Annotated in this window: 107 protein-coding genes and 13 pseudogenes (2 of these 120 only partly in view); 62 read left to right on the top strand and 58 right to left on the bottom strand. The window is 68.7% G+C overall.

Translation table 11 applies throughout. The annotated features are described in order from the left end of the window. From OHT57_RS46700 to fxlM, 3 genes are all read left to right on the top strand, one after another. Positions 1-595 carry the final stretch of a lantibiotic dehydratase gene (locus tag OHT57_RS46700; RefSeq protein ID WP_328753049.1) on the top strand. It extends 2447 nt beyond the left edge of the window, so 595 of the gene's 3042 nt are visible here — the last part of the coding sequence; its start codon lies beyond the left edge, outside the window; it ends in the stop codon at positions 593-595. Continuing rightward, positions 595-1770, top strand: a complete 1176-nt coding sequence (locus OHT57_RS46695; protein WP_328753048.1) for a lanthionine synthetase C family protein — start codon at positions 595-597, stop codon at positions 1768-1770. The genes OHT57_RS46700 and OHT57_RS46695 overlap by 1 nt, the downstream gene beginning before the upstream one ends. 87 nt (positions 1771-1857) lie before the next feature. After that, on the top strand, positions 1858-3081 hold the full coding sequence (gene fxlM / locus OHT57_RS46690) for a methyltransferase, FxLD system (RefSeq protein ID WP_328753047.1): 1224 nt from the start codon (positions 1858-1860) through the stop codon (positions 3079-3081). Between the two features lie 473 nt (positions 3082-3554). Here the strand turns inward: fxlM and haaN are convergent, their stop codons facing one another. The 4 genes from haaN to OHT57_RS46670 all read right to left on the bottom strand — a co-directional run bounded on the left by haaN (position 3555) and on the right by OHT57_RS46670 (position 6308). Continuing rightward, a complete protein-coding gene (gene haaN / locus OHT57_RS46685) occupies positions 3555-4034 on the bottom strand; it encodes a cyclophane-containing RiPP N-acetyltransferase HaaN (protein WP_153179035.1) in 480 nt (159 codons plus the stop codon). 92 nt (positions 4035-4126) lie between these two features. After that, complete coding sequence (locus OHT57_RS46680) at positions 4127-4681, bottom strand: hypothetical protein (protein WP_328753046.1); 555 nt, start codon at positions 4679-4681, stop codon at positions 4127-4129. Between the two features lie 118 nt (positions 4682-4799). After that, positions 4800-5558 (bottom strand): serine protease, encoded by a 759-nt coding sequence (locus OHT57_RS46675; protein ID WP_328753045.1) that lies wholly within the window; start codon positions 5556-5558, stop codon positions 4800-4802. A 195-nt stretch (positions 5559-5753) separates the two neighbouring features. Next, positions 5754-6308, bottom strand: coding sequence for an RICIN domain-containing protein (locus OHT57_RS46670; protein ID WP_328753043.1), 555 nt, complete (start codon positions 6306-6308; stop codon positions 5754-5756). Positions 6309-6527: 219 nt separating this feature from the next. Between OHT57_RS46670 and OHT57_RS46665 the strand changes: the two genes are divergently transcribed. Further along, complete coding sequence (locus tag OHT57_RS46665; protein ID WP_328753042.1) at positions 6528-7247, top strand: PIN domain-containing protein; 720 nt, start codon at positions 6528-6530, stop codon at positions 7245-7247. Positions 7248-7268: 21 nt separating this feature from the next. Here OHT57_RS46665 and OHT57_RS46660 read toward each other — a convergent pair whose 3' ends face one another. Together OHT57_RS46660 and OHT57_RS46655 are read right to left on the bottom strand one after the other, a co-directional pair. Next, positions 7269-7640, bottom strand: a complete 372-nt coding sequence (locus tag OHT57_RS46660) for a fic family toxin-antitoxin system, toxin component (protein WP_328753041.1) — start codon at positions 7638-7640, stop codon at positions 7269-7271. Further along, the gene (locus OHT57_RS46655; RefSeq protein ID WP_328753040.1) at positions 7637-7936 is read right to left on the bottom strand and encodes a hypothetical protein; all 300 of its coding nucleotides are present in this window, start codon (positions 7934-7936) and stop codon (positions 7637-7639) included. Before OHT57_RS46655 ends, OHT57_RS46660 begins: the two co-directional genes overlap by 4 nt. A gap of 280 nt (positions 7937-8216) precedes the next feature. Between OHT57_RS46655 and OHT57_RS46650 the strand changes: the two genes are divergently transcribed. Continuing rightward, the gene (locus OHT57_RS46650; RefSeq protein WP_328753039.1) at positions 8217-8525 is read left to right on the top strand and encodes an integrase, catalytic region; all 309 of its coding nucleotides are present in this window, start codon (positions 8217-8219) and stop codon (positions 8523-8525) included. Between the two features lie 142 nt (positions 8526-8667). On the opposite strand, the gene OHT57_RS46645 is transcribed toward OHT57_RS46650, so the two are convergent. Continuing rightward, positions 8668-8889 (bottom strand): hypothetical protein, encoded by a 222-nt coding sequence (locus tag OHT57_RS46645; RefSeq protein ID WP_328753038.1) that lies wholly within the window; start codon positions 8887-8889, stop codon positions 8668-8670. Between the two features lie 186 nt (positions 8890-9075). Between OHT57_RS46645 and OHT57_RS46640 the strand changes: the two genes are divergently transcribed. The 3 genes and pseudogenes from OHT57_RS46640 to OHT57_RS47670 all read left to right on the top strand — a co-directional run. Beyond that, positions 9076-11568 (top strand): hypothetical protein, encoded by a 2493-nt coding sequence (locus OHT57_RS46640; protein WP_328753037.1) that lies wholly within the window; start codon positions 9076-9078, stop codon positions 11566-11568. Between the two features lie 6 nt (positions 11569-11574). Beyond that, a complete protein-coding gene (locus tag OHT57_RS46635; protein ID WP_328753036.1) occupies positions 11575-11790 on the top strand; it encodes a hypothetical protein in 216 nt (71 codons plus the stop codon). A gap of 43 nt (positions 11791-11833) precedes the next feature. Further along, positions 11834-12007: pseudogene (locus OHT57_RS47670) on the top strand (ISL3 family transposase); the annotation flags it as partial. Here the strand turns inward: OHT57_RS47670 and OHT57_RS46630 are convergent. The 3 genes from OHT57_RS46630 to OHT57_RS46620 form a co-directional block, all read right to left on the bottom strand. Continuing rightward, on the bottom strand, positions 11925-12464 hold the full coding sequence (locus tag OHT57_RS46630) for a hypothetical protein (protein WP_328753035.1): 540 nt from the start codon (positions 12462-12464) through the stop codon (positions 11925-11927). The pseudogene OHT57_RS47670 and the gene OHT57_RS46630 overlap by 83 nt on opposite strands. Before the next feature lie 149 nt (positions 12465-12613). Next, positions 12614-12958 (bottom strand): DnaB-like helicase C-terminal domain-containing protein, encoded by a 345-nt coding sequence (locus OHT57_RS46625; RefSeq protein ID WP_328753529.1) that lies wholly within the window; start codon positions 12956-12958, stop codon positions 12614-12616. Positions 12959-13165: 207 nt separating this feature from the next. Beyond that, entirely contained in the window at positions 13166-13639 is a 474-nt protein-coding gene (locus tag OHT57_RS46620) for a hypothetical protein (protein ID WP_328753034.1), read from the bottom strand. On the opposite strand from OHT57_RS46620, the pseudogene OHT57_RS47665 reads away from it, so the two are divergent. After that, positions 13627-14025, top strand: a pseudogene (locus tag OHT57_RS47665) (ISAzo13 family transposase); the annotation flags it as partial. The gene OHT57_RS46620 and the pseudogene OHT57_RS47665 sit on opposite strands and share 13 nt — an antisense overlap. A 13-nt stretch (positions 14026-14038) precedes the next feature. Further along, positions 14039-14500, top strand: a pseudogene (locus tag OHT57_RS46610) (transposase); the annotation flags it as partial. A gap of 10 nt (positions 14501-14510) precedes the next feature. Here OHT57_RS46610 and OHT57_RS46605 read toward each other — a convergent pair. After that, positions 14511-15134 carry a TetR/AcrR family transcriptional regulator gene (locus tag OHT57_RS46605; protein ID WP_328753032.1) on the bottom strand — a complete coding sequence of 208 codons (624 nt, stop codon included), beginning with the start codon at positions 15132-15134 and terminating at the stop codon, positions 14511-14513. A 36-nt stretch (positions 15135-15170) separates the two neighbouring features. On the opposite strand from OHT57_RS46605, the gene OHT57_RS46600 reads away from it, so the two are divergent. Beyond that, positions 15171-15968, top strand: coding sequence for an alpha/beta fold hydrolase (locus tag OHT57_RS46600; RefSeq protein WP_328753031.1), 798 nt, complete (start codon positions 15171-15173; stop codon positions 15966-15968). 195 nt (positions 15969-16163) lie between these two features. Here the strand turns inward: OHT57_RS46600 and OHT57_RS46595 are convergent, their stop codons facing one another. The 7 genes from OHT57_RS46595 to OHT57_RS46565 form a co-directional block, all read right to left on the bottom strand. After that, positions 16164-16706, bottom strand: coding sequence for a DUF4238 domain-containing protein (locus tag OHT57_RS46595; protein ID WP_328753030.1), 543 nt, complete (start codon positions 16704-16706; stop codon positions 16164-16166). Positions 16707-16726: 20 nt separating this feature from the next. Then, positions 16727-17194, bottom strand: a complete 468-nt coding sequence (locus tag OHT57_RS46590) for a hypothetical protein (protein WP_328753029.1) — start codon at positions 17192-17194, stop codon at positions 16727-16729. Further along, positions 17191-18441 carry an IS256 family transposase gene (locus OHT57_RS46585; RefSeq protein WP_328753027.1) on the bottom strand — a complete coding sequence of 417 codons (1251 nt, stop codon included), beginning with the start codon at positions 18439-18441 and terminating at the stop codon, positions 17191-17193. Before OHT57_RS46585 ends, OHT57_RS46590 begins: the two co-directional genes overlap by 4 nt. A 612-nt stretch (positions 18442-19053) precedes the next feature. Continuing rightward, positions 19054-19500: a pyridoxamine 5'-phosphate oxidase family protein gene (locus OHT57_RS46580; RefSeq protein WP_328753026.1), complete on the bottom strand. Its 447-nt coding sequence runs from the start codon at positions 19498-19500 to the stop codon at positions 19054-19056. Between the two features lie 40 nt (positions 19501-19540). Next, the gene (locus OHT57_RS46575; RefSeq protein WP_328753025.1) at positions 19541-20290 is read right to left on the bottom strand and encodes a helix-turn-helix domain-containing protein; all 750 of its coding nucleotides are present in this window, start codon (positions 20288-20290) and stop codon (positions 19541-19543) included. Then, positions 20283-21380: a zinc-dependent alcohol dehydrogenase family protein gene (locus OHT57_RS46570; RefSeq protein ID WP_328753024.1), complete on the bottom strand. Its 1098-nt coding sequence runs from the start codon at positions 21378-21380 to the stop codon at positions 20283-20285. The genes OHT57_RS46575 and OHT57_RS46570 overlap by 8 nt, the downstream gene beginning before the upstream one ends. A 330-nt stretch (positions 21381-21710) precedes the next feature. Next, the gene (locus OHT57_RS46565) at positions 21711-22901 is read right to left on the bottom strand and encodes an IS110 family transposase (RefSeq protein ID WP_328743927.1); all 1191 of its coding nucleotides are present in this window, start codon (positions 22899-22901) and stop codon (positions 21711-21713) included. Between the two features lie 238 nt (positions 22902-23139). Here OHT57_RS46565 and OHT57_RS46560 point away from each other — a divergent pair, with 238 nt between their 5' ends. Then, on the top strand, positions 23140-23424 hold the full coding sequence (locus tag OHT57_RS46560; RefSeq protein ID WP_443053580.1) for an STAS domain-containing protein: 285 nt from the start codon (positions 23140-23142) through the stop codon (positions 23422-23424). Between the two features lie 127 nt (positions 23425-23551). Here the strand turns inward: OHT57_RS46560 and OHT57_RS46555 are convergent, their stop codons facing one another. Continuing rightward, positions 23552-23923 carry a zinc ribbon domain-containing protein gene (locus tag OHT57_RS46555; protein WP_443053579.1) on the bottom strand — a complete coding sequence of 124 codons (372 nt, stop codon included), beginning with the start codon at positions 23921-23923 and terminating at the stop codon, positions 23552-23554. Between the two features lie 56 nt (positions 23924-23979). On the opposite strand from OHT57_RS46555, the gene OHT57_RS46550 reads away from it, so the two are divergent. From OHT57_RS46550 to OHT57_RS46540, 3 genes and pseudogenes are all read left to right on the top strand, one after another. Next, positions 23980-25971 carry a hypothetical protein gene (locus OHT57_RS46550; protein ID WP_328753023.1) on the top strand — a complete coding sequence of 664 codons (1992 nt, stop codon included), beginning with the start codon at positions 23980-23982 and terminating at the stop codon, positions 25969-25971. Positions 25972-26835: 864 nt separating this feature from the next. Continuing rightward, entirely contained in the window at positions 26836-27144 is a 309-nt protein-coding gene (locus tag OHT57_RS46545) for a hypothetical protein (RefSeq protein WP_328753022.1), read from the top strand. A gap of 7 nt (positions 27145-27151) precedes the next feature. Further along, positions 27152-27391 (top strand): annotated as a pseudogene (locus tag OHT57_RS46540) (hypothetical protein); the annotation flags it as partial. A gap of 233 nt (positions 27392-27624) precedes the next feature. Here OHT57_RS46540 and OHT57_RS46535 read toward each other — a convergent pair. The 5 genes and pseudogenes from OHT57_RS46535 to OHT57_RS46515 all read right to left on the bottom strand — a co-directional run bounded on the left by OHT57_RS46535 (position 27625) and on the right by OHT57_RS46515 (position 29399). Beyond that, the gene (locus OHT57_RS46535; RefSeq protein WP_328753021.1) at positions 27625-27999 is read right to left on the bottom strand and encodes a hypothetical protein; all 375 of its coding nucleotides are present in this window, start codon (positions 27997-27999) and stop codon (positions 27625-27627) included. A 516-nt stretch (positions 28000-28515) separates the two neighbouring features. Beyond that, positions 28516-28653 carry a hypothetical protein gene (locus OHT57_RS46525; RefSeq protein WP_328753553.1) on the bottom strand — a complete coding sequence of 46 codons (138 nt, stop codon included), beginning with the start codon at positions 28651-28653 and terminating at the stop codon, positions 28516-28518. A 73-nt stretch (positions 28654-28726) separates the two neighbouring features. Beyond that, positions 28727-28831, bottom strand: a pseudogene (locus OHT57_RS47660) (hypothetical protein); the annotation flags it as partial. Then, complete coding sequence (locus OHT57_RS46520) at positions 28795-28950, bottom strand: hypothetical protein (protein WP_328753020.1); 156 nt, start codon at positions 28948-28950, stop codon at positions 28795-28797. The gene OHT57_RS46520 and the pseudogene OHT57_RS47660, both read right to left, overlap by 37 nt. Further along, positions 28950-29399, bottom strand: coding sequence for a winged helix-turn-helix transcriptional regulator (locus OHT57_RS46515; protein WP_328753019.1), 450 nt, complete (start codon positions 29397-29399; stop codon positions 28950-28952). The genes OHT57_RS46520 and OHT57_RS46515 overlap by 1 nt, the downstream gene beginning before the upstream one ends. An 88-nt stretch (positions 29400-29487) precedes the next feature. Here OHT57_RS46515 and OHT57_RS46510 point away from each other — a divergent pair, with 88 nt between their 5' ends. Together OHT57_RS46510 and OHT57_RS46505 are read left to right on the top strand one after the other, a co-directional pair. Beyond that, positions 29488-29931, top strand: a complete 444-nt coding sequence (locus OHT57_RS46510) for a VOC family protein (protein ID WP_328753018.1) — start codon at positions 29488-29490, stop codon at positions 29929-29931. 9 nt (positions 29932-29940) lie between these two features. Further along, positions 29941-30279 carry a hypothetical protein gene (locus tag OHT57_RS46505; RefSeq protein ID WP_328753017.1) on the top strand — a complete coding sequence of 113 codons (339 nt, stop codon included), beginning with the start codon at positions 29941-29943 and terminating at the stop codon, positions 30277-30279. A gap of 109 nt (positions 30280-30388) precedes the next feature. Here OHT57_RS46505 and OHT57_RS46500 read toward each other — a convergent pair whose 3' ends face one another. From OHT57_RS46500 to OHT57_RS46490, 3 genes are all read right to left on the bottom strand, one after another. After that, on the bottom strand, positions 30389-31222 hold the full coding sequence (locus OHT57_RS46500; protein WP_328753016.1) for a transposase family protein: 834 nt from the start codon (positions 31220-31222) through the stop codon (positions 30389-30391). Positions 31223-31274: 52 nt separating this feature from the next. Next, complete coding sequence (locus tag OHT57_RS46495; protein WP_328753015.1) at positions 31275-31541, bottom strand: hypothetical protein; 267 nt, start codon at positions 31539-31541, stop codon at positions 31275-31277. A 335-nt stretch (positions 31542-31876) separates the two neighbouring features. Continuing rightward, on the bottom strand, positions 31877-33784 hold the full coding sequence (locus OHT57_RS46490; RefSeq protein ID WP_328753014.1) for a PAS domain S-box protein: 1908 nt from the start codon (positions 33782-33784) through the stop codon (positions 31877-31879). A 90-nt stretch (positions 33785-33874) separates the two neighbouring features. On the opposite strand from OHT57_RS46490, the gene OHT57_RS46485 reads away from it, so the two are divergent. Beyond that, a complete protein-coding gene (locus OHT57_RS46485; RefSeq protein WP_328753013.1) occupies positions 33875-34078 on the top strand; it encodes an IS3 family transposase in 204 nt (67 codons plus the stop codon). Positions 34079-34377: 299 nt separating this feature from the next. On the opposite strand, the gene OHT57_RS46480 is transcribed toward OHT57_RS46485, so the two are convergent. Further along, positions 34378-34647, bottom strand: a complete 270-nt coding sequence (locus OHT57_RS46480) for a hypothetical protein (RefSeq protein ID WP_328753012.1) — start codon at positions 34645-34647, stop codon at positions 34378-34380. Positions 34648-34767: 120 nt separating this feature from the next. Next, positions 34768-35724: an alpha/beta fold hydrolase gene (locus OHT57_RS46475; RefSeq protein WP_328753011.1), complete on the bottom strand. Its 957-nt coding sequence runs from the start codon at positions 35722-35724 to the stop codon at positions 34768-34770. A gap of 795 nt (positions 35725-36519) precedes the next feature. On the opposite strand from OHT57_RS46475, the gene OHT57_RS46470 reads away from it, so the two are divergent. After that, on the top strand, positions 36520-39555 hold the full coding sequence (locus tag OHT57_RS46470) for an SdrD B-like domain-containing protein (protein WP_328753010.1): 3036 nt from the start codon (positions 36520-36522) through the stop codon (positions 39553-39555). A gap of 166 nt (positions 39556-39721) precedes the next feature. Then, positions 39722-40495, top strand: coding sequence for a hypothetical protein (locus tag OHT57_RS46465; RefSeq protein ID WP_328753009.1), 774 nt, complete (start codon positions 39722-39724; stop codon positions 40493-40495). A 73-nt stretch (positions 40496-40568) separates the two neighbouring features. On the opposite strand, the gene OHT57_RS46460 is transcribed toward OHT57_RS46465, so the two are convergent. Beyond that, positions 40569-41912: a right-handed parallel beta-helix repeat-containing protein gene (locus tag OHT57_RS46460; RefSeq protein WP_328753008.1), complete on the bottom strand. Its 1344-nt coding sequence runs from the start codon at positions 41910-41912 to the stop codon at positions 40569-40571. A 66-nt stretch (positions 41913-41978) separates the two neighbouring features. On the opposite strand from OHT57_RS46460, the gene OHT57_RS46455 reads away from it, so the two are divergent. Further along, positions 41979-43172, top strand: a complete 1194-nt coding sequence (locus OHT57_RS46455) for a Dyp-type peroxidase (protein WP_328753007.1) — start codon at positions 41979-41981, stop codon at positions 43170-43172. Positions 43173-43215: 43 nt separating this feature from the next. Here OHT57_RS46455 and OHT57_RS46450 read toward each other — a convergent pair. Next, a pseudogene (locus tag OHT57_RS46450) lies at positions 43216-43833 on the bottom strand (L,D-transpeptidase); the annotation flags it as partial. Positions 43834-44513: 680 nt separating this feature from the next. After that, positions 44514-45728 (bottom strand): RNA-guided endonuclease InsQ/TnpB family protein, encoded by a 1215-nt coding sequence (locus OHT57_RS46445; RefSeq protein ID WP_328753006.1) that lies wholly within the window; start codon positions 45726-45728, stop codon positions 44514-44516. A gap of 52 nt (positions 45729-45780) precedes the next feature. Between OHT57_RS46445 and tnpA (OHT57_RS46440) the strand changes: the two genes are divergently transcribed. From tnpA (OHT57_RS46440) to OHT57_RS46430, 3 genes are all read left to right on the top strand, one after another. Continuing rightward, positions 45781-46209, top strand: coding sequence for an IS200/IS605 family transposase (tnpA, locus tag OHT57_RS46440; RefSeq protein ID WP_328753005.1), 429 nt, complete (start codon positions 45781-45783; stop codon positions 46207-46209). A 743-nt stretch (positions 46210-46952) separates the two neighbouring features. Beyond that, the gene (locus tag OHT57_RS46435; RefSeq protein ID WP_328753004.1) at positions 46953-47789 is read left to right on the top strand and encodes an alpha/beta fold hydrolase; all 837 of its coding nucleotides are present in this window, start codon (positions 46953-46955) and stop codon (positions 47787-47789) included. After that, positions 47782-48402 (top strand): TetR-like C-terminal domain-containing protein, encoded by a 621-nt coding sequence (locus OHT57_RS46430; protein ID WP_328753003.1) that lies wholly within the window; start codon positions 47782-47784, stop codon positions 48400-48402. The genes OHT57_RS46435 and OHT57_RS46430 overlap by 8 nt, the downstream gene beginning before the upstream one ends. A 584-nt stretch (positions 48403-48986) precedes the next feature. Here the strand turns inward: OHT57_RS46430 and OHT57_RS46425 are convergent. Further along, positions 48987-49940 (bottom strand): Ppx/GppA phosphatase family protein, encoded by a 954-nt coding sequence (locus OHT57_RS46425; protein WP_328753002.1) that lies wholly within the window; start codon positions 49938-49940, stop codon positions 48987-48989. 65 nt (positions 49941-50005) lie between these two features. Between OHT57_RS46425 and OHT57_RS47655 the strand changes: the two genes are divergently transcribed. Then, complete coding sequence (locus tag OHT57_RS47655) at positions 50006-50497, top strand: transposase (protein WP_443053578.1); 492 nt, start codon at positions 50006-50008, stop codon at positions 50495-50497. Positions 50498-50737: 240 nt separating this feature from the next. Here OHT57_RS47655 and OHT57_RS46420 read toward each other — a convergent pair whose 3' ends face one another. Continuing rightward, positions 50738-50887 (bottom strand): hypothetical protein, encoded by a 150-nt coding sequence (locus tag OHT57_RS46420; protein ID WP_328753001.1) that lies wholly within the window; start codon positions 50885-50887, stop codon positions 50738-50740. A 433-nt stretch (positions 50888-51320) separates the two neighbouring features. On the opposite strand from OHT57_RS46420, the gene OHT57_RS46415 reads away from it, so the two are divergent. From OHT57_RS46415 to OHT57_RS46400, 4 genes and pseudogenes are all read left to right on the top strand, one after another. Then, complete coding sequence (locus tag OHT57_RS46415; protein WP_328753000.1) at positions 51321-52094, top strand: maleylpyruvate isomerase family mycothiol-dependent enzyme; 774 nt, start codon at positions 51321-51323, stop codon at positions 52092-52094. Between the two features lie 395 nt (positions 52095-52489). Beyond that, on the top strand, positions 52490-53422 hold the full coding sequence (locus OHT57_RS46410; RefSeq protein WP_328752999.1) for an aldo/keto reductase: 933 nt from the start codon (positions 52490-52492) through the stop codon (positions 53420-53422). A 1291-nt stretch (positions 53423-54713) separates the two neighbouring features. Next, positions 54714-54892, top strand: a pseudogene (locus OHT57_RS46405) (IS21-like element helper ATPase IstB); the annotation flags it as partial. Positions 54893-55058: 166 nt separating this feature from the next. Beyond that, positions 55059-55817, top strand: coding sequence for a class I SAM-dependent methyltransferase (locus OHT57_RS46400; protein ID WP_328752998.1), 759 nt, complete (start codon positions 55059-55061; stop codon positions 55815-55817). Positions 55818-56004: 187 nt separating this feature from the next. On the opposite strand, the pseudogene OHT57_RS46395 reads toward OHT57_RS46400, so the two are convergent. Continuing rightward, positions 56005-56331, bottom strand: a pseudogene (locus tag OHT57_RS46395) (hemolysin III family protein); the annotation flags it as partial. A 370-nt stretch (positions 56332-56701) separates the two neighbouring features. Here OHT57_RS46395 and OHT57_RS46390 point away from each other — a divergent pair. Continuing rightward, positions 56702-57115 carry a peptidase inhibitor family I36 protein gene (locus OHT57_RS46390; RefSeq protein WP_328752997.1) on the top strand — a complete coding sequence of 138 codons (414 nt, stop codon included), beginning with the start codon at positions 56702-56704 and terminating at the stop codon, positions 57113-57115. Between the two features lie 330 nt (positions 57116-57445). On the opposite strand, the gene OHT57_RS46380 is transcribed toward OHT57_RS46390, so the two are convergent. The 9 genes and pseudogenes from OHT57_RS46380 to OHT57_RS46340 all read right to left on the bottom strand — a co-directional run bounded on the left by OHT57_RS46380 (position 57446) and on the right by OHT57_RS46340 (position 67825). Next, positions 57446-57640 carry a hypothetical protein gene (locus OHT57_RS46380; protein WP_328753552.1) on the bottom strand — a complete coding sequence of 65 codons (195 nt, stop codon included), beginning with the start codon at positions 57638-57640 and terminating at the stop codon, positions 57446-57448. A gap of 407 nt (positions 57641-58047) precedes the next feature. Then, positions 58048-58314, bottom strand: a pseudogene (gene tnpA / locus OHT57_RS46375) (IS200/IS605 family transposase); the annotation flags it as partial. 125 nt (positions 58315-58439) lie between these two features. Next, complete coding sequence (locus OHT57_RS47650) at positions 58440-58760, bottom strand: transposase (protein ID WP_443053576.1); 321 nt, start codon at positions 58758-58760, stop codon at positions 58440-58442. A gap of 437 nt (positions 58761-59197) precedes the next feature. Next, positions 59198-60649, bottom strand: coding sequence for a glycoside hydrolase family 32 protein (locus tag OHT57_RS46365; RefSeq protein WP_328752995.1), 1452 nt, complete (start codon positions 60647-60649; stop codon positions 59198-59200). Positions 60650-60751: 102 nt separating this feature from the next. Beyond that, on the bottom strand, positions 60752-63052 hold the full coding sequence (locus tag OHT57_RS46360; protein ID WP_443053654.1) for a glycoside hydrolase family 3 N-terminal domain-containing protein: 2301 nt from the start codon (positions 63050-63052) through the stop codon (positions 60752-60754). A gap of 61 nt (positions 63053-63113) precedes the next feature. Further along, the gene (locus OHT57_RS46355) at positions 63114-64001 is read right to left on the bottom strand and encodes a carbohydrate ABC transporter permease (protein WP_328752994.1); all 888 of its coding nucleotides are present in this window, start codon (positions 63999-64001) and stop codon (positions 63114-63116) included. A gap of 6 nt (positions 64002-64007) precedes the next feature. Beyond that, the gene (locus OHT57_RS46350; protein ID WP_328752993.1) at positions 64008-64985 is read right to left on the bottom strand and encodes a carbohydrate ABC transporter permease; all 978 of its coding nucleotides are present in this window, start codon (positions 64983-64985) and stop codon (positions 64008-64010) included. Positions 64986-65028: 43 nt separating this feature from the next. Further along, positions 65029-66327 carry an extracellular solute-binding protein gene (locus OHT57_RS46345; RefSeq protein ID WP_328752992.1) on the bottom strand — a complete coding sequence of 433 codons (1299 nt, stop codon included), beginning with the start codon at positions 66325-66327 and terminating at the stop codon, positions 65029-65031. A 490-nt stretch (positions 66328-66817) separates the two neighbouring features. Further along, on the bottom strand, positions 66818-67825 hold the full coding sequence (locus OHT57_RS46340; protein ID WP_328752991.1) for a LacI family DNA-binding transcriptional regulator: 1008 nt from the start codon (positions 67823-67825) through the stop codon (positions 66818-66820). Positions 67826-68103: 278 nt separating this feature from the next. On the opposite strand from OHT57_RS46340, the pseudogene OHT57_RS46335 reads away from it, so the two are divergent. Then, positions 68104-68394, top strand: a pseudogene (locus OHT57_RS46335) (DUF6192 family protein); the annotation flags it as partial. A gap of 3 nt (positions 68395-68397) precedes the next feature. Then, positions 68398-68824 (top strand): annotated as a pseudogene (locus OHT57_RS46330) (RacP protein). Between the two features lie 400 nt (positions 68825-69224). Here OHT57_RS46330 and OHT57_RS46325 read toward each other — a convergent pair. The 3 genes from OHT57_RS46325 to OHT57_RS46315 are packed head-to-tail and all read right to left on the bottom strand — an operon-like array spanning position 69225 to position 70974. Beyond that, the gene (locus tag OHT57_RS46325) at positions 69225-70127 is read right to left on the bottom strand and encodes an MBL fold metallo-hydrolase (RefSeq protein WP_328752990.1); all 903 of its coding nucleotides are present in this window, start codon (positions 70125-70127) and stop codon (positions 69225-69227) included. Between the two features lie 50 nt (positions 70128-70177). Beyond that, positions 70178-70636 carry a hypothetical protein gene (locus OHT57_RS46320; RefSeq protein WP_328752989.1) on the bottom strand — a complete coding sequence of 153 codons (459 nt, stop codon included), beginning with the start codon at positions 70634-70636 and terminating at the stop codon, positions 70178-70180. A 38-nt stretch (positions 70637-70674) separates the two neighbouring features. Continuing rightward, positions 70675-70974, bottom strand: coding sequence for a hypothetical protein (locus OHT57_RS46315; RefSeq protein WP_328752988.1), 300 nt, complete (start codon positions 70972-70974; stop codon positions 70675-70677). Between the two features lie 127 nt (positions 70975-71101). On the opposite strand from OHT57_RS46315, the gene OHT57_RS46310 reads away from it, so the two are divergent. The 11 genes from OHT57_RS46310 to OHT57_RS46265 all read left to right on the top strand — a co-directional run bounded on the left by OHT57_RS46310 (position 71102) and on the right by OHT57_RS46265 (position 81890). After that, complete coding sequence (locus OHT57_RS46310) at positions 71102-71311, top strand: hypothetical protein (RefSeq protein WP_073919938.1); 210 nt, start codon at positions 71102-71104, stop codon at positions 71309-71311. Further along, positions 71298-72689 (top strand): amidase, encoded by a 1392-nt coding sequence (locus tag OHT57_RS46305; protein WP_328752987.1) that lies wholly within the window; start codon positions 71298-71300, stop codon positions 72687-72689. Before OHT57_RS46310 ends, OHT57_RS46305 begins: the two co-directional genes overlap by 14 nt. A 167-nt stretch (positions 72690-72856) precedes the next feature. Further along, positions 72857-73435, top strand: a complete 579-nt coding sequence (locus OHT57_RS46300) for a TetR/AcrR family transcriptional regulator (RefSeq protein ID WP_328752986.1) — start codon at positions 72857-72859, stop codon at positions 73433-73435. Positions 73436-73579: 144 nt separating this feature from the next. After that, complete coding sequence (locus OHT57_RS47645) at positions 73580-73732, top strand: DUF6192 family protein (RefSeq protein ID WP_443053574.1); 153 nt, start codon at positions 73580-73582, stop codon at positions 73730-73732. Then, complete coding sequence (locus OHT57_RS46295; RefSeq protein ID WP_443053573.1) at positions 73729-73896, top strand: hypothetical protein; 168 nt, start codon at positions 73729-73731, stop codon at positions 73894-73896. The genes OHT57_RS47645 and OHT57_RS46295 overlap by 4 nt, the downstream gene beginning before the upstream one ends. A gap of 403 nt (positions 73897-74299) precedes the next feature. Next, positions 74300-75784, top strand: coding sequence for a UDP-N-acetylmuramoyl-L-alanyl-D-glutamate--2,6-diaminopimelate ligase (locus tag OHT57_RS46290; protein WP_328752985.1), 1485 nt, complete (start codon positions 74300-74302; stop codon positions 75782-75784). 1046 nt (positions 75785-76830) lie between these two features. Further along, positions 76831-77835 carry a sugar ABC transporter substrate-binding protein gene (locus tag OHT57_RS46285; RefSeq protein ID WP_328752984.1) on the top strand — a complete coding sequence of 335 codons (1005 nt, stop codon included), beginning with the start codon at positions 76831-76833 and terminating at the stop codon, positions 77833-77835. After that, positions 77835-78911 (top strand): ABC transporter permease, encoded by a 1077-nt coding sequence (locus tag OHT57_RS46280; RefSeq protein WP_328752983.1) that lies wholly within the window; start codon positions 77835-77837, stop codon positions 78909-78911. Before OHT57_RS46285 ends, OHT57_RS46280 begins: the two co-directional genes overlap by 1 nt. 5 nt (positions 78912-78916) lie before the next feature. Next, a complete protein-coding gene (locus OHT57_RS46275) occupies positions 78917-79822 on the top strand; it encodes an ATP-binding cassette domain-containing protein (protein ID WP_328752982.1) in 906 nt (301 codons plus the stop codon). Then, a complete protein-coding gene (locus OHT57_RS46270) occupies positions 79819-80817 on the top strand; it encodes a Gfo/Idh/MocA family oxidoreductase (protein WP_328752981.1) in 999 nt (332 codons plus the stop codon). Before OHT57_RS46275 ends, OHT57_RS46270 begins: the two co-directional genes overlap by 4 nt. Positions 80818-80819: 2 nt before the next feature. Continuing rightward, positions 80820-81890, top strand: coding sequence for a Gfo/Idh/MocA family protein (locus OHT57_RS46265; protein WP_328752979.1), 1071 nt, complete (start codon positions 80820-80822; stop codon positions 81888-81890). A gap of 7 nt (positions 81891-81897) precedes the next feature. Here the strand turns inward: OHT57_RS46265 and OHT57_RS46260 are convergent, their stop codons facing one another. Further along, positions 81898-82893: a LacI family DNA-binding transcriptional regulator gene (locus tag OHT57_RS46260; RefSeq protein ID WP_328753525.1), complete on the bottom strand. Its 996-nt coding sequence runs from the start codon at positions 82891-82893 to the stop codon at positions 81898-81900. A 223-nt stretch (positions 82894-83116) separates the two neighbouring features. On the opposite strand from OHT57_RS46260, the gene iolC reads away from it, so the two are divergent. From iolC to OHT57_RS46215, 9 genes are read left to right on the top strand one after another with little or no spacing between them, the layout of a single operon-like run. Next, complete coding sequence (iolC, locus tag OHT57_RS46255; protein WP_328752978.1) at positions 83117-84097, top strand: 5-dehydro-2-deoxygluconokinase; 981 nt, start codon at positions 83117-83119, stop codon at positions 84095-84097. Positions 84098-84104: 7 nt separating this feature from the next. After that, complete coding sequence (locus OHT57_RS46250; RefSeq protein WP_328752977.1) at positions 84105-84974, top strand: Cgl0159 family (beta/alpha)8-fold protein; 870 nt, start codon at positions 84105-84107, stop codon at positions 84972-84974. Next, on the top strand, positions 84971-85846 hold the full coding sequence (gene iolB / locus OHT57_RS46245; protein ID WP_328752976.1) for a 5-deoxy-glucuronate isomerase: 876 nt from the start codon (positions 84971-84973) through the stop codon (positions 85844-85846). The genes OHT57_RS46250 and iolB overlap by 4 nt, the downstream gene beginning before the upstream one ends. Further along, on the top strand, positions 85843-87726 hold the full coding sequence (gene iolD, locus OHT57_RS46240) for a 3D-(3,5/4)-trihydroxycyclohexane-1,2-dione acylhydrolase (decyclizing) (RefSeq protein ID WP_328752975.1): 1884 nt from the start codon (positions 85843-85845) through the stop codon (positions 87724-87726). The genes iolB and iolD overlap by 4 nt, the downstream gene beginning before the upstream one ends. A gap of 13 nt (positions 87727-87739) precedes the next feature. Beyond that, a complete protein-coding gene (locus OHT57_RS46235) occupies positions 87740-89236 on the top strand; it encodes a CoA-acylating methylmalonate-semialdehyde dehydrogenase (protein ID WP_328752974.1) in 1497 nt (498 codons plus the stop codon). A gap of 24 nt (positions 89237-89260) precedes the next feature. Next, entirely contained in the window at positions 89261-90208 is a 948-nt protein-coding gene (locus OHT57_RS46230) for a TIM barrel protein (protein WP_328752973.1), read from the top strand. An 8-nt stretch (positions 90209-90216) separates the two neighbouring features. Continuing rightward, complete coding sequence (locus OHT57_RS46225) at positions 90217-91632, top strand: sugar porter family MFS transporter (RefSeq protein WP_328752972.1); 1416 nt, start codon at positions 90217-90219, stop codon at positions 91630-91632. 23 nt (positions 91633-91655) lie between these two features. Next, a complete protein-coding gene (locus tag OHT57_RS46220) occupies positions 91656-92672 on the top strand; it encodes a Gfo/Idh/MocA family protein (protein ID WP_328752971.1) in 1017 nt (338 codons plus the stop codon). After that, entirely contained in the window at positions 92669-93535 is an 867-nt protein-coding gene (locus OHT57_RS46215; protein ID WP_328752970.1) for a sugar phosphate isomerase/epimerase family protein, read from the top strand. The genes OHT57_RS46220 and OHT57_RS46215 overlap by 4 nt, the downstream gene beginning before the upstream one ends. Positions 93536-93702: 167 nt before the next feature. On the opposite strand, the gene OHT57_RS47640 is transcribed toward OHT57_RS46215, so the two are convergent. Next, on the bottom strand, positions 93703-94083 hold the full coding sequence (locus OHT57_RS47640; protein WP_443053572.1) for a transposase: 381 nt from the start codon (positions 94081-94083) through the stop codon (positions 93703-93705). Beyond that, entirely contained in the window at positions 94043-94759 is a 717-nt protein-coding gene (locus OHT57_RS46210; RefSeq protein ID WP_328752969.1) for an SDR family oxidoreductase, read from the bottom strand. The genes OHT57_RS47640 and OHT57_RS46210 overlap by 41 nt, the downstream gene beginning before the upstream one ends. Positions 94760-94830: 71 nt before the next feature. Here OHT57_RS46210 and OHT57_RS46205 point away from each other — a divergent pair, with 71 nt between their 5' ends. Then, positions 94831-95646 carry a helix-turn-helix transcriptional regulator gene (locus OHT57_RS46205; protein WP_328752968.1) on the top strand — a complete coding sequence of 272 codons (816 nt, stop codon included), beginning with the start codon at positions 94831-94833 and terminating at the stop codon, positions 95644-95646. A gap of 362 nt (positions 95647-96008) precedes the next feature. On the opposite strand, the gene fxsT is transcribed toward OHT57_RS46205, so the two are convergent. Further along, positions 96009-98030 (bottom strand): FxSxx-COOH system tetratricopeptide repeat protein, encoded by a 2022-nt coding sequence (gene fxsT, locus OHT57_RS46200; protein WP_328752967.1) that lies wholly within the window; start codon positions 98028-98030, stop codon positions 96009-96011. 275 nt (positions 98031-98305) lie between these two features. Between fxsT and OHT57_RS46195 the strand changes: the two genes are divergently transcribed. The 5 genes and pseudogenes from OHT57_RS46195 (at position 98306) to OHT57_RS46175 (ending at position 101576) form a co-directional block, all read left to right on the top strand. Then, a complete protein-coding gene (locus tag OHT57_RS46195; RefSeq protein WP_328752966.1) occupies positions 98306-98758 on the top strand; it encodes a hypothetical protein in 453 nt (150 codons plus the stop codon). An 83-nt stretch (positions 98759-98841) separates the two neighbouring features. Then, a pseudogene (locus tag OHT57_RS46190) lies at positions 98842-99960 on the top strand (IS630 family transposase); the annotation flags it as partial. Between the two features lie 343 nt (positions 99961-100303). Then, positions 100304-100711, top strand: coding sequence for an FG-GAP repeat domain-containing protein (locus OHT57_RS46185; protein WP_328752965.1), 408 nt, complete (start codon positions 100304-100306; stop codon positions 100709-100711). Between the two features lie 95 nt (positions 100712-100806). Next, a complete protein-coding gene (locus OHT57_RS46180) occupies positions 100807-100977 on the top strand; it encodes a hypothetical protein (RefSeq protein WP_328752964.1) in 171 nt (56 codons plus the stop codon). Positions 100978-101066: 89 nt separating this feature from the next. After that, positions 101067-101576, top strand: a complete 510-nt coding sequence (locus OHT57_RS46175) for an AMIN-like domain-containing (lipo)protein (protein ID WP_328752963.1) — start codon at positions 101067-101069, stop codon at positions 101574-101576. 174 nt (positions 101577-101750) lie between these two features. On the opposite strand, the pseudogene OHT57_RS46170 reads toward OHT57_RS46175, so the two are convergent. Together OHT57_RS46170 and OHT57_RS46165 are read right to left on the bottom strand one after the other, a co-directional pair. Continuing rightward, positions 101751-102122: pseudogene (locus OHT57_RS46170) on the bottom strand (RNA-guided endonuclease InsQ/TnpB family protein); the annotation flags it as partial. Beyond that, complete coding sequence (locus OHT57_RS46165) at positions 102067-102939, bottom strand: amidohydrolase family protein (RefSeq protein WP_328752962.1); 873 nt, start codon at positions 102937-102939, stop codon at positions 102067-102069. The pseudogene OHT57_RS46170 and the gene OHT57_RS46165, both read right to left, overlap by 56 nt. Before the next feature lie 186 nt (positions 102940-103125). Between OHT57_RS46165 and OHT57_RS46160 the strand changes: the two genes are divergently transcribed. The 4 genes from OHT57_RS46160 (at position 103126) to OHT57_RS46145 (ending at position 108238) form a co-directional block, all read left to right on the top strand. Next, the gene (locus tag OHT57_RS46160) at positions 103126-103737 is read left to right on the top strand and encodes a TetR/AcrR family transcriptional regulator (RefSeq protein WP_328752961.1); all 612 of its coding nucleotides are present in this window, start codon (positions 103126-103128) and stop codon (positions 103735-103737) included. A 397-nt stretch (positions 103738-104134) separates the two neighbouring features. Then, a complete protein-coding gene (locus OHT57_RS46155) occupies positions 104135-104575 on the top strand; it encodes an Lrp/AsnC family transcriptional regulator (protein WP_328752960.1) in 441 nt (146 codons plus the stop codon). Between the two features lie 486 nt (positions 104576-105061). Next, positions 105062-105244: a hypothetical protein gene (locus OHT57_RS46150; RefSeq protein ID WP_328752959.1), complete on the top strand. Its 183-nt coding sequence runs from the start codon at positions 105062-105064 to the stop codon at positions 105242-105244. Positions 105245-105286: 42 nt separating this feature from the next. Further along, the gene (locus OHT57_RS46145) at positions 105287-108238 is read left to right on the top strand and encodes an aminotransferase (protein ID WP_328752958.1); all 2952 of its coding nucleotides are present in this window, start codon (positions 105287-105289) and stop codon (positions 108236-108238) included. 234 nt (positions 108239-108472) lie between these two features. Here OHT57_RS46145 and OHT57_RS46140 read toward each other — a convergent pair whose 3' ends face one another. The 5 genes from OHT57_RS46140 to OHT57_RS46115 form a co-directional block, all read right to left on the bottom strand. After that, positions 108473-108940: a cupin domain-containing protein gene (locus tag OHT57_RS46140; protein ID WP_328752957.1), complete on the bottom strand. Its 468-nt coding sequence runs from the start codon at positions 108938-108940 to the stop codon at positions 108473-108475. Between the two features lie 342 nt (positions 108941-109282). After that, positions 109283-110197, bottom strand: a complete 915-nt coding sequence (locus OHT57_RS46135; protein WP_328752956.1) for an NADP-dependent oxidoreductase — start codon at positions 110195-110197, stop codon at positions 109283-109285. A gap of 130 nt (positions 110198-110327) precedes the next feature. Beyond that, positions 110328-110858 (bottom strand): SRPBCC family protein, encoded by a 531-nt coding sequence (locus OHT57_RS46130; protein ID WP_328752955.1) that lies wholly within the window; start codon positions 110856-110858, stop codon positions 110328-110330. 212 nt (positions 110859-111070) lie between these two features. Beyond that, complete coding sequence (locus OHT57_RS46120; protein ID WP_328752954.1) at positions 111071-112021, bottom strand: alpha/beta hydrolase; 951 nt, start codon at positions 112019-112021, stop codon at positions 111071-111073. A gap of 257 nt (positions 112022-112278) precedes the next feature. Continuing rightward, positions 112279-112803, bottom strand: partial view of a helix-turn-helix transcriptional regulator gene (locus OHT57_RS46115; protein ID WP_328752953.1) — the 3' portion only. The gene runs 303 nt beyond the window's last position; only the last 525 of its 828 coding nucleotides appear in the window; its start codon lies off the right edge, out of view; it ends in the stop codon at positions 112279-112281.

The raw sequence follows: 112803 nt of genomic DNA, 5'->3' as shown, positions 1-112803 counted from the left end.
GCACGCCGCCTGCACCGAGCTCGTCGCCGGATGGGCCGCCGGCCTGCGCCGCGAAGGGCTCATCAGCAGGCTGGTGTTCGACACGTACACCCCCGAGATCGGCCGTTACGGCCCAGGCGCCGCCCTGCGCTGTGCCGAGGCGGTGTTCACGGCCGACTCGGCCTACGCCCTCGCCGCCTTGCAGGGCGGCGGTGTCGACGGACGGGCGCTGGCCGCGGTTGGCATGGTGGACATTGCCTGCGGCTTGCTCGGCCCCGACGAGGGCATGAGGTGGCTGGCGAACCGGCCCGCGCCTCCGGCTCGCGTCGAGCGAGGCGTCAGCGACCAGGCCATCGAACTCGTTCGCCGCGCTACGCCTCATGCCCGGTGCTGGGGCGAAGAGGTCGCCCAAGCGTGGCACCGTCGCGCCGTGGCCCTGGCGCTGTATCGCGAGGGCCTCGCCGAGAGCATGGACCTCGACTCCGTCCTGGAATCCTTGCTGCACATGCACCACAACCGCCTGCGGGGTCTGGACCGGGAGGACGAGAGGCTTTGCCGCCGCCTTGCCCGTCAGTCCGCCGTCGCATGGGCCGCCTGGCCGGGGGAGAGCCGCTGATGAACTACGACGCGCCGCCCACACCCACCGGGCCCGGCTGGGGGCAGTCGCTGTACTCCGGCGCGGCGGGAGTCGCCCTGCTGCACGCCGTCAGGGCCCACACCGGCGAAGAGGACCGGGACGCGCTCCGGCCGTGGGCCGCCGCCATGCTCAAGGGCCCTATCCAGGCCGCCGCCGAAGCATGCGGTCTGTACGAGGGCGCCCCGGCCGTCGCGTACGTCCTCAGCTTCACGCACACGAACACCGCCACGCGCGCCCTGGCGACCCTGGACACACACCTCGCCGACGTCACACGCCATCGACTCCAGCGGGCACACGCCCGCATCGATCGCGGCGCGTTGCCCACCCTGGGCGAGTTCGACCTCATCAGCGGCCTGACCGGGCTGGGCGTGTACCACCTGCACCGCGGCCACAAGACGGAGCTGCGGGACGTCCTCGCCTACCTGGCGCGGCTGACGGAACCGATCACCACCGAGGCGCAACATCTGCCCGGCTGGTGGACGGGAGACAGCCCCGATCTGCGACCGACGCCGCGATGGCCCGGCGGACACGGCAACTTCGGCCTCGCCCACGGCATCACCGGACCGCTGGCATTGCTGGCCACGGCCCTGCGACACCACCACTGGGTGCCCGGACAGACGCAAGCCATCACCCGGATCTGCGACTGGCTCGACCGGTGGCGCAACGGCACCGACTCGCACGCCTGGTGGCCGGACCTGATCACCCGAGCCGAACACCGACGCGGCGAACTCCAGCGTCCAGGACCGAGACGCCCGTCCTGGTGCTACGGCACCCCCGGCATCGTCCGCGCCCAACAACTCGCCGGCCTCGCCCTCGGCGACCGTGACCGGCAACGGCAAGCCGAGCAGGCCCTGGCCGGATGTCTGGCCGACGACCAGCAGCTCGCCCAGCTCACCGACGCCTCCCTCTGCCACGGCTGGGCGGGGCTCATACAGACCGTCTCCCGTGCCGCCGCCGACGCCCTCGACGACGAACTCGCGTCGCACCTACGCCGCCTCAACGTCCGGCTCAACAAGCACCTGGACCACCACGGACTGCCGGACGGCGCCGGCCTGATGGACGGCACGGCAGGCATCCATTTGGTCCGTCTCACCGACCCCGTCAACACGGCGATCACCGCCCCCTGGGACCGCTGCCTGCTCCTGACAGGGTGACGCCGCGAACCGCATCCGCACACCAGAACAAATGAGAACGATCTACCCCTGCCGTACGCACAGCCGGGCACCTTCCGAAAGGACGCGATGAACACCACCACTGGCGCCTCCCCCGAGGACCTGCGCAACCGCCTGGTCGACGCCATCCTGAAAGAGGACCTCTCCGGCCTCCACGACGCACGCGTCGAGACCGCCATGCGGACCGTACCCCGCCACGCCTTCCTCCCCGACGCGCCCATCGAGGAGGCGTACGCCAACAAGAGCGTGACGATCAAGGAGAACCCCGACGAGGACGCACTCCCGCTGAGCTGCGCCTCCCAGCCCGATGTCGTGCACTTCATGCTGGTCCAGCTCGCCGTCCGCGAAGGCGACAACGTCTTCGAGATCGGGGCGGGCACCGGCTACAACGCCGCCCTGCTCAAGCACCTCACAGGGAAGTCTGGACAGGTCACCACGTGCGACGTCGCCCCCGACGTGACCGTCTACGCCCGCCGGGCTCTGGACGCGAACGGATACGAAGACGTTCGCGTGGTCACGAGGGACGGCGCCCTCGGCGCCCCTGAGTTCAGCCCGTACGACCGAATGATCGCCACGGTCGGCATGTGGGATCTCCCCGGCGCCTGGTGGGACCAGCTCGTCGTCGGCGGACGCCTCGTGGTCCCGCTGCGGTGGCGCGGGCTCTCCAGGGCCGTGGCCTTCCAACGCGAGGAGGGGCTGATGCGGTCCGACTCCGTCAAGATGTGCGGCTTCCTCCCGGTGATCGGCCAGGACGGGGAGCGGAACGATTACATCGACGACGACCGGCTCGTCAGGCTCTACTGGGACGAGGACCAGTCCATCGCCCCGGAACTCCTTCGCGACGCGCTCACCCGACCGAAGTCGGTCGCTTGGACCGATGTGATGGTCGGCCCCGTCGAGTCGTTCGACGGCGTCTGGCTACGGCTGAGCGCCACGGAGCGAGTGACCTGCCGCATCACCGTGAAGCCCGCAGCAATGGAGGCCGGTCTCCACCGGCCCGCCTCACCTGCCCTGAGCCCCGCCCTCGTCGAGGGGGACTCCATCGCGTACCTCACCCTGGAGCGGACCGCCGAAGACCCCGAGACTGAACCCCGGTTCCGGCTGGGAGCCGTCGGCTATGGCCCGGCCGGCGCCGGTCTCGCCGAGCGGATCTGCGCGCAGATCCGCGCCTGGGGCGCGGCCCGGACCGCCGAACCCGTCGTCACGGCCTACCCCGCGGACACACCGGACAGCGACCTCGCCGACGGAGCCGTGATCAACCGGCCCTCCGTGCGGCTCGTCATCAGCTACTGATCCTGACGCGGGCGGGCGCGGCCGTCGACGGGTGAGGCCGCGCCCACCGAAGCGAGAACAGAGCGATGTTGCAGCACGGTGGTCAACTCGGCGCGAGGTTCGCCTCACAGGTGGTGCACCGTCGCACGGCTCGCCGCCTGGGGTTGCCCGCGGTGGCGGTCGCCGGAGAAGCACTGCTCAACCGCTCCCAGAGCCCGGGCGGAGGATTCGGGATCCACCCCCAGCGCGGCGGCTGTACGTCGTCCTCGGTCACGTGGTCGCACCATCCCGGTCTGTGCGCGCACTGGGCAGGAGAGATCAGGATCGTGTCCTCCGGGTGAGTACGCCACTCCGTCCTCACGAACGTACGCACCGAACGTGGGGTCGCCGACGCCGACGCCGACGAGCCCGGCGGACACTCGCATCCGAGCCCGATGACGATCTTGCCGCCGCACTCGTCGCAGCGCTCCACTTCCACTGACCTCGTACCACCCTCACGCCGTGCCGGAGTCGACCCGGTAGACGATCTTCCCATCGAACTCGGCGAACCCAAGTGACTTATAGAAGGCCCGTGCTCCCGGATTGTCACTGTCGGTCATCCATTCCACGCGGCTGCACCCGGGGCGCCCTGCGGCGATGGCACGGAGTTCGTCCATGAGGCGAGCACCGGTGCCCTGCCGACGCAGGGTGTCGCGGACGTAGAGCTCCTTCAGGAACAGGGAGTGCGAGGAGCCGGCGGCCGGCCAGAGGAAGGAATACGCGGCGAGTCCGACGATGTCCCCGGTCTCGTCCTCGACGAGCAACGCGGAAGCCAGCGGCGGCGAGCCGAACAGCGCCTCTTCGACCTGGGTTCGGCGTTCCTCCAGTGGCTGGATGTCGGTGTCGGTCGCACCGTAGAACCGCTCGATCTCCTCGATCAGCTCGGCCATGGCCGGGACGTCCCGCTTCTCCGCAGGGCGGATCGTCACGCTCATCGGCGCCTCCTGTCATTCCTCGGTAGCTTCGGTCACTGCTGCACTCGTTCGTTCCAGCGCGTGATCCCCTCCTGGCGGTACGGCACACGCGTCTACGGCGGCGAGGCGGCCTGCGCATACGCGTTCCAGCCGTGCTGCCGTAGGGAGCCCTGGACGTGTCGGATGAGGTACTCCAGGTCCGCGCAGTAGACAGACGGGTTCCGGTAGCCTTGGGCTTCGCTGAAGCGGTGCGGAAGGTAGCCACCGCCGCACACGTCCACGAGTGGGCAGGCGCGGCACTGCTCGGCGAGCGCTTCCTTGCCGTGCTGTCGGTGCAGCAGCTTCGGATGCGACAGCGCTTCATCGAAGGAGTGGCGGAGGACGTCGAGCCCGAGCCAGGTGGCGCCCTCCTCGACCGACCGCAGGGTGTCCACAGCCTCGATGGAGCCGTCGGACTCGATCACGACGCTCGTCGGCGGGGCCAGGCCGAGAGTCTCCACCGAACCGCGCACTCCAGAGCTGAGGGCCACGATGTCCTCCAGCATCCGGATGCTGTGCTGGTACTCGGGCCGGGCGAGCCAGGCGTCGTAGACCTTGCTCATCCATAGCCCGTACTCGGGCACGCTCGGGTCGGAGCGGTGCGGCTGGTGGAAGTGGTAGTACAGCACGCGCGTTCGCTATGTGCGTGAAGTAGTCCCGGTACTGCCTCCTGCAGCGGGCGCCGGCGAGACGCCTCGGACTGGCACAGCCGGTCCGAGGCGTCTCGCGTACGGGTCTGACGGTGGCTCACTGCGACTCGAGCCACGGCTTGAAGTACGCGACGCTGCTGAAGAGGGAAGGCTTGGCGCATCCGGGGCCGCCGCCGGAGGTGATGCCGACGACGACGCCGTTCAGGACCGCGGGGCCGCCCGCGTCGCCGTTGCAGACAGCCTGCTCGCCGCCTGCCGGGCCAGCGCAGAACCTGCCTGTGGTGTCGAAGGGTGCGCCGGGCTCGGTGTAGACGCCGGCGCAGGAGTCCCGGTTCAGAACTGGCAGTTGCGCAGCCTGGAGCTGCTGGGGCACGTTCGTGCTGTCGCGCTGGTTGCGGCCCCAGCCCGTGACGGTGACATCCGCGCCGGTTGCGGGGTCGCTGGTGGCCAGATGTGCGAACTTGACGCCGTCGGCCTCGGTAGCCGTCTTGAAGAGGGTCAGAACCGCGACGTCGTTGGCCAGGCCGACGGAGGTGTACTGCGGGTGAATGCTGATCTTGGTGACCGAGCTCGCCATCGGCAGCTTGTCACGGTTCAGCCCGCCCCATTTCACCTCCAGTTTGGAGGGGGCGGCACCGTCGACGCAGTGGGCGGCGGTGATCACCTTGTTCGCACCGAGCAAGAAGCCGCCGCACACGTGGGACTTCCCGTGCCAGCCTTCCAACTGCACGCTGACCTGGTAGGGAGCGGATTCCGGCGTGGCGGGGCTCCCGCCGACGATGGCGGTCGCGGGTACCGCGTTCAGGGCGGCTGAACCCAGCACCGCCACAGCACAGACAACGACCTTGCGCAGCATCAGACAGCTCCTTGAGTACAGATCCTGAACGGCGAACGACAGCAATAACGAACCTCGTCACGCAAAGTAGCGAAGGAGGCGCGAATTGTGCGCCATGGAGCGGCGCAAGTCACGAGCCCGCCCCGCCCGACTTGGACTTGGATGGGCAAGACGAGTCTCGGCTGGCGCTGGTGCAGGTCCGATGCCGATAAGCGACTACGCGACCTTGACCACCTTGAACAGTTGGTTGGGCCCCTCGGTGTGCACGTACTGGATAATCGGCGCGCCGTCCGCCTGGCTGCCGTCCTTCACGTCGAAGAACCTGTTGGCGTCGTTGGCCGGCACCCCGATCCGGTAGACGTCGGCGGCGCTGCCATCCCACACGATGTCAAAGGTCGAGTTGGCTTCCGTTGTGCCGCTTTGGGGGATCTGGGTGATCGGCGAGCCGTCCATCGCGTTCTCGATGTCCTTCACCGCGAGGAACTTGTGGGCGAACGTCTGGAATGACCAGTACCCGTTGGCCTCTTGGAAGAGTACGAACCGCTGGTTGGTCCCTCCGTTACAGGTCCACTGGACGATCGACGCGCCGTCCGCCTCGCTCGCGTCCTTCACATCGAGGCACTTGCCGGACGCCTGACTCCGGATCTCGTACGTCGCACCACTTTCGATCGAGGACGACTGGGCCCCCTGGGCTGCGGTGAGCGGCCCCATCGCAGCAGCCGCCAGACCCAGGACGGTCAGAACACGCCATGCCTTCGAGCGAGAACGCACGAATCCACCTCTTCATGGGAGATACACCTGTCCGCCTCAGCGTGCTCTGGATCAGGATCCCTGAGTTAGCGCACACCCCAGAAACATCCAGTTGGAGCAGCGCAAAACCACCGGCGAGTGAACCAAGCGAACTCCGTGCGTCCAACCATCCGATGAGGCAGAAGCACCTCAGTAGAGGTTCAGAGACGGGTTCTTAAGGCCGGGACCGAGCTGCTGGAGATGTTCGCCGACCGGTCGGTGGCAGGCCGCCTTCGGGGCGACCGCTACGACGCGATCATGCACCGTCGGTTCAGTGCAGACCGGCACGCCAACCTGATGCATACCGAACTACAGGAACTCCGCACCTATTTCATGGAGTTGGCCAACGAACTGCGGCGGATTCAAGAGTGCTTCAGCCGCCACCGTGTGCGGACGGTGGTACTGGACACCAACCACCTGTTGCACTATATGCGCTTCGACAAGATCCCGTGGCAGCGGATCTACGGCGCCGACACCTCCGTGGTGATTCCGCACGTCGTGATCGACGAAATCGACAAGAAGCCGTACGACACGCATGACACCAGCGTCCGGAAGCGAGCGCGCGCCGTCTTTGTGCTCCTGGAACAGGTCCTCACCCAGATCGAGACGGATGGCCGGGCAGTCGTCAACAACGGGGAGACCGTCATCGACGTCCTGCGGGACGAGCCCTGGCACGTACGGCTGCCGAACAACGACGACGAGATCGTCGCGCGCGCCTGCTATCTGCAGCAGGCCATCGCCCCGGCCCCGGTCACGGTAGTCACCGGGGACAACGGAATGCGGGCCCGCGCTCTGTCCTGGGGGCTGAAGGCCAAGGTCCTGGACGAGAAGTACAAGATCGAGCGCCTGAGTGCCGCGCAGAAAGCGGAGAACGAGCAAGCCATCACGTTCGCCGTGCCTGACGATGACGAGAAGGGGTAGACCCGGCTGCGGCCGCGGGTATCAGCCGGTTGACCAGTCGCGCAGTTGTGCGGCGACTTCTTGGACCCGGGCGCCCTTGTGTTTCGCCCGCATGACGAGCGCGAGGGCTTCCTCCGGCTCGTAGTTCAGGTACTGGCCATTGGTGTTGAGGAAGGTCTCGGCGGCCAGCCACGCGAAGAATTCATTCTTCGCCTCAAGCGGCTCGTGCAACGCGATCGTTTCCAGCATGGCCGCGGCCTTGAGCCAGTCGCTGGCGTACACGTCGCGGCCCATGTAGTGGGACTGGACCCGGGCGCAGACGGCGTCCAGCACCCCCAGGTCGAGACAGGCCGGGTCGCCCGGGAGGGTCTGTGCGATCTGCAGAAGCTCTTGTGTGCTGAGGAACCGCGTCACGCGGCGTGACCGTGCTGCTGGCTCTCGCGCAGGTCGCGGCTGCCCATGGGAGCGGGGTCAGGCCAGGCAGCGCTGGTGTCGGCGGCCTGGGTGTCCTGCGCGGCGAAGACCTCGGCAAGCTGCGGAACGCGGTCGCGGGTCCTACCGAGGGCCTTGAGGAACGGGTCGTCGGCAGCCTTGAGCGCCGCGTCGCGGACGAAGTCCTCCGGGGATTTGCCGGCGAGGTGGGCGGCCGCCTCGACGCGCGCGTATTCCTCTGCCGCGAAGGGCGGAACCTGGCGTCCGTTCTGGTCCATACGAGCGACGGTACCAGCGGGCCCGGGTCTCACCGAAGGTGTTCGGGCAAGAAGAAAGGCCGCCATCATCGCCTGCTCATGGCCCCGCGCCGAGCTCACCGCCCTCGCGCACCACCACAAACCCCGTACGAGGAACGATCTCGCCCGGAACATCGCGGCCTGCACCACGAACCAAGAGCGCGCCCGCCTGGCAGCCGACGCACTGCATTCGGGCGGTGCCTCCGCTCTGGACTTCACCGGGGCCTCCACCAAGTACAGTGACCGGCCCGCTGCCCAGCGGATGGCCGACCTGGTCCAGAACCCCCGCCCGGTGCTTGGAGACGTCGCCGGGGCCTTCCGGATCGCGCTGCGCAGGCTCTACCGGACGCGGAACATCGTCCTGCACGGCGGCGCCCCTCAAGGCGTGGCCCTGGAGGCATCCCTGCGCACCGCCGCCCCGCTGGTCGGCGCAGGCCTGGACCGCATCGTGCACGCCGCGTACGCCGAAGACCTCGACCCGCTCGACCTCGCGGCCCGCGCCGAAGTCGCGCTCAAGCTCGTCAACGGCGAGACCGGGCTCTCCGTCGTCGACCTCCTCGAGCCCGCCTGACCGGCGGGCGCGCGCCCGGACCCCCGTAGGCTGCGGCCTTCTTCGGAAGCGCTGGCGCGGGTCGCGGCGCACACGCACGGAAAACGCCCTGGGGCGCGCATCCACTTGATGCGCGCCCCAGGGCGTTCCGGGTTCCCCCTCGCTAGAGGAAAAGGATCTTCACGAGCAGTGCGATGAACGTGGCAAGGCCAATCTGCAGGCCGATCGCGGCGGCGAAAGCCTTCAAGCCGCGCAGGATCGCCCTGGTGACACGGTAGTGGTCGTGCCACTCGACCAGGCCCACGATGACGCCGGCCAGCACGGCATCCAGAACGAAGATCGCCAACACCCCGGCGATGCCGAGAAACTTGAGTGCGCTGAGCACCAGGACCTCCCGAGTCACCCGCGCTGTGCTCCGGCCCTCGGAACGTCGGCGAGCTGCTCCAAATCTCGGACCTGCCTTGATAGGCGCGTGAGATCCTGGCAGTCGCTCTGGACGGCCCGGGAAGAGCAGCACGTCACCACCTATCCAGAGATCCACCTCTGGATTCGCTCTGGAACAGGAGCCGCGGTGGTCGCAGAGACCAAGAACGAGCTGCTGATCGCGTTCGGGTTGAAACTGCTGGCGCTGCGGCGCGGTTCAGGCCTGTCACAGAGACAGGTGGCAAGCCCCGAGGCCGCAGACTTCAGCGTCAAGACGATTTCGGCGAAGGAGCGGGGCGTCGGCTCCCGGGCGCCCGCGGAGGCCTTCGTCGAGTTGTACGTTCAGCGGTGTCGCGACCACGCGCAGCGCCGCCGAAGCCTGCCCGACAGCGCCTTCGACCTGAGAGCCTGGGAGCGCGCACGCACACTGTTGGAAGACGCGCTGTTCGAGCAGGCTGCACTCCGGCGTGAAGGCCTCGTGGACCTTGCCGAAGACCCGCAGGAGCCCGAAGCCGCATTCATGCTCACCAGCTCGCAGGATGAGCGCATCATGGCTGTGGATCGAGTTCTATCCGCCCAATTCCGCAGGCTTGCCGACTGGACGCCGAGGACGTTCGGGGTGCAGGCTCCGGTGGCCTCGCAGTACCCCTCCACCGCCCAGGACGTCGGCCCGGTGTATCTGCCGCGCACCTTCGACCAGGGCCTGCGCGCGGACCTGCTACACGGTCACGGGGTCGCCCCCAGGTGTATCGCGCTGAGCGGATGGTCTTCGGTCGGTAAGACCCGCTCGGCCTGGGCCGCGGCCACCGCGGTGCTGCCCGCCGACACTCTGCTGGCCCGGCCTGAGGACGCCGGTGAACTGCTGGACTTGCTGGCCGGACCAGTCCCGGTGGGCTCTGTCGTGTTCCTGGACGATGCCGCTCGGCACTTCAAGGAGCCTGAACTCCACGAAGTCGTCCGTCGGCTACAGCACCTTCTGAAACGTAGCGAGCCGGTGGTCGTGCTCCTCACCGTCCATCCGCTGACGCTGGGGCAATTCGAGGAGCTGACCGACGATCCCGAACGCGACGGGCGGGCCAAACGGGCCCTGAGCCTGATCGAGGTCATCCACCAGGTCGAGGAGCAGCTTCCCGACCTGACCGACGCACGTCATGCGGCCAAGGTAGACCCGCAGCTGAGAGATGCTCTGGAGGCTGCGGCTGACTCCGGCCGCATCATTCCGATGATCACCGGCGGGCCTCAGCTGGTCAGCCGACTCACCCGTCTGGCCCCAGAGACGCGCGCGCTCATCCTCGGTGCCACCGACTGCCGACGGCTGGGACACACCGCGCCCTTGACGAACGCCCTCCTGGCTGATGCGGCCTTCGCCCACCTGGACCGTCACGAGCGCGCGAGAACGGGAGACACGTGGTTGTCCAACGCTCTTGATGCCGCCAGCTGCAGAGTCAGCGGGCAAGTCGCGGCGCTCTACCCCGTCAACGACTCATCGGTCTACCAGGTCGAGGGATTCGATGTATCGCCCTACCTCGTCAACCACCGTGAACGCCAGCAAGCGCCCATTCCGACGCGCGTCTGGCAGGCCCTTCACGACAACGTGGCCGACGGCGACCAGCTGATGCTCCTCGGCCACGCTGCGCACAGCCGCGCCGTGTACAGCTGGGCATACCGGTACTTCGCCCGCGCCCGACTACTGCAGCCCCAGCATGCAGGCCGTGCACTGGAACGCCTGCTCGACGAGGTGCACTGGACCAGGCCGGCTCCCGCTTCCATCGGAACGTCGACCATCGCGCACTCGGAGCCCAATTCCGCTGATCTCGACGATATCGACGCTGTGCTGGACGGCATTGAAGAGGTTCTCCTTCAGGACGAGAGGGAAATGGATCCCCTCACTGAGCACATCATGGGGTTCAACAGCCCCCCGCGTATCGGGCTGTACGCGAAGGCCGCCGTCGAGGAACTACAGGACCGTCCCGACGTCCGCGCCAAACTGGACATCGGCGACGACTGGTACGCCTGGTACGCCGAGCTGTGGGACGACCTGGAAGGTCACTACCGCGACCGCAGTCCTGGGCGAACAAGCCTCCTGAACCAGGTTCTGCGCGCCTACTCCACTGAGGACATCCAGACGGGCCTTGGCCTTGTCTGGTGCATGGAGAACCAGGTCGACGCCAACGAACCGAGCAACGTGGAAGAGCGGCGGCAACTCCTCGAACGCGCCCTGGCCGCTGGCACCTTGGTGGACGAGGTCTGTGGCCGCCTGCAGGAGATGGCTGCGCAGGCGCAGCACTGGGAGGAACTCAGCCGCGTCAGTGAACTCGGCGGCGTGACAGCACTCCAGGAGGAAGCCTGGATTCTGGAACGCGCCGGAGTGCTGGATCGAGCGGAACAGAGGTATGAGCAGCTGGCCGAGCGCTTCGGCGCGCACACAGGTCTGATGGGCTTCTGGTGGCGAACGGGGCGCCAAGTTCAAGCCGAAGCAGCTCTGCGGCAGCACATCGTGGCAGGCAGCAGGCGCTCCCTGCTGCAACTGATCAACTGGATGCAGGATGCTGGCAGGGTTGCTGAAGCAGACTCACTGCGTCGCTCGGGCCTTGAACCGGACGGCTCGACATCCTCGTGGGCTCCTCCGCCTCGCACGTAGATCCAGATGCTGCCAGTAAGGCAGTGTCGGCAGGGCAAGTGGGAGGTTGGAGCTCTCGAGCCCGACGAACTCCAGCGCCTGGTCCTCGCCGTCGTCGACCCGTACGTCGATCGCGAGATTTTCGCCGAGCAGAACGCCCGCGAGGAAAAAGCGACACCGCACCCTGATCGCTATCTCGGCCGCTGGGCGCGGGTCTGTACGGTCTTCGGCTCTGGCCCGTAGTCGGTGGTGACGCCGGGCAGCCGTCCTTGATCATGATCTTGTGATGGATGTCAACTCCCTTGTAAGCACGGTGTTTTCCGGGTTGTCGTTGCTGGTCGTCGAGGACGTGGTGGACTGTGGTGACGCGGTGGTGGTCACGGCTCGCACGCGGGATGTGGCGGTGGCGTGTCCGGTGTGCCGGACGCCGACGGGGAAGGTGCACGGATATCACCGCCGGACGGTTCAGTACAGTCTTCGTCCAGAGCTGGCGGGATGTCCCCGGTCGTGCTGGTCCCATGCTCGTGATCGTGTCGAACGAGTTCGCCGGCGAGGTCGGAGGCGTCCGTGCGTAGTTCCACGCCCAAGGGCGCCCGGTCGAGGGATTCGTCGGTATAGGGGCGCGGCAGGTAGCTGCCGTGTCCGTGGCACAGGGCGATCGCGTCCAGGACGGCGGCGGTCACCAGCAGGTCGTCCCGGCACTCCAGCGCCAGGCCAGCAACGTGGGTGTCGATGGAGTCCTGGTGGCGGGCAGTGTGCGCAGCCGCCAGGTCGCGGCGATCCATGACGTGCATGTACAGCAGTGCCGGGATCAGTTCGCCGATGCGGACCAGGTGCTTGCCGTACGCGGCCTGAGCCGCCCTGCTGGTCGACCAGCCCGGCCACGGCTGAGCAGGCGATGCTCGGTGTGTGCTCATGGCGCGGAAGCTACCGACCCGTCGACGGCAGCATGGCTGGAACGCCGCATCCGGCCACGTTCGGCACCGCGTTTCGGCCTGGATGGTCAGGAGCTGTCCTGCCCATGCTCCACCGCGGTATAGGCCATGCCACCTGCGTTGAGCTGGCACTACCAGGTGACGGTGAGGCGTCGAGGGGCGGGCCCCGAGCGGTCTTTGGCAACGAGGATGTCGACTTCGGATGGGCGGGTTCGGTCGAGGAGGGCGAGAGTATCTGAATCGGCGTGGTATTCCAGTTCTGCGGCGATGCCGAGGTCCTCGATGTCTAGGGGCTGGCCGTCGCGGCGCGGGCGTTCGAGGCGGGCCAGGAGCAGGATGGGTGGCTGCCCCAGCAGTTCGTTCATGGCCGTCTGTTTCAGCGCAATCGACACCGCCTCCACCTGCTCGGGGCGCGACAGCGGGCGTTGATCCTCTTCTTCTGCAGTCATTACCTGCAGGCGGTCGATGACGACCAGCTCAGCGTGCTTGCCGCGGTCAGGTCAACAATCGCGGTGAAGGCGCCGTGGGTCATCAGCTCAGGCTTATTGGTGAGCTCACACAGAGCGGCTGTCGGACGGCAGACCGTCCAGTCCACACCCCGTATAAAGGCGACGGCCTTCCCGAGCACGCGCCGTGACCATCACGGTGACCAGCCCGATGCGACTGTCTGTCTAGCCCACGCGCTATGCGTTGACCCGGAGATGCTCCGGCACTTCGTCGGTCAGTCGGTGGAGGGCGCCAACGAGGATCCACACGACGGCTGTCCCGGCGAGCAGAGAAGCGAGGAGGAACGCCACCACGTTGCTCGTGGCCGCCGCGATGGCGCTGCCCATGACTGGGCCCAGCGCGTTGGCACCCCATACGAACGGCAGTGCGGCACCGGTGATCCGCCCCAGCATGTCTGATGGCGTTGCCTTCTGGATGAGCGTCATGACGGCCACGTTCGTGATGGGCATGGTGAAGTTGGAGATGGCCTGGGACACCACGACGACGATGAACCCGAAAAACGTGCTGCCCAGCATGGCTGTCGGCAGCAACCCAAACGCGAGAGCGAGCATGGAGTGGGTCAGTACAAGCGCGCGCCCCATCCCCAACCGCTCGTTGATCCGTCGGGACAGCGCAGCACCAATGAGGACCGAGGCGACTGTCCCATCCACGGCTGACCGGGATGTCCCGCGCAGAACTCGATGAGCTCACTCGCCGTCTCGGCCCACGCCAGGCTGCCCAGGTCGAACGGGCCTCCTATCAGCGCCGGGGCGCCGATCGCCAGCCAGGCAGCCGCGGTGGCGTCTTCCCTCAGAAGCTCGGTGACAAAGAGCGTGTCGTGGTTGCCCTCCTCTACCTGCGGAAACTGTGCACCCTGGACGTCCTCGCCGACGCCCTGGGAGACGTGAGCAGGTCCTCGATCGGGAACTTCGTCCGCGAGATCCGACCCCTGCTCATTGAAGGCGGACTTCTCCCGCCCCCAGCCACCACCCGCTACCGCACCGCCCCCGACCTGCTTGCCGCCGCAGACGAAGAAGCCGACACACCGACAAGTTGATTCTTTACGGGTTCACAAAACGGCCAACTGCCTCGACAGCCTCCCGAAGTCGGCCCAGCCCGCGGCGAAGAGGGCCATCCAGGACATCTACAACGCCGAGGACCGCGAGCACGCAGCCAAGGCCGTCGCCGCGTTCCCCAAGCAGTACGGCGCGAAGTTCCCCAAAGCGGTCAAGAAGATCGTCGATGACGAGGCCGAGCTGCTGGCGTTTTACGACTTCCCGGCCGAGCACTGGATCCATCTGCGGACCACAAACCCGATTGAGTCGACCTTCGCGACCGTGCGGCTGCGGACGAAGGTGACCAAGGGAGCGGGCAGCCGGGCCGCCGCTCTCGCGATGGTCTTCAGGCTCGTGGAGTCCGCCCAGGCTCGCTGGCGGGCCGTGAACGCGCCCCATCTCGTCGCCCTCGTCCATGCCGGAGCCCGCTTCGAACGCGGCGAGCTCGTCGAACGTCCCAAAGTCCACGCCGCCTAGCTGTTGCGGGTCAGGACGTTGGTGAGGACGTGAGTTGTTGGCAGATCAGATGGTGAGCAAGTTGTGCCGTCGCGAGCAGGTCCTCGCGAGCCGTGTCGACGTTGGACCGCACTGACAATCCGTACCAGACGGATTGGATGAGCCCGGTCAGGACCGCTGCGTTGGTGCCCGCGGCTAGTTCCCCGTCCTGGATCGCTCGTTCGATGCGCACGAGGAGGGCCTGCTCGTTCGAGCTGTGCAGTTCGGCGACGTAGGCGCTGGTATCGAGGGTGCTCGTGCTGTCGGTCATCACGGCGCTGCTGATGAGACATCCGGGATGCGTGTCGCTTGGCTGGGTGAACTCGTGGACCGAGTCGGTGAGGATGCGTTCGATGACCGTCTGGATGTTCTTCTCGGCGACAGCCTGCTGGTAGATCTCGCGGTAACGCTCGGCGTAGGTCCGCACCGCTTCCTCGAACAGTCCGGCCTTGCTGCCGAAGGCGGCGTAGAGGCTGGAGGTGGAGAGCCCGAGGGCCGCGGTCAGGGTGCGGGTCGAGGTGCCGGAGTAGCCGCGTCGCCAGAAGAGGCGAGCGGCGTCAAGGACCGCACGGTCGCGGTCGAAGGCTCGGGGGCGTCCACGGTTGCGTTCGGTCACGCTTGCATTGTAGATCGTTCGCTCCATAATAGATTTATGGAGCGAACGATTCAGAAGAAGCTTGCAGTCGGCGGGGACAGCTGGGTCACGGTCGATGTGTACGGGGAGCCGGACGCTCCGGGCCTCGTCGTCGTCCCGGGCGTGATGAGCGATGCGCATACGTGGCGCCGTGTTGCGGGCGCCATCGACGCCTGGCCCTCAGTGGTAGTCGTAAACCGTCGGGGACGGGCTTCCTCGGGGCCGTTGACCAACTCTTACTCACTACGGACAGAGGTTGAGGACCTCGGTGTGGTCCTTGACGAGTTCGACAGCACGAGGGCGCTCTTCGGCTGGAGCTACGGCGGCTTGATCACCTTGCTGGCCGCCAACGAACACCCGATTCCCCAGGTGATCGCCTACGAGCCGGTGATGCAGCCGTTCGGACACCATGCACTGCCGGACCTGAAGAGCGCCACGGAGACAGCGGACTGGGATCGCTGCGTCGAGATCGTCAATCGGCAGATCTCCGGCTTCTCCGCTGCGCACGTCGAGGACCTTCGGGCCGATCATTCCGCTTGGGCGATCTTGCGCCGCTTGAGCGGACCGCTGTACGCCGAACTCGGCGCGCTCAACGCAGCGCCGCCTCCGGATGTGATGGCGCGACAGGCAGGTCATGTCGACCTGATCATCGGCCAGTGCAACCGCGGAACAGCCCCCTACGGAACGTCGTTCGACAACGTGCGGCAGCACATCGCTCACGCCGGAGTCCACGAACTCGCCGGGCAGGGCCATCTGGCCCACATTCAGGCGCCGGCAGAGCTTGGCCACCTGCTCAACAACCTCGCCGCCATCTGATGGCCACCCATGCCAACGCACCGCTCTCCATCGAGGGCCGCAGGCGACTCGTCGAGCGATCCACAGGTCTTGACAATAACTCGGATTCGGGCGCCCACCAGGCACCGTGTCGCTGCTCGCTCACAGACTGTCCCTGAAGCATTTCTGTCACTGTACGAGTCGGCGACCATCCCCCAAGGCCGTTCAGGGGCGCCCTCAACAACCAGCTGACGAGTGCTCAGTGACGTCCTTGCCGGTTCGCCACTGTGCCGCGTCCTGGGCGAACGCCTGCAGGCCGCTCCTGTGTTGCATGTACACATAGCGGTCGGCTGCGTGGACCTGCACGGTGTTGAGCTCGTCGACGACGGAACGGGGCACAGTGCCCATGGCGTTCTCCGGTCCCAGCGCCAGCAGATGCCCCGGACCGATGGGCAGGACCAGAGTGTTGGCGTCGCCAAAGGCCACACCGTACGAAGTGTTCGTCCCGTCCCGGCATAGGGTCACCGCGGGGTTGTCCCCGATCAGGAACTGGCCCGTCTCGGGCATGAGCACCTCCAGCCGCCAAGTCGAAGCCATGGCCCGTACCTTGTGGAACATGTCCTCGATGCTGGTGCGGAAGATCTTCCCGCTCTCATGGTCTCGGACGACCGCGGACCGGTCGATGAGGCGCTCGGCGAAGGCGCCCAGCGAGTCCGAGCCGGTCAGATGCAGCCCAGTTACGCGCAGCGCCTCGCGGCCCAACTGCGGAGCAATCGTCAAGAGTTGTGGGTGAGCTGACTTCAGCTCTCGCTGCGGTGGTTGAGGCTGATTCTGGCGGTGTTGCGGATCCGTTTGGTGCGGCCGGCTTCGGCGAGGATCTCGATGGCCTCGGTGTTCGTCCCGACGGCGGTCTTGAGCTGGAGCCAGTTGGTTGACGCGAGCAGGTTCTCCGGCTGCCAAGGCAGCTTGAGCATGATGGCGCGGAACAGTGACCACTCCCGCAGGCGCTGAGCCAGGAAGGGGTGGTCGATCGTGGCCTGGGTCATCGCCTGCGCCCATCCCTCGTAGGCGGGATCGGGGTAGAGGGCGGCGGCTCGACGGTCCAGGTGCCGCAGCACAGCAGACTGGGCCATCGTTAGGTCTGCATCGGTGAGCACGCGGCTGACCAGGTCAATCTCGGTCGCCTCGGCAACGTGCTCCAGCTTGTCGAGGTAGGCCGCGAAGCGGACGTGCTCGTCCGGATTCTGCAGGATGTCGTGGACGTTCATGCGACCTGCTCCTCGCGCTCGACCAGGACGCCGTTCTCGAATCGTGCACCGGCGCGGACCAGGGACACCAGGTGAGCTCCGGTGATCGCACGCCATCGCGCCTGAGCCGACTCGACCAGCTTGAACACCATCGCGAGGGCGGCCGCCGGGCTGCCCGCGCCGCGTGTGACCTTGGTACGGAGCTTGACCGTGGCGAAGGTCGACTCGATGGGGTTGGTGGTCCGCAAGTGAATCCAGTGCTCGGCTGGGAATTCGTAGAAGGCGAGCAGTTCGCCCCGGTCCTCGGTGATCTTCGCGACGGCCTTCGGGAACTTCGCCCCGTAGGTCTTCGCGAACGCCTCGATCGCCTTCTCTGCGTGGGTGCGGTCCTCGGCGTTGTAGATCTCCTGCATCGCTTTCGTCGCGCCGGGCTGCGCGGACTTGGGCAGGCAGTTCGCGACGTTGCGAGCTTTGTGAACCCAGCACCTTTGCGGCCTGGCTGCCGGGAACGCTTCGGCGAGCGCCCGCCACAGGCCCATGGCACCGTCGCCGATGACCAGCTCAGGGTCGCGCATGCCCCTGCGGCGGCAGTCGCGCAGCAGGTCGGCCCACGACTCGGTCGACTCCCGCAGGCCCTCGGCCAGGGCGATCAGCTCCTTCGTGCCGTCCAGCCGGACCCCGAGCAGGACCAGGACACACGAGTGGGCCTGGCCCAGCCGGACCTTCGGGTGCACGCCGTCAGCCCATACGTAGACGAAGTCGCGATCCGACAGGTCCCGATTCTGGAAGACAGCGTGGTCCTCGCCCCACTGCCTGGTCAGCCGTGTCACGGTCGCGGCCGAGAGGCCGGCGGTGCCGCCGAGGAACTGCTCCAGCGCCGGGACGAAGTCGCCGGACGACAAGCCATGCAAGTAGAGCAGCGGCAGAACTTCGGAGATCTTCGGGGACTTGCGGCACCACGGCGGCAGGATCTTCGAGGAGAACCGCTTGCGCTCGCCGGTCTCCTCATCGACGCGGCGGTCGTTCACCCGCGGGGCCTTAACCTCGACCGGGCCGGCCGCGGTGACCACCGTCCGGGGCCGGTGGTGGCTATTGCGGACAACGAGACGTCGTCCGTACTCATCGGTCTCGGCCGCCAACTCGGCTATGTACTGGTTGACTTCCGCTTCCAGCGCGGCGGCAAGCATTCGGCGGGCGCCCTCCCGCATGATCTCGTCGATCAGGGAACCTGACTGGGTGGAGCCGTCGTCGGTGACTACGCTGAGCACGGGCGTGCCTTCCCGACCCGCGCTGCAACGCGGGCCTACTCGGAGACCTTACGGATCATTCGGGAAGTACGCCCTCTGCATGCCCTCCCGGAGCCGATCCACAAGTCCTGAGCATTGCTCCCAACTGCGCCGGCTATTTCCTGACCAGTTGGCCGACCAAGCCCACGCGTGCCCGAGTGAAGGCGTCGATGTGCACACGGCGGTAGTGGTACGACCGGACGTAGTGGAGCACGACCAGGTCGTGAAGGGCATCCACGTGAAGCGGGTCGGCGAAGGGGGTGCCGGCATGTACGGCGGACAACGCTGCCGGGACGCGTCGCTCTACTGCGCACCACAGCTCTTCGGCGGATTCGGAGTCGAATGCGACGAAGTTTTCGACCCAGCCGCATGCTCGTGTGCCTTTCAGCTTGTTCCGGCGCCCCGGGTTCAGCAGGTCGAACGGAAGTAGCTGCCGACCGCTGCCCTTCGGCCCAGGCATCGTGAACTGTCTGAGCAGGACCTGGGAGACAAGGTGCTGTCGTGATGTTTGTTGTGCCGTTCCCACAAGTCGGATTGCGCCAACTACCCCCCGCCGGGGCTAAGGGTTTACAGACAGCAAGCCGGCCCCGCTCATCAGGTCGCGCCGGTGAGATCCACCCCGTACATCGAGCGCCCGCCGACGAGTTCACGTCCCGTCACCAGCTCGGGCTCGACCCGGACGAAGACTTCCTGGGGCGAGGGCACCCAGGAGGTCGGGCCGGTTCGGACGAGGCGTTCATGTTCGGCCGGGTCGGTCACCACGGTGGCCGACCCGGTGACGACGACGCTCCAGCCGGAGTGCGCGACGGCGTCGACCTCGTCGGCCTCGAAGGCGACCACCGAGCCGTCGATCGCCCGCACCAGCTCCGAGGCCGCCGAGGTGCACAGCAGCACCGCGCCGTCGTCGTCCAGACGGAAGTTGACCGGCAGTACGGCGGGCAGGGCCTGGCGGGTGTGCACGATACGGCCGACGGGCACCTTGGCCAGCAGGCATAGGCACTCGTGTCGTTCCAGTTCGCGGAAACCGTCGTTGGGATACATCAGCCAGCCCGTCTGTCGCCTGGTGCGGGGTTGCGCGGTGTCAGGCCAGCCTGCGCCGCGCGGGGTCCGAGGGTGAGAGGCCATCGGTCCCGCTCGGGCCGGAGACGGTCCCTCGCCGCGTCGCGATCCGGCGCCCGGTGAGGCTCAGCGCGTCGATACGGACCCACTCCTCGCGTGGGCCGCCGGCCCACGGCGTGCTGAACGCGTGTTCCGTCAGACGCCGTGCGTCGTCCGCGTCGGTCACGGTCCGTGCCCGGCCGAGCGCCAGAACACTCCAGCCTTCGCTGAACGCGTCGTCGATACGGTCGATCTCGAAGGTCACCTGGCAGCCCGCCGCCCGGGACGGCATCGCACCGGGAGCGGTCCGGTACACGATCGCGCCGTCGACCACGCTGTAGTTGACGGGGACGATGACGGGTCCCGAGACGGTGGGGATCGCGACCCTGCCCACCCCGTGCGTCGACAGCAGCTCGCGGCACTCCTGGACGGTCAGTTCGGTGAACTCGGGGTCGGAGCCGGCTCGTCCCTGGCCGGGCGTCCGGTCGCTGTCGCCTCCGGCGAGGTCGGTCACGGTGGTACGCAGGACCTCGGCGAGCCGGAGCAGAACGCTCCGGCCCGGAGCTGCACCGGGAAACTCCTCCAGGTACTGGAGGTAGCTCGCCGCCACGCCGGCCTGGTCGGCCGTCTCCTCCCGGGAGAGGTCAAGTGCCGTGCGCCGTACGGCGATCCGGCGTCCGAGGTCACCCGCGGGTGAACCATCTGTCACGTTCAGCGGGAACGGGTCAGGCATGGCTGGTCACTTCCTTTCGTCCTGCCGCCGGGACGGCGACTTCCTCGTGCCGGGTCCCGCCGAGCACGACCTTGAGGGCGCCGGTGTCGGCCGCCTTGGCGAAGACCTCGTACGCCTCCTCCATGTGGTCCAGCGGGAAGGTGTGGGTGACCAGCTCGCCGGTGGGCAGCCTGCCGGCGGCGGCCATGCGCAGCAGGGTGGGGGTGGAGTGGGTGTCGACCAGGCCGGTGGTGATGGTGATGTTCTTGATCCACAGGTCTTCGAGGTGCAGGGTTGCGGGCTTGCCGTGCACGCCTACGTTGGCGACATGGCCGCCGGGGCGCACCATGCGGGTGCACAGTTCGAAGGTCTCCGGCACGCCGACCGCCTCGATGACGACGTCGGCACCGAGCCCGTCGGTGAGGTCGGCGATCAGCTGCTCGGGGGTCTCGCGGGCGTCCACGACCGCGTCGGCGCCGAACCTCTTCGCCGCGTCCAGCCGGGCGGGGGCCAGGTCCACGGCGACGACGCGCTCGGGCGAGAACAGCCGGGCGGTGGCGATCGCCGCCAGTCCGACCGGACCCGCTCCGACGACGGCGACGGTGTCGCCGGGGCGCACCTGTCCGTTGAGTACACCCACCTCGTAGCCGGTGGGGAAGATGTCCGCCAGCAGGACGGCGTCCTTGGCGTCCAGTGTGCTGGGCAGCGGGTGGACGGAGAGGTCGGCGTGCGGGACGCGCACGTACTCGGCCTGGGTTCCGTCGACGAGGTGGCCGAGGATCCAGCCGCCGCCTCCGCGGCACTGGCCGTACATGGCCTTGCGGCAGTAGGCGCAGCGCCCGCAGGCGGTGATGCAGGAGACCAGGACCCGGTCCCCGGGCCGTACGGTACGCACGTCGGAGCCCGCTTCGACGACCTCTCCGACCGCCTCGTGGCCGAGGACGGTGCCGGGGCGCACCTCGGGCACGTCGCCCTTGAGGATGTGAAGATCGGTTCCGCAGATGGTGACGGCGTCGACGCGCACGATCACGTCGGTGGCGTCCTTGATGCCGGGATCTGGGACGGTGTCCCAGGAGGACTGTCCCGGCCCGTGGAAGACGAAGCCCTTCATGACGTTCCTTCCCCATTCGGTCGACTGCCCCCGCAAGTCCAGCCTGTCCGGGTCCGTCTGTCCTGGCTTGGGCCGGTCGGCCCTCATCAGCCGGACGAACGGGATCGTCACGACCGAGCAGTCACGGGCTGGGCCGAACGGCCCAGGTCGAACAGGTGGACGGGGCTGGTCGGCCCTTCCGGGCGGGACCACCTGGCCGGTTGGCTCGCACCATGACCGAGATCCACACCACCGCCGCCCTGCACTCCTCGGAACGTGTGATCGCCGGGACGACCGTCATGGCACTGCGCGGCGAGATCGACCTCCTCACGGGACTTCCCAATGCTTATGTCAAGCCGCTTCTGTGGTGGGAAGTGAGGAGTGATAGCACTCGCTGTCGCGGATCATCGCCCACAGAACGTTGATGCGTCGACGTGCGAGGGCGAGGAGAGCCTGCTTGTGCCCCTTTCCTTCGCTCCGCTTTCGCTGGTAGTACGTCTTGGAGGCGGGGCAGGACTTGAGGCTGGCCATCGCCGACAAGTACATGGCCCGCAGCAGGCCGCGGTGGTAGCGGCGGGGTCTGCGCAGGTTGCCGCTTACGCGGCCGGAGTCGCGGGGCTGCGGGGCCAGGCCGGCGAAGCCGGCCAGGCGGTCGGCACTGCCGAAGGCATCCATGTCGCCACCCGTCGCGGCGATGAACTCGGCGCCGAGCCTGGGCCCCATACCGGGCAGGCTGCGGATCACCTCGGCGTGGGGATGTTCGCAAAACCGGGCCTCGACCAGGGCGTCGAGTTCCGCGACCTCCTCGTCGAGGGCCAGCACCGCCTTCGCGAGGCGGGCCACCATCGCGGCGGCCAGTTTCTCGCCGGGCAGCGTGGTGTGCTGGGCCCGGGCGGCTTCCACGGCGATGTGAGCGAGTGCGGCGGCACCTTTGACCTTGCGGTTCTTCAGCCAGGTCTCGATCCGCTTCGCGCCTGCGCGGCGGATCGCTGACGGCGTCTGGTAGCCGGTCAGAAGGATCGCAGGACCCTTGTTGGTCAAGTCCAGCGCCCGTTCCAACGCAGGGAATATCTCCAGCAGTTGGGCCCGGAGGCGGTTGATCTGCCGGGTGCGGTCGAAGACCACGTCAAGGCGCCGGGTGGTCAGGGTGCGCAGGTCGACAGCGATCTCTTCCCCGGGCCTGAGCAGTCCCAGGTCCCGGCGGACGCGGGCCTGGTCGGCGATGACGAAGGCGTCTTTCGCGTCGGTCTTCCCCTCGCCCCGATAGGTGGCCGAGGCTCGGTGAACCGCCAGGCCGGTGAGGTAGGCGACTGGCTGGTCGTGGGCGATGAGCAGGCCGATCAGCAGGGCGGCGCCCCCGTGGTTGAGATCGACGGCCCAAAGCGCATCGTCGGATATCGCCAGCACTTCGCCGATCAGCGCCAGCAGCTCACTCTCGTCGTTCAGGGTCCGGCGGGACAGCAACCGCTCGCCCTCTGCATTGATCACCACGGTGTGATGATGCGTCTTGCCGATGTCCACCCCGGCCCAGATCTCGGACATATGCCCCTCCGCCAGTTCGTCTGACATTGATCCCGCAGACGACCTCGCCGACGTTGTCCTACAGCAGCGATCGAGTCGCGTCTCCCAATCAGCGGTCGAGTCGTCGCGGGGCTCTGGGCGGCCAAGTCCCGTAAGCCATCTGTCGGCTCAGCCTTTACAGCCATACCCGGAGCCCCCGGGCCCCTCTGATCCTACGAACGATCAGATCAGACCCACGCCTTGAAAGGTAGGACAGCCGTTGTCCGCGCGCCTGGACATGCTGACCGCCGCCTCCTGCCCCGATCTCGTACTGGACCTGCGTGCCCTGTCGTTCATCGACTGCGCCGGGCTGGGCGTCCTGTGCCGGGCACAGAACCGGACCGCGGCCCGGGGCGGACGGCTCCGGCTCGTCACCGGCGGGGCGGGTTTCCTGCGGATCCTGCGCCACGCCCAGCTCAGCGATGTCTTCGAGATCCACGCACGGCTGTCGAACGCCCTGGCCGCCAGGCCGGAGTCCGGCGGCGCCTCCGCCACAGCGGGCTGAACGGCCCGTCCAGGCCCGGGACGCAGTGCCGATCGGGCACCAGCCAGGCCCTGTTCGGCCCATGCGACCCCGCATTCCTGGCTGACACCTTCGTTTTGACGCTCCCCTCCCTAAAGGGAGGGGATTCCTACGGCTCGCGCCGTGAGGCTTCCTGCTTCTTCGCCGACTGCCCGTCCGGAGAACTCCGTTGAGGTCTTGCACCGGCTCCACAGGCCGACACCGCCCGTCCGGCGGCCAGCAGGTTCTTCGCTGCGTTCACGTCCCGGTCGTGGGTCGTGCCGCAGTCGCACGTCCTGCGCGACGAGTGCGAGGAACGGCTCGTGCAACGGCTGGGGAGGACGGGGTACGACCACGCTCTGGACGAGGCCGCCCTCCGGGACGCCCGAACCCTGTTGACCTGGGCCGCGCGCGGCGGTCCCCTACCGGAAGGCTGACACCGCGCCGGCCAGGAGGGGCGTGCACGCGGGCGGTACCGCCACCCGAGTGACCTGAAGGTCATTCACTCGTTTGACGAGGGGTATCCCCGCGCGTCCCTCGACGAAAGCCGCCCGCTCCATGAGCCTTCGCTCCCTTCGGAACCCGGCCGAGCACTCCAGAGACGGAATCCTGGAGACCGAAAGGACCCTGATCGAGCATTACGGCGATCTGGTCCGCCTGGCACATGTCGTGCTGCCCGTCTCCCTCGGCCGGCACCGCCGCGTCCTTGTCGCGCACTCCGTTGTCCAGCGGGCCCTGCGCGCCGCTCGCCCGGCACGCGTCACTCCGGCCGTTCCTCCGCCGCGCCTGGAGAACCAGGAGCGGGCGGCCCTGGAACGCTCCTACCTCGTGACCGTGGTGCAAGACGCCCTGGCCCACGGCCGGCGGCCTGCCGGGTGGCCGGCCCGGCTGGCCCCGCCGCGCGCCCTGCTTCCCCGTCTGCCGCTGGTGCTGGGACTGCGGTTGTTCCCGCGTTCGGGCAGCGTGGACGAACTGGCCTTCACCCAGGCGCTGGCGGAACTGTCCGCGCCCGCCCGGGCCGCCTTCGTGCTCCGTCTGCACGGCATGCCCGACGACGCCACTGCCGACGTGCTCGCCGAGGCCGGCGTGGACGACACCGCAACGGCCCTTCGGGAGGCCCGCGTTGTCGCGGCGCAGGCGCTACCAGGGCCGTCGGTACTTCAGGAGTTCGACGCCTGCGCCCTTCAGGCCAGCCCCACCGACCTGCTGCGGCGCCGTCGGAGGACGCGTGCCGGGGGCGTGGCGGTTTTGGCCCTCCTGGCCGCGGTGGCGGCGGTGACGGCGATGATGAGCACGCCGCAAGAGGACTCGTCGCGGCCCCTCCTCCCGTCCGGCACCACCGATCCCGTTCTGCGGGCCACCGATCTCAGCCGCGTCCCGGCCGGCCTGTGGGACAACACCTCGCGCGTCGACTTCACGGCCTGGCCCGCGCGCGGTTCCCGCATCCAGGACCAAGACCTGCTCGACCGTGCTCTGAACACCTGGGCGCGGCCACCACATGGCACACACGTCACCGCGTCGCGCGCCACATCCACCGTCCCGCCCACCGCGGCACCGCAGCTCCTCTACGCGGGGAACGTACAGCGACAGGCCGTGGTCCTCTTCTACGACGGTCAGCGGCTGGCCCGTTACAGCGAGCCGGTGTCCTCGGGCCGCACTCCTGGTGTGCCGAGGTCTCTGACCGTGGCACGCGTCGACGATGCCGACGTGACGACCTCGGCGGCCGTGGCCCTCACCTTCGACCGCACGGGCGTGCGTTACCTGATCGCCCCGTGGATCGCGCAGACACAGACCCGGGACCTGCTGCGACCCGACACCCTGGCGCGTCCACTGGACGTGTCGGGCGAGGGCGTCACGCGCACCGTTCCGGTGCTGCCCCGGGCCGGGGGCTGCGACAGCGGACCAGTCCTTCAACTGCGGTCCTCGGAAAGGATCGCCGAACACCACGCGTTCCTGCTCGCCGGGGTGGGCGACCTGACCCCGGTCCACCTCACCTACACCCCGCTGCCCGGACACGGCTCACCACCCGCACGCCAGCCCCGGGAAGCGACCGGCCCCGCCGCACTGCTGGCCTGGTCCCGTCATGCCTGCGCTCTCGGAGAGCTCCGCGACACCGGTGTCCGCGCCGTCAACGCCTGGGACTTCGCCGAACAGGACCTGCCGGACGGAGGCGGCCACGCCGTGTGGACCTGCGCCCGCACCAGCAGCTGGCGCGGCCCGGGCGAAGCGGTGGTGACTCTGCGGACGTCCGGGGACGAGCCGGACGAGGCCGCACGGGTCGTCTCCCGCGAGCGGTCGTCCGCGGTGTGCACCCGCTTCGGCCAGCACGTGGCGGCCGCCACCGGCTGGCGGTCACCGAAGGGCAAGTGGTACGTCCTGGCGGCCGGCAGCCGCGCCGTCACCGCGCTCACGCTCGACGGCGCCGTCTCCGCCCATCGACAGGGCCGGACCCTGTTCGTGCCCGCTCCCCCGCATCCGAACGTCACTCTGCGAGCGGACCTGTCGACGGGCGGGCAGCTCCGCGGCCTCGTCCCTGTCGCCCGGCGTTGACGAAAGAAGCGCGCAGTTGGGCCGAGCCTGGGCTACGGCCATGCCGTAGCCGGGGGCGATGATCACACCCGTAACCCCGCCCTGGCCGCGGGTGTGCCAGGTCGATGCCAGGAGGCCCGGCCAACAGCCCGGGCCTCGATGACGGCTCACCTGCGGGTCGCAGCGAGCGCTGCGTTCAGCAAGCCAAGTTCAGTGGCATCGGCACATTCCGCCCGTCCTTGGCCTCCGGCCGCGAGATGGTCGGACACCCGCTGATGGCTGCCACACGCGACAGCCACCGCCTATTTGAGTAATGACGCAACAATGGGCACGCTCATGGGGTCGGGTTCCGCGTATGCCGAGAGCGCACGGCGGGGCACAGTCACTTCGCGGATCGGAGGCAGCCATGGGTGCCGAACCTCCTAGCCCACGCTGCCTTCCGGGTACTGGCTGACTTTCGTACCTCCGGGCCGTCGGCCCTGATTCTCCCGCGCCGGACGTAGCCCGCTTGCGATGAGGCGGCGATGGCTCCCCAGGCTCACACCCCTCTTCAACTCGTACCTGTCTTTCCCATGCTGTGTGGGTGACCCAGCCCTGCCGACGGCGCATCTGCCTCGGCCGGGCGATGTCGGTGTGCCCAGAGTGTGGGCGGAGGTTTTGCGCGATGTCGTTCCGTACGGACACCAAAGCCCTTGAGACGTCGCCGTCGAGGCGTATGTCTCCGGTTGCGCGACTGCCCGGGCGTTTGTCGCAGGTCTCCTGGGTGGATGCGGCGGTCGCTGCTGCCGTGCTTGTTCTGCTTCACGTGGTGCTGCGCGTGGGTCAGGGCACCGCCTTCTCCTTCAGCACCCACCAGAATGTCCGCGTCGACACCGACCCGACCCAGTGCCGTACGACGCGGCGCGTTCGCTGCTGCGGATGTTCGCCTCGCTGGCCCTGTCGGTCCTGTTCACCTTCGGTTATGCCTATGCCGCGGCGAAGAGCCGTCGCCTGGAGCGGCTCCTGATCCCCGCCCTCGACATCCTGCAGTCAGTACCCGTGCTGGGCTTCCTGACCGTGGCGGTGACTGGGTTCATCGTTCTGTTCCCCGACTCGATGCTGGGCCTGGAGTGCGCGTCGATCTTCGCCATTCTCACCTCGCAGGCGTGGAAAATGATTCGGTTTCTACTACTCCGTCACCTCCCTGCCGCGTGAACTCGACGCGCACGGTCCGGGCAGCCGGTACGACCTGGAGCTGCACCTGCGCTGGCGGCGGTCGTGGGAGGTCGGCGAGGTGCTGACCACGCCGCCGCAGCCGCTGGTCGTCGGGTCCGACGGCTTCGTGCCCGAGCCCTGTGTGCTGCACCCGGAGCAGGTGGTCATCTACCCGTTCGCCGGCCTCCTGCCAGTAGAACTGTGCGCCCGGATCGACGCCTGGGAGGAAGCCCTCGAAGAGGAAGCCGGACTTGGGACTTCGAGTTGGCGAAACTTCACTCCCCACAGGCGGTGCGCATCGTGGTGCGGCGTGCGCACCGCACCACGCACCCGTTCACCCAGCGTGAGGCACGCAAGGGCGGAGGAGGGAAAGTTCCCTCTCGGATACACAGCATCGCGCGCACATAAGTTCACCTGGGTTGCGATAACGGGACCGGTGTAGGCCGGCCCGGCGGCCGCTCCCCCGTGGCGAAGGGTGCGCTACGGCCGGTTAAGGGTGATGGAGTTGATCGGCGTGAGGTTCTCGTACCCCCAATCGTCCTGAAAGAGGATCTCGACGCAGTTGGTGCCGCCGTAGTTCTTGCACAGGTTGGCGGTGGCGTCACCGTACTGGTTGTTGAGGACCCAATGGTCCCCGTACTGGTTGCTCAGGTTGTGGTAGCCGTAGCTGGAGTACTGGACTGTCGGATGCGGGTCGTTGAAGGGTTCGACGCCCTCGGGCCAGATACACACGTTGCCGGACCTGCATCCATACACCGTGGAGTCGCCGGCGGGCGCGGCCTGGGCGGCGCCGCTCATCGACACCACTGCCATGGCCGCGGTCGCGAACGCGGCGGCACTCATCGCCTTGCGCATGTTTCCCCCTGCTGGAGATTGCCTGCAGTCTCGGAGACACCGGATCAATCCGGAGGGCAGAGCAAGGCACGGTCGGCTCTGTCGACACCCGCGTAGACCGCACGAATGTTGCTCACCACCATGGTCGCCTCCTCACACGGCTGCCACCCTTTCGATGCTGATCGAAACGGTCACCTTGGACGCGTCGCAATGCGCGAACTCAGGGAAGGTGCGAGCCCTGGGAATCACCCCGGTCATCGCGCGGCGCGGCGTCGAACACGGTTCCGGACTGGGCGTGCACCGCTGAGTTGCCGAGCAGAGCTTTGCACTGCTGCACTGGTTCCGCGGACTGCGCATCCGCTGGTAGATCCGCGGGGACGACATCCACGGAGCCTTCCTCAGCCTGGCCTGCGGCATCATCTGCTGGCGACGACTGAGCTCTGTTCATCCTGAAGTCGCAGATCAAGGGGCTGGTGTGAACGGTCTCCGGGATGCTCATGCTGGTCGTGGGCGGCTGTCTGCGGCGAAGATCGTCTGTCAGCGTGCGACTTCGATGTTGGTCAGCACGAGCAGGGCGCGCAGGAGTGCGGTTGCGTGACGCGCGTGCAGGCGGAGCTTGGTGATGATGCGCCAGTTCCTCAGGTGCGCGCACACGTGCTCGCAGACCGCGCGCACGGACGCGATCAGCTTCGATGAACTCGTTGGCCGCGTCGCGCAAACGTCGGCTGACCGCGTGGGACCGGGACTCGGCCCTCACCTGTAGGCCACGGTCCTGCAACGACTGGATCGTCGGCAGGAAATCTCCGTCCCCAGCGGTCAACACCGCCGCTCGCCGTTGGACGCCTTGATGCATTTGAAGGAGTCTTCCATCATCGTGGTGCTCAGCGCGGCGTCGACCTGCTTCTCGTCGTGCGTGAACGAGCTCCGATCGAAGGTCACGACCTGGAAGCCGGCGTCACGGCCTTTGGCCATCAGGCTGAACCCGGGCCAGGGAGGAGGTCGACGTCGTCGGCGTGCATCGGCTCTCCGCAATGACTGCAGCGCGGGTCGACGTGGCCGATCTGCCCGCAGGCATGGTGGCGGTACAGGACGGGAGGCCCGGCCTCGCCGGCGAGCCAGCGGTCACCCCACCGCGCCATCACCATGAGCATCTCGACGAGGTCGGCGCCCTTGGCGGTGAGGTGGTACTCGTAGCGGGGGCGGGCGTCGTAGGGCAGCCGCTCGAGCACACCCTGTTCGACCAGGTGGTTGAGCCGTTCGGTGAGTACCTTGCGGGAAATCCCTAGGTCAGCCTGGATGTGGTCGAAGCGGCACACCCCACCCCACACGTCGCGCAGGATCAGCGGCGACCATGGCTCGCCGATCACGTCCAACGTACGCGCGATGGAACACGTCATCTCCCCGAACCTCGTTCGCTGCATGGAAGCAATCTAACAAGTGGGGTTCCTTTAAGGAACCCAGAGTGCTACGTTCCTCAGCGTCTCTTGAAGAAACCTCGAAAGGGATCCGATGACACTCATCAGGCGCTTCGACCACGTCGGCATCACCGTCGCCGACCTTGACGCAGCGACTGCGTTCTTCGTCAGCCTCGGTCTGGAGGCCGATCGGAAGATGGCCGTCGAAGGCGAGTTCCTGGACACGGTGATCGGCATGACGGACGCCCGCACCGAGATCGTCATGCTGCGGGCGCCCGGCGGAGGTACGACGCTGGAGTTGTCGAGCTTCACCCGGCCGAACCACCTCCCGGGTTCACCTGCTGCGCCGGCCAACGAGCTGGGCCTGCGCAACGTCGCCTTCGAGGTGCACGACCTCCAAGCCGCGGTCGACCATGCCGCAGCCGACGGCTACGGCATGGTGGGAGGCATCGGCGAATACGAGGGCGTGTGGCGGATGGCCTACGTCCGCGGGCCCGAAGGAATCATCGTCTCGTTGGCCGAGCACATCGAGAAGTAGGGAGGCCCCATGAGCGCGCACGTGACTGACGAACAGATTCGGGCTCTGGCCGCGACCGCGAAGCCCTATAGCGTGGCGCTCCTTCGATGGGGACCGGAGCGGACCATGGACGGTGCGGACGCGATCGAACTCGAGCATCAGCGACGCATGGTGTCGCTGCGCGCTGAGGGAGTGATCGCGATCCTGTGCCCGGTCGCCTCCGACACCATGGCCGGCATCGCGATCATGACCGTGCCGACCGAGGAAGCCACGCAGATCATGGCCGGCGACCCCTGCGTGCGAGCTGGAATGATGCGCTGCGAGGTCCACCCGTGCCACGGCTTCCCCGGAGACGCCCTCCCCGCCTGAACGATCCCGGCCAGGGCAATCAGCCCCTACCCGATCCTGGTGGTGGCGTGGGCGGGTGATGGCGTGCTCGTGCTGGTCGGCGGGACCTGTCTGGTGTGAAGATCGTCGGTCAGCGGGCGATCTCGTGCTGGTTGAGGATCATCAGTGCCCGGACGAGCCGGGTGGCCCGCTTCACGTCGAGGCGGAGCTTGGTCAGCACGCGCCAGTTCTTCAGGTGCGCGAACGCGTGCTCACACACTGCCCGTTCCGCGGCGATCAGTTGGTTGACCAGCTTCTTCGCGGGCAGGAACTGCTTGCCCTTTGGCTTCTTGTAGCCGGTGATGGCTGCCGGGTCGCCGGCGTCGTCGTCCAGGCCGACGAAGCCGAGGTCGGCGATGGCGGCGAGGCCGGCCTCGCGCAGCCGGCCGACCAGGTCGTCGTGGCGGCAGGCGGTGATCTCCGAGCCGCGGGCCGGGCGGGCGGTGGAGGTCCACAACAGCCGCCCCTTGACGTCGGTCAGCGCGATGACCAGCAGCCCGTGCCGCTTGTGCTTCGCGGACCAGCGGCGTCTCATGGGCAGGCCGGTGCGGCGCTGGGTGGGTATCAGCGAGCCGTCGAGAAGGACGACACTGCCACCCTCCCGGGCGATTCTCGCCCGCACGCGCTGAAGTCTGGGGGCCCGGGCGGCCAGCAGCTCGGTCATCTCCTTCAGCCACCGGTCGAGGGTGGTGCGCGAGAGGTCGTTGCCGCCGGCGAGGTCGGACAGGCGCTGGTCATGCCGCAACGCGGCCAGCACGAGCACCGCGATCCGCCCGGCCGGCAGCTTGCGCCACCGGGAGCCGAACTTCTTCAAGTGGGCGCTCAGCAGCCCGGTCAGGTAGCGCAGGGTCTGCGTGGACAGCGGCAGCCGGCCCTGGTGGACAACCTCGCTGTGGTCCCCGGCCGGGACGGTTTTTGTAGGCATACATCATCAACCCGGGCCGGGGGCCCGCCCGTTACGGCCTGCGGGCCGCGGATCACAGCCGGGTGGTGAAGATGCCGTTCGGCAATTTGTGTAGCCAGCCACGATCGGCCAGCTTCGACAGCTTGCCGCGCAACGGCTCCAGCCGGCCCGGCACCGAGGCGTCGATCCCCAGCTCGGCGCCGACCGCCTTGACCATCACCGGCCCGCCCCCTGCCTTCACGATTTCAAGCATCCGCTGGTAGTCGGCGGGCAGCGCGGCCGCATCCACCACCTCGCTGCGGTGCGGCACCTTCAGCACCGACCGGCCCGCGACCTGCACACTCCGACTGGCGTTGAGATCTTGGTCCGCAGGTGTCGGAACCCTCAGCGGCCCCGGGCAGGGGTGAGCCTGTTCGAGGGGACGGCGCGTTCCCAGGGGCGGCGCAGGTCGATGGCGAGGGGGCGGGCAAGACGGGTGAGGATGCCGGGCAGGACCTGGCTGTCGTGGGTGGACTGCCCGTCCCGATCGGAGTCCGAGTCGGGGGCATCCCGTGAGGCGGGGTGGAGGCTGAGACTCCTGCCGCTGCCACGGCCGGGGCTCGGCGACGGCCGCTCACTTCTCCGGATTCGGCGGCCGACAGAGCAGGTCCGGGTAGCTGTCTGGGGCAGGAAGGGTTACTCCGGAGCACCGCTCGCGTCTGCCGGCGTGCTCTCGCCTTGGCGATGGGGCGAACTGGGCAGGGGGAGTGAGAACCACACGGCTTTGCCTTCCTCGGCGAGCAGGGTGCCCCAGGTGGAGGCGAGTTGGTCGAGCAGGGCCAGTCCACGGCCCGACTCCTCGTCGAGGCCCGCGGTCCTGGCGCGGGGCAGCACCGGGCTGCCGTCGCAGACTTCGATGTGGAGTTCGTCCCTGGTGCGTCGCAGGCGCAGCCGCAGGGGGTCGCAGGCGTGGCGCACCGAGTTGGACAGCAGCTCGGAGGCCAGCAGGCATGCCGTGTCGGTGAGGGGCTCGCAGTTCCAGTCCTGCAGGGTGCGGCGCAGGAATTGGCGTCCTTCCCGCACGCTGATGGGCTGCGCCGGCAGGAGTGCGGACACGGCGGTCACCGGAGCGGGCGGGATGCGGGCCAGGAGCAGGGTCACGTCGTCGCTGTAGTCCTGGGGGTCGGGCAGCAGGGCGGTGAGAACGGAGTCGGCGGCCCGCTCTAGACAGGCGGTATCGGCAACGGCTTTTTCGAGAGCGATGGCGAGTGCGTCGATCTGCAGTTCGATGTCGCTGGTGGGGGTTTCCACCAGGCCGTCGGTGTAGAGGGCCAGCACTGAGGATGGCGGGACGGTGATCCGGGTCTCCTGGTGTGGTATGTCGCCGACGCCCAGCGGCACACTGACACTGACCGGGAGCCTGCGAACCTGTCCGGTGGGATCCACCACCAGCACTGGCAGATGACCGGCCGAGCACACGGTCAAGGCGCTCTCGTCGGGGTCCAGGACCAGGTAGCAGCAGGTGACGAGTTGGTCGGGCAGTTCACTGACGACCGCGTCCAGGGCCCGCATCAGCTGCCAGGGCGGCATGCCAGTCTTCGCCAGGGCATGGGAGGCCGAGCGCAGCTGGCCCATGACGGCGGCGGCTTCCAGGCCGCGGCCCATGACGTCGCCGATCAGTACTCCCATGCGGCCGCCGCCCAGGGCGATCAGGTCGAACCAGTCCCCGCCCACGCCGGGTCCCTGCCGGGCGGGGAAATAGCGGCTGGAGGTGTCCATGCCGGGCAGGGGGATGGGTGAGCCCATCAGGCTGCGCTGGAGCGTCAGGGCAACGTGGCGCTGCTGATCGTAGAGTTCGGCGAGCTGAGCTTCGGCCTTCTTGCGTTCGGTGACGTCACGGATGGCGGCGGAGACCAGTGTGCCCTCCGGGGTATCCAGCGGGCTAAGGCTGATCTCGACGGGGAACTCGACCCCGTTCTGGCGCAACCCGTACAGCTCCAGTCCGGCGCCCATGGGGCGTACCCGTCGGTTGTCGACATAGCCGTGCCTGTGGGCGGGGTGGTGATGGTGGAACCGCTGGGGGACCAGGATCTCCACCTGCTGTCCCAGGAGTTCTTCCCGTCGGTAGCCGAACAGGGCCTCGGTCTGTGCGTTGACCAGCTGGATGGTTCCGGTGTCGTCCACGATGACGATGGCGTCGGGGGCGGCTTCCAACAGGGCACGAAAACGCGCTTCGGCGGCCTTGCGTTCGCTGACGTCCCGTACGGCGGCGGAGATCAACAGTCCGTCGGGGGTCTGCAGCGGGCTGATGCTGATCTCGACCGGGAACTCGCCTCCGTCGCGGCGCAGCCCGTACAGGTCCAGGTTGGCGCCCATCGGACGAACCTGCTGGTTTGCGGAGTAGCCCAGACGGTGACCGGGGTGCTGAGCGCGGAAACGCTCCGGGACCAGCATCTCGATGGGGCGGCCGAGCAATTCGTTGCGGGGATGACCGAACAAGGCTTCGGTCTGGGCATTGACCAGGCGGATGACGCCTGCGTCGTCCACGATGACCATCGCGTCGGGGGCCGCTTCCAGCAGGGCGCGAAACGGTTCCTCGGCCATAGGGATCATGTTGGGGTGCCTCTCCCGCATGCCTGGTTCCATGGCATATCTCAGCATCGACTGCAGCGAGGGCGGGCGCCTTGTAGTGAAGTGTCCTTTCGTGACATTTCCTGGCCGGAACGGGCGCGGGTCCAGGTCGAACTACTCAACCGCAGACGGTGGCGGACCCGCCTGGAGCTGTCCACCGCGCTCTTCGAGTACCTGGAAATCTTCCATAACCGACAGCGCAGACACTCCGCGCTGGGCATGCTCAGCCCGGTGGAGTACGAACTCCGCACCGCGCCAGTAGCCTGAAACCAAGCAACTCGGCTCCACTCGACTCGGGGCAGTCCGGAGTCTCTATTCGAACCGGGGCGATTCACGCTGAGCGCCCCAGAGGTTACGCAACACCAGCAGGGCGGGCCTTCGCCTTCCTGGTGTTCCCGAACCCGCTTCCGCTCACGTGGCGGTCTGCCGTGAGGACAACCGACCGGCCAGTTTCAGCCCCGGCATGCCGAGGAGCTCCCGCACACAGGTAAAAACTCAAGCTGATGCAGAAGCGCGGGTACGCGATGCTGACGAGGTCCATGCTCTGACCGTAAGCGGCCCTCGCGCTACGGACGTTCAGTCCTGTGGCGCACGAGCGGGGGCAGCAGGCCATCGCCCGGCCAAAAGTCCCGCTCGGCGACGAAGCAGGCGAGGAGCATGGCGACCTCGGCCAGAACTGCGGCATGTTCTTTCGGCCCGTAGGTGTTGGACTGGTCGGCGTGGGCGACATCGAGGGCACGCACGCCGGAGTCCGGGCCCGAGCAGACGAGGGCACGCCCGATCTCGGGCAAGCCGAGGCTGAGAGCGTCACACTGCCCTGCACGGACGAGCTGCATGAGGTCGGTGGTGACCCTCTCCCAGTCGCCGACCCACGGCCAGCTGGCAGCGCCGTCCGACTCCGCCGGTGACAGCTACGGTGCTTTGGCACACCGCCCTCAGGGGTGCCGTTTCAGGGGTCAGTTTTGGCGCAGGACGTCGCGCAAGCGGGTGGCGAAGGCGTCGGGATTCTCGACGAAGCCGGTGTGACCGCCGGGGAAGGATGTCGGCTCGATGCCAAGGGCCTGGGCGAGCGCCTGGGAAGTGCGGTCGCATTGCTGTTCGGCTGAGTCGTCGCCGATGCCGACCACGATGCGGGTGCCGGCCGAGCGTAGAGCAGTCAGGTCGGGCTGCCAGTGCGTGGTGGCCCGCAGTTCGTGGGCGAACCAGCGGTGTTCGTCCGCGACGTGTTGCGGATCGCGTACCCCGCCGAACATCGCCTCGATCGCGCCCGTGGGCAGGGTTATGTTGGCCTGGATCATGAACATGGTCCAGGCGCCGATGAGATCACCCGTGAGGTAGGTGGCAATGATGTCGTCGGTCTGGGCATGGAGCTCCTGACGATCGGCGAGCAGCTCGGCCAGTGGGGGCTCGTGTGCGATGACGGTGTGGACCTGGTCGGGATGAGATTGGGTCAGGGCCAGTGCGCTGACGGCGCCGCCGCTGGAGCCCAGAACCGCGGCCGGGCCGGCGTCCAGGTGCGCCAGGAGCCGGGAGAGGTCGTCGGCGCGCAGGAGCGGGGTGGATTCCTGGTCGGGATCATCGAGTTTGCTGCGGTTGATGCCCCGCGGGTCGGTAGTGAGCACGCTGTGATCAGCGGCGAGCACGTCGGCCAGCGGTGCGAAGGCGCTGGCGTCCATCGGGGCACCGACGAGCACAATGAGGGGGCCCTGGCCGCGCACCTCGTAGTGCAGGCGCGCGCCGGGGACCTCAAGGGTGTGGGCCGTGACGATGTCGGTCGAATCGGCTGTCAAAATTCCTCCTGGCGCAGTGCGATGCCTTGGTGTTCGACCACTTGGACCTGCCTGGCTTTGCAAAGTCATCGCTCGGAGGGAAATCAGGAGCGCCGGTGCCTTGCGGACCGTCTGCCAGGTCACCCCGTACGTGTGCTGCAGAGCGTGCATCGACATCGCGGCGCGGTGGTCCCGGCGGGGATGTCCTCGGGGTGGCGATCCAGCCGTGGGTAGGGGGCGCGGACCCTCGGGCCCGGTTCTGGACGTGAGGGGCGGTGCCCTCCAGCAGTAGGGACGGTCGTCCTTTGTGTCTGTGTACGGCGCTGGGTATGCGACGTCCGGTCACGATCCGGCACCGAAGGTGACGATCGTCTGGCTGTCACGGGGCGGGCTGGCGACCATGCGCCCGGTGCAACGATCGCGGATCCGCCGGGCAGCCATCATCTGCACAGTCCTGCAAGTGGCGACGGTGGCGCTGGCGTTGTGGCTTCCAGGCAGTTTGAGGGGGTTCGACTGTCCGCCACGCTGGTCGCGCTGGCCCCGCCGTGCCGGCGCCTGCCTGGCCTGGGCCGCCTGCCGTGACGACCGCAGCGAGGCCGCGGCGGACACCGACGCGAAATCGTGGTGGCGACGAAGGCCAGATCGGTCATCGCGAGCTCGTGGCGAGATGTGAGGTGTGGATCGGTTCGGACAGTGCGTGCTCAGCGCCTCCGGGGCCGGATCCGCCCCTGTTGACGGCTTCCATAGGGCCGCTCACCCGCTCTTGACGGACCCCATATGCACCCGCGAGATCACCACGGCAGCGTCCGCCACCACCCTGATGGCCCCACCCGGCCGGTCCGATAATCCGTCTTCTCCTCCGAACGGGCCGATTCGATCTTCTTCATTGATCCCATACATAGCTCGATGGGGGTGTTCGCTCCACGAGACGAGGACACAGTGTTCAGAGCAGAACCAGGTACCGCCGCCTCGCGCCGGCGCCTGCACGACACTCCGCCCGGACGGCGGAGACGGCTCGCCGGTCTGACCGGTCTGAGCCTCGCGCTGATCGCGACCGGTTCACCGGCCCTCGCGGTCACCGGGCTCGGCCCGCTCGCCGCAACCGCACGGGCCGCCGCTCCCAGTGACGGCACCCTGACCGTGCGGGTCGTCACCGAGGTGGACGCGGACGGCGCGTACGACAGCGTGCTGGAACCGGGCCTCGCCGGCGTCAGGGTCACCCTGACGGACGACGCCGGCCAGGTCCGGAACGCGACGACCGGGGCCAACGGCACCGCCACCTTCGCGGCCACGACCGAGCTCACGGGCGGCAAGTACCGCGTCCAGGTCGCCAACCCGGACCCCGACAACCTCTCCCCCGCCGTCGCGGGCCTGGGCGCGGGCGCCGACGTCATCCGCAGCAGCGTCGGCTTCGTCGACGTCTCCGGTGGTACGGACGTCACGTACACCACGGGTTTCTGGGATCCCAGCCTGTACTGCCAGGAGAACCCGACCCTGGTCACCTGCAACCTCGCCAAGGGGGATGCCCCCGACACGTACAAGGGCCTGGTGTCCTTCGGCGGGGGCTTCACCGGTAACACCTCCGGGGGCGTCACCCAGCTGACCGACAACACGAAGCAGCAGGCCGTGTTCGGCATCGGCGTGGACCGCACCGGCAACAAGTACATGGGCACGCTGGTCAAGCGGCACACGGCCTACGGCCCGGCGGGCGCCACCAACACGATCTACCGTCAGTTCGGCACCGAGAACGCCGTCGACACCTTCGTCACGCTGCCCGGCACGCTCACCGCGCACGAGACCACCGACAACCTGCTGCACGACAACGCCGTCTACAGCAAGGTCGGCCGCGAGGGCATCGGAGACGTCGACGTCTCCGGCGACGGCAAGACGCTGTACGCGGTCAACCTCAGCGACTCCAAGCTGTACAGCGTGGCCATCACGGGCTCCGGCGACTCCGTCACGCCCGGCACGCAGACGTCGTACGACATCCCGAGGCCGCAGGCCTGTGTCGGCCAGTGGCACCCGTACGGCATCGGCGTGCGCGGCAAGCGCGTCCTGGTCGGCGGGGTGTGCGGCGCCGAGACGACCGTCACCTCGGACCTCGCGTGGGGCAACCCGGGGCAACTGAGCGCGCACGTCTACGAGTTCAAGAACGGCGCGTTCAGCGAGATCTTCACGCACGCGCTGGACTACCCCCGCGGCTGCGCCTACCGGTTCACCGGTGATCCGGCCACCAACTTCCGCTGCACCAAGCCCTCCACGGTCGGCCAGCGCATGAGCGGCATGTGGGAGGCCTGGAACGAGCGCGTGCCGGCTCGGGAGGAGCACTCCTTCATCTCCGCGCCGCAGCCGATGCTGTCCAACATCGAGATCGCCGACAACGGCGACCTGGTGCTGGGCTACCGCGACCGCTTCGGCGACATGACGGGGACCTACACGTACGCGTACAACAGCGCGACGGAGCCGCTGGTCACCGGCATCGCCGCCGGCGACGTGCTGCGCGCCTGCAAGTCCGGGACGACGTACACGCTGGAGAACAACGGCTCCTGCGGTTCGCTGAAAGGCAATCTTGCGGACAACACCGAGGGCCCGGGCGGCGGCGAGTTCTACAACGACTCCACGGTCCTCAATGACGCGGTCCACGACCAGGTCGGCCAGGGCGCCACGGCACTCCAGCCGAACCGCGACAAGTTGTGGGGCACGGTCTACGACCCGATCAACGCCTACGAGCAGGGCGTCCGCAGCTGGACCGCGGACAGCGGAGCGATCGAGGGCAACCTCCTGGTGCAGCCCACCTATGACACCTCCACCCCCCTCCCCCAGAACCTGTTCGGCAAGGCCAACGGTCTCGCCGACCTGGAGCTCGTCTGCGACCAGGCGCCCGTCCAGATCGGCAACCGGGTCTGGTACGACTCGAACGGCAACGGCATCCAGGACCCGTCCGAGCCGCCCGTCGCGGGCGTCGTCGTCACGCTGAGTCCGCCGACCGGGCCGCCGCTGACCGCCACGACCGACGCGAACGGCGAGTACTACCTGGGCACGGAGGAGGGCCTGAAGCCGAACACGGCGTACGCGGCCACCTTCGACTACAGCGGCATCAACCCGGCGACGCTGCCCGGCTCCCCGACGCTCGCCGAGCTGAAGTGGACCCAGCAGGCGGCCGGTTCCGACCGCGCGCTCGACTCGAACGTCGACTCGGCGGGCCGGACCACGGTCAGCGTCGGCGACCCCGGCTACGTCAACCACACGGTCGACGCAGGCCTGGTCGGCCCGGTCAACAAGCTGGGCGACTACGTCTGGTACGACACCAACGGCAACGGCATCCAGGACCACGGCGAGCCCCCGGCGCCGAACGTCACCGTCAACCTGTACAACGACAACGGCGACCTGCTGAAGACCGTCAAGACCGACGAGGGCGGCAAATACCTCTTCGACAAGCTGGCCGACGGCAAGTACAAGGTCTGCTTCGTGAAGCCGGCCGGCTACGCCTGGACCAAGCAGAACGCGGGCGGCAAGGGTGACGACTCGGTCATCGTCCCGACCACCGGCTGCTCCCCCGTCGTCACCCTCGGCCCGGGCAACCGTCAGGACCTCACCCTCGACGCGGGCCTGGTCGAGGACTTGGCGCTGACGGTCGTCAAGACCGACAAGAAGACCGGCGAGCCGCTGCGCGGCGCGGTCTTCCAGCTGTGGCTCGACAGCAACGGCACCTCCGGCCTCCAGCGGGGCGGCGCCCACAAGGACCGGATGGTCGGCGACTGTGTCAGCGGCCGGACGGGCATGTGCTCCTTCGACGGCAACCGGATCGGCACGTACTACCTCGTGGAGAAGGACGTCCCCGAGGGCTACGTCCTGCCGGACAACCCGGTCTTTGGCCCCTACCGGCTGACCCTGGCCAACGGCACGGGCAGCGAAGGGCTGATCGTGAAGATCGCCAACAAGCGAGGTGAGCCGTGCAAGGGCAAGAAGTGCTGACGCCCTGCCTGGTGGAGTGATGGCCGCGCACCCGGGAGGGTGACGCGGGGCGGGCCGCGTACCGGTGTCGACCGGTACGCGGCCCGCCCGCATGTAGAGACATTCCATGCGACGCATCACGAGTGGCACGACCGAGAAGACACCCAGAACGCCGAGGACTCCGAGGATGCCGAGGACGCGCAGGGTGAGGCGGGCCTGGTGGGCGCTGGGCGTCCTTGCCGCGGCGGCGGCCTGCTCCGGCCTCCTGCTCACCGGCGGCGGCGATTCCGGCCCCCGGCCCCTCTCCGTCGAGGAGGCCCAGCGCCTGGCCCTGGCACGCTTCCGCACGTACCGGATCAGCCCCTCGGAGATCACCGTCCACGCGCCGTCGGGCGACGGCACCGCCGTGGTACGCGCCGTCGTCGACCATCGCAGACACCGGGCCGTCGGGTGGTACGAGGTGACAGGCGCCGGACGTCCGGACGGCGGACTGCTCGCCTGGGACCAGAGCGGGCTGGCGGTCGCCGACGGGGCGTCCCCCACGGCTCCCGTCGAGAGTGCGCTGCGCGCGGCGGGACACCTGAAGGCGACGGCGTGGACACGCCGCGCGTTCGGCGCCGCGCCGCTCGACACCGCCCTGAAACTGGCCCTGTCGCTGGGCGCCGACCGGCCCGACAACGCGCAGCTGCTCGCGCAGTCGGGCCCGTTGCGGTTGCGCGACGAGCGCGTGGACGGTCGGCGCTACGACGTCTTCTCGGGGCCGCGGCCCCGGCCCAACGCGTCCGCGTCGCCGGCCGGGTCTCGTGGTGAGCGTTCTCCGCTGTCGTACTGGATCGACGAGCAGGGGGGTATGCGGCGTGTTCGGGTGGATCTCGGTGGGGGCCGGAGGATCACCATGGATCTGGGTGGGGTTCGGGTGCGGGGGGTTGTTCTGCCGGGCGCGCCATGGGGAGAGCGGTGAGTGGCGGGTGCGGGTGGGTTGTGGCTTGTCGCGCCCACGCGGCGCAGCCGCACATCGGTACAGCCTCGCGCCCCTAAAGGGCGCCCTTCGCGCCCGGCAGCTTGAACTCGCTCCAGCTCACCTTGCCCGGTAGGTCTACCGCCGGGTGTGCCGCAGTCGTAGTGGCCTGCGGCATTGACCGCTGGCTCGGCGGTGCCGGTACGTCCTGGAAGGAGAGGCCGGGGGGTGCCTGGACGGGGGTCGGGTGGCCCAGGGGGTCGCGGACCAGCCCGGTGTCCGGCTCCTGCCCTGCAGCGCCCCGGGTGCCCTTTGCGCAGTGTGTCTCGCGCGGCAGGCGCGCCGGGCTGGTGAGCGACTCCCCGTTGCCGGTGAAGCAGTTGCCGGCCGGGGTGCCGGTGGCCAGGACCAGATCGGTGCCGTTGGCGGTGACCCGGTTGGCGCGCACGGTGTTGGCGCGCGCCGGATAGCCCTGTACGTCGCTCAGCAGCACCCCGGCCGCCCTGTTGCCGCTGATCAGGTTTCGCTCGATGACGTTGGCGCGCCCGCCGCCCGCGCCGATGCCGATGCCGAAGCCGCCATCAGCCTGCTCGGGACTGGCGTCGTCGTTGTTGTCGGTGAGCGTGTTGCCCGCGATGACGGCGCCGTGCTGCGGGCCGAGCGCCTCCAGGTCGTTGGAGTTGAGGGTCAGGCCGACCCGGTTGCGGCTCGCCCGGTTGCCCAGCAGATAGAGGCGTTCGGAGGCGTTGGTGACTTCCAGGCCCACCGCGTTGTGCTCGACGGTGTTGTGCTGCACGACCGTGTCGCAGGGACGGCACTGGCCGACGTAGATCCCGGAGTCGGCGTGTCCGGAGGCGTAGGAGTGCTCGATGATCCCGCTTCGGGCATCGAAGGCGTAGATGCCGTACAGCGCGTTGTTGTACGCGGTGACGTAAGAGGCCCGGAAGCCCTTCAGCGGGGGGAATTTGACGGTGTCGAGGGGGTCGTACGCCGAGCCGCCGGCACGGCCCGCCTCCAGAGCGGCCTGGTCGGTGACGCCGGTGAACAGGAGACCGTTGGCGAGGTTATTGCGGACGGTCAGGTTCTCCACGACGGAGCCCGCGCCGGTCACGGTGATGCCGTTGGCGCGCTCGAACTCCCCGTCGACGACCACCCGGGAGCGGTCGAGGCCGCGCAGCACCACCCGCGCCTTCGAGACGGTCACGCTCTGCCGGTAGACGCCGGGTGACACCAGGACGAGACCGCCCTCACCGACCCGGTCGACCGCCTCCTGAAGGGAGTCGGTGTCCTGCGGCACCCGCACGACCGAGGCCGGCGCGGCCCCGCCGGAGCCCTCGGGCGAAAAGGCCGTACAGGCACTGGCGCCGGTGAGGAGACAGACGGCGACGAGCAGGCCCCGGGCGATGGTTCGCCGGGACACGGTCCGTCCGATTCGCGTAAAAAGAATGTTTGGCACGATCGAAGATGTATCGTCCCTTTCACTCTTATGACAGCACATGCCGCTTTTCCCACGCCCGACGGCGCGTCGGCCCCCGCCCGCCGGGACGTTCTGACCCGCGCCGCAGCCCTCGGTGCCCTCACCGCCTCCACCTCCGCATGCGCCGACCACGCACGTTCCCGTCCCGCCGGCGCGGGCCCGCCGGCGTTCGGTTTCCGGGGCCCGCGCCAGGCCGGCGTGACGACACCTCAGCAGATGGCCGCGCTCGTCCTGGCGTACGACCTCGCCCCGGCGCTACGGGCAGCGGGCGGCGTGCGGGCACTGCGGGAGGTGTTCGGGCGGTGGACGCGGGCCCTGGCGCAGGCCCTCGACGGTGAAAGCCCGCCGCCAAGTCCCGCACAGGCGAAGGACATCACGGAGATCGGGGGCGCCGCGAAGTCCCGGCTCACCGCGACCGTGGCGATCGGTCCCCGCCTCCCCCGGCTCCTGCGCGTCGCCGCGCCGCCCGCGCTGCGCGAACTGCCGCCGTTCCCCGACGACCGGCTCGACCCCGCGTACGGCGGCGGTGATCTGCTGGTCCAGCTCTGCGCCGACGATCCGCGCGTCACGACGGCCGCCGCGAGCGCGCTGACCCGGCTGGCGGGCGACACCCTGCGTCCGCGTTGGCGGCAGACCGGGTTCCTGCCGCCGACCCCGGCCGGGCGGACACCGCGCAACCTGATCGGCTTCAAGGACGGCACGGAGCAACCGTCACCCGAGGAGTGCGAGCGCTGGGTGTGGTCCGACGACGCCACGTTCCTCGTCGTGCGCCGTGTCCACATCGATGTGGCCGGGTTCGCGCGGCTCAGTACGCAGCGGCAGGAGCGGATCATCGGGCGGCACCGGGCGAGCGGGGCGCCGCTGGGACGCCACCACGAGCACGACGACGTTGACATCTTCGCGAAGACACCGCAGGGCCGGTACGTGATCCCGCTGGGGTCCCATGTACGGGCGGCCAGTCCCCGGCTGGACGCCGGCGCGCGGATACTGCGCCGGGGCTACAGCTACGACTCCGGGCCGGACGACCGGGGCCTGTTGTTCCTCGCCTTCATGCGGGATCCGGCGCTGTTCGCGCGTGTCCAGCACCGGATGACGGCGACGGACGAGCTGAGCCGCTTCACCGAGCACCGGGGTTCGGCGGTGGCGTACGTCCTTCCGGGCGCCCTTGCGGGTGAGGATCTGGGGGCACGTCTGCTGGCGTGACCAGGTCCTCGGGCTTGGTCGGCCGGGGCGGCACCTTGCGTTCCGTACCCGGCTTCACGCCCCACACGTACACGGCGTCGTCCTCGGCGAGGGTGTTCCACAGCCGCTGGGCGTCGTCGAGGCGCAGGTTGACGCAGCCGTGGGAGCCGCCGGAGAACAGGTCGCCGGGGGTGCCGTGGAAGGCCTGGCCGTCGCTGAAGAACTGGGAGTACGGCATCGGCGCATTGTCATACAGGTCGGAGTAGTGGTCGAGGTCGCGCCAGTAGACGGTGAACCAGCCGGTACGGGTCTCATAGCCGTCACGCCCCGAGCGGACGGGCACAGGCGCGTACACCACCCGGCTCCCCCTCTGAACCCACATCAACTGCCGGGTCAGATCGACACAGGCGACGCGGTAGGTGCGCACCGGGCACTTCCCGGCGGCGTTCGGGTTGGGGCGGGCCTCAACCACGAGCATCGTGCGGTAGGTCACCAGGCCCGCGTAACCATCGGCAGGCCACACTGCGTTGCGGCTCTGGAAGGCGCGGATCGCCTCACAGTCGCCGGACGCCTGCTGCCCGTCCGCGGGCAGCTTCAGATACTCCTCCAGCTCCTGCTGATAGGGACCGGTGCCGGCAGTGCACGCCACGGATGCGAGGGCAGAAGTGGGCGCGTCGGCCATGGCGACTCCCCTCGGCACCAGTGCCTCCAGGAACAACCCCACGACCACCACCGACATCGCCACTCGCCCACTCGCCACAACGCCTCCTCAACAGACCGACCCACCTCCCCCACAGATACGCCAAATCGACAGGACCCGTCCGCTCACACCAGACACACCCGACACACCGCCATGCGCCACGCGCCCCGAAAAATCCCCCGGCAACCACGCAACCAACCACGACGAACCCACCACTCAACCCCCGCAACACCCACAGAACACCTAGCCCAAACGAGTGCACAGACCGCCCCGCCCCCCCCAGGTCGCCCCACCCTCTCCCACCGATCACCGCGAACACCATCACCAACGGGACCCGAAGCAAGAAACGCCAGCAAGAGCAACATCCAGGCACACAGGACAGCCGTCGCCAAGGCGGGCAGAACCAGGGCGCCTTCAACCGCGTCCGCGACTACGCCAACACCCCCGACGGACTCACCGCCGACCTGCGCGCCCCCACAGTCCGCCCCCGCATCGTGCCCGTCCCCTACAACAGCCGCCCCTCCATCTGCCCCGTCCGCGCGTGGACCGCATGGAAGAACGCCGCCGGTCTCACCCACCCGGACCGCTACGCCTGGCGCCGCCTCCACAACCACGGGCACACCGTCGTGACTCCTCCCCCGGCTGAAGCCGGGGGCTTCTCGTTACGCCGGGTTGGCGTTGCGACGGACCAGCCCGGCCCGTAATACGTTGGTGGCTGCCACGGTGTCGGCGTGGGCGTGGTGGCCGCACGAGACGCAGTGGAACTTTTCCTGTGTGGGCCGATTCTCCTTCGCGGTGTGCCCGCATTCGGGGCAGGTGCGGGAGGTGTTGCGGGGGTCCACGGCGATCACTTCCCGTCCGGCGCTTTCAGCCTTGGCGTGCAGGATCGTCAGGAACACCCCCCATCCGGCATCGGCGATCGACTTGTTGAGCCCGGCTTTGGCGGCGGCCCCGTTGGGCAGGAAGGTACCCGGCCGGTCAGGGTCGGGCCTGGGTGCGGGGACCTTGGTCATGTTGCGGATCGTGAGGTCTTCGTGCGCGATCACATCGTGTGCGCGGACCAGACCGAGCGCGGTCTTGTGGGCGTGGTCGAGCCTCTGACGCCGTACCTTGGCGTGGAGCTGGGCAACCTTGTCCACCGCGCGCCGGTGGCCTGCGGTGCGGTCTGAGGCCTTGCGGCGCGGGAACCGGGACAGGGCCTGCTGCGCGGCTTCGAGCTTTTCGGCCGCGCGGCGGCCGTGGCGCGGGTTGGGCACGAAAGCGCCGTTGGAGTCGGCGAGGAAGTTCGCGATGCCCAGGTCGATGCCGACCACGGAGCCGGTCGCGGGCAGCGGCTGCGGCTGGTCCTGTTCGGCGGCCAGTACGACGAACCAGCGACGGCCCTCGCGCTTGACCGAGACGGTCTTGACCTTGCCGGCCACGGCACGGTGCTGGTTGACCTTCACATGCCCGACGCCCTGGAAGCGGACCCGGGTGACCCGGTCGTGCGGGGCGGAATCCCACCGGCAGCCGTCCCCGTCCTTGGGGAAGTCCACCGTATCGAACCAGTTCACCCCGCGAAAACGCGGATATCCCGGGGTGCCACCGGAGGTGACCCGGCGGAAGAACGCGGCGAACGCCTTGTCGAGACGGCGCAGGGTTGCCTGCTGCGAACTGAACGACCAGCGGCCCTGACACTCCGGGTCGAACGCCCGGATCTCCTTGAGCTGCGCGGACTGCATCCCGTACCTGACGGTTGTCTTCGACGGATGCCGCCAGGCGTCACGCCGCTCCTGCAAGGCCCCGTTATAAAGGGAGCAGTGATCCCGCAGCATCTCGGACAGTGCCTGCGCCTGACGGACGGTGGGCCGCAGGAGGAACTTGTACGCACGGATCATCTCGGCCCACCCCCTTCCGGTCGAGTTCGCTTGATCCTACTACACTTGGTGTATGTCACCGCGCTGGGAACCAGATCCTGATGTCAGACGAGGAAATCATGTCGTTTTCAACCTTCACGCCCACTTGGTGTTCGTCACTAAATACCGGCGTGAGATCTTCAACGACGACATGCTGACGCGCTGCGAAGCGATCATGCGGGACGTGTGCGAGAGCTTCGGCGCGAAACTCCGGGAGTTCAACGGCGAAGGCGATCACGTCCACCTGCTCGTGCACTACCCGCCGAAAATCGCCCTGTCCAAGCTCGTCAACTCCCTCAAGGGCGTCAGCTCCCGATATCTGCGCGCGGAGTACACCGGCCGGATCAACCAGATCGGCACCGGATCCGTGTTCTGGTCCCCGTCCTACTTTGCGGGGTCCTGCGGCGGCGCACCCCTGAGCATCGTCAAGGACTACATCGAGAACCAGAAACGCCCAGCCTGACTGACCGCCACCCCGAGGAGCAGGGATCTCCGGCGCTACGCGCCTCCGGGCCGAGGATCGCATTCCCGCCCGGCCTGAAGGCCGGGATCCCCTGCGAAGAACAAGCGATGGAGAGCGGGCTGCAGCCCAAGTCCATCGGCGACATCGTCACCCGCGCCGGCGAACGCGCCGCAATCGAGATCCGGTTCACCGGACACTCCCCGCACCGCGGGCTCGCGACGTCCGCGCGGCTCAAGGGTCACGACCAGATCGCCATCGCCAAGCAGGGCGGATGGGCCCCGCACTCCAAGGTCCACCGACGACACCCAGCCCCCGGTGGCGATCCAGGCGATCAACAAGCCCCTGCGCGCCCACGGCCACCAGGCGGGCCGCCTGCGTGTGGACCGCATCCTCAACGAGGCCCAGCACACTGACGACCCCCTCCACCTCATCCACCTCTTCGGTCTCTCTCCGCACCGCCATGAAGTACATCCACGCCGCGCACCCGCACCGCAGCCAGAGCGACCCGATCATGTCCTGAGCAGCACGGGCTGTAGGAATGTGAGGTGCGTGGGCACTCCGACCTGGAACGTTGCGGTGATGAGGGTCCCAGTAGTTCTCGCGGAAACCAGCACTACGCCGTGCGGCAGCCCATCGCTCCGGGCTCGGCCCCCGATCGAGCGCGGCTGGGTGAGGCGTTGACCCTCATAGCTAATGTGGCTAGTCTATAGCTAATGAAATTAGCCATTTTGATGGAGGACGGCATGACCGAGCACCTGAGGATCGGCAAGGACACCATCGCCTTCGACGTGACCGGGGAAGGTCCTCTGGTCGTGCTGGCGCACGGTATCGGCGACAGCCGGCACTCCTACCGCTTCCTCGTTCCCGGCCTGGTGGCCGCCGGTTACCGGGTCGCGAACGTCGACATCCGCGGGTGCGGTGAGTCCAGCCTCGGCTGGGACGGTTACAGCCGCACCGACATCGCCGGAGATCTGGTCGCCGTCGTGCGTCACCTCGGCGGCCCGGCCGTGATCATCGGGCAGTCGATCAGCGGCGGCGCCGCGACCATCGCGGCCGCCACTGCGCCCGACGTGATCAGCGGAGTGATCGAGCTGGCTCCGTTCACCCGTGCGCAGCCGGTCGACCTGGGCGGGCTGATCCGGGTCAAGCGCTTCCGGACCGGGTACACGCGGCTGGCAATGTTCATCGTCCTGGGACGCCTGGCGGACTGGAAGAAGTACCTCGACGTGGCCTACCCGGCCAAGCCCGCCGACTGGACCAGCGAACTGGCCCGCATAGAGGCCACGCTGAGTGAGCCCGGCCGGATGAAGGCCCTGCAGGCCATGTGCAAGTCCAAGCCCACCGACGCCGGCACCCAGCTCGCCCACGTCACCTGCCCGGTCCTGATCGTCGAAGGCAGCCTGGACCCCGACTGGGCCGACCCCCGCGCCGAAGGGGAGAAGATCATCGCCGACCTGCCCGCCGGCCTCGGCGAGCTGGCCGTGATCGACGGCGCCGGCCACTACCCGCACGCCCAGACTCCCGACCAGGTCCTCGCGCTGGCCCTGCCGTTCCTGGCCAAGGCGGCCGGCCGTGCCTAGGGCCGGACTCACCGCCGCAGCGGTCACCGAAGCTGCCGCTGCCCTGGTCGACGAGGTCGGGTTCGACCAGCTCGGCATGGGCCTGGTCGCCGAACGGCTCGGAGTCAAAACCCCCTCGCTGTACAAACACGTCACCGGCCAGACCGATCTCGCCCACCGCATCGCCATCCTGGCCATGAACCAGTGCGCCGACGCCATCCGCGACGCCATCCAGGGCCGGTCCGGCACCGAAGCCCTGACCCGCGGCGCACAGGCGATGCGGACGTTCGTCAAGGACCACCACGGCCGATACTCCGCAGCCAACGCCGCCCGCCCGACCGGACCCGACGACCCCCTCATCGACGCCCTCAACCGGGTGGTCGACTCCTGGGCCGCCATGCTCCACGGCTACCACATCGACCCCGACCAGCAGATCCACGCGCTGCGGATGCTCCGCACCGTCCTGCACGGATACGCATCCCTGGAAGCAGCCGGCGGGTTCCAGTTCGCCACCGACATCGACGACAGCTTCACCTGGATGATCGACTTCATCGACCACGGCCTGCAGGAGGCCACGGCCACCAGCACCCGCAGCGCCCCCTCCCGCACGACCGCGCCGGACGTGACGCTCTGACCGTCGTGCTTGCGCTCCACGCCATTCCCCTGCCCCACCGAGCACCGGTGGACTGGCCGATCAGGTCGTGCACGGCGGTGTGGTGCTGCTGGACCCGCTCGGCCAGCCGGCCCGCGTGGGAGCGCGGCGGGTGCAGGATTTCAGGGGGCGAGTCCGGGGCGGGGGCCGGTTCGCGAAGGCAGGAACTGTGCTTGCTGACCAGGGACGTCACGGCCTCGGCAAGGTTGTGCCAGAGGTGCCACAAGTCGGCGACCTGGACGGCGTCGGGGGCTCCGGCAGGCACCAGGCACCACGGTGGCGATGGTGTCGAACAGCATCCGCTCCGTCCAGCCCTGCCTCAGGTCCTCCCTGCTCAGGCCTTCCGGGCTCGGCCGGGGCATCGGGCCAACTGCCCGCCACGGCAGCAGGGTTGAGGCCGTAGGCGGCCTGCACGGCCGCGATCGCCTGCTCGTAAATGTCGGTCTGCATGTCGATCGTCAGCTGCACACCTTCCCTTGTACCGGAGTCATGGTCGCGGCCGGGATGACCTCCAGGAGGCGGATGCCTCGCTTGGGAAAGTCTTCGGGAGACCGGGTCCGCCGGGCTCAGCCGACGCGGCGGGGGCGGCCGACCGGGGTGGGTGCCACGCCGAGGTGTTCGAGCAGGAGCCCTTCTCTGGTGGACCAGGGGCAGATCTCGACGCTCCTGGCTCCGCAGGCTTCCATGAGTGCCTGGGCGATCAGGGCTCCGGCCAGGGACTGCTCGGCACGATGCCGGGAAATACCCGGCAGCTTGGCCCGGCGGGACGGTGCCGCGTCGGCCAGCAAGGAGACTGCCGTGTGCAGTCGGGGCAGGGTCAGCCGCCGTCGTGTGCGGGGTGTCCTGCTCAGGGCAGCGGCAAGCCGGGCAAGTTGCTCGAAAGTCTTGGAACAGGCCAGCACCCGCACTCCCGGCTCCGCTTGCGGCAGGTCGGGGACGTCGTCGAGGGACCGGCGGAGGTGCTGAAGGATCTCTGCCAGGGATCGTCGGGACGGCACTGTGCTGCCGGGAAGCCAGTCACGGGTGATCCTGCGGGCGCCCAGCGGCAGCGAGTGCACGACGCGGGGCTGGTCCCCGGTGCCGGAGGCGATCTCCACGGTGCCACCGCCGATGTCCAGGACTAGCAACTGCCCGGCCGTCGGACCCGCCCACTGGCGGGCGGCCACATAGGCCAGCCGCGCTTCCTCTTCGCCGGGCAGCACGCGCAGGCGGGTGCCGGTGGCGCGGGCCACGCGCGCGATGACCTCGTCGCGGTTGGGTGCGTCCCGGATGACGGAGGTCGCGAACGCGAAAACCTCCGGTCCACGCGGACGCGGATCGGCGGCGACGGCCTCGGCCACCGCCCGCTCGACACTCTTCATGCCGGCCTTGTCCAGACGGCCCTTGCGGTCGAGGGTCTCGTGCAGGCTCAGCCGGACCTTGCGGGAGAAGACCGGCTCCAGCACCGCACCCGGACGCCGCTGTACCACCGTCAGCAGAGCACTGTGGCACCCGACATCGAGCACCCCTGCCTGCCGCATCCCATCGCCTCCCCTGGTCCCGCACTCGACCCGGCCGGTTCCTTTCCGACGTCCGGCACCCCTCGATGAGGACACGCCTGGATTCCGGGCCAGCGTGTAAGCATATCGTCACCACGCGCGCACCCTCCGCCCCGGCCCGCCGCCCGGGGCTTGTTCCACCCACCAATTCAGGACATAGCAACGCCAAAAGCGAGGGCATCAACCGCGTGATCAAACTCGTCGCCCGCGCTCCCTTCGGCTTCCGCAACGCAACGAACCAGCGGCTACGCACACGCTGTGTCACCACCCGCCGAGCCTGTGGCCGCCTCCGCACCCGATGCCGCGAAGTTAAGCCGTTTCTGCCCTGGTCAAGGGCATGGAGCGAGGTCTGTGAGGGTGTACTGCGGGCGTCCCGTCTTGCGGATGATGCCAGCGCTTGCCCATGGGGACAGTTGCACGCAGAAGCTGTTCAGGCTGGTGATGTCCAGCATGCGTGCGAGCTCCCGGCCGTGCCAGGCCCGGTCGGGCTCGGTGGCGAGGATGGTGAGCACGCGGTGCTGGCGGCCGGAGGTCGCTGATGCCTGAGGCGGGGTGGATGTCGGTGGGTGGTCGCCCTGGCTCCAGGAACGGCGATGGCGGATCGGAGGCTGCGGCGGGATGTCGTGCGCCGCGTAGAGCGTGATGGCAATGTCGGTGATGACCTGGCTGGTCAGCGGCCTGGCGTCGGTGGGGCGGGCAGGGTAGCGGGAGATCGGGCACTTGACCTTGCGGATGTTGGTGCGCAGTCGCCGGGGCGGGAGCAGATCGGCCAGGACTGCTCAGTCGATGTCGCCGACCAGGTCGATATCGTCCGAGGTCGGGACGACACCGCGGCCGGTGATCAGGAGGTTCCGGGCGGTCTCCAGGGCGGTGGTGAAGTTCGCCCGGTCTGGATCAAGACCGGGTGCTGATTCGATGGCGGCCACCATGGCGATCCGCAGGACCTGGTAGGCGATCCCCTCGACTGACAGTGAGGGCGGGTCTGGCGCCTCTGCCTACGGGCAGCGGCCGACCGACTGACCGACGTCTCGTCCGCCTTCGCCGGACCCTGCCCACGGTGCAACGCAGCCACCTGCTGGGCAACGTCTTGGTGCCGACCGGCACGGGCGGGGCGGCGGTTCACCCAACGGCCCGGGCGATTGCCCTGGCCGACGCTGCAGCACGGAACTCCCGCGTGATCGCCTCGCCAAGGCGCCCTTCTCGCGAGGAAGCCGTGCAGTTCGTCCCTGACCGGGACGGCCCCTTCAATGCCGGAACCCGATCATGAATGCCGCACCCCGGTAAGTGGTTCTTCAGGTACAGGCGGGAGCGGGACCGACGGGGCGCTGGACAGCAAGCCCGAGCGCCGACACGATCGCGTTCATGACACCCGAGGATGCCATTATCGCCACTGCCGACCGGATCGCGGAGCTGCTGCAGGCAGGGGCCGACCCGCACACGCCGCTGCGGGGCGCGGAGTGGACGGTGGGAGAGGCGGCGGCGCACCTGGCGCTGGCAGGGAAGCTGCTGGCGGACATCGGGTCGGGCGAGGACCGCCCCTACGGCAATGGGACGCCGAGCGGCCTCGCGGCGGCCAACCGCGCGGCTCTGGCCGTCTTCCCGCAGCGGGATCCGGCGGTCCTCGGCGCGGAGATCGCGGACGGGGCCCGGGCCTTCGTCGCGGCCGCGGCCGGTCGCAGTCCCCGGGAGGCGGTGCTGACGCCGATGGGGCCGATGAACATGGCCACCCTGGGCTCGTATCTGCTCACGCACCTGCTCGGACACGGCTACGACATCGCGGTCGCGCTGCGCGGGCCCCACATGGTCAACCGGGAAGTGGTCGCGTTCACGCTGCCCTTCATGCGACTGGCCATGCCACGTGTAGTGAACGCCGGCGCGGCCGACCACCATGCGTGCTATCTGTTGCGGATCGGCCGCGACCGCTTCGCCGTCACCTTCGCGGACGGCGTGCCCACGGTCACCGATGCCCCGCCCGGGCGGCCTGACTGCACGATCGCCATCGACCCCGTCGCCTTCCTCCTCCTCGCCCTGGGCCGCTGGACCGCCCCCGCCGCCATGGCCCGCGCCAAGGTCGTCGTCTGGGGCCGCAAACCGTGGCTGGGCCTGCGCTTCCCGCTGCTCTTCACAGCGCCATAGACGAGCGAGGAGACCACACCTCGAGAGCGCGCTGGCGATCTGCGAAGTTGCCAACTCGGGCGATGATCTGCGCCAGATCGGCTCTGTCGTCGATGGTCATGTCCGCCCCTCCACGGTCGAGCTGGAGCAGGAGACCGCTGAGGCGACTGACGTCGACAACGGTCCTGGCCCGTACCCTTCGCGCCCGCTATGACGAATTTATTCACATCCCTCGGTTCTCAATACCAGAACCACAAGTTGTTGGATTTCTAGATCGGTGCTTTCTAGAGTGAGCACGCGACGTCGCACCGCGCACTCGCCAAGGCGTCCGGGAGGAGGAACGGTCGTCGACCTCACGGCTGACCAGTTCGCACTTCGTTCCGTCCGAAACGTTCACGTCACAGCGAAAGAGCCACATGAAGACCTTCACCCTGCCCGGCACCGACATGGTGGTTCCCAACGTCGTCCTTGGACTGATGCGCATCCAGGACATGACCGACCAGGCGGTGCGCACACTCGTGAACACTGCGCGCGACGCCGGCATCACCTTCCTCGATCACGCCGACGTCTACGGCTCGGACGACCACGGCTGCGAGCGTCGGTTCGCTGAAGCCATGAAACTCAGCTCGTCAGAGCGTGAGCAGTTCGTCATCCAGACGAAGGCCGGCATCGTCAAGGACGGGCCTTACTTCGACTTCTCCTACGACCACATCATCGAGTCCGTGAACGGTTCACTCCAGGCACTGAACACGGACTATCTCGACATCCTGCTGCTGCACCGTCCCGATGCTCTGGTCGAGCCGGAGGATGTGGCCCGCGCCTTCGACGAGCTGTCGGCGGCGGGCAAGGTACGGGCCTTCGGCGTCTCCAACCAGACCCCCCGACAGCTCGACCTGCTGCGCAAGCACGTGACGCAACCCATCGTGGCGAACCAGCTTCAGCTGTCGATCACTCACGCCCCGATGATCGCGCAGGGCGTCGCAGCGAATATGCAGGACCTCGATCAGTCGGTCGTACGCGATGACGGAGTCGTCGACTACTGCCGTCTGCACGACATCACCATCCAGGCGTGGTCGCCTTTCCAGGCCGGATTCTTCGACGGCCCGTTCCTCGGTTCCGAACGCTTCCCCGAGCTGAACGCGGTGATCGACCGGCTGAGCGACAAATACGGCGTACCGGCCGAGGCGATCGCGGTCGCTTGGATCACGCGCCACCCCGCACAGATGCAGGTCGTGCTCGGCACGACCACGCCGGAACGCGTCACGGCCGCCGCGCTCGGTTCCGACATCCCTCTCAGCCGATCCGAATGGTACGAACTGTTCCGCGCCGCCGGATACAAGGTGCCCTAGCCTCTGCCTTGTCCCGATGACCATTCCGCTCGCACTTCTCGTGACGCCGTCTACGACTCGGGGTGTGGGCGCCGCCAGAAGATGCCCTCCGTGCATCGCCGCCTGATCCAGTGGCCGAGGCGCCGGTACGTGACAACCTCGACTTCAACGTCGGCTGAGGCCGTTGCGCCGTACGCCGTGATCGCGCCGACCGGCACCGCGAGTCGGAGGCCGGGCGTTCAAACGGCGGGCGGCATCCCCGTAGACGCGGCCTCTCGGCGGCAGCCGGACGGGCACTGCCGACCTGTTCCCTCCTGCCGGACCTTTGCACCTGCGCCGAGGACCTGCGTGACCTCCACCTTCGGATCGTTCGAAGGCGGGTCGGGAGTGAACGACTCCTTGAACTGGAGGTGCCTCGCGTCTCGGCTCCGTTTCGTCCCCAAGACGATGGAGAAGAACGAGCGGCTCTGTTTCGCACGGGCGTCTTCGCGCTCGACACGCGTTTCGTCAACGATGGGTCACAGACGGAATGCGGGAGAACTACCAGCTCCAGGGGTCTGTCTGGTTCGAGGGGGCGGCGAGAAGCCGCGCTCCGGACAACTCGAACCCAAGAGGACAGCATGCGGTACGTCAACGGAATGCGCGGTTCGGCGATGGCGGTCCTCGTGGCTTCGGCAGCGCTGGCGGAGGCGGGATGCCAGCCCGGTGAGGGCGGTGCGGACAGCGCAGACGGCGGCGTCACTCCGTCCGGGGCCACCGGCCCAGCGGCCTCCTCCTCCGCTCCCGACGCTCCAAAACCCGGCAGCGCCACCTCCCAGCCCGCAGCGTTCCTGGCCCGGGCCGACGCGTCGGGGATGGTGATGGGCTCGTTCATGCCCCGACGCGAGATTCGCCAGCTGCGTGATCTGACGCGGTGTCGCACCGAGGTGATCACGGCCCGGGGACGGGAGGCCCAACGGCTGGAGAAGGCATTGGAGGACACCGGGATGAAGCCGTCCTCAGTGATCAGCGGCATCACCGGAGCCACCGGACGGGTGGTTTTGTACGTGGGAGCTGACACCGCTTGTTGCTCAGAGCCGGGAACGCCCGGTTTTCCCGGAGGGCAGTGTTGCTGAGCTCTGGCAACGCCCGAGGGCTTTCGGTGGGAGCCTGGGGGTGCTCTGCGGGATGAGGGTGCGCTGGCGCCACCGAAGTCCAAGGTCGATCTGTACGCGGCGATCCGCCGTGATGCCCGGGCGGCAATGTCCTACCGGGCTTTGATGCGCGAGCACGGTGTCGGATTGCGCACGGTCAAAGCGGCGTTGGAGTCGGTGTGGCCGGAGCCCCGGAGGAGTCCTTCGGCGGGTGACCAGGACGTTCACCGATCCGCGACTCTGCGTGGCCATCGTCGACCGCCTCACCTTCGGCGGGAACATCATCGAGACCGGTACCGAGTCCTGCCGACTCGCCAGCACCAGGGCAGCCCAGGCACAGGGCACCACGAAGGGCTGACGTCCATCGGCATCATGCTCGCCGTCATGACGACCGCATTCACTGGTCCGGGGCCGGGCTGGATGTGATGGCCTCTCATCAGGGGCCCGGTCAACAAGTTGCGCTGGACGCGGATCTCGCCGTGCACTGCTGACAACTTCTCTCCGCACCCGGAAAGATCACGGGCATGGCATCCCACGCGAACCAAGCCCGCGCCCTGTCCTTCGACACTGTTGCCACTCAGTACGCTGCCACCCGGCCGGACTATCCGCCGGCCCTCTTCGACGCCATTGAGGAACTCGCCGGCCGACCGCTGGCCGGCACCGACGTGCTGGACTGCGGAGCCGGCACCGGCATCGCCACTCGGCTGATGCGCGAACGAGGCGCCCACGTCGTCGCCCTGGAGCCGGGCGCTGGTATGGCGGCCGAACTGCGCGCGGCCGAGCCGGAGATCCCGCTGGTACGGGGCGAGGGAAACTGCCTGCCATTCGCCGCCGGCAGTTTCGACGTGATCACCTACGCTCAAGCCTGGCACTGGACCGACCCGGCCCGCTCCGTCCCCGAAGCCCTGCGTGTGCTACGCCCGCACGGCGTGCTGGCCCTGTGGTGGAACCAGGCCGACGTCCGCATCCCGTGGGTCGCGGCGGAGGATGCCCGACTCGCGCCCTTCACCCGCAACTACCCGTCAACCGTGGCCAAGCTGCTCGCCTCGTTCCCGGTCCACGTGGTTACCCGCGAGATCCCGTGGTCGCGCCGGATCACCGTCGAGGAGCACACCAGATACCTCGCCACCCACTCGCACTTCGCGGTCATGGACCCCATCAAGCGGGCCGAACTCCTCGACATGAACCGCACCGCACTGGTTCGGATCTTCCCCGAAGGCGAGCTCGACGAGCCATACCTGTGCGGCCTGACCGTCGTGCGATCAGCCACCACCCACACCTGAACGGAACCCAGCGCCCACAGACACCTCGCCGCCACCAAGGTCACCTCAGAACATCCACAGGGCTGCGGAACCGTGAGGCCCTGAGCGTTGTCAGTTCTCATCGACATTTCCGAGCCACTTGATCACCGGTACCCGGACAGGTCACACTTCACCACCGGGACCGACTTGTGCGCGCGACGTAACACCGTCAGGTGGCTGCGAGTTGGATGGCGGTGCAGTTCGCGGTGAAGGCGGCGATGGTCAGGGCGTGGAAGACCTCGTGGAAGCCGAACCAGTCCGGTGAGGGGTCCGGGCGCTTGAGCTCGTAGACGACAGCGCCTGCGGTGTAGAGCAGACCGCCTGCTACGACGAGTACGACGACCGCGGTGCCGCCGGTGCGCGCGAAGTCGGGCAGGTTGAAGACGGCCACCCAGCCCAGCGCGATGTAACACGGGGTGTACAGCCACCGGGGAGCCCCGGTCCACAGCATGCGGAAGGCGATTCCGGCCAGCGCGCCCGCCCGCACCACCGTCACCGATGAAGCGTCGAGAGCACCTCCCGCATTGGCTCCGGCTCGGCGGCGACGCGGACACGAGCGAGGTCGACCTCAGCAAGTGAATACGGAGCACGCGATTCCTCCCCCGAGAGCTGCACATTTGCGCTCAGGTGCAAGAGCGTGTCGCCGACGCCGGGGTTCTGCCAAGGTTCCGCCAGGCCAAGAAGATGCCAGTCCGAATCTGATGTTCGACCGCTCGAATCAGGACGAATCCGAGTGGCACCGACCGCGCCGCCGGATACACCTCCCGGACCTGCTCGTAGCTGCCGAAACCGGTGCACGCACCGCCGAGGGGCCAGCCCGGGATGTGTTCTCCGCCGGAAGGATCACTCACAGGAGAGGACCATGAATGAACGTCACAACACGCACAGTCCGCAGGACTCTGAGCGCGACCGTCGTCGCCGCCACGGTGGCGGCTCTGGGCCTGTTGGCACCGAGTTCGGCCGAAGCCGCCGCGAGTGACTGCCCTTCCGGGAGCCTGTGCGTCTGGGACCAGATCAACTACACGGGAAACCGCTGCAGTTGGAGCAACGCCGACAGCGACTGGACCAGCGGGACCGTGAAGTGTTCATGGGCCGACGACCGCAACGTCAAGTCGGTCTACAACCACGGGACTTCTTCCTCGTACGAGGGGGTCGGCCTCTATTCCGGAGCGGGCTACTCGGGGTATCTCGGCTGCATAGGACAGGGCGTGAAGGGACCTGGTGTCAGCGGTGGCCCGGGCCTCAAGGTGCTGTCCCACAAGTGGCTCGCCAGCTGCTGAGTCCGGACACCGGAGAGGGTGAGCACCGCACGGGCTGAGCGCCCGGTGGGGGCGGGGCCGTCAAGGGGGATCCGCCCCACCGTCGCCGATGCGGGTTCACCCACACCTGGGCCCGGCTGGGAGAGCAGTCGTAGCCCGGGCAGCGGAACGGCGACCCCCGGCGCGCAGCCGGGGGTTCAGCGGGCTACCAGGTGCTGGCGCTTTGGCCGGCGAGCGTCGGTGGCGGCTCGCTGGATGCGGTCCTGGTCCGTCGACCCGATCGGCGCGGTGTAGCCGAGGCGGGCGCGGGTGTCGACGACCGTACCTCCGGCAGCGAGGACTAATGAGGCGTCACTCCGTGCGTCCTTTTGCCCGCAGGAGGCGCTGTCGGAGCATCTCCTGTCCACTGCTCCGTGCGGGAGAGGCCGGTTGCGGCTTGGGGGCTCTGTCCGCGTGAGCGAGGTCCTGCTCCATGCGCTCGCCGGCGCGCACGATGTCCGCGTCGGCCTGCGGTGCGGGCCAGGCCACGAGGAGGTAGTCCTCCACCGGTTCAAAGCTGGTCTTGTCCTGGGAGATGCTCCGGCCTCGCGCGTGAACGCGGAGCCGATACCATCCTGGTCCCGCTGGGCTGAGGGAAGGCAGTCCGCCGACCGGCCCGTGTTCGAGGGATTCGACTCGTAGGCTGCCCGTGGGGGCATACACGCTGACTTCTACGATCTTCTTCCCAGAAGTCGTCAGCCGGCACAGGTGGTGGACCGCTGACGGGGGGCGCGGTTGCTCGGATCTCGCCGAGGTGGATTCCCACGGCGATGAGGGCCACCTCCGACATGGGGACAGCCAGTCCATCGCTTGTTCTTCGCAGGGAATCCCGGCCTTCAGGCCGGGCGGGAATGCGATCCTCGGCCCGGAGGCGCGTAGCGCCGGAGATCCCTGCTCCTCGGGGTGACGGCCAGTCAGGCTGGGCGTTTCTGGTTCTCGATGTAGTCCTTGACGATGCTCAGGGGTGCGCCGCCGCAGGACCCCGCAAAGTAGGACGGGGACCAGAACACGGATCCGGTGCCGATCTGGTTGATCCGGCCGGTGTACTTCGCGCGCAGATATCGGGAGCTGACGCCCTTGAGGGAGTTGACGAGCTTGGACAGGGCGATTTTCGGCGGGTAGTGCACGAGCAGGTGGACGTGATCGCCTTCGCCGTTGAACTCCCGCAGCTCCGCGCCGAAGCACAAGTGGTCCTGGCGGCACTCGCCGGACTGTGCTTCGTCCTGTGTGCCCTCGTCACCGTGGAGGCCGCCCGATGAACCCGTACCGCACCACCACCGACACCCCCGTCCTGGGGGCACCGGACTCAAGAAGTCCTATGGGCTCCGGGGAAGAGCAGGCTGTTGACCGTGACCACCTTGGTCCGTCGGATCTCCGAGCGTCCGTGGCCGATGCCCCGCACGCGGCCCGGCAGCGGGATCTCTGCCCACGGAAGGGATCTGAGCTGCTTGCGGAGCTTCTTCGGGTTGCCCTTGACGATCACGATGTAGTGGGCATCACGGCCGGGAAGGTAGTCGGCGTCCTCGCGTTGGGCGTGCATGGCGTCGCTGGTGACGACCACCCCGGCCAGGTCGGCCATGGTCTCCAGCAGCGGCTTGAAGCAGGTGATCTCGTTCGTCTCCCCCACGTCCAGCTGGGCCAGGACCAGGCCGGTGGTGTGCTCCAGGGCTTCGAGCAGGTGGATGCGGACCGGCGGGCGGTGCCGTCGCTGTCGAGGCGGATGCGATGGACATACCAGCGGTCGATCAGCGTGTCCCGGTCCACCGGCACCGACATCCCGAGCACCGGCTCGTGACCGTCCTGATCCCACGCGGGCGCCACCGCCTGGTCCAAATGCACGCGCAGCCCGCCGTGCGGGAACCGGATGTCCACCACCGAGCCGATCGGCACCCGGCCCGGCTGGACGAACTCGAAGTCGGCCTGCAGGTCCCGGTCACGGATCCAGGCGGCGGCCGCCGACTTCACATTCCCTGTCAAGTACTTGTGTTCAGTTGGGCCAGCTGACTAGGACGCCGCTGCGGCTCCGAGTCGACTCCAAAGCGACGCCGTCGGCGTCAGTGCCAGCTACGCGGCGCCGGTGCTCGGCACCTTGATCACGAGCGGGTGCAGCTCCCATGCGTCGATCGCGTAGCCGAGGCGCATACCCGGCGCGGTGCGGGCCTGAAGTCGCCACGGGCCATGCCCTGTGGGGTAGAAGCGCAGGGTGAGAACCTGACCGGTGGTGGTAAGGAAGATTTCGGCGATGGAGTGGTCGACGACCACGCGCAGGTCGACGGGCCGATCGGTGGGGCAAGGCATCCGGTAAGAGCCGCCGTGAGCCCGGGTGTCCAGGGAGGCGTGCTCGCGGTCGACGACCAGTTCGCCCGCCTCGGTATCGAGGCGGATGTCGAGGTATTCCGAGCCGTCCGGGTCGGTGAGCAGGCGCAGAGCGGCGTCTGCGGTGGGCTCCAGGCGGGCCGTCAGGTCGAAGGCTCGGCCCACGCTGCCGAGATCCGCCGGCTGCGGCCCGTGTGTCTCGCCTGTGGCGTGAACGGTGTGCTCGCCGCGCAGGGCGAGCAGTTCGGCGGCGGGCTGCTGGTGCAGCATGCTGTCGTCGTCGACGTAGATCTCACGGGGCAGGGTGAGAACGCCGGCCCATCCGTCTTTGATGGCCCAGGATTCGTCGCGGGCTTCCCATGACCAGCCCCACAGCAGCCATCTGCCGCCCGGTGCACGCATCAGAGCGGGTGCGTAGCAGTCGGGGCCGTGGTCCACCCACACCGGTGAGCCCCCCTTGAACTGATCGTCGTACTCTTCGCCGATCAGGGCTGCGACGCGCATCGGGCCGGTGGGTTCGCTCCAGGTGCTGAAGATGAGGGCGCTGAGTCCGCCGGCTGCCGGGAGGTATTGGGGGCACTCCCATCCCTCGCCGGTGAGCTGCTCGGTGCCGCCGATGGGCTCCGGGTGACGGGTGGCGAAGGGCCCTCGGTAGTTCCAGTTCTCCAGGTCGGGCGACTCGTACAGGAGGACGGTGGCGCGGCCGTCTGCGAGGGCGGCGCCGACCAGCATCCGCCAGGCGTCGTCTTCCTGCCAGACGTACGGGTCGCGGTACATGGTGCAGCCGTCGGGCAGTTCGGTGATGAGCAGTTCGCCCCGCGGGCGAAAGGTCCGGCCGTCGTCGTGGGAGACGGCGCAGGTGACCGGCTGGTGCTGAGGCGAGCGGTCCTCGCGGTGCGCGGAGTAGAAGGCGATGAGCCGGTCGCCTTCGGAGACGGCGTTGCCGGAGAAGCAGCCGTCGGCGTCCACGCCACCGGGGGTTGGGGACAGCGCGATCGGCAGCGGCTCCCAGGTGAGCAGGTCGGGGCTGCGGAAGTGGCCCCAGTGCATGTTCGCGTGGGTCGCTCCGTACGGGTTGTACTGGTAGGAGACGTGAAAGTGGCCGTCGTGGAAGACCAGCCCGTTGGGGTCGTTGATCCAGTTGCGGGGCGGCCGCAGGTGGGCCACGGGATGGTGTGGATCGCGGGGTGTGGTGGACACACGCTGCCTTTCGTATGGCACAGAGGGGGCCCGCCCGCCTGCCCTCGGGTCGGCGGGGGCAGCGGGCAGGCGGGCGGGGGTCTGCAGGCCCGTGGGCGGTATTCAGGTCCGGATGCGGAAGCCCGCGCTCAGCTGCCGCTCACGCCGTGAGCTGGGGCCGACGCGAAGGGCGAACTCGCCTGGTTCGACCACGCGCCGGTTGTCGGCCGTGACGAGTGAGCACCGCGAGGCAGGGATGCTGATGGTTACCTCCACGCTTTTGCCGGGAGGGACTTCGACCTGGGTGAACCCCTTCAGTTCCTGCTCGGCCCAGGTGACGCTGGTCGTCAGGTCGCTGACATACGCCTGGACCGTCTCCAGGGCCGGGCGGTTGCCGCTGTTGGTGAGCCGCACCGTGGCGTCGACGGTGCCATCACCGGCGACGTCCTCCTCCCGCACGACAAGGTCGGAGTAGGTGATGGTGGTGTAGCTGAGACCCTCGCCGAACGCGAACAGCGGGTCCTGGGTGAGATCCGCGTAGCGGTCGCCGTGCTGGCCGCGCACCTGGTTGTAGAAGACCGGTTGCTGTCCGACATGGCGCGCGAAGGAGACCGGGAGCCGGCCGCTGGGTTCGATCAGTCCGAGGAGAAGTTCGGCGATGGCGCGGCCGCCGCGCATGCCCGGGTTGAATGCCTCGATGACCGCTGCCGCGTTCAGTGCCGACTCTGGCAGGGCACTCGGCTTGGACTGGACCATTACCACGATCACGGGGGTGCCGGTGGCGGCGACCGCGTCCAGCAGCGCGATCTGGCCCCCTTGCAGGTCGAGAGTGGCCGTGGAGCGCACCTCGCCCGTCAGGGCGATGGTGTCCCCCACGACCACGACGGCGTAGTCGGCGGCCTCTGCCGCGGCGGTGGCCTCCCTAAGCTGCGCCTCGTCGACCGGGGCGGGGGTGAAAACGGGCGGCTGCGGCTGGCCGTCGGGCCCGGCGACCCACTGGTCGGGGTCGAAGGCGGGGCTTTCGACGTCGGCTCCGCGGACATGCGTGACGGTCCAGTCGGCCGGGACGACGGCGCGCACGCCGTCCAGCACTGTCTCCACCAACTCCCGTGGATGTCCTTCGGACATCCACGGCACCTGGCCAGTGGCGCCCGCCCAGTCGCCGAGCATGTCTTGCGGGCTGTCGGCGTTGGGGCCGATGACCGCGATCGTCCGCGGTGTGCCCTGGCCTGCGGCGCGGCCAGTTGCGTCCGCGGTCAGCCCGCCGTCGAGGGGCAGGATCCCCTCGTTGCGCAGCAGCACCAGCGAACGCCGGGCGGTCTCGAGATTCAGGTCGGTGTGTGCGCGGCAGCCGATCACCTGCGCCTGCCGTTCGAGGTCGGGGACGCGGGGGTCCTCGAAGAGCCCGAGTTCGAACTTCAGCCGCAGAACCCGCCGTACCGCGTCCTCGATGTGTTTCTCCTCGACCAGGCCGCGGGCGACCGCCTCCTGGGCGCCCTCGAAGAACTGCGGTGTGGCCATGATGAGGTCGTTGCCGGAGTTGACGGCGACCGCGGCCGCCTCGGCGTAGTCGGAGCAGGTGCGCTGGTCGTAGACCATCCGGCCGACGTTGTCCCAGTCGGTCACCAGCGTGCCGGTGAAGCCCCACTCGCCCTTGAGTACGCCGTTGATGAGCCACTCGTTCGCGGTGATGGGCACACCGTCGATCGACTGGTATCCGAGCATGAAGCCGCGGCAGCCGGCCCGAACGGCTTGCTCGAACGGGGGCAGGAACCACGAGCGCAGCTTGCGGGGGCTGAGATCCGCTTCGCTCGCGTCGCGTCCGCCCAGAGTTTCGGAGTAGCCCGCGAAGTGCTTGGCGTACGCCAGCACGGCGGTCGGGTCGCTGAGGCCCTCACCCTGGTAGCCGCGCACCATCGCCGCGCCCAGTTCACCGATCAGGAAGGGGTCCTCGCCGAACGTCTCGTTGATCCGGCCCCAGCGCAGGTCCCGGGTGATGCACAGCACCGGGGAGAACGTCCCGTGGATGCCGGTCGTCGCGATTTCGGTCGCGGACGCACGGGCGACCCGGTGGACCAGAGAGGGATCCCAGGTGCAGGCCATGCCGAGCTGTGTGGGAAAGATGGTCGCGCCCGGCCAGAAGGAGTGGCCGTGGATGCAGTCGTCGGCTGTCAGCAGCGGAATACCGAGCCGTGTCCGCCGGGCCCGTTCCATGGCCTCCCGCATCCGAGCCGGTGTCACGTGCAGGACGGACCCGGCCAGCTTGGCCGACACGATGTCCTCGAGGTCCCCGTGTTGGGCGTCGAGCATCAGCAGCTGCCCGACCTTCTCCTGCAAGGTCATCCGGGACAGCAGGTCCTCGGTTCTCGTTTCCACGGACGCGTCCGGGTCCAGGTACGCGGCAGAGTGGACCGGGTGTCCCACTATGTTCTCCAAGTCATGAGTCGTCACAGGTAAGAGAGGTGACGGGGGTAGGCGGCGGAGGTCACTTCAGGCCTGTGGTGGCGATGCCGGCAACGAAGTGGCGCTGGAAAAGCAGGAAGACGACCATCACGGGGAGCAGGACGACGACGGCGCCGGCGAGGAGGACGCCGAAGCGGGTGAAGTCCTGTCCGCTGGAGGCCAGGGCGAGGCCGACGGGGAGGGTGTACTGGTCCTCGTTCTGGGCCACGACCAGCGGCCACAGAAAGTTGTTCCAGGAACCCAGGAAGGTGATGATCCCCAGCGTGGCGAGGGCCGGCCTGGTTAGCGGCAGGATGATCTTCCAGTAGATGGCCAGTTCCCGGCAGCCGTCGACGCGGGCGGCGTCGATGAGTTCGTCGGGCAGGGTGGAGATGAACTGCCGCATCAGGAACACCCCGAACGGGGCGGCCAGGAACGGCAGGATCAGCCCGAGCAGCGAGCCGGTCAGCTTCAGGTTGGCCACCAGCACGTACAGGGGCACGAACGTGACCAGGCCCGGCACCATCAGGGTGCCGATGACCAGGCTGAACACGGCACGCCGGCCTGGGAAGTCCAGCTTGGCCAGGGCGTAGCCGAGCATCGAGCAGAACAGCAGGTTGCCCGCGGTCACGGCCAGAGCCACGATCACCGAGTTGGCGAACATGGTCGTGAAGTCCAGGCTGCTGAACAGCTGCCGGTAGCTGGCCAGCGTGGGCGAGGTGGGGACCAGGACCGGCGGCACCTGGCGGATGTCCGCCTCGGGCTTGAAGGAGCCGGACAGCATCCACAAAAACGGCGTGACCATCAGCAGCAGGCAGCCGAACAGCGGCAGATACAGCCAGGGATGGCCCCATTTCTGCCGGATACGACGCCGCCGCAGAGTCCGGTCCGTGCCCGGCCCGGCCGTTCGAAGGGCGGAGAGAGTGCTCATGGGGCATCAGTCCTTGTCTCGCAGCACGCGGAACTGCAGCACGGTCAGCGCGATGATGAGGACGAAGACGACGTAACCAGCGGCCGACGCAACGTCGTAGTTGCCGTTGCCGAACTGGTTGTAGGCGTACATCGTGGCGGACAGGGTGGAGTCCAGCGGTCCGCCGTCGGTCATCACGAACGGCTCGTCGAAGAACTGCAAATAGCCGATTCCGGTGGTGACCGCGGTCAGCAGCAGGGCGGGGCGCAGGAGCGGGAAGGTGACCCGCCAAAACCGCTGCCAGGCCCCGGCGCCGTCGAGTTCGGCCGCCTCCATCAGGGACTGCGGCACGGACTGCAGACCCGCCAGCATGATGATCATGACGGTGCCGAGGTTGCGCCATACCGCCATCACGATCATGACGGGGAGAGCGAACCGGGTGTCCGCCAGCCAGGCCGGACCGTCGATCCCGAACCAGCCCAGAACCGTGTTCACCAGCCCCGCCTGCGGCTCCAGCAGCGTCTTCCACACCACCGCGACGGCCACGACGCTGGTGATCACCGGGAGGTAGAAGCCGACCCGGAAGACGGCCCGGAAGCGGCCGATGCCGCTGTTGAGGGCGACCGCCACGGCCAGCCCGGTGGCCAGCGTCAGCGGCAAACCCACCACCACGAACACGACCGTGTTGCGCAGAGCGTGAACGAACTGCTCGTCCTGGAAGAGCCGCACGTAGTTGTCGAAGCCGATGAACGACACGTTCAGCGGGGTCCGCAGATCAGCGCTCTGCGTGTCGGTCAGGCTCATCAGCAGCGACCAGACGACCGGCACCAGCATGAACGCCAGGAACAGGGCGAGGAACGGGGCCGCGAGGATCCACGCGGCCCGGGTCTGCCTGCCGCGCGCGGTGCTGCGGAGGGCGAGTCGCAGGCGGCCGGCTCCCTTCTCGGGCCGTGCGGGGATCGGTTCGTGGGTGTCGCCCCGCCCGGGGAGCGTTTTCGTGGACATGGATGTCATCCGTCCGTCCGAGGGGTGCGCACGTGGCGGCCGTTCAGCGGCCCGTGCCGATGCTGGTGGCCTTGGACTGCAGGTCCTGCTGCGCCTGGGCGACGGTGGCCTTGCCCAGGCTCAGCCTCTCCAGTTCGGAGTCGATGGCGTCGGCGACCTGCTGCCAGGTGGTGATGGCGGGCGGCGCCTTGCTGACCTTGAGCTGCTCGGCGAACGCCTGCATCGCCGCGTCGTCGCTCAACTTCGCCTCGTCCCACGCCCCCGGCGTGGCGGGAAGGGATCCCGTTGCCTTCGTGTAGGCGGCGAGGTTGGCGGGTTCGGTGAGGAACTGGGCGAACTTCCATGCCGCGTCGGAGTTCTTGGCGTCCTTGAACACCGCCAGGTCGCTGCCGCCGGCGAACCCGGCCGCCTGCTTGCCCTTCGGCAGTGGCATGGTCTTCCACTTGCTGTCCAGCTTCGGGGCGTCTTTGCGGAGGCTGCCGCTGACCCACGCGCCGTCCTTGTAAACCGCGATCTGTCCGTCCTGGAAAGCCTGCAGGCTGTCCGTCTTGTCGGTCGGCGCCAAGCCCTCCTTGGGAACGCTCGCGTAGTACTCCAGCGCCTTGGCGACCGCCGGTGAGTCGAAGGTGAACTTCTTGGTGCTCGGGTCGTAGATGTCGCCGTCCTGCTGCCAGACCAGCGGCAGGAGGAAGATCCAGGAGTTGAAGCCGATCTGCCACCCGCTGGCGTAGCGCAGCTTCGGGTTCTGCTTGCCCGCGGTGGCCTGGATGGCCTTCAGGTCCTTCAGGTAACCGGCCCAGTCACTGGCCGGGGCGCCCTTGATGCCGGCCTTCGCAGCGAGGTCGCTGCGGTAGTAGACGGCCTGGGTGTCGGCGATGAACGGGACACCGTAGGAGGTGTCCTTGTACTTCGTGGTGTCCCACTGACCCGGGTAGAAGTCCGACGACTTGATCGACGTCGGGGTGGCCTGGAAACCGTTCATGCCAGCCATCTCGGCCATCCAGGTGGTGCCGATCACGGACATGTCCGGTGTGTTGCCGCCTGCGATGGCGGTGGTCAGCTTGTCGTGGGCGGAGGCCCAGGGCACCGGGGTGATCTGGACCTTGGCGCCGGGGTTCTGCTCCTCGAACTTCTTGGCCAGGCTCTCCAGGGACTTGTCGGGGTCGCCCATGGACCACATGACGACCTTGCCGGTGGCCTTGCCGCTGCCCAGCTTTGCGGGGGCGTCCGTGCCGGGCCCGGAGTCGGCACTGCGGCCGCATCCGGTGGCCACCAGAGCTGCCGTGACGGTGACGCACAGGACCTGGACTGTTCTGACGGTGTGACGAGTAGGCGTACGCATAGTGCGGCTCCTTGCCATTGAGCGAAACAGGCGCGGGGGGCGGCGAAGGGGAAGGGTGAGAGCGAGCGGGTGCCCGGAGGGGCCGGCTCGCGAAGTGAGGACCGTCCGCGGTGCAGTGGCATCGGCGGTCAGCCGCAGGTCCCGGCTGGGGAGTCCGTCCGGAGCGGTAGCGGCCGGGCAGGGGTGGGCCCGGCGTGCCGTTCGGTGTGCAGGATGAAGGAGGCGCCGACGGAAAGAGCACCTCGGCGGTGACGCGTGAACAGGGTTGCGCGTGCAGGGTGGTGAGGCCGGCCGATAGTCGAACGGGCCGGTCGTGCCGGTGCGTGCACCGGCTTCAGGTTGAGCGGGAGGACCTACCGGCCTGCGCGAGGTCCTGTGGGGTCAGTTCCCTGTCGGGAGGAGGTCCGTCTCCGCCTGCGGGGCTGAGCAGGAGCGGCGGAGACGGACACTTCGATGGGGCCCCGACGCCATGCCTGGCGATGGCATGGCGTCAGTTCGGGCTCGCCCGTAACGTCGAGCCGCGGACCACAAGACTGGTCGGAATGGTGCGCGAGGAGGCGGCTTCCGGCGAGCCGCGCACGTGGTCCAGCAGCAGACGCGCCGCCGCCTCGCCCATCTCCCGCATGGGCTGGCGGATGGTGGTCAGTGCCGGATAGGTATACGAGGCCATCTCAACGTCGTCGAAGCCCACCACGGCGACATCCTGGGGAATCGACAGGCCGGCCTCGTGCAGGGCGGTGAGCGCGCCGGCCGCCGTGGGATCGTTGTGCGCGAAGACCGCGTCGAACTCCAGGCCGTCCGCGAGAGCGCGGGCGACCGCGCTCCGGCTCTCGTCGAACTGGAAGTCCCCGCAGACGATGCCGCGCGGGTCGACCTCGATCCCAGCCTGCGCGTAGACGTCGACGAAGCCGCCCAGCCGTTCCCGGGTACAGCCGAACACCTCGGGACCGGTGACCACCAGAGGACGACGGCGCCCGATCTCCAGCAGGTGCCGCGCCGCCTGCGCACCACCCTCCCGGTTGGTGGTGGCCACGTAGGGGAACCCCGGCCGCTGGAAACGGTCGTCTATCAGCACGACCGGCAGCCCCGTTTCGTGCAGTTCGGTGATGTATCCCATGGCCCCCTCGGGCTCTATCACCAGCAGACCGTCGAACGACTTGGCAGCGACCTGCAGACCCAGGCGGCGCAGTGATTCCTCTGCGCGGTTCCAGGTCAGCATGCGCAGTCCGAAGCCCTCGGTCTCCAGGGTCTCGATGACCGCCTGCACGATGCCGGCCCAGGCCCAGGCCAGGTCAGGGACCAGCATGCCGATCATCTGTGTCGTGCCGCGGGCGAGGCCGACCGCACCGGCGCTCGGCACATAGCCGAGCTCCGAGATCGCCTTGCGGACCTTCAGGACCGTGTTCTCGTTGATCTCGCCCTTGCTGTTGAGCACGCGCGAGACGGTTGTTTTGCTGACGCCGGCCCGGGCGGCCACGTCGGCGATGGTGACTCCCATGCCACCTCCTCTCCTGCATGCAGCGGCGGGAACGTCCTCCCGCACCGAAGGGCCGATCGTACAGAGACCCGCGGAACCGATACCGGGAGCGGTTCCGGAACCGGTTTCGGAACCGGTTCCGGCAGTGAAGCACCGAGCGGCTCAGGCCGTCAACACATCGGAATCAACTCGTTTACAGAGAATTTCCAACTCTCGGACCCCGCTGGCACGGGGGCCGCGCCGGAGGCGGTCGCCAACAGTCCTCTGCGGCAGGGGACCTGGCCGGAGCCGCGGGCGGCCGGCAGGCCCGCGAGGACTTCGGTCAGACCAGCCCGGTCGCGCCGGCGATCCGCGCGATCGACCGGTCGGTGGAGTTCCTGGACCTGGTCACCGCCTGCCACGCGTTCGTCGCGGCGTCCGGCCGGGTCGTTCCGGGCCTGCGCGACCGCCAGCTCGGTGACGACGAACGCACGATCGTGCACGAGAACGTCGCCGGCGTTCGCGCGACGCTCGACTGGATCGAGACGGCCGTCGACACCGGGAAGGTCGACGTCGACGGCGAACTGGCCCGGCTCCTGCAAGGCGAGTAGGCGATGCCGCGCGCCTCCGAGCGTAGATCGGCAGCCTCCCAGCGACACGCCGACACCATCCGGTTCGTGCTGTTCGAGGCACGTCCGGCCGGTCTGACCTTCGTCCAGCTGGTCAGATCCAGCGAGCTGTCGCCCCACCAGACCCGCTCGGGCCTGGCCTGCCTGCGGGACACCAGCACCGAACACGGCTGGCCTCCCCTGATCTGGACCCGGCCGGACGGCTACAAGTTCTGCGCCGACCCCGCCGAACTCCAGGCATACGAGGTCGCGATCACCACGGCAAGCTCACCGAGATCCGCCGCTTCATCACCGGAACCGTCGCCCCGCACGCCGCTCTCCAACCCAAGGCCGGTGGATCAAACACCTGAACACCCAGCTCAACTCGGTCGAGTCCACGCTCGATGTGATCGCCGACTTCACCGACGCCTGACGGGTGGGGCCGCTGCTACCCCTCGGACACCTGGGACGACGAGTGGGCGCTACGTAACGGCTTCAGGCATACGGCGCAGTCGTACCGCACGACGGGCCTACCTTTCGCGAACGGGAGCGGGCCCCTCGGGGGCAGCGGAGGCCCGCAATCGGGATGTCCCGTTCCGCTGTAGTGGTCTGCAGGTTTTCTGTATGTCTCATTGAGGGGACACCTCCGCTGTCTCTCGATGTTGTTCCTTTGAGGCTGCAGGTCGGCGTCGTCCGATTCGATCCCCGCCAGATACGACTCCAGCGCGGGAAACCCATCGACTCAAGCCGCGTATCCCCCAGTACGTGGGAGGTGGTGGGGTCCGAGGGGCTGGGCCATACCTGCGGTGACCGAGACGGCGTGGCAACGGCAATCAGGAAGCGGGGACGGGTTCCAGTCGGTAGGCGTCGCCGTGGGCGACCACGCGGCCGGCGGTGGGCGGTGCGAAGTGGGTGCCGAGGAGGAGGGTGTCCGTGCCGGCGAGGGAGCCGAGCAGCTCGCGGCGGGTGGCTTCGGACTGGCGCGGGTCGATGTCGACGCAGGCGCCGATGGCGGGGTGGGCGAGCTGGACGGGGTGGTGGACGCAGTCGCCGGAGATCAGCGCTGTCTCCCCCTGGCTGGTCAGTTCCACGGCGACGTGGCCGGGGGTGTGGCCGGGTGTCGGGATCAGGCGCAGGCCGGGGGCGATCTCGGCTCCCTTGTGCGGGACGTCGATCGTGCTCAGCAGACCCGCCTGTTCGACCGGGATCACGGAGTCGCGGAACATCTGTTCGCGTGCCGCTTCCATGTCGTACGTGGCCCAGAACTCCCGCTCCGTGCGGGAGGTGAGGTAGCGGGCGTTGGAGAAGGTGGGGACCCATTCGCCGTTCACCTGCCGTGTGTTCCAGCCGACGTGATCGGCGTGCAGGTGGGTGAGGATCACCAGGTCGACGGAGTCCGGGGGGAAACCGGCGGCGGTGAGGCGCTCCAGGAAGTCGGTCCGCAGGTTGTGCCAGGCCGGGTTGGCCCGCTCCTTGCCGTTGCCGATGCCGGTGTCGACGAGAACGCGCAGCCCGTTCACGACGAACGCGAAGCTGTGGCTGTCGATGTGCAGAATCCCGTCCTGGCCAGCGAAGTGGGGGTGCAGCCAGTCCTGGGCGGTCACCACCTCCGGGGTGGCGTCGGGCAGCAGCCAGGGTCCGGTCGCGGGCGGCAGGGCGACCTCGTCGATGCGGTGGACGGTGACGCCGCCCACGGTCCAGGAGGGGACGGGGGCGGTGGCGGGGGAGGTGTGCATGGTGTGTCGTTTCCCTTGATCTCTTCAGCGGAAGCGGTCGGTTGTTCTCTTCAGCGGGAGCGGTCGGCTTCGGGGCTGGCCGCTACGCGTCGTGACGCGGTGAGTGCCGCCAGGGCCGCCAGGGCGACGAGAGCGGCGGTGATGGCGTAGGCGTGTGAGGTGGTCCCCAGCCCGTAGTGCTGGGTGGCGGCGCCCGCGGCGACGGCGGGCAGGCTCATCGAGAGGTAGCTGAGGATGTAGTAGGCGGCCAGTGTCGCGGCGCGGTCCCGCTCGTCGAGCGAGGCGAGGAGCATACGCAGCGCCCCCTGGGAAACGGCGCCGAAGGCGATGCCCGCCAGCACCGCGCCGCCGTAGACGGCGGGCAGCCCGGCGCCGTGCAGACCGCTCAGGGTCAGGGCTGCGGCGGGCAGGACGGACAGGCAGCCGCCGATCGCCGTGGCGCGGGGCGGCCTGCGCCGCAGCGCCCATACGGTGAGCGCGGCGGCGGCACTGAGGGTGAAGAAGACCATGCCACGGGCTGCTTGCGGGGCGTCGGGGGCCACCAGGCCTACGAGGGCCGGGCCGAGGGAGGAGTAGAAGCCGCCCAGCGCCCAGACGGTGCCGACAGCAGCGCCTGAGGCCAGTAGGGCTGGTCCTGGTAGAGAGGGTAGAGCGGGGTCGGAGCGCTGGACGCGGCCAGGAGGGCCGCGAGTATCGACACGTCGAGGGCGAAGGAAGCCGTGCGCCTCTTCGTACGGGTGCGGGTGGCCTGATAAGCGATGTGCGCGGGTGCGCCGGACGCCGCGGGTGCGTCGGAGATCGCTGGCGCGTCGGCCAGCGCTTGTACGTCGGAGATGACGCCGGGCATGGGACTCCTTCCGTAAATGCAATGTATTTGCTTTAACTCGACCGTAGGACCTACGGTCGAGTTAAAGCAAACTGTTAGCTTTTGCTGCGGGGTGCTTCGTCGCCACGCCCTTGATCAGGAGAAACCTGTGCCTTCCGTTGAACTCACGCCGCCCGAGGCCGCCCGCTGGGCCGCCCGTGCCGGACTTCCGCTGCCCGATGACCGCCACGCCGCAGTCGCCGCCACCGCCGACCACATCCACTCCGTCGTCTCGGTCCTGCGTGAGCTGGACTTCGGGGACACCCCGCCCGCCGGCGCCTACCGCGCCGGAAAGGAGAAGCACGATGCAGCCGTATGAGCTGACCCTCGCCGACGCCGCGCAGCAGATCCGGGCCCGCCGGCTGTCCCCCGTCGAGCTGGTGGACTCGGTCCTCGAACGCATCGACCAGGTGGACCCGCACGTCGAGGCGTACGTCGCGGTCACCGCTGAGCAGGCCCGCGGCGCGGCGCGGGAGGCCGAGCAGGAAGCGGCCCGCGGCATGTTCCGGGGGCCGCTGCACGGCGTCCCGGCCGGGCTCAAGGACCTGATCGACGTCGCCGGTTCGCCCACCAGCGCCAGTTCCCGGGTCCGGGCCGGCCACCGCGCCGCCGCCGACAGCACGGTCGCCGCCCGGCTGCGGGCCGCAGGCTCCGTCCTGGTCGGCAAGACCCACACCCACGAGTTCGCCTACGGCCTGACCACCCCGCAGACCGGCAACGCCTGGGACCGCGGCCGGGTCGCGGGAGGCTCCAGCGGCGGGTCCGCCGTCGCGGTGGCGGCCGGGGCGGCGACCTTCGCCCTCGGCACCGACACCGGCGGGTCGATCCGGGTTCCCGCCGCGCTGAACGGGGTCGTCGGCCTCAAGCCGACCTACGGGCTGGTGCCGCGCCACGGCGTCACATCGCTGTCCTGGTCGCTGGACCACGTCGGCCCGGTCACCCGCACCGTCGAGGACGCGGCCCTGGTCCTGAACATCCTCGCCGGGCACGACCCGCGTGACCCCGCCTCGCTGGACACCTCCGCCGTCGACCACCGGCCGGAACGGGAGCCGGACCTGGAGGGCATGCGCGTCGGGGTACCGCGCAACTACTACTTCGACCATGTCGACGCGGAGGTGGAGACCGCCGTCCGCCGGGGCATCGCGCAGCTGGAGACGCTCGGCGTCCATCTCGTCGAGATCGACATCCCGATGACCCGGTACATCCAGGCCACGCAGTGGGGGCTGATGGTTCCGGAGGCCACCGCCTACCACGAGGGCACGCTGCGCACGGTCCCCGAGCTGTACCAGGCGGACGTCCGCATCCTCCTGGAGGCCGGTGAGCTGATGGGCGCGGGCGACTATCTGCGTGCCCAGCGCTCCCGGACGCTGATGCGGGAGGAATGGGCTCGCGTTCTGGAGAGGGTCGACGTGATCGCCGCCCCGGCGGTCCCGATGACCGCGGTGAAGGCCGGTCAGGAGAGCGTCACCTGGTCCGACGGCTCGACCGAGGCCGTCTCCGACGCCTACGTGCGTCTGTCCTCCCCGGCCAACATCACCGGAGTGCCCGCTCTGTCCGTCCCGGTGGGCCACGACACGGCGGGCATGCCGATCGGCATGCAGCTGCTCGGGCGGCCCTTCGGCGAGCGGCAGCTGCTGCGGGTGGGCCACGCCTACGAGCGGACGCAGTCCGCCCGGTCGCTCGCGCCGGCCGCTTGAGAGCGGCGTGCGGGCCGGGCGGTTCCGGACCGGCCCCTATGCCGTTCGGCTCCGGTCGGGATCAGGACCGGATGCGCGCAGCGGGGAGACCGGCGAGGGAGCCCTGGCGCGGCCGTCGAGCCGGCACACTCCACCTAAACGCAAAATCCGTGCTTTAAGGTGGGGTCATGAGTCGTAAGCCGATGGTGCGCCCCGGCGGGCGCAGTGCACGGGTCCAGGCTTCGGTGCACACCGCTGTCCGCGACATCCTGTCGGAGCGGGGCCGCGACGCGGTGACCGTCCCGTTGGTCGCCCAGCGCGCCGGAGTCACCCCCTCGACGATCTACCGCCGCTGGGGCGACCTTCAGGAGCTGCTGTCGGACGTCGCGGTGGAGCGCCTACGGCCCGACACTGCGCCGGAGGACCACGGTGACCTGCTGTCCGACCTGACGGCCTGGGCCGAACAGTTCCTTGACGAGATGTCGTCCCCCTCCGGCCGCGCCTACATCCGTGACGCTCTGCTCGGCGGCCCGGACGGCAGCTACGCCGGTCAGTGCTCGGCCTACGCGGCCGAACAGGTCGACGTCATGCTCGCCCGCGCGATCGGCCGCGAGGAGAACGCTCCCGACGTCGAGACGGCGATGGACCGCGTGGTCGCCCCCATGATGTACCGCATCCTCTTCCGCCCGGCCGGACTCGACGCCGCGTACGCCCGTCGGCTCGTGACCGAGCTCCTCGACGCGGGCGAAGAACACCCCCTCCCATGATCCAGATTCCTCGCGGCCCGCGCAGGAGGCGCCCAGATTCACCGTTGCTCATGCCCGCGGGCTGTCGCGGCTCGGGCGAGGCGAGGGCCTTCGGCCTGTGGCATTGATCTCGCAGAGGACGACGGCGCCGTTGATCCGGCGGCGATGATGCGGGGCTTCCACCGGGCCATGGAGTTCACCGACTTGATCGGCGTCTGTCAGGGCTCTGTCGCCGGGGCGAGCCGGCTGGTGCCCCGCCTGCGCGGGCACCAGCCGCCCGGGGCCACGGATCTCACGTTGCGCCACTCTCACAAATGACGATCTGGGCGCGTTCTGCGAGAGCCCGCGACGAGAGGCCCTTCCTGCACACCTCCGCGCGCCACACAAACGCCATCCGGCTGTACGAGTCGCCGGGCTTTTGGCTGCGCCGCCGCACGGCGTTCCTCGCGGCGCGGGTGCCGGAGGCAGCACGGCAGCAGTAAGCCAGAAGTGCGCACGAGCGGTGGACGATCGCCCCCGCGGCTGGACGTACACTCCACACATGGGTCGCACATACGCAATGAGAGAGTGCCTGTTCCAGGCCGCTCATGCCCTGTGCCCGTCCGCCGCGTGCACGGCGGCCGTCGACCCGGTGAACGCGTCGGCGATCTACTGTCGCGCGTTGCACGGCCACGGCTAGCGAGTCCGGGCACTTCTCGGCATTTCCCAGATCATTCCGCCCCTGCTGGTGGACCATTTTGCGCGGCTGCCCTTCCCCGCCTCTGCAACCGCACGGCGACGGCTCTCGCCACAATTCCCCCGCTTTGTCATCATTTGGCGCCCTGGCGCCGCCTGCGCGCCGCCCGCCAGACGACCGGCAGCCGGCGCATCTTCGAGAGGACCCTTGTGAAGTTGAGCGAGCTGCTCGCCGGGCACGATCATGAAGTCATCCAGGGCGATCCGGAGACGGGGATCACCGCAGGCATCTACATCGACGCCCACCGCGTCGCTCCGGGATCCCTGTTCATCGCGGTACCCGGCCATCGCGAGGGCGGCCCGGAGTCGATCGGACCGGCTCTCGCACGCGGCGCGGTGGCGATACTCATCTGCTCCGCGACGGCCCAACTTCCGGTCGCGACCTGGGCGTCGGCAGCTGGTGTATGCGTCGTAGCCGTCGCGGACACGCGCAAGGCGGCCGCTGTCGTCGCCTCCCGCTACCACGGGGAGCCAGGCCGGCAGATGAAGATGGTGGCGGTCACGGGCACCAACGGGAAGACGTCGGTCTCCTCCATGGTGGAGTCGGTGCTGAGGGTCGCCGAGCACGCCAGGGTGGGGGTCATCGGGACGGGCGGCAGCCGGATCGGCGACGAACTGATCCCGATGCCGCAGTCGGTACTGACCACACCGGAGTCGCCGGACTTCCAGTATCTGCTCGGGTGCATGCGCGACCGCGGTGTCGCCGTCGTGGCCCTCGAAGCCACGTCGATGGGCCTGCTGACCCACCGCCTCGACCACTCGTTCATCGACGTAGGGGTGTTCACCAACCTGACGCAGGATCACCTGGACGACCACGGCACCATGGAGAACTACCGGGACGCCAAACTGCGTCTGTTCCAGGGGCTGTGCCGGCGCGCGGTGGTCAACGCCGACGACCCGGTCGGAGCCTGCGTCGGGGCGCTGATGCCCGGCGCGGTCGTCACGTACGGCATCGACGCGGAGGCGGACTACCGGGCGACCGACCTCACCATGGACGCCGCCGGCACCCGCTTCACCCTGCACCACGCCGGCCACAAGTATCCGGCGGCGATCCCCGTGCCTGGACGGTTCTCCGTCTCCAACGCACTGGCCACTGTCGCAGCCTGCCACCTCATCGGGCACAGTCTGGCCGGACTGGTCGCCGCTCTCGAGCAGATGCCCCCGATCCCGGGAAGGTTCGAACGCTACGAGACCCCGGACGGCACGTCCGTCATCGTGGACTATGCGCACTCCCCGGACTCACTGGAGAAGGTGCTGACCACCATCCGCGGCTTCGCCTCTGGCCGGGTCGTCACGGTCTTCGGCTGCGGCGGGGACCGGGACATCACCAAGCGCGCCCGGATGGGGAAGATCGCCGGCACCTACTCCGATCTGTGCGTTCTCACTTCGGACAATCCCCGGAACGAAGATCCCCGGGCGATCATGGATCAGATCGTCCCGGGGCTGCTCGCGAGCGGCACCACTTTCGAGCGGTTCGCCGACCGCCGCCGTGCCATCTCCTTCGCCCTGTCCGCCGCACAGCGCGGCGACGTCATCCTGATCGCGGGCAAAGGCAGCGAGACCTACCAGATCGTCAACGAGGAACTGCTGCCGTTCAGCGACATGGCGACGGTACGCGAGCTCGCCACGCGGTAGGCGTACTGGCCTGCTTGACATCCGGCACTGGTTGCAGTGCCGGGCACGAAAACGTGCAGCTGCTCCAGACGCCGACCCGCTGGCTGATGCGCAATGGCAAGGTCCACAACCCTGACGGAAGCGCAGGTGGTCGTCCACCACATCGTCGGCCCCCAGCGCGGTCAGGGACCCGCTGCCCGCTACACGCAGGGCCTTGTGGCCCCATATCGCCCGATGAGGTGCGGCCAGCCCGTCGCTGTCGGCATCACTGAGGACGCGTTCCGCCACCTGGCAGTCAAGGACCGTCTCGACATCACCGGCGCCGCTGGTCACTCGCCGGAGCCGAACCGGAGCCGAAGCCGTCCCGAAACCGCGGGCCCTGATCAGCAACGGCGAATTCGACGCCTACTTCGCTCTGCACCTCAAGCAGGAGCACCGTCCGGTCCACCAAGCCCACTGCCGGGGCAGACTCCGCCTCGCGGCCTGACGCACCGATCACTCGGGACGAACCGCAGCCACCATCGATGGCGGCACCCTGCGGGTCGGTCTCCGGCACTACGCGTGTGACGACTCCGTCCGCTTCGCCCGCCAGGCCGGCGCGGCACGGTCGGACGTCAGCGAGCCGCCGGCGCAGTTGCCGCGGCCGAACGTCACCACGCCGTCCTTCCGCGGGTCTTGCTCGACACAGCGCTCGTGAGGTCGCGATACCGAGGACCGTCGTGGCCGACTCCGAAGGCCGGAGGAACACGCTTGGCGGTGACGGTGTCGTTCGAGAGCGGGAACTCCGCTCGCCTCCGAGCCCGCCCACCAGCCGTCCGAGCGGTCGCCGGGAGCCTTGTCGATACGTCCTGACAAATCTCTTGACATCGCCTTGGAGGCGTTTCATAGTACGTGAACTAGCGCGCGCTAGTAACGCGCTCTAGAGGTTGTTGGACAGCACACACCCGCTGTCGTAGTCAGCATTTCCGCGCCCTACACGGCAGAGCTGTTCCCCCGCCGGGCCGGGTCCTCCTCCCCGGCTCCGCATCCCATACCCACCCTGATCAGCACAGTGAGGTGCAAGGGACATGCACAGAAACCACCGAGCCGCCACTCTGACCGCCACCCTGCTGGCCGGCGCGCTGTGCGCCGCCGGCTGCTCCAGCAGCTCCGGCGGCAAGAAGTCCGAGGACGACGGCGCGGCGGCCTCCGCGGGCAAGGCCACCACTCCACGTATGACGGTGGCCATGGTCACCCACGCCTCCCCCGGCGACACCTTCTGGGATCTGGTACGCAAGGGTGCTCAGGCCGCCGCCGCCAAGGACAACATCAAGCTCGTCTACTCCTCCGACCCCAGCGCCGGGAACCAGGCCAACCTCGTCCAGAACGCCATCGACCAGAAGGTCGACGGCATCGCCCTGACGGCCGCCAAGCCCGACGCCCTCAAGGACGTCATCGACAAGGCGAAGTCGGCCGGTATCCCGGTCGTTGGCTTCAACTCCGGTGTCAGTGACTGGAACAAGCTCGGCTTGCTGGAGTACTTCGGTCAGGACGAGAACATCGCGGGCCAGGCCTTCGGGGCGCGCCTCAACGAACTCGGCGCCAAGCACGCCCTCTGTGTCATCCAGGAGCAGGGGCAGGTCGCTCTGGAGGCCCGCTGCGCCGGTCTGAGGAAGGGCTTCAGCGGCAAGACCGACACGCTCTACGTCAACGGCACCGACATGCCCTCCGTGAAGGCGACAATCACGGCAAAGCTCAGGCAGGACTCGTCCATCGACCAGGTCGTCACCCTCGGCGCGCCGATCGCCCTGACCGCCGTGCAGTCGCTGTCCGACGCGGGCAGCAAGGCGAAGATCGCCACGTTTGACCTCAACAAGGAACTCGTCAAGGCCGTCCAGAGCCGGACCGTCGAGTTCGCGGTCGATCAGCAGCCTTACCTGCAGGGCTACTTGGCAGTCGACTCGCTCTGGCTCTACAAGAACAACGGCAACTTCAGCGGCGGCGGCACAGCCCCGGTCCTCACGGGCCCCGCCTTCATCACCAAGGAGAACGTGGACCAGGTCGCCAAGTTCGCCGCCAACGGAACCCGGTGATGAGTATGACCCAGCACGCCGGGCCGGCGGTGACCTCACCGCCGGCCCCCGGCCCGAAGGAAACCGACGGCCGGACCTCTGAACGGCCCCTGGCTCTACGGCTGTTGGCGCGTCCTGAGGTGGGCGTCTTCCTCGGCGCCGCCGCCGTATACGTGTTCTTCCTGATCGCCGCTCCGCCGGTGCGGGATGGCGCCTCGATGGCGAACATCCTCTACGGATCGTCGACCATCGGGATCATGGCTCTGCCGGTTGCCCTGCTGATGATCGGCGGCGAGTTCGACCTCTCCGCCGGCGTCGCCGTCATCACCTCGGCCCTGACCGCGAGCATGCTCAGCTACCAACTCACCGCGAACGTGTGGGTCGGTGTGATCGCCGCACTGCTGGTGTCGTTGGGGATCGGGTTCCTCAACGGCTGGCTGGTGGTCAAGACGGGGCTGCCGAGCTTCCTGGTCACCTTGGGCAGCTTCCTGATCCTCCAGGGCGTCAACCTCGCCGTCACCAAGCTGGTCACCGGGAACGTCGCCACCGACGACATCAGTGACATGAGCGGCTTCGGCCAGGCCAAAAAGGTCTTCGCGTCCTCGTTCGACGTCGGCGGCGTCCAGGTGAAGATCACCATCGTGTGGTGGCTGGTGTTCGCGGCCGTCGCCACCTGGGTGCTGCTGCGTACGAGGTACGGCAACTGGATCTTCGCGGTCGGTGGCAACAAGGACTCCGCGCGGGCCGTCGGCGTGCCCGTGGCGTTCACGAAGATCTCGCTGTACATGCTGGTCGGGTTCGGCGCCTGGTTCGTCGGCATGCACCAGTTGTTCTCCTTCAACACCGTCCAGTCCGGCGAGGGCGTGGGCCAGGAGCTCATCTACATCTCCGCCGCGGTCATCGGCGGCTGTCTGCTGACCGGCGGTGCCGGCTCCGCGATCGGCCCGGTGTTCGGGGCGTTCATGTTCGGCATGGTGCAGCAGGGCATCGTGTACGCGGGCTGGAATCCCGACTGGTTCAAGTCGTTCCTGGGCGTGATGCTCCTCGGCGCCGTCCTCATCAACTTGTGGGTGCAGCGCACCGCGACCCGGAGGTGACCTTCATGACCGACAACACGCCCGGCACCCACGGCGCGACCCAGACCGACACGCCGTCCACGGACGGGGACCGTCCCCTCGTCCAGCTGCGCAACGCGGGCAAGGCCTACGGCAACGTCCGCGCCCTGCACGGTGTGGACCTCGCCGTCCGCCCCGGCCAGGTCACCTGCGTCCTCGGTGACAACGGCGCCGGCAAGTCCACCCTCATCAAGATCATCTCCGGGCTGCACCAGCACACCGAGGGCGAGTTCCTCGTCGACGGCGAGCCGGTGCACTTCACCACCCCCCGCCAGGCGTTGGACAGGGGGATCGCGACGGTCTACCAGGACCTGGCCGTCGTGCCGTTGATGCCGGTGTGGCGCAACTTCTTCCTCGGCTCCGAGATGACCAAGGGCCCCTGGCCCGTCCGCCGTCTCGACATCGAGACGATGAAGAAGACCGCCGACCACGAACTGCGTGAGATGGGCATCGTCCTGGACGACCTGGACCAGCCCATCGGAACCCTCTCCGGCGGCCAGCGCCAGTGCGTGGCCATCGCCCGCGCCGTCTACTTCGGCGCCCGCGTCCTCATCCTCGACGAGCCCACCGCCGCGCTCGGCGTCAAGCAGTCCGGCGTCGTCCTCAAGTACGTGGCCGCCGCCCGCGACCGCGGCCTCGGCGTCATCTTCATCACCCACAACCCGCACCACGCCTACATGGTCGGCGACCACTTCAGCGTCCTGCGCCTCGGAACCATGGAACTCTCCGCCGCCCGCGAGCAGATCACGCTGGAAAAACTCACCAACCACATGGCCGGCGGCACCGAACTCGCCGCACTCAAGCACGAGTTGTCCCAGGTCCGCGGCGTCGATGTCGACGAACTCCCCGAGGAGACGGATCTCAGGGCCTCGGCGGGCAAGGCCGAGGCATGACCACCCTGCGGATCGGAGTGATCGGCGCCGGCAACATGGGCGCCGATCACGCGAAGACCCTGCACCGAGATGTCTGCGGCGCCATGGTCACCATGGTCGCCGACCTCGACGAGGGACGGGCCACCGGCGTCGCCGGTGGCCTCCCGGGCGCCCGCGCCACCGCAGACCCGTACGCGGTGATCGCCGACCCGGCGGTCGACGCCGTCGTCGTGGCCTCGCACGACTCCACCCACGCCGACCTGTCCGTCGCGGCCGTACGGGCGGGAAAACCCGTTCTGTGCGAGAAGCCCCTCGCCCCCACCCTCGACGCATGTCTCCGTGTCGTGCACGAGGAACGACGAGCAGGCCGACCGCTGATCTCGCTGGGGTTCATGCGTCGTTTCGACCCGGCCTTCGTGGAGCTGCGGGAGGCGCTGGCCGCAGGGGTCTGCGGGGCGCCGCTGCTGCTGCACTGTGTCAGTCGAGGGGTCTCCTCCGCGCCCGGAGCCACCGACGAGTCGAGCGTCACCGGGTCGGCGATCCACGAGTTCGACACCGTGCCGTGGCTGCTCAACTCCCCGGTCGTGGACGTAAGTTGGCATGCCCCCCGCTCCGCTTGCGCATCGACCGGGCTACGCGACCCGCACCTGATGCTGCTGCGCACCGCCAACGGTGCGCTGACGACCGTAGAGGTGTTCCTCAACGCCGAGTACGGCTACGACGTCCGCTGTGAAGTCGTGGGCGAGCACGGCACGTTGGCCCTGACCAACCCTGCCCGACTGGTCGCCGACTCGGCCCGGTCCCGTTCGCTGGGCTACCCGGCCGACTGGCGGCCCAGGTTCGCCGACGCCTACCGCCTCGAACTCCAGGTCTGGATCGATGCCGTGGCCGCCGGCAGCCCGCCGCCTCTGGCCACGGCGCACGACGGTCTGCAGGCGAACGCGGTGGCCGAGGCCGTCATCACGTCCATGAAGAACGGGGGCCGGACCGTCACCGTCCAGGTCCCGGAGGTCTGAACATGCCCGTCTTCCCCAGCGTCCTGCCGGCTCCGCGCACCCCGGACCCAGGAGATGCTCCCGTACTACGGTGGGGCGTGCTCGGTACCGGCTGGATCGCCGAACACTTCGTGCGTTCCGTACAGCGCAACACCCGGCAGCGCTTCACGGCCGTCGCATCCCGCGACGTCACCCGCGCCCGGGAGTTCGCGGACCGCCACTCCATCCCCCACCCCTACGGCTCCTACGAGGAGTTGGCCGCGGCGGCAGACGTCGACGTCGTGTACGTCGCCACCGAACACACCGCCCACCTGGCGTGCGCCCGGATCGCCCTCGAAGGCGGCAAGCACACACTGGTGGAGAAACCGCTCGGCCTGAACGCCGTCCAGGCCACCGAGATCGCTCAACTCGCCAAGGAACGCGGCCTGTTCTGCGCCGAGGCCCTGTGGAGCTTCTTCCTTCCCCGGTTCGACGTCGTCCGGCAGATCCTGGACTCCGGCGCCCTCGGCGGTATCCGCACAGTGCTGGCCGACCACGGCGAACACTTCGCCGCCGGGCACCGCATCCTCCGACCCGACCTGGCGGGAGGCCCCCTCCTCGATCTGGGCACGTATCCCGTCGCCTTCGCCGTCTCGGTCCTCGGCACACCCGTGGAAGTGCTGGCCTCCGCCCAGCCACACCCGGCGGGCGTCAACGGCCAGACCTCCGCCCTCCTCCGGGGCGCCGACGGCGCTCAGGGCATCATCCACACCACCCTCTTCAGTGACACGCCCACCACGGCCACGATCGCCGGCACCCACGGCACGCTGCATCTGCCGGGCCCGTTCCACCAGCCCGGCGACATCGTCCTCACGCTCGCCGGAAGCGGCACGCGGATGACGTACACCGAACCGCACACCGCCCATGACGCGCTGCACTTCGAGGCCGCGGAGGTGGCGCGCCGCATCGCCGGAAGCCAACTCCAGTCACCGCTGCGCCCGTTGGGCGACTCCGTGACCACGTTGAAGGTGATGGACGACATCCGGCGGCAGGGCGGCATCATCTTCCCGGAAGAGCGGGAGCGCGGGGCAGGAGTGCCGCTCGACGCCGCCTGACGCCCCCTCAGTCCGCCGGCGGTGGTGCGCTGGTCCCCCGGACCACGAGCTTCGGCTCCACCACCGCCTCCTGCAGCTCCCGCTGGGGTCCCTCCAGGCGTTCCACCGCGAAACGTACCGCGTACTCGGCCATGAGCCCCGCGTCCTGACGCACGGTGGTCAGGCCGATCGGCATGAGATGGGAGAGATGGCTGTCGTCGTAACCGACCACGGACAGATCGCGCGGAACCTCGATGCCCGCCCGGGTGAGGGAGATCAACAGACCCATCGCGTTGCGGTCGTTGCCCGCCAGGACCGCGGTGGGAAGTACCCGCCCCTCGTCGCGCTCCGCCACCAGAAGGCGACCGGTCTCGATGCCGGACTGTTCCGTGTGCTCACCGGGGATGATCCGTTCCTCGGCCTGCAGTCCGTGTCGGCGCATCGCGGCCCGGTAGGCGCGACGGCGCTCGGCCGAGCCCGGACCACGGCCGCCGTCGATGTGCACGATCGTGCGATGCCCCAGCTCGACCAGGTGGTCCATGGCCTGCCGTACGCCCTTGCCCTCGGCGGAGTGCACGAAGTCCACGTGGGCGTGCGCGACGCGGCGGCTGACGGAGACGGCGACCGTGCGGCGTCCGATCTCGTCGAGGAAAGCGGGCTCGGCGAAGGAGCCGAGCAGGATCACCGCCTCGCAGCGGTGACTGAGCAGCGCCTCCACGGCCTTCTCCTCGCTGCGGCTCTGGGTGGCGCCGGAGAGCAGCACCTCGTAGCCGAGTCGCTCGGCCTCGGGGTAGATGCCCTCGATGAGATTGGTGTGGAAGGGCTGTTGGACGGTGAACATCACGCCGAGCGTGCGGCTGCGACCCCGGGCCAGTAGTCGGGCCGCGCTGTCGGGCCGGTAGCCGATCTCGTCGGCGACGCGCAGTACCCGCTGCCTGGTCTCCTCGCTCGCGCCCGGCTGGTTGCGGAACACGATCGAGACAAGCGCCCGCGAGACACCCGCCTTCTTGGCGACGTCCGCCATCGTGGGCCGCTGCCTGCCCGATGCATCCACCGTGAACCCACCCTCCGATGCCGCCCACCATGGCCGTGATCTCGAAATCCTACGGCAACAGGCTATTGACATGACATTTGGACTGGGGTCATCGTACTAGCACTAGAGCGCGCTAGTAGAGCGCGACAGAGGTTCTTCTGCGACATCCTGTCGCAGCTCCCCGGAGTCTCCGGAGCGAAGGGAAACAAGCGTCATGCCGTTCGAAGTGCTGACCATGGGCCGGGTGGGGGTGGACGTGTATCCGCTCCAGACCGGTGTGGGGCTCGCCGAGGTCACCTCGTTCGGCAAGTACCTCGGCGGCAGCCCGACGAATGTGGCCGTGGCGGCGGCGCGGTACGGGCGGACGGCGGCCGTGATCACGAAGACCGGGCAGGATCCGTTCGGGGACTTCGTGCGACAGGCGCTGAACGGCTACGGCGTGGACGCCCGGTTCGTCGGGACGTCGGACATCGCGCCGACACCGGTGACCTTCTGCGAGATCTTCCCGCCGGACGACTTCCCGCTCTACTTCTACCGGCTGCCGAAGGCCCCGGACCTGGATGTCCGGGCCGACGAACTGGACCTCGACGCGGTACGGGACGCGACGGTGTTCTGGGTGACGGGGACCGGGCTGAGCGAGGAGCCGAGCCGGTCGGCCACGCTCGCCGCGCTGGCGCACCGGGCCGCGTCGGGGGCGACGGTGTTCGACCTGGACTGGCGGCCCATGTTCTGGGCCGATCCGGCCGCCGCGCGGTCGTACTACCAAGAAGCGCTGCGCCATACGACGGTGGCGGTCGGGAATCTCGACGAGTGCGAGGTCGCCACCGGTGAGCGGGAGCCGTACGCGGCCGCGAAGGCACTGCTGGCGGCGGGTGTGGAGCTGGCCGTGGTGAAGCAGGGCCCGAAGGGCGTCCTGGCCATGGACCGGGACGGCTCCAGGACTGAGATCCCGCCCGTCCCGGTGGACGTGGTCAACGGACTGGGTGCCGGCGACGCCTTCGGCGGGGCTCTCTGCCACGGACTGCTGTCCGGCTGGGACACCCACCGCACGGTCGCCTTCGCCAACGCCGCCGGCGCCATCGTCGCGTCCCGGCTGTCCTGCTCCGACGCCATGCCCACCCAGACCGAGGTCGACGCCACGCTCCGCGAGGCATCTGCCGGCCCCGCCGAAGCCCTCACGGAACGAAAGGCCTGACGACCAGATGCCCGACCACCTCAGCCGGATCGTGGCCGCCCGGGTCAACGAACCCGGCGCCATCGCAGCCGCCGCCACGCGACGTGTCAAGGCCACCGCACTGCTGGGCGAGCACGGCAGGGCCATGATCGTCGCCGCCGACCACCCGGCGCGGGGCGCCAACCGCGTCGGCGCCGACCCGTCCGCCATGGCCGACCGCTCCCGCCTTCTCGACCGCCTGTGCATCGCGCTGGACCGCCCCGGTGTGACCGGCGTACTCGCCACCGCCGACATCCTCGAAGACCTGCTCCTGCTGGGCGTCCTCGACGGCAAGAGTGTCTTCGGCTCCATGAACCGCGCCGGCCTCGCCGGCTCCGTCTTCGAGATCGACGACCGCTTCACCGGCTACGACGCCGCCACCATCGCCGCGATGGGCTTCGACGGCGGCAAGATGCTCACCCGCATCGCCCTGCAGGACCCCATCACCCCGTCCGTGCTCGAGAACACCGCCCGCGCGGTCGACGAACTCAACGACCGTCAACTCATCGCGATGGTCGAGCCGTTCATCTCGGTCTGGGAGAACGGCAGGATCCGCAACGACCTGTCCACCGACGCCGTCGTCAAGTCGGTCACCATCACTTCGGGACTCGGCCGCCGCACCGCCTACACCTGGCTGAAGCTGCCGGTCGTGGACGACATGGAGCGGGTCCTCGCCTCCTCCACTCTCCCGGCGCTGCTGCTCGGCGGTGAGGTCAAGGACGCCGACGCGGCCTTCGCCTCCTGGGGCAAGGCACTGAAGCAACCCACCGCGCAGGGCCTGGTCGTCGGCCGTTCCCTGCTCTACCCCTCGAACGGCGATGTCGCCGGTGCCGTGGACCGGGCGGTGAGCCTGCTGTGAGCGACACCGGCAAGTACCACCTGCCGAAGGGGACTTCGGCCGACGGGCCCTACGACCTCCTGGTCACGCCGGAGTCAGCGGGCTGGGGATACTCCGGACTCAAGGTCCTGACCCTGGATCCGGGCGGCGAGCACGTTCTGCCCACCGGGGAGAGCGAGTTCCTGGTCCTGCCTCTGACGGGCTCCTGCACCGTCACCACGGGCGGCACGACCTTCGAACTCGCCGGTCGGGCAGACGTGTTCGCCTCAGTCACCGACTTCGCCTATCTTCCCCGCGCGTCGGAGGCCCTGATCAGCAGCGTGACGGGAGGGTCGTTCGCGCTGCCCTGCGCCCGTACCGAGCAGGGAGGTCACTCGGCTCGGTACGGGCGCAAGGAGGACGTCCCCGTCGAACTGCGCGGTGCCGGCGCCTGCTCCCGGCAGGTCAACAACTACTGCCTGCCCGGGACCTTCGACGCCGAGCAGCTGCTGGTGTGCGAGGTGCTCACCCCCGGCGGCAACTGGTCCTCCTACCCGCCGCACAAGCACGACGAGGCCCGGCCCGGTGAGGAGTCGGAGCTGGAGGAGATCTACTACTTCGAGATCTCCGGCGGCGAGAACGGCTTCGGCTACCAGCGGGTCTACGGCACGCCCGAACGGCCCATGGACGTACTCGCCGAGATCCGCTCCGGCGACACCGTGCTGATCCCGCACGGCTGGCACGGCCCCTCGATCGCCGCGCCGGGCCATGACCTCTACTACCTCAACGTCATGGCGGGGCCTGGACTGGACCGGGCCTGGCTGATCTGCGACGACCCCGCCCACGGCTGGGTGCGCGCCACCTGGGACACGCAGGACGTCGACGACCGCCTGCCCTTCGGAGAGAACCGATGAACACCGTACGACTGACCACCGCGCAGGCCCTGGTGCGCTTCCTCGCCAACCAGTACAGCGAGCGGGACGGCCAGGAACAGCGCCTGATCCCCGGGGTGTGGGGCATCTTCGGGCACGGCAACGTGGCCGGAATCGGCCAGGCCCTCCTCCAGGCCGCCGTCACCCGCGAGGCGGATCTGCCGTACTACCTCGCCCGCAACGAGCAGGGCATGGTGCACGCCTCGGTGGCCTACGCGAAGATGCGTGACCGGCTGGCGACCTTCGCCTGCACGACCTCCACCGGCCCCGGCTCCACGAACATGATCACGGGCGCGGCACTGGCCACCACCAACCGCATCCCGGTGCTGCTGCTGCCTTCGGACATGTTCGCCACCCGGGCCGCCGACCCGGTGCTCCAGCAGCTGGAGGACACCCGAGGCGGCGACGTCACGGTCAACGACGCCTTCCGCGCCGTATCGAAGTACTTCGACCGGATACAGCGGCCCGAGCAGCTGATCCCGGCCGCGCTGGCGGCCATGCGGGTGCTGACCGATCCGGTGGAGACCGGGGCCGTCACCCTGGCACTGCCGCAGGACGTGCAGGCCGAAGCACACGACTGGCCCCTCTCCTTCTTCCGGCGCCGGGTGTGGCATGTCTGCCGCCCGGTGCCGGAGGCAGCCGCCGTCGCACGGGCCGCAGCCCTGCTCAAGAACGCCAGGAAGCCGCTGATCGTGGCCGGTGGCGGCACCGTGTACTCGGGTGCGGAGAGCGCACTGCGCGCGTTCGCCGACGCCACCGGCATCCCGGTCGCCGACACGCACGCGGGCAAGGGCGCGGTGCCCTGGGACCACCCCTGCGCGGTGGGCGGCATCGGCTCCACCGGCTCCTACGCGGCCAACGAGCTGGCTCGTGAAGCCGATGTCGTCCTCGGTATCGGGACCCGGTACTCCGACTTCACCACGGCCAGCCACACCGTCTTCGGTGACCCCGACGTCACTTTCGTCAACCTCAACGTCGCCCGCCTGGACGCCGTCAAGCACTCGGCGGAGCCACTGGTGGCCGACGCCCGGCTCGGCATCGAAGCCCTCTCCGACGCGCTGGAGGGCTGGGAGGTGGCTCCGGAGTACCGGACGCGCACGCGTGAACTCATCGCCCGCAGCCGGCAGATCGAAGAGACCTGCTTCGCCCCGGACCGCAACACCGGCGGGCTGCCCGCCCAGACACAGATCCTGGGCGCGCTCAACGACGTCCTGGACGACCGCGCAGTCGTCATCAACGCGGCCGGTTCCATGCCGGGTGACCTGCAGCAACTGTGGCGGGCCCGTGACCCCAAGGCCTACCACGTCGAGTACGCCTACTCCTGCATGGGCTACGAGGTCGCGGCCGGCGTCGGCGCCAAAATGGCCGACCCGTCGCGTGAGGTCGTCGTCCTGGTCGGTGACGGCTCATACCTGATGATGGCCCAGGAGATCGTGACCATGGTCTCCGAGGGGCTGAAGGTCATCGTCGTCCTCGTACAGAACCACGGCTTCGCCTCCATCGGCTCACTGTCAGAATCTCTCGGCTCGCAGCGGTTCGGCACCAAGTACCGCTTCCGCAACGACGATTCCGGCCTTCTCGACGGCGAGGCGCTCCCCGTCGACCTCGCCGCCAACGCGTCCAGCCTCGGCGCGGACGTCCTGCACGCCACCAGCGTCGAGGAGTTCCGCTCGGCCATGGAGAAGGCGAAGGCGGCCACCCGCACCACCGTCGTCCACGTCGAGACCGACCTGTACGGCCCCAACCCGCCCGCCCACGGCTGGTGGGACGTACCGGTCAGCGAGGTCTCCGCACTCGACAGCACACAGGCCGCCTACGACACCTACGCCGCCCACAAGCAGGCACAGCGCCACTACCTCTAAGGACCCCGCTCCCGTGAACACCATTCCCCACTGGATCAACGGCTCCCCCACCCAGGGCTCTGCCGCCACGACTCAGCCGGTCTTCAACCCCGCCACCGGAGCCGAGCAGGCACGGGTCGTGCTGGGTGGCGCCGCCGACGTGGACGCGGCCGTCACAGCGGCAGCCGCCGCCTTCGAGACGTGGTCGGAGTCCTCGCTCACCCAGCGCACCCAGGTGATGTTCGCCTTCCGCCAACTGCTGGTCGAGCACGAGGAGGAGCTGGGCCGGATCATCTCGGCCGAGCACGGCAAGACCGTCGACGACGCCCGCGGCGAGATCACCCGCGGCCGCGAAGTCGTCGAGTTCGCCTGCGGCCTCGGCGACGTAATGAAGGGGGCCTTCTCCGACCAGGTCTCCCGCGGCGTGGACGTGCACAACTTCCGCCAGCCCCTCGGTGTCGTCGCCGGCATCACCCCGTTCAACTTCCCGGCCATGGTGCCCCTGTGGATGCACCCCATCGCCATCGCGACCGGCAACACCTTCATCCTCAAGCCCAGTGAGCGGGACCCGTCCGCGGCCAACTTCGTCGCCGGTCTGTACAGGAAGGCGGGGCTGCCGGACGGCGTCTTCAACGTCGTCCACGGCGGCAAGCCGGCCGTCGACGCGATCCTCACCCACCCGGGCATCGAGGCCGTCTCCTTCGTCGGCTCCACCCCCATCGCCAAGTACGTGCACGAACGGGCCACTGCGCACGGCAAGCGGGTCCAGGCCCTCGGCGGCGCGAAGAACCACGCCGTCGTCCTCCCGGACGCGGACCTGGAGTTCGCCGCCAACCACATCACCGCCGGGGCCTACGGCTCGGCCGGCGAGCGCTGCATGGCCGTGTCGGTGGCCGTCGCCGTGGGCGACGCGGCGGACGAGCTGGTGGACATCCTCAAGCGCAAGGCGAACGAAGTGAAGGTCGGCCCCGGTGACGCGCCGGGCACCGAAATGGGACCGCTGGTCACCAAGGCCGCCCAGGATCGCGTCGAGAACGCCGTCGGCACTGCCCAGACCCAGGGCGCCACCGTCGTCGTCGACGGCCGCGGTCTGAAGATCGACGGCCACGAGGACGGATTCTTCACCGGCCCCTCCCTCCTGGACCACGTCACCACGCAGATGGAGGCGTACAAGGAGGAGCTGTTCGGGCCGGTTCTCGCCGTCGTCCGCGCCGAGTCCCTCGACCAGGCCATCGACCTGGTCAACGCCAACCCGTACGGCAACGGCACCGCCCTGTTCACCGCCTCCGGCGAAGCGGCCCGCACCTTCCAGCGCCGGATCAAGGTCGGCATGATCGGCATCAACGTGCCGGTGCCCGTCCCGATGTCCTACTACTCCTTCGGCGGCTGGAAGGACTCTCTCATCGGCGACTCCCCCATCCACGGCCCCGAGGGCATCCGCTTCTACACCCGCCCCAAGGTCGTCACCACGCGCTGGCCCCAGCAGGCCCAGCACGTCTCCGCCGGCTTCAACTTCCCCACCTCCAGCTGAGTCCCCCTCCCCGAAGGACACACCATGGCAACGGCGCCAACCCCCCTGCGCACCACCGTCGGCAATCTCTGCCTGGGCTCCGCGCCCGACTCCTGGGGCGTGTGGTTCCCCGAGGACGAGCACCAGGTGCCGCACACCCGCTTCCTCGACGAGCTCGCCCGGGGCGGATACGAGTGGCTGGAGCTCGGCCCGTACGGCTATCTGCCCACCGACCCGCAGCGGCTGACGGAAGAGCTGTACGCCAGGGGTCTGAAGGTCTCCGGGGGCACCGCGTTCGGCGCCCTGCACCGGCCCGAGGCCTGGGACGAGATGCTGGCCCATGTCCGTCAGGTGGCCGCCCTGACCGCCGCGGCCGGCGCGCACCATCTGGTCCTGATCCCGCCCATGTACCGGGACGAGAAGACCGGCGCGTTCACCGAGACCCCTGAGTTGACCGCCGAGCAGTGGGCGGGCTTCGGCAAGAACGCCGACCGGCTCGGCAGGCTCCTCCTGGACGACTACGACATACGCCTGGTCGTCCATCCTCACGCCGACAGCCACATCCAGACCCAGCCGCAGATCGAGCGGCTGCTGAACGAGTCCGACGCCCGCTACACCAACCTGTGTCTGGACACCGGGCACGTGGCCTACGGCGGCGGCGACAACCTGGACCTGATCCGCCGGTTCGGCGAGCGCGTCGGCTACGTCCACATCAAGCAGATGGACCCCGAGATCCTCGCCCAGGTCGCCGCAGAAAACCTGGGCTTCGGGGAAGCCGTCAAGCGCGGGGTGTGTGTCTCACCACCCGCGGGGGTGCCGAACCCGGCCGACGTGGTGGCCGAACTGGCCAAGCTGGACGCTGAGTTGTTCGTGATCGTCGAGCAGGACCTGTATCCGTGTGCGCCCGAGGTGCCGCTGCCCATCGCGATCAGCACCCGTGAGCACCTGGCGAGCTGCGGGCTGACGGGTACCCGACGCCCGAAGCTCGGTTAGGAGGCACCATGGACGTCAAGCTCGGCACCGGCCCGGTCACGGACCACGCGCCCCCTGCGGTCGTCTCCCGCCGACTGCGGCTCATCACGGTCGTGGCCACCTTCGGCGGGCTCCTCTTCGGCTACGACACCGGCGTCATCAACGGCGCCCTGCCGTACATGACCGACGACCTCGGACTCACGCCCATCACCGAGGGCATGGTCACCAGCTCCCTCCTGCTGGGCGCCGCGCTCGGCGCGGTCGTCGGAGGACGGCTCTCGGACACACGCGGCCGACGGCGCAGCATCCTCACGCTGGCCGTCCTGTTCTTCGTCGGCGCGCTGGCCGCCACCCTCGCCCCGAACACCGAGGTCATGGTCGTGGCCAGGTTCGTGCTCGGTCTCGCGGTCGGCGGCGCGTCGGTCACGGTACCCGTGTACCTCGCGGAGATCTCCCCCGCGGAGCGGCGGGGCGCACTGGTCACCCGTAACGAACTCATGATCGTCACCGGCCAACTAACCGCGTTCACCTGCAACGCGGTCATCGCACGGGTGGGCGACGAGTCCGGCGGTGTGTGGCGCTGGATGCTGGTCGTGGCGACACTACCGGCCGTGGCTCTCTGGTTCGGCGTCCTGGTGATGCCGGAAAGTCCCCGATGGCTGGCCTCGAAGAGCCGCTACAACGAGGCCCTGGACGTCCTCAAGCAAGTCAGGACCCGGCAGCGGGCCGAGGCCGAGCTCAAAGAGGTGGCCGCGCTCGCCGTCAAGGACGCCGAGCAGCGGCTCGGTGGCTGGGCGGACATCAAAGCCACACCCTGGATCCGCAGGCTGATGTTCGTGGGCTTCGGGATCGCGATCGTGCAACAGGTCACCGGTGTCAACACGATCATGTACTACGGCACCCAGATCCTCACCGACGCCGGCTTCACCTCCGACAGCGCGCTGACCGCCAACATCGCCAACGGTGTCGTCTCCGTGCTCGCCACCTTCGTCGGGATCTGGCTGCTGGGCCGCGTGCCCCGCCGTCCGATGCTGATGACCGGACAGCTCGGAACCACAGCCGCGCTGGTGCTGATCGGTGTCTTCTCACTGCTCCTGCCGTCCGGCGACGCCCGGGCATACCTCGTGCTCGCGATGACCGTCACCTTCCTCGCCTTCCAGCAAGGCGCGATCTCACCGGTGACCTGGCTGATGCTCTCGGAGATCTTCCCCATGCGGATGCGCGCCTCTGGGATGGGCATGGCCGCCGTCGTACTGTGGCTGACCAACTTCGCCATCGGGCTCGCCTTCCCCTCCCTGGTCGACGGGGTGGGCGTGTCCAACACCTTCTTCCTCTTCGCGGTGCTGGGCATCCTCGCCGTCGCCTTCGTGAAGCTCTGCGTCCCCGAGACCAAGGGGCGCTCCCTCGAAACCCTCGAAGCCGAACTCCGCACGCGCTTCTCCTAGTTCAGGACCAGGTAGGAATCCACATGACCGTACGCGTAGGCGTCATCGGCGCCGGCTGGATCGGCAAAGAACACATCCGTCGCCTCACCCACACCGTCACCGGCGTGCAGGTAACCGCCGTCACCGACATCGACACCGCCCGCGCCCAGGACGCGGCAGCCCCGTTCAACGCCCGGGTACTGCCCGACAGCGCCGCCCTGATCGCTTCCGAGGATGTCGACGCCGTCCTCGTGACCTCGTGGGGCCCCACACACGCCGAGCACGTGCTGACCGCGGTCGCCGCCGGTAAGCCGGTGTTCTGTGAGAAGCCCCTGGCCACCACCCCCGAGGACTGCCTCAAAATCATCGAGGCCGAGACCGCGCACGGCCGCCGCCTGGTCCAGGTCGGCTTCATGCGCCGCTACGATGCCGGCTACCGGCAGATGAAGCAGGTCATCGACGCGGGCCGGATCGGTGAGCCGCTGATCGTGCACTGCGCCCACCGCAACCCGACCGTCCCTCAGTCGTACACCTCTGCCATGGCGGCCCTGGACACGGCGGTGCATGAGGTGGACGTGCTGCGCTGGCTCCTCGACGACGAGATCGTCTCCACCCAGGTGCTCACCCCGCGCGCCACGAGCAGGCGGTTCGCGCACCTGAAGGACCCGCAGATCATGCTCTTCGAGACCGCCAAGGGCGTCCGCATCGACCTTGAGGTCTTCGTCAACTGCCAGTACGGCTACGACATCCAGTGTGAGGCAGTCGGCGAGGAGGGCCTCGTACGGCTGCCCGACCCGGCCACCGTCGCGGTCCGCAGGGCCGCCCAGCACAGCACCGAGGTGCTCACCGACTGGGTCGGCCGCTTCCGGGACGCCTTCGACACCGAGTTCCGGGAGTGGATCGCAGGCATTGCCGCCGGTGACGAGCCCACCGGGCCGTCCGCCTGGGACGGATACGCCGCCACCGTCATCACCGCCACGACCGTCGAGGCACTGGAGTCGGGCCGCGTCGTCGCCACGGACCTCAAGCCCCGTCCCGCTTTCTACGGAGGTGTCGCGTGAAGATCGCTCTCGACCCGTACATGTTCCGCTCCCTGCCGATCGACGACATGGTGCGCACGGTGGCCGAACTCGGCTACGAGTACATCGAGTTGTCGCCGCGCGACGACTTCATGCCGTTCTTCCTGCACCCGCGCGCGGACGACGAGCGGATCGCCGAGCTGAAGAACGCCCTGCGCACCCACGGCGTGCAGCTCTCCTCCGTCCTGCCGCTCTACAAGTGGTCCTCGCCCGACGAGACCGAGCGGCAGGCCGCAGTCCACTACTGGAAGCGGATGATCGAAATCACCGCAGACCTCGAATGCCCGTTGATGAACAGCGAGTTCAACGGCCGCCCCGAGCGCGCCGCCGAGAGCGAGGCCGCGTTCTGGCGCTCCCTGGAGGAGCTGCTCCCGCTGTTCGAGCGCGAAGGCATCGCTTTGAACCTGGAGGCCCACCCGGACGACTTCTGCGAGGAGAACACCCCCGCCGTCGACCTCGTCCGGGCGATCAACAAGCCATGGGTCAACTACCTGTACTGCGCCCCGCACTCCTTCCACCTGTCCGGCGCCGACCTGACGGCCGACATCGCGGCGATGATGCGCTACGCCGGTGACAGGCTCCAGCACGTGCACATCGCGGACTCCTTCAACCACAAGGGTTCCAGCGGGCTGCGGTACATCCTCAACCCGCCCGGCACCGCGGCCCGCATCCACCAGCACCTGGACATCGGCCAGGGCGAGGTCGACTGGGAAGTTTTCTTCGGCACCCTGCGGGAGCTGGACTTCGACGGCGTGGCCACGGCGTGTGTCTTCGCCTGGGAGGAGCGGGCCCGCGAGTCCTCGGCGTTCATGCTGGACCGCATCTCCAAGGAACTGGCCGGATAGCCCACCAGGTACCTGCGGGAGATGTGAGGAGCCGCCTCTCCGGTGCAGGGCGCCTGCCAGATGCGGCGTGCCAAGTGGGCGGCAACACCGGTCACGCGCGTGACCGGTGTTGCCGTCCGGGCGTGGCCTAGGCGCAATGCCGTGACTCTGTTGGTGATCTTGTGTGCCTATGCGGTGGCGGTGCAGAGGGCGTGGAAGCGTGTTGATCGGCGTCGGGTGGGTGTCGCGTCGGCGATCCAGTCGGCGACGCGGGTGAGGTTGCATGCGAGCGTGGTCAGGACGTGCTGGACGTGGGTCTTTTGCAGGCCGCGGTAGCGGGTTCTGCGCAGGCCGCAGGAGCGGACGTTCTGGGAGAGGGTGGCTCGATGCCGGCGCGGATCGCGTAGCGCTGCTGCCAGTCCTGGGTGTGCTGGTCCGGGCGGTTGTGGGTCTGGATCTCGTGGAGTGCGCGGGTGGGCAGCAGAGCGAGTGCGCGGGGTCGGGCACCCGTCCTCCGCGCATGACTGATCACCAGGGCACGGGGGTTCCGTCCCAGGAGAAGAAGCCACCGGTGGGGCCGTCGTCCGGCAGCAGGGCCAGGCGGAGGGCACCTTGGGCGGCCTCGGACGGGTCGCCGCCGGCCGCGGCGGCCCGGGGGTTGAGATCAGTGGCCCGCAGGCCGGGGGCGAGCGCGTTGACCTTGAAGCCGTCCTGGGCCAGCGTCTGGGCGTAGAGGACGGTGAGGGCATTGAGGGCGGCCTTGGACGACCGGTAGGCGCCGCCGCCGCCGCTTCCCGGGGTGAACTGGGGGTTGGGGGTGGTGCTCCAGGTCAGCGACGCGGTGCCACTGGAGATGTTGACGATGCGCGGGCTCGGGGACCGGCGCAGGGCGGGCAGGAAGGCATTGGTCACCGCCACTACCCCGAACACATTGGTCTCGTAGGTGCGCCGGTACTCCTCGACGCCGGTGTCGGTCGGCGGGGCGAGTGTCGGCGAGATGCCGGCGTTGTTGACCAGCACGTCCAAGCGGTCCATCTGAGCCGCGGCCTGTGCGATGCCGTCGGGATCACTCACGTCGAGGACCAGCAGACGGGCCCCGGCTCCGATCTCCTCGACGGCCCGTTGCCCGCGCCCGGGGTCACGGGAGCCCACGTACACGGTGAGGCCCTCGGCGGCGAGCAGCCGGGCGATATGCTTGCCGATGCCCTTGTTGGCACCGGTGACCAGAGCTGTGCGTTCATTCATGGCACCCACACTTCCCTGGTCGTGGGTGCCATGCCAGGGACAGCCTGTACCAGGCAGTGGGAGGAGGCGGTATGGCGCGGCAGGAGCTGGCCCACTACCTGCGGGACCGCCGGGCGGCCCTGCGTCCGCACGAGATCGGCCTGGCGGCGACGGGCACCGACCGCCGCACACCGGGTCTGCGCCGCGAAGAGGTGGCGGAGCTCGCCCACATGTCGGTCGACTACTACACGCGGCTGGAGCAGGCCCGGGGTCCGCGGCCATCGGCCCGGATCCTGGACGCGCTGGCCCGCGCGCTGCGGCTCACGCCGGCCGAGCGCAGCCATCTGTTCCGCCTGGCGGGTTCGAGCGCGCCGCCCGGCATCAGCGCCGTGCGGCGGGTGCGCCCGCACGTGGCCCGGATGCTGGAGCGGCTCCCGCAGACCGGTGCCATCGTCACTGACGCGGCGTACGACGTTGTCGCCTGGAACCCCCTGGCCCGGGCACTGCTCGGCGCCGACCTTGGACGCGGGACGACGAACCTGGCCCGACGCCGCTTCCTGGGCCAGGGGCGGACGTACGAGAGCTCCAGCGCCGAGGAATTCGGGCACATCGTGGTGGCGCGGCTGCGCCGGGCCGCCGACCGCTACCCGCATGACCTGCAGCTGGCCGCGCTGCTGGCCGAACTGCACGCCGGCAGTGAGGAGTTCCGGCAGATCTGGCAGACGCGTCCCGTCCACGCTCCCGGGCATCGCACCAAGACCCTGAACCACCCGGAGGCCGGCGCGCTGCGGTTGAACTGCGACATCCTGCTCGTGCCCGAGGACGACCAGGAGGTCGTCCTGATGACAGCCGACCCCGGATCACCTGCCGTGCGGGCCCTGTCCAGGCTGGCCACGCAGGCGATCTGAAACGAGGATGCGCACAGGTCTCGCCAACGGTCACAGGGCGTCGCAACTCACTATTCATTGGGCCTGTGCCCACCTTGATGCTGAGGCTTTCCACGCCGCCTGTCTGCGCCGGCTCTTCGACGAACACAACCTGCAGACGGCTCGGCGTATCTCCGGCCATCGGCGGCGTAACCGGAACCGGCGCCTCGTGCAGAGCACAGCGGCCGCAAATACGAGACTGGGAACCGGCTGGAGGCGAAAGGGCGGGGTGGGCGGCGGAACAGCCAACTTCCCCTACCGGGCCACCATAAGCCGACCCCGCCAAGGAACTCGGCCACCTCCGGGAACGCTGCACAGCGGCCTTGCCGGCCCCGGTGTCCTCGTCACGTCAGTCGACGCAGCCGGTCGACCAGAGCGAAGGCATCCTCGGTTTTGGGGTGGGTCCGGCCCAGCCGGGTCTGCAGGATCTGTGCACCCCGGCGCGCGAAATCCACGGCGGTCGGGGTGTTCATCGCGTGCAGGACCTTGGCCTGGAGGATGAGGACGTAGCCGATGTACAGGTGGTCCGGCGCATAGACGGCCTCGCGGATCTGCAGTGCCCGTGAGATCAGCGGCAGGGCCGCCTCGTAGTCGCCGAGGTCGACATGGACGTTCGCCAGTGCAATCAGGTCGAAGCTCACGTACGGGTCGTTCGGCCCGAGCGCCGCCTCGTCGATCTGCAGCGCCCGCTCGGCCAGTGGCAGCGCCGCACGGTGTTCACCGAGGAGGCACAGCGTGCGCGCGAGCGTGGCCAGGTCCGTTCCGATAGCGGGATCGTTCGCCGGCAGGCAGGACTCGTGCAGCCGCAGCGCGCGTTCCACGAGTGGGCGGGCCCTCTCCGGCGCGTGGAGCTCACGGTGGATCTGCGCCAGAGTGATCAGATCGAAGCCGGTCTCCGCATCCCGGCCCTCGATCGACTCGTCGATCGCGAGGGCACGCTCACACAGAGGCAGTGCCATCTGGTAGTCCCCGATCTGGATGAGGAATTCCGACGCCAGCCTGAGCAGCACCGCCGTCTCCGCAGCGCACTCGGCCGGTGGATCGTCCTTGGTCACCGCCAGGACGTGCGAGAGCAACTCCTGCCAGCGCGGCCGCGCGTCCGGGTCACCGTGGACGTCGTGCGGCACGGCCGCGACCAGCGTCCGGCACAGCTGGACCCGGGCGTCGGCATGCGCCTCCTCCGGCATATCGGCCCGGACGGCGGCCTGCACCAGCCGGTGCACCACCAGGGATGCGTTCCCGCGCCGCGCGAGTCCCAGACCGGCCAGGGCGCCGACCGTCCTGTCCCACACCAGCGGATCGGCGGCGCCCACGTTCAGGATCTCGGGACTACGGGTGAACAGGTCCAGCGGGATCGGCTCCGGCGCCAGTAGGGCACACAGCCTCAGCATCCGCACTGCCTGCGGCCGCTCCGCCTCCAGCCTTCGCACACTGAGCTGCCACAGGGCCCCCACCATCACCGCCGACCGGTCGCCCGGTGCGCGCAGCGAGATCATCTCCTCCAGCCGGGACGCCAACAGCATCACGTAGTCATCGGGCGCCGTCTGGTTGTACTCCATGTACCCGGCTGCCTGCTCCAACGCCAGCGGCAGGTCCCCCAGTTCCTCGGCGATCCGGTCCGCTACCGCCGCGGTCATGCCGGGCACCCGACGCGTCAGCAGTCTCACCGACTCCTGCCTGGCGAACACGTCCAGACCGATCACACCGGCACTGCTCGACCAGTTCCTCACTCTGGTGGTGACGATGACATGGCCGTTGGTCGCCAGGCCACCCGACGGCAGCGCGTGCGTGAGAGTGTTCTGTTCCTCCCCGTTGTCGAAGATGATCAGCCAAGGCCTGCGGTCCGCCAACTTGCCGTACACCCGCGGGATGACCTGGTCGAAGCTTGCCTCCGCCAGCCCCAGCTCCCCGGCCAGAGACACGAACTGCGACGCCACCCGATCGGCGTCCCCGGCATGCACGAACGCGATGAACCGGTACTTCTCAAGATGTCGGTAGGCGTATTCGACCGCGAGTTGGGTCTTGCCGACACCGCCCATCCCACGCACGACCAGCATCGGGACACCGCTCGCCGAGGTGAGGCGCTGCCGCAGTTCCCGCAGCGTGGCGTCGCGGGCAGCGAAGTCAGTGTTGCGCGGCGGCAGTTGGTACGTCATGGGCGGGTTCGGTCCGCGGTCGCGGCGCGGCGCCTGCCACAGCCCGATCAGCGACACAGGTATCAGGAGGAGGAGCGCCAGCCAGGGGTGGACCCGCACGAGGTCGAGCGGTCCTGGCCAATGGCTTTGCCCGGATGCCGCGTTGAAGGCGAGACTGCCGACGAACAGCACAAGCAGACCGGACACCACACCGGCCAGCGTTCGCCACATGGCTCCCTCTTCAGTATCACCGCTTCCGCGACGGCCAACAGCCTGCGTGATGCTATCCCAGGAGCCGCTGACGAAACCGATGAGAGAGCCTGCCGAAGAAACAGACCTGAGCTTGTACTACCGTTTTGGCGGGTCCACGCCGGTCATTCGTAGGATAGGTGAGCCCGGGGACGGGTTCGTCGTCACACACGACAAGCAGGCCGGGCAGCTGACGCTCACCACGGTCGCCGACGGAACCGCCGTGAGCCGGGTCATCGGCGATCTGCCTGACACCGGTGTCTCGCAGCGGGACGTACGCTGGACCCGTCGACGATGCGGGCGCGAACGCGGCCTACGTCGACGCCCAGGAGCAGGTGCACCTCGTACCGTCCGGCGTGGCACAGCAGCCGCTGCGGCTGCTCGCACCGGCTGTCAAGGCCGCGTCCGTCACGGCGCAATCGTTCGACACGGTGCCCGACACCCTGACCACCCTGCTGCTGTCCAAGCCGTCCTCCGGCTGGAACCTGACCGTGCGCAACCGCGCGACCGGCAAGGTCTACTCCGATGGACGGGGCAGCGGCGCTGCACGCGGCGAGCTGCAGGTCGGTTGGTTCGGCCTGGACACCACGAGGACCGGGGACGCGTTCGCGCCGAACGGTTCCTACGACTGGACCGTCACCGTCACCCCGGCGGACGGCGTCGGCGGCCCGCTCACGGTGACCGGCACGGTCCAACTGGTGAAGGGCTAGTGCTGTGACCGCATCGGTTGGCCGGGTTGGTGGTCGTGGCGGTTGGATGTGCGGTGACGTCCGATCCGATCGCTGGAGGTGCGGTGGCCGAGCCTGTGCGTGTGCGCAGACTGACCGACCAGGAGGGGCAGAAGCTGCAGCAGATCGTGCGCCGCGGCAGCACCAGCACGGTGCGCTACCGGCGCGCGATGATGCTACTGGCCTCGGCCGGCGGGAACCGGGTGCCGGTGATCGCCCAACTCGTGGCGGCCGACGAGGACACCGTCCGGGATGTGATCCACCGCTTCAACGAGATCGGCCTGGCCTGCCTGGACCCTCAATGGGCGGGAGGCCGTCCCCGCCAACTCAGCGATGACGACGAGGACTTCGTCATCGCGACGGCCACCACCCGCCCGGTCAAGGTCGGCCAGCCCTTCACCCGCTGGTCACTGCGCAAGCTCGTCGCCTACCTGCGCAAAGTCCACGGCCGGGTGATCCGCATCGGCCGCGAGGCATTACGGTGCCTGCTCGCCCGCCGTGGCATCACCTTCCAGCGCACCAAGACCTGGAAGGAGTCCCCGGACCCCGAGCGCGACCCCAAGCTCGACCGCATCGAGCACGTCCTGGACCGCTTCCCGGACCGGGTCTTCGCCTTCGACGAGTTCGGCCCGCTCGGGATCCGGCCCACCGGCGGCAACTGCTGGGCCGAACAGACCCGGCCCGACCGGCTGCCGGCCACCTACCACCGCACCCACGGAGTCCGGTATTTCCACGGCTGCTACTCGGTCGGCGACGACACGTTATGGGGCGTGAACCGCCGCAAGAAGGGCGCCATGAACACATTGGCCGCGCTGAAATCGATCCGCGCTGCCCGCCCGGACGGCGCCCCGATCTACGTGATCATGGACAACCTGTCCGCCCACAAGGGCACCGACATCCGCCGCTGGGCGAAGAAGAACAAGGTCGAGCTGTGCTTCACCCCGACCTACGCCTCCTGGGCAAACCCCATCGAGGCCCACTTCGGCCCGCTGAGGCAGTTCACCATCGCCAACTCCCACCACCCCAACCACATCGTGCAGACCCGGGCCCTGCACGCCTACCTGCGCTGGCGCAACGCCAACGCCCGCCATCGCGACGTCCTGGCCGCCGAACGCAAGGAACGCGCCCGCATCCGCAGCGAGAAAGGCATCCGCTGGGGCGGACGCCCCCTCACCACCGCAGCCAGACCAACCCGGCGAACCAACACGGTCACAGCACTAGGCGGTCCGCCGCGACCACGCGGGCGACGACGGCTTCGGCGACCTCCTCACCCTCAACTCCGCGGGCACGCTGACCTTCCAGCAGAGCGCCGGCAAGGGCACATTCTCCGGGAAGGTGAGCGTGAGCGGCTGGCCGACCTCGATCAAGGCGGTGCCGTTCGGGGACCTCAGCGGGGACCGGTGCAACGACGTCCTGGTACGCCTGAGCAGCGGTGCCCTGCGTGCCTAGAAGCCAGGCTGCGGGGCCGCGCTGAAGCCGTCGACGCCATACACCTCGCTGGGAACGTCCGGCTGGAACCAGTACGACGTGCTGACCGCGCCCGGTGACGTGGACAAGGACGGCCTACCTGACCTGATCGCGCGGAACTCCTCGACCGGGACCGTCTATCTCTACAAGGGCACCAGCACGGGCAAGCTCTCCGCCCGGGTGAAGCTCTACGACAGCTGGAAGACCTACAAGAAGGTCGTCGGGGCCGGGGACCTGAACGGCGACGGCGTCGGTGACCTGCTCGCCCAGGACACGGCGAACAACTTGTACCGGTACGACGGGACGGGCAAGGGCACCTCCAGGGCGCGCGTGAAGCTGTTCGGCGCCTGGGGCGGCTCCTACAACGTGGTCGTCGGCGTCGAGGACATCACCGGGGACGGCAAGGGATCGTTCGGGTCGCGCACGCGCATCGCCACCGGCCGGCAGGGCTACAAGGGCCTCTTCTAAGAATCGTCTTCGAGAACGGATCTTTCCCAGAACAGGAATGACGCGAGTTTGACCGCCGCTTCGTAGGAAGTGGCGGTTTTCTCGTACTGGTGGCGATGCCGCAGAAGCCCCAGGATGTGCACGCCGTCCTGGAAGGGGTGGACCCCGACGCCGCCCGCGACGTGTTCTGGCAGCCGCGCCTCCCCCAGCCGCAGATCACCCGGGTCTGGGCCGACCGCGGCTATGCCGGCGACCGTCGAGGTCGGCGGTCGCACTTCAGTGCATGAGAATCATTGGCCAAAGCGTGCAACCGTATGACCCTCACATTTGTCTCATACTGTGACCACCAGTCCCCGACGTCCCATAGGGGGGCGTTATGTACACCCGCCATCGCCTCATGGCCATCACCGCGAGCGCACTTCTGCTGGCCGGCACCGCGGCATCGACCTCTGCCGCCGCCACGTCCCCGGCACCGTCCACGAGTCTCGTGGTCAACGCCAGGATCGCCGGTCACTGCTCCTTCGACCGGGTCGTCATCGATGTGAAGAGCAAACTGCCGCCGACCACCGTCACGCGTGTCAAGGAACTCCGCTACGACAGCTCGGGGAAGAAGGTCCCGCTGGCCGGGAAGCACTTCCTGGAGATCAAGCTCTCCCCAGCCGCAGCCCACAACAACGCGGGCAGGAACGTCTACAAAGGCCCGCGCCTGATCAAGCTGAATCTGCCGAAGCTCAAGGGCTTCGCACTGACCGGTGACTTCGAGGGCGTCGTCACCTTCGGTGCCGCGTTCGACAGCAAGCCCTCCTACACGACGAAGCACCTGCACCGCCCCGAGCGCTTCGTCCTCGACATCGCCCACCACAACACCTGCCGTTCCTCGCACTGAGCTCGATCTCGTCCCAGTTGCCGCGGGTGGCGTCGATCCGCAGGGCACGGCTGTGGTCGTGTCCACGCGGGGCGGGCAGGACGGTCGTCGTGTCGCGTCGGCTCGCCGCTGGGCATGGGTGAAGGTCAGAACGGGGTCGTGACTCCTCCCCCGGCTGAAGCCGGGGGCTTCTCGTTACGCCGGGTTGGCGTTGCGACGGACCAGCCCGGCCCGTAATACGTTGGTGGCTGCCACGGTGTCGGCGTGGGCGTGGTGGCCGCACGAGACGCAGTGGAACTTTTCCTGTGTGGGCCGATTCTCCTTCGCGGTGTGCCCGCATTCGGGGCAGGTGCGGGAGGTGTTGCGGGGGTCCACGGCGATCACTTCCCGTCCGGCGCTTTCAGCCTTGGCGTGCAGGATCGTCAGGAACACCCCCCATCCGGCATCGGCGATCGACTTGTTGAGCCCGGCTTTGGCGGCGGCCCCGTTGGGCAGGAAGGTACCCGGCCGGTCAGGGTCGGGCCTGGGTGCGGGGACCTTGGTCATGTTGCGGATCGTGAGGTCTTCGGTCCCGGTCGGCCGCGAAACGGGCGATCCGTTCGCGCCAGCGGTCGGGTTCCAGGATGAAGGCGAGATCCGCGCGGACGGGCAGACCCGGCTCGGTGGTCGCGGCGGTGATCCAGACGTCGGCATGGTGTGGCTCGACCCAGGCGTCCTGCACCCAGGTCACGCCGGCGGCGGCGAACCGGGCAGCGGCCTCCCGCAGCGCGGCCACCTGCGCCTCGTGGGGAGCCGGGGGGATCAGGGCGAGTACGGGGCTCAGGGCGCCGAACTCGCGAAGCGTGCCCAGGGGTTCTGTCGTTCCGTTCCGGCGCAGGATCTCTCCGCCGACCGGATCGGGGGTGTTTGCCGTGTACCCGGCGCGGCGCAGCGCCTCGCTGTTCACCCAGGCCGTGTGGTGGTCCGTAGTGCGCAGCACGACCGGGCGGTCGGGGACGGCGGCGTCCAGCCACCGGGCGTCGAATCGGCCGTCGGGTGCCAGCCACGGGTCGAAGCCGTCGCCGCTGACCCACTCGGCGTCGGGGTGCGCTTCGGCCCAGTGCCGTACGGCCTCGACGATGCCTTCGGCGCTTGCGCATTCCCGGACCGGGACCCCGTGCAGTCCCAGCCCGCCCATCACCGGATGCACATGGCTGTCGCCGAAGGCGGGGAGCAGTGCGCCGCCCGCCAGATCGACGACGGTGGTGCGAGGACCCCGGGCGGCCAGCGCGGCCGTCCCCAGGGCGCTGATCCGGCCGTCGACGACGGCGAGGGCCTCGTGGACGGAAGCACCCACGGCTCCCGTACGGATGGTTCCGCCAGTGAAGACGATGTCGGCATGCATGGGTGTGACGGTGCCTTTCTCTCATCCCGACCGCTTAATTGAAAGGCGTTCGGTTTCGGGTAATGTAGGCGCCGCCCGCGGCAACGGGAAGAGTTTCACTGAAAGGCATTCAGTAACGTTTGAGTTACGGCGAGCGCTGTGCACTCCGGCAGGCGCGGACCCGCGACACAACAGCGAGGAGCGACCGTGGGACGGCCACGCACCCCCCTGCTCGACCGTCGGCGCATCGGTGCCGCAGCACTGCGACTGGCGGACGAGAGCGGCACTCTGACCATCCCCGCCCTCGCCAAGGCTCTCGGTGTGGCCCCCTCCGCGCTCTACCACCACGTGTCCGGGCGGGACGAGATCATCTCCCTCATGCGCGAGGAACTCGTGCTCACGACCGGTGGCGACGAGGACTGGTCACAACCCTGGGAAAGCGGTCTGGAGGACTGGGCACGCACCTACCTCTCCGCCTTCGCCGCCCACCCGGGAGCGGTCCCTCTCCTCGCCACAGCACCACTCGCCGAACCCTTCATGCACACGATGTACGAGAAGGTCGCCGAACTCCTCATCGCAGGCGGTTTCCCCGCGCACCGGGTCATGCCAGTGATCACCGCCCTGGAGAGCTTCGTCCTCGGCTCCGCCCTCGACCTCGTGGCGCCCCCCGTGATGCTTTCCGACGTCGCCCGCGACGCCACTCCGCACCTCAGCACCGCCCTCGACCACACACCCACTGACCACAGTCGGGCCGCACAAGCCTTCGACATCGGCCTGCGTGCCCTGCTCACCGGCTTTCGTGACCTGCTCAACCACTGAGGGACGCCCGAAAGGCCGGTCGAGCGCGGCCCGTGTCGATCCAGAACATCCGGCAGCCCGGCTCGCTCGGCGAGCAGGGCTGCCTGCCTTCGAAGCGGTCTGCTTCCGCGTCAACTGCCGGGCCGGAACGTATGGAGGACATGACGATCCCGCCCGGAGCCGCCAGGTCGTGCGCCGAGCGTGAGTGGCCAGTCGGTCACCGGGGCCTGGCAGCGCCTCCTGGCCGGGGCTTCGGCGGGGCTGCCGACGAGGCAGGTTCCATGTCCCGGTGCCACGTGGCTTCCACGACCCGAACGATTGATTCGATCCTCACGGCGAAGAAATCGACAGCGTTCTGCACACATTGCGCGTGAATCGATTGCATGCTTAGCTGCTTGCGCACCTAGGAGGTGTCCTTGTGGACGACATCGATCGGGCCATCCTGCGCGAACTGCAGACCGACGGTCGCATTCCCTACGCCGATCTCGGCCCGAAGGTCGGCCTGTCGGCGTCGGCCGCTCGGCAACGGCTGCAGCGGCTGATCGACACCAAGGCGGTGCAAGTCGTCGGCGTCACCGACCCGATGGCGATGGGCGGGCAGGCCATGGCCCTGCTCGGGCTCCGCGTCGACGGCGATCCGCGAGCGGTGGCCGACGAACTCTCACGCCACGACGAGGTCGTCTACGCCGTGCTGACCGCCGGCACCTTCGACCTGTTCGCTGAGGCCGTCTGTCGCCATCCGCGTGACCTGCTGGACTTCGTCAACGACGTCGTGCGTCCCACCGAGGGCGTGACAAAGGTGGAGAGCTTCCCCTACTTCGGGATTCACACCCACCGGTTCTTCTGGAACGTCGGCTGAGAAGCGCCGTGATCACCGTTTCCGCGCCCCCTCGCAGACGGCACCCGGAAGGGACAGCCTGCCCAGGCCCCCCGCAGTACGTGAGCGGCTGGTGTCGGCCTGAGGCCACAGTCGAGATCGGCAATCGCCGCACACGTGTGCCAGGCATGGCATGGCCGCCGCCGAACAAGCACGTCATGTTCGACAACACCGCCTGGCCGCAGGGACTGGCACCGCACGATCTTCGGGCACCGATAGCCCGCCACACCGTCGGGAACAGTCCGCCCCGCCCGGGAGACCGATCGCCGCCATGGGCCCTGACCAGGCCGCCCCTCCCGAAAGGCCGGCACGCGCATGGAGCAGTACGAGCCCGAACGCCTCTCCCCGGCCCAACTGGCGGCCATGCGGCGCAGCCTTTGACGTCGCCGAACCGTGCCGGGCCGCCGAACGCCGATGGGCACCACGAGATCGTCCGCCGCAGTCCCGCCGAGGGCCAGGAGTACCGCGGTGCACACCCAGGTGAGGCATCCGTGGACTGTGTGGCGGCGGACTGAGGCGGCGAGGAAAACCTCGACGCCACTGCTGACCTCCAACTCATTGTTCTTTGAACCCACTTTGGTGATCCGCGCGATGGCGGGGCCCGCCGCCCTGCATCACCTCTGCCTGATCACGCTCACCGATCCGCAATGACCGGGCTGTCGCGGGTCAACCAACTGATGAACGGAGAAATCGATGGGCATCTCCTCTGCCGAGTGGCTGGTGGCGCCGATGGTCGCAATCGAGGAGGAGCAGGCCGCAGCCCTCCTCACGGAGCGATTCGGCATCGAGGGAACACTCGAAGATCTGGGCAGCAACCACGACCGCAACTTCCGGGTGCGCACCGGTCCGGATGAGCACGGGTACGTCTTCAAGGTCTTCAACCCGGTCATCGACCGCGCGGTTCTGAGGGCGCAGTCCGAAGCCACCGAGCGCCTCGCCCGGGCGCTCCCGGAGCTGCGGCTACCGCGGGCCCGGGTTGGAGTCGACGGGGAGCACATCCAGACCGTCTCCGTGGACGGCCAGGACTACGACTGCCAATTGCTCGACTTTGTTCCCGGTGAACCCATCATGGACAGCCGCTATCTGGCTCCGCGGGTGGTGGCGCGGCTGGGAGAGCTGGCCGGACGCATCACCGCGGCCCTGGAAGGCCTCGACATACCGACTCCGGACAGGCCCATGCTGTGGGACCTGCGCAACGCCCTCGAAGTCGTCGAGGCCCTGGCCCCGCACATGGTCGACCAGCGAAGGGCCGAGCGTGTGCTGCGAGCCGCCCGCGCGGCACAACCACTCGTGGAGCGGCGTGCCGCGCGGCTTCCCATACAGGTCATTCACGGCGATGTGGCCGACAACAACGTGGTGTGCCGGACGGACCCGGACGGCCGCCCCATACCGGTCGGGGTGATCGACTTCGGAGATCTCACACACAGCTGGGCCGTGGCCGAGCTGGCGGTCGCCTGCACTTCCGTCCTGCATCATCACGGAGCCACACCGGCGTCGGTGCTTTCCGCGATCCGCGCGTTCCACGCCGTACGGCCGCTCGTCGGAGACGAGCTGGACGTGCTGTGGCCCCTTGTCGTGCTGCGCGGCTGCGTGCTGGTGGTATGCGGGCAGCACGCCGCACTGCAGAACCCCGACAACGGCTACGCCACGGCGGCCCTTGACCGTGAGTGGGCCATGTTCGAGGCCGGTGCCTCGGTACCGGCCGAGGTGATGGCGGCCCACTTCCGGCAGGTGATCGGCGAACCCGCCCCGCACAGCGATCCGCCGACCTCGAGCCACCCTCTTCTCCCCGAACTTCCCTCCGAAGCAACGGTGCTCGACCTGTCCGCCACCAGCGACGCGCTGCACGGCGGCGGCTGGCTCGATCCCGACGCGGAATCCGCTGTGGTCGCACGGGCACTCGCCTCGGGCGGCACGGCAGTGCTGACCCGGCACGGAGAGTGCCGTCTCACCCGCACACGGGTCGACAACACAGAGCAGAGCGCCACGCTCGCGCTCGGCGTGGAGGTGCACCTCACCAGGCCGCTCGCTGTCCACGCGCCGTGGGTCGGCACGGTCACCCGGCACGCCGAGCACGGAGTGACCCTGACCGCCGGGGGGCTGCACCTGGTGCTCGACGGCATCAACCCGGCTGTCGCAGTCATCGACGGAGGAGAGGCCGTATCCGGTCAGCAGTTGGGCACCGTCGCCGCACAGGGCGGCCGGTATCGCTTGGATGTGCAACTGTCCCGGCTCGGCACGGGAATTGCACCACGCTTCACTCCGCCAGGGCTGGACGTGGGCTGGCTGGCGATGTGCCCCGATCCCACCGGCCTGATCCTCCCCCGCGCGGACCGCCCCGTGGCGGACACACTCACGGAACCTGAGAGCGTCCTGCTGGAACGTCGAGTGATGTCTTTCGCCACCGTGCAGGAGCACTACTTCGAAACGCCTCCGCAGATCGAGCGAGGCTGGCAGCACCACCTGGTGGACACCCGCGGGCGCAGCTACCTGGACATGCTCAACAACGTGACCGTCCTGGGCCACGGTCACCCGCGACTGGTTGAAGCAGTGCACCGGCAGTGGCAGCGGCTCAACACCAACTCCCGTTTCCACTACGCCTCGGTCGTGGACCTGTCGGAGCGGCTGAGCGCGCTCCTGCCGGACGGACTCGACACCGTCTTCCTCGTCAACAGCGGCTCCGAGGCCGTGGATCTGGCACTGCGGCTGGCCTGGGCCACTACCGGGAGGCGCGATGTCGTCGCCGTTGAGGAGGCCTACCACGGCTGGACCTACGCCGGTGACGCCATCTCCACCTCGACGGCCGACAACCCGAACGCCTTGGCCACCCGCCCCGCATGGGTGCACACAGTCCCCACACCGAACAGCTACCGCGGCCGGCACCGCGGCGTTGAGGCGCACCTCTACGGCCCCGAGGCCGCGGCCGTGATCGCCGACCTGGTCAGGTCCGGACGCCCGCCGGCGGCGTTCGTGTGCGAGCCCTACTACGGCAACGCCGGCGGAATGGCTCTGCCCGACGGCTACCTCGAGCAGGTCTACGCCGCCACCCGGGAATCCGGCGGTCTCTGCATCGCCGACGAGGTGCAGGTCGGCTACGGTCGGCTGGGCTCCCACTTCTGGGGCTTCGAGCAGCAGGGCGTCGAACCGGACATCGTCGCTGTCGCCAAGGCGATGGGCAACGGCCACCCCCTGGGGGCGGTGATCACCCGACGCGAGATCGCCGACGCCTACCGTTCGCAGGGCTACTTCTTCTCATCGGCCGGCGGCAGCCCGGTCAGTTCGGTGGTCGGACTGACCGTGCTCGACGTGCTCCGCGACGAAGGCCTCCAGGACAACGCCCGCACGGTCGGCGCACACCTGCGAACGCGGCTGCTGCGACTCGCCGACAAGCACCCGCTGATCGGCGCCGTCCACGGCAGTGGCCTGTATCTGGGCGTCGAGTTCGTCAGAGACCACGAGACACGGGAGCCGGCGACCGAGGAGACAGCCGCCATCTGCGAACGGCTACGAGAGCTGGGCGTGCTGATGCAGCCGACTTCGGACCGGATGTGCGTCCTGAAGATCAAGCCACCGCTGTGCCTGACCACGACGAGCGCCGACGTCTTCGTCGACGCCCTCGACGACGTACTCACTCACGGATGGTGACACACCGTACGGACATACCTGTCGGCGGCTGTCCTGAGGCACCGATCAGCGGTGGCACCAGGTCAACAGGCAGTGGCATGAAGGTCTCCTGAGCAACCGGCGCTCGACGCCGGCCGGCGGTGGTCGCAGGTGGGGAAGGGAACGGACCCGCTGTCGTCCCGGAGGCAGCGCCTTCAGGAGCAGGAGGCATTCGGGGCGGCTGTCCCGGTACGGGCGCTCGGGTCCGTGAGCGGTTCAGCGCGGCGGGCCGAGGATGACGCCGCCGTAGAGTTCGGATGCTTCCGCCAGGAGGGACTTGGGGATTTCGAAACCGTCGGGGCGCGGGGTGGTGAGGTCGCGTCCGGCGTGGCGGAACATTCCCTCGATGCCGCCGGGCGTGGCGATCATCAGAAGGTCGGCGCGGTCGGAGGTGACGCGATAGCCGTGCGGGACTTTGCGGGGCAGGTAGACGATCCCGCCTTCGCGCAGCTCGTGTTCCTCCTCCCCGGACCACACCAGGGCCGTGCCCTTGATCAGCATGAACACCTCGTCCTCGCGGGTGTGCAGGTGGAACGGCGGGGCTTCGCCCTTGGCGACATCGAAGCGGCCCACAGTCAGCTTGCCCTCGGTGGCTTCCTTGTCGAGCAGCACGGAGAACGTTCCCCCATCGAGCCATTCGAGCTTCTGCTGCTGATCGGGCTGCGCCAGATAGGCCATGGTCATCGCAGACCTCCAGGGAAATTCCGGCCTTCAGGCCGGGGCGGAATCGGACTCCTGCGAAGCGGGGCAAGGGGTCGGGATACGTCCCCCGGAGCGAATCCCGGTGCTCTGACTCGCAGGCCTGAACGTGACTGCTGGTGCTGTGAGTTGGGTGAGACCGCACACCGTGTGAAGCGGGCGTTCACCTCCAGGGAGGGAGGGACACAGGAGCGAGATGGGCGGAGCAGGGGACGGTGTGGGCCGCACACCACGTATCCGCATATCGCGTGGATACGGACTGACTGGAGAGGGAGTTGACCAGCTCGGTGCAGGCGGCCATGCGGGGCCGGCCCCCGCGGGAGGAGGTCAGCCGACGGTGAGGACGAGCTTCCCACGGCTGTGGCCGGCGTCGCTGGCCTGCTGCGCCTTGGCCGCGTCGGCAAGCGGGTAGGTCGCGCCGACCGTGGTCATCAGTGTGCCGGCGGTGGCCTGCCGGGCCAGTTCGGCCAGCCGGGTGGCCGAGCGCCGCGCCGGGCCCTCGGCGAAGACGACACCGAGTTCGCGGGCGCGGAAGTCGGCGGTGGTGACGATCCGGTCGGTGCCGCCGCGCAGGCTGATGGAGTCCTCCAGCGCGCCCTTGCCCGCGGCGTCGAGCACCGCGTCCACGCCGCCTGGGGCGAGCGCACGCACCCGCTCGACCAGACCCTCTCCATAGACCAGCGCGGTCGCGCCGAGCGAGGTCACGTACTCCTGGTTGGCCGGGCCGGCGGTGCCGATGACGCGGGCACCGCGGGCGACGGCGAGCTGGACGGCGACGGTGCCCAGCGCGCCGGACGCGCCGTGGATCAGCAGGGTCTCGCCGGTTTTGACGTCGAGCAGGTCCAGGACCCGATCTGCGCCGTCGCTCGCCACGGGCAGGGCGGCCGCGTGCGTCCAGTCCAGGCCGGCCGGTTTGGGGGCGAGGGTGGTCGCAGTGGCCAGCGCGTACTGGGCGTAGGCGCCGGTGTCGGACCAGCCCAGCACTTCGTCGCCCACCTTGAACAGGTCGACGCCTTCGCCGAGGGCGTCGACGGTGCCGGCAATCTCCCCACCGGGGACGGCGGGCAGGGTGGTGGGGAAGATGCCTTCCATGATCCCGGAGCGGATCTTGCCGTCCACCGGGTTGACGCCGACAGCCTGTACACGTACGCGCACCTGGCCGGGACCGGGCTCGGGAACCTCGGTTTCCGCCTCGTGCAGGACCTCGGTGCCGCCGAACGTGTCGAAAACGATGGCCTTCATCAGTGTGTCTCCTTCAATGAGTTGATCCGCCGGACCAGCCGGACCAGGACGTCTGCTGTGGGGCTTTTCCGGCCCTGCCACCGGGGTCGGAACGACTGGGTTGGAACTCTGGTGGCGCTGTTTCGGGCCGTCACCCGGCCCGGAGCTGCACCTGCTCGCTGTTGTCCTTCGTTTCGATGACGTGGACGCACAGGTCGAGGGCGGCGACCATGTAGCGGCGCCAGAGCGGGGCGAAGGGACCGGCCAGGATCCAGCGGCGGCCGGGCAGCGGCTTGAACTCGTAGGTCCAGCGGATGAGTGCGCCGGCACCGTCAGGGTTGACGTTGAACTCGCCCCGTATACCGGCCGCAAGGCGGGAGAGGACATTGGTGAAGCCGGTCAGCTGGTAGGCGAAGCTGGAGCCCGCTACGTACTCGGTGAGTTCTTCGTCGGCCTGGGAACCGTCGTCGAACTGCGGGTTTCTTCGCGATCCCGCGTGGTCCCAGGCCTCGGTCTGGTTCTTTACGCTGCTGATGCCGGGGAACGGAACCACCGGGCGGAAGACGGTGGGGAGGTCGATGGGCACCAGGATGCGGAAGGCGTCCTGGGGTGCCGTGCGGGTCCGCTGCTGGACGGTGATGGTGACGGTCTTGTCGGCTGGGCCGATGAGGAGTGTGGTCATGGTTCTGCTCTCCGTGGTGGTGGTGGGGTAGTCGGTGTAGCCGGGGTGGTCGCCGCCGTGGAAGGTGACGGGGTCGGGCTCGTGGAGCGGGTCGTCCGTGCGGAGGCGGTGGGCAGGTCGGGGTTGGCCAGTGCCGTGGCGCCGACCGAGACGACATCGGCCAGACCGCTTTCTGCTGCAGGGGGACCGCAGGCCGAAGGGCGGGGAAAGGGCTAGAGGGAGGTGAGGGCGCGTACGCGGTCGGCGATGGCGCGGCGGGCGACATCGGTAGTGAAGGCGATGGAGTCGAACTCGTGCGGGACACCGGGGTGGAGGTGGAACTCCACGGGGACGCCGGCCCGGCTGAGTTTGAGGGCGTAGGCGAGGTCCTCGTCGCGGAAGGCGTCGAGTTGGCCGACCTCGATGTAGGCGGGAGGCAGACCGGTCGCGTCCTTGAGGCGGGCCGGGGCGGCCGTGGCGGGTACGTCGGGCCCGCCCGCGGCGTCGCCGAGCAGGGCCGGCCACGCGGTGCGGCTGTCGTCGTAGGACCACAGCAGGTAGGGCTCGATGTGCGGGTCGGGCGTGGTGGTGCGGTCGTCGAGCATCGGCATGAGCAGGATCTGCCGGGCGATCGCCGGACCGCCGCGCTCCCGGGTGAGGATCGACAGCGCCGCGGCCAGTCCGCCTCCGGCACTGTCGCCCATCACACCGATCCGCGCGGGGTCGACACCCAGCTCGCCGGCGTGCTCGTGCAGCCAGCGCAGGGCGGTGTACCCGTCCTCGACCGGTGTGGGGAAGGGGTGTTCGGGGGCCCGGCGGTACTCGACCGACAGCATCGGCACGCCACTGGCGGAGCTGTAGCGGGCAACGGGGCCGTCGAACAGATCGATGTGGCCGAAGATGTAACCGCCGCCGTGGAAGAACAACGCGGCCGGACCGGCAAGGGCGTCCGTCTTGGCGTACCAGCGCATGGTGATCTTCGTGCCGTCGTCGGCGGTGGCGTAGTACTCGGTGGTCGTGACGTCGGCCGGGACCGGCTGGGCCGCCGAGGCGGCACCGATGATCGGTTCCCACATGGCGCGGCGCGCGGCAACGTCGCCGACGGGCGGAGGGGTGGCGCCCGTCATGGACTCGGCCATGGGGGCGAAAACCTGGGCGAACTCGGGGTCGAGACTGAGTGACATGGCTGTCCTGCCTTCTTGGCTGGGTTGGTCTGATCTGGTCATTCGTGGAATCAGCGGGCCCAGGGGTTCCGGGTTCGGCAGGCGAGGGTTTGCCGTTGGGCGGCTCAGCAGACCTGACCCTCTGGAGTCCCGCGCCGGCTCGGCCGCCGATGGGGAGACGCGACACGCTCCACGCAATATGCTTCAGTTTTGAAACGCCTGGTGAGGACACTCCGCTTTCGAAGCGGCATCACAGGGTGAGAGGGCGGCGACTGCCGCTAAGGACCGACGGCGAACAGCATCTGCAGCTTGCCCCGGCTGGGGGAACCGGGTACGGCGGTGAAGACCAGCAGCTGCTGGCACTGCTCGGGATCTATCAGCATCTCGGAGTAGAGCTCCAGTTCACCCAGCTCGGGGTGCAGGTAACGCTTGAGGTCGTGGTGGTGGGTCACCCCCACCTCGTGCAACCGCCAGACCTCCGCGAACTCGGGACTGACATCGAGCAGAGCCGCGACGATCTCACCGGCCCTACCCGTGGGATCGGCCGTGTAGGCGTCCCGGATCTCCGCGGCGAACGCCCTGCCCCGCAGCGGATGATCCTCCACCGGATACAGGCCACGGACCTGCGGATCGCCGGTGAACCAGCGGTAGACCAGGTACCGGGACAGGCCCGAGTGGCGGGTGAAGTCACCGAGCAGTGCGACCGCCGGAGGTGTCTGCAGGAGCGTTTCACCGAAGCGCGACATCAACATCGCCGGCACGTTCAGGAGGCCGCCGACGATCCGCATCATGGTGGGGCCGAC

It is taken from the genome of Streptomyces sp. NBC_00285 (genome assembly GCF_036174265.1).
Classification (GTDB): Bacteria; Actinomycetota; Actinomycetes; order Streptomycetales; family Streptomycetaceae; genus Streptomyces.
The sequence above is the reverse complement of the archived record's forward strand: the minus strand, read 5'-3'. Positions and strand labels throughout refer to the sequence as shown.

What these genes read in the sequence shown, in the direction of transcription:
- OHT57_RS46695 (WP_328753048.1), top strand. Translation starts at nt 595, where the DNA reads ATGAACTACGACGCGCCGCCCACACCCACCGGGCCCGGCTGGGGGCAG.
- fxlM (WP_328753047.1), top strand. Translation starts at nt 1,858, where the DNA reads ATGAACACCACCACTGGCGCCTCCCCCGAGGACCTGCGCAACCGCCTG.
- haaN (WP_153179035.1), bottom strand. Translation starts at nt 4,034, where the DNA reads ATGAGCGTGACGATCCGCCCTGCGGAGAAGCGGGACGTCCCGGCCATG.
- OHT57_RS46675 (WP_328753045.1), bottom strand. Translation starts at nt 5,558, where the DNA reads ATGCTGCGCAAGGTCGTTGTCTGTGCTGTGGCGGTGCTGGGTTCAGCC.
- OHT57_RS46665 (WP_328753042.1), top strand. Translation starts at nt 6,528, where the DNA reads ATGTTCGCCGACCGGTCGGTGGCAGGCCGCCTTCGGGGCGACCGCTAC.
- OHT57_RS46655 (WP_328753040.1), bottom strand. Translation starts at nt 7,936, where the DNA reads ATGGACCAGAACGGACGCCAGGTTCCGCCCTTCGCGGCAGAGGAATAC.
- OHT57_RS46650 (WP_328753039.1), top strand. Translation starts at nt 8,217, where the DNA reads ATGGCCGACCTGGTCCAGAACCCCCGCCCGGTGCTTGGAGACGTCGCC.
- OHT57_RS46635 (WP_328753036.1), top strand. Translation starts at nt 11,575, where the DNA reads ATGCTGCCAGTAAGGCAGTGTCGGCAGGGCAAGTGGGAGGTTGGAGCT.
- OHT57_RS46630 (WP_328753035.1), bottom strand. Translation starts at nt 12,464, where the DNA reads ATGAGCACACACCGAGCATCGCCTGCTCAGCCGTGGCCGGGCTGGTCG.
- OHT57_RS46600 (WP_328753031.1), top strand. Translation starts at nt 15,171, where the DNA reads ATGGAGCGAACGATTCAGAAGAAGCTTGCAGTCGGCGGGGACAGCTGG.
- OHT57_RS46590 (WP_328753029.1), bottom strand. Translation starts at nt 17,194, where the DNA reads ATGAACGTCCACGACATCCTGCAGAATCCGGACGAGCACGTCCGCTTC.
- OHT57_RS46580 (WP_328753026.1), bottom strand. Translation starts at nt 19,500, where the DNA reads ATGTATCCCAACGACGGTTTCCGCGAACTGGAACGACACGAGTGCCTA.
- OHT57_RS46575 (WP_328753025.1), bottom strand. Translation starts at nt 20,290, where the DNA reads ATGCCTGACCCGTTCCCGCTGAACGTGACAGATGGTTCACCCGCGGGT.
- OHT57_RS46570 (WP_328753024.1), bottom strand. Translation starts at nt 21,380, where the DNA reads ATGAAGGGCTTCGTCTTCCACGGGCCGGGACAGTCCTCCTGGGACACC.
- OHT57_RS46565 (WP_328743927.1), bottom strand. Translation starts at nt 22,901, where the DNA reads ATGTCCGAGATCTGGGCCGGGGTGGACATCGGCAAGACGCATCATCAC.
- OHT57_RS46555 (WP_443053579.1), bottom strand. Translation starts at nt 23,923, where the DNA reads ATGACCTTCAGGTCACTCGGGTGGCGGTACCGCCCGCGTGCACGCCCC.
- OHT57_RS46550 (WP_328753023.1), top strand. Translation starts at nt 23,980, where the DNA reads ATGAGCCTTCGCTCCCTTCGGAACCCGGCCGAGCACTCCAGAGACGGA.
- OHT57_RS46535 (WP_328753021.1), bottom strand. Translation starts at nt 27,999, where the DNA reads ATGCGCAAGGCGATGAGTGCCGCCGCGTTCGCGACCGCGGCCATGGCA.
- OHT57_RS46520 (WP_328753020.1), bottom strand. Translation starts at nt 28,950, where the DNA reads ATGGCCAAAGGCCGTGACGCCGGCTTCCAGGTCGTGACCTTCGATCGG.
- OHT57_RS46515 (WP_328753019.1), bottom strand. Translation starts at nt 29,399, where the DNA reads ATGCAGCGAACGAGGTTCGGGGAGATGACGTGTTCCATCGCGCGTACG.
- OHT57_RS46510 (WP_328753018.1), top strand. Translation starts at nt 29,488, where the DNA reads ATGACACTCATCAGGCGCTTCGACCACGTCGGCATCACCGTCGCCGAC.
- OHT57_RS46505 (WP_328753017.1), top strand. Translation starts at nt 29,941, where the DNA reads ATGAGCGCGCACGTGACTGACGAACAGATTCGGGCTCTGGCCGCGACC.
- OHT57_RS46500 (WP_328753016.1), bottom strand. Translation starts at nt 31,222, where the DNA reads ATGCCTACAAAAACCGTCCCGGCCGGGGACCACAGCGAGGTTGTCCAC.
- OHT57_RS46490 (WP_328753014.1), bottom strand. Translation starts at nt 33,784, where the DNA reads ATGGCCGAGGAACCGTTTCGCGCCCTGCTGGAAGCGGCCCCCGACGCG.
- OHT57_RS46480 (WP_328753012.1), bottom strand. Translation starts at nt 34,647, where the DNA reads ATGCAGCTCGTCCGTGCAGGGCAGTGTGACGCTCTCAGCCTCGGCTTG.
- OHT57_RS46465 (WP_328753009.1), top strand. Translation starts at nt 39,722, where the DNA reads ATGCCGAGGACGCGCAGGGTGAGGCGGGCCTGGTGGGCGCTGGGCGTC.
- OHT57_RS46455 (WP_328753007.1), top strand. Translation starts at nt 41,979, where the DNA reads ATGACAGCACATGCCGCTTTTCCCACGCCCGACGGCGCGTCGGCCCCC.
- OHT57_RS46445 (WP_328753006.1), bottom strand. Translation starts at nt 45,728, where the DNA reads ATGATCCGTGCGTACAAGTTCCTCCTGCGGCCCACCGTCCGTCAGGCG.
- tnpA (WP_328753005.1), top strand. Translation starts at nt 45,781, where the DNA reads ATGTCACCGCGCTGGGAACCAGATCCTGATGTCAGACGAGGAAATCAT.
- OHT57_RS46435 (WP_328753004.1), top strand. Translation starts at nt 46,953, where the DNA reads ATGACCGAGCACCTGAGGATCGGCAAGGACACCATCGCCTTCGACGTG.
- OHT57_RS46425 (WP_328753002.1), bottom strand. Translation starts at nt 49,940, where the DNA reads ATGCGGCAGGCAGGGGTGCTCGATGTCGGGTGCCACAGTGCTCTGCTG.
- OHT57_RS47655 (WP_443053578.1), top strand. Translation starts at nt 50,006, where the DNA reads ATGAGGACACGCCTGGATTCCGGGCCAGCGTGTAAGCATATCGTCACC.
- OHT57_RS46420 (WP_328753001.1), bottom strand. Translation starts at nt 50,887, where the DNA reads ATGGTGGCCGCCATCGAATCAGCACCCGGTCTTGATCCAGACCGGGCG.
- OHT57_RS46415 (WP_328753000.1), top strand. Translation starts at nt 51,321, where the DNA reads ATGACACCCGAGGATGCCATTATCGCCACTGCCGACCGGATCGCGGAG.
- OHT57_RS46410 (WP_328752999.1), top strand. Translation starts at nt 52,490, where the DNA reads ATGAAGACCTTCACCCTGCCCGGCACCGACATGGTGGTTCCCAACGTC.
- OHT57_RS46400 (WP_328752998.1), top strand. Translation starts at nt 55,059, where the DNA reads ATGGCATCCCACGCGAACCAAGCCCGCGCCCTGTCCTTCGACACTGTT.
- OHT57_RS46390 (WP_328752997.1), top strand. Translation starts at nt 56,702, where the DNA reads ATGAACGTCACAACACGCACAGTCCGCAGGACTCTGAGCGCGACCGTC.
- OHT57_RS46355 (WP_328752994.1), bottom strand. Translation starts at nt 64,001, where the DNA reads ATGAGCACTCTCTCCGCCCTTCGAACGGCCGGGCCGGGCACGGACCGG.
- OHT57_RS46350 (WP_328752993.1), bottom strand. Translation starts at nt 64,985, where the DNA reads ATGTCCACGAAAACGCTCCCCGGGCGGGGCGACACCCACGAACCGATC.
- OHT57_RS46345 (WP_328752992.1), bottom strand. Translation starts at nt 66,327, where the DNA reads ATGCGTACGCCTACTCGTCACACCGTCAGAACAGTCCAGGTCCTGTGC.
- OHT57_RS46340 (WP_328752991.1), bottom strand. Translation starts at nt 67,825, where the DNA reads ATGGGAGTCACCATCGCCGACGTGGCCGCCCGGGCCGGCGTCAGCAAA.
- OHT57_RS46325 (WP_328752990.1), bottom strand. Translation starts at nt 70,127, where the DNA reads ATGCACACCTCCCCCGCCACCGCCCCCGTCCCCTCCTGGACCGTGGGC.
- OHT57_RS46320 (WP_328752989.1), bottom strand. Translation starts at nt 70,636, where the DNA reads ATGGTCTTCTTCACCCTCAGTGCCGCCGCCGCGCTCACCGTATGGGCG.
- OHT57_RS46315 (WP_328752988.1), bottom strand. Translation starts at nt 70,974, where the DNA reads ATGCCCGGCGTCATCTCCGACGTACAAGCGCTGGCCGACGCGCCAGCG.
- OHT57_RS46305 (WP_328752987.1), top strand. Translation starts at nt 71,298, where the DNA reads ATGCAGCCGTATGAGCTGACCCTCGCCGACGCCGCGCAGCAGATCCGG.
- OHT57_RS46300 (WP_328752986.1), top strand. Translation starts at nt 72,857, where the DNA reads ATGAGTCGTAAGCCGATGGTGCGCCCCGGCGGGCGCAGTGCACGGGTC.
- OHT57_RS47645 (WP_443053574.1), top strand. Translation starts at nt 73,580, where the DNA reads ATGATGCGGGGCTTCCACCGGGCCATGGAGTTCACCGACTTGATCGGC.
- OHT57_RS46295 (WP_443053573.1), top strand. Translation starts at nt 73,729, where the DNA reads ATGACGATCTGGGCGCGTTCTGCGAGAGCCCGCGACGAGAGGCCCTTC.
- OHT57_RS46285 (WP_328752984.1), top strand. Translation starts at nt 76,831, where the DNA reads ATGCACAGAAACCACCGAGCCGCCACTCTGACCGCCACCCTGCTGGCC.
- OHT57_RS46280 (WP_328752983.1), top strand. Translation starts at nt 77,835, where the DNA reads ATGAGTATGACCCAGCACGCCGGGCCGGCGGTGACCTCACCGCCGGCC.
- OHT57_RS46275 (WP_328752982.1), top strand. Translation starts at nt 78,917, where the DNA reads ATGACCGACAACACGCCCGGCACCCACGGCGCGACCCAGACCGACACG.
- OHT57_RS46270 (WP_328752981.1), top strand. Translation starts at nt 79,819, where the DNA reads ATGACCACCCTGCGGATCGGAGTGATCGGCGCCGGCAACATGGGCGCC.
- OHT57_RS46265 (WP_328752979.1), top strand. Translation starts at nt 80,820, where the DNA reads ATGCCCGTCTTCCCCAGCGTCCTGCCGGCTCCGCGCACCCCGGACCCA.
- OHT57_RS46260 (WP_328753525.1), bottom strand. Translation starts at nt 82,893, where the DNA reads ATGGCGGACGTCGCCAAGAAGGCGGGTGTCTCGCGGGCGCTTGTCTCG.
- iolC (WP_328752978.1), top strand. Translation starts at nt 83,117, where the DNA reads ATGCCGTTCGAAGTGCTGACCATGGGCCGGGTGGGGGTGGACGTGTAT.
- OHT57_RS46250 (WP_328752977.1), top strand. Translation starts at nt 84,105, where the DNA reads ATGCCCGACCACCTCAGCCGGATCGTGGCCGCCCGGGTCAACGAACCC.
- iolD (WP_328752975.1), top strand. Translation starts at nt 85,843, where the DNA reads ATGAACACCGTACGACTGACCACCGCGCAGGCCCTGGTGCGCTTCCTC.
- OHT57_RS46230 (WP_328752973.1), top strand. Translation starts at nt 89,261, where the DNA reads ATGGCAACGGCGCCAACCCCCCTGCGCACCACCGTCGGCAATCTCTGC.
- OHT57_RS46225 (WP_328752972.1), top strand. Translation starts at nt 90,217, where the DNA reads ATGGACGTCAAGCTCGGCACCGGCCCGGTCACGGACCACGCGCCCCCT.
- OHT57_RS46220 (WP_328752971.1), top strand. Translation starts at nt 91,656, where the DNA reads ATGACCGTACGCGTAGGCGTCATCGGCGCCGGCTGGATCGGCAAAGAA.
- OHT57_RS46210 (WP_328752969.1), bottom strand. Translation starts at nt 94,759, where the DNA reads ATGAATGAACGCACAGCTCTGGTCACCGGTGCCAACAAGGGCATCGGC.
- OHT57_RS46205 (WP_328752968.1), top strand. Translation starts at nt 94,831, where the DNA reads ATGGCGCGGCAGGAGCTGGCCCACTACCTGCGGGACCGCCGGGCGGCC.
- fxsT (WP_328752967.1), bottom strand. Translation starts at nt 98,030, where the DNA reads ATGTGGCGAACGCTGGCCGGTGTGGTGTCCGGTCTGCTTGTGCTGTTC.
- OHT57_RS46180 (WP_328752964.1), top strand. Translation starts at nt 100,807, where the DNA reads ATGCCGCAGAAGCCCCAGGATGTGCACGCCGTCCTGGAAGGGGTGGAC.
- OHT57_RS46175 (WP_328752963.1), top strand. Translation starts at nt 101,067, where the DNA reads ATGTACACCCGCCATCGCCTCATGGCCATCACCGCGAGCGCACTTCTG.
- OHT57_RS46165 (WP_328752962.1), bottom strand. Translation starts at nt 102,939, where the DNA reads ATGCATGCCGACATCGTCTTCACTGGCGGAACCATCCGTACGGGAGCC.
- OHT57_RS46145 (WP_328752958.1), top strand. Translation starts at nt 105,287, where the DNA reads ATGGGCATCTCCTCTGCCGAGTGGCTGGTGGCGCCGATGGTCGCAATC.
- OHT57_RS46140 (WP_328752957.1), bottom strand. Translation starts at nt 108,940, where the DNA reads ATGACCATGGCCTATCTGGCGCAGCCCGATCAGCAGCAGAAGCTCGAA.
- OHT57_RS46135 (WP_328752956.1), bottom strand. Translation starts at nt 110,197, where the DNA reads ATGAAGGCCATCGTTTTCGACACGTTCGGCGGCACCGAGGTCCTGCAC.
- OHT57_RS46130 (WP_328752955.1), bottom strand. Translation starts at nt 110,858, where the DNA reads ATGACCACACTCCTCATCGGCCCAGCCGACAAGACCGTCACCATCACC.
- OHT57_RS46120 (WP_328752954.1), bottom strand. Translation starts at nt 112,021, where the DNA reads ATGTCACTCAGTCTCGACCCCGAGTTCGCCCAGGTTTTCGCCCCCATG.